A 108,824-nucleotide genomic window follows, 5' to 3' on the forward strand; every position below is an offset into this window, starting at 1 on the left:
TCGCCGACCCCACCACCGTGCGGATCGTCCCCTGGGCCACCGACCCGACGGCGCAGGTGATCCACGACTGCTACGACCGCCACGGCAAGCTGGTGCCTTTCGCCCCGCGGGCGGTGCTGCGCCGCGTCTGCGAGCTGTTCGACCGCCGGGGGTGGACGCCCGTGGTCGCGCCGGAGCTGGAGTTCTACCTGGTGGCCCGCAACACCGACCCCGACCTGCCATTGAAGGCCCCCATCGGCCGCAGCGGCCGCGCCGAGACTTCGCGCCAGGCGTACTCCATCGACGCCGTCAACGAGTTCGACCCGCTTTTCGAGGACGTCTACGACTACTGCGAGAAGATGGAGCTGAACGTGGACACGCTGATCCACGAGGTGGGCGCCGGCCAGATGGAGATCAACTTCTTCCATTCGGCGCCGATGGCCCTGGCCGACGAAGTCTTCCTGTTCAAGCGCACGGTCCGCGAGGCGGCGCTGCGGCACGACATGTACGCCACCTTCATGGCCAAGCCGATCGCGGGCGAGCCGGGCAGCGCCATGCACGTGCACCAGAGCCTGGTGAGCCAGGACGGGGAACGCAACCTGTTCAGCAACGAGGACGGCACGCCCAGCCGCGAGTTCTACTGGTACATCGGCGGCCTGCAGAGGTACATCCCGGCCGCCACGGCGCTCTTCGCGCCCTACGTCAACAGCTACCGGCGCCTGGCACGCTTCACCGCCGCGCCGATCAACATCCAGTGGGGTGTCGACAACCGGACGGTCGGCATCCGTTCACCCGTTTCCACGCCGCGGGCCCGCCGGGTCGAGAACCGGGTCATCGGCGCGGACGCCAACCCCTACGTGGCGCTGGCGGCCACGCTGGCCTGCGGCCTGCTGGGCATCGAGCAGCGCATCGAGCCGACGGCGGAATGCAAGGGCAACGCCTACCAGAGTGCCTTCGAGCTCCCCCGCAGCCTCGGCGAAGCGGTGTCGCTGCTGCGCGCCGAAAGGGACCTGGCGGAGATTCTCGGCAAGGAGTTCCTGACCGTGTACACGGAGATCAAGGACCTGGAGCACGAGGAATTCATGCGGGTGATCTCCCCCTGGGAGCGCGAGCACCTGCTGCTCCACGTCTGACCGCGGACGCGCCATGACCGCCAACACGCCGGCCTTCAACATGGACCTGCCGCCTTTCGCGCGGCGCAGCACGCAGGAGTGGCAGGCCGCGGACGCGTCGCATTTCCTGCACCCCTTCACGGACCACCAGGCGCTCGCCACCAAGGGGGTGCGCGTGATCACGCGCGGCGACGGCGTGTACGTGTGGGACAGCGAGGGCCAGCGGATCTTCGACGCCATGTCGGGGCTGTGGTGCGTGAACGTCGGCTATGGCCAGGGGGCCCTCATCGAGGCGGCCGCGCAGCAGATGCGCACGCTGCCCTACTACAACGCCTTCTTCCAGACCACGACGCCCCCGGCCACCGCCCTGGCCGAGCGGCTGGCCGCGGTGACACCGTCGCAATTCCGGCACGTGTTCTTCAGCAGCTCCGGTTCGGAAGCCAACGACACCGTCATCCGGCTGGTACGCCGCTACTGGGACCTGATGGGGCAGCCGCAGCGCAAGGTGATCGTCTCGCGGCTCAACGCCTACCACGGCTCCACGATGGCGGCGGCGTCGCTCGGCGGCATGGCGGCGATGCACACCCAGGGAGGTTTGCCCATCCCGGGCATCGCCCACATCGACCAGCCGCATTACTGGGCCCATCGCCACGGCGCGGCGAAAGGCCTGAGCCGCGAGGAGTTCGGCGTCGTCGCCGCCCGCTGGCTGGAAGACAAGATCGCCGAGATCGGCCCCGACCAGGTCGCCGCCTTCATCGGCGAGCCGGTGCAGGGCGCTGGCGGCGTGGTCGTGCCGCCCTCCACCTACTGGCCGGAGATCCAGCGCATCTGCGACCGCCACGGCATCCTGCTGGTGAGCGACGAGGTCGTCTGCGGCTTCGGGCGCACGGGCCAGTGGTGGGGCTGCGAAACCTTCGGGACCCGGCCGGACCTGATGACCTTCGCGAAAGGCGTGACCAGCGGGTATGTGCCGCTGGGGGGCGTGATGGTCGGGGAGCGGGTCGCGCGCCTGCTGATCGAGCGCGGCGGCGAGTTCGAACACGGCTACACCTACTCGGGCCACCCGGTGGCCTGCGCGGTGGCCCTGGCGAACCTGGACCTGATCGAGCAGCAGGGGCTGGTGCAGCGGGTGCGCGAGGAGACCGGCCCCTACCTGGCGGAGCAGCTCGCGAAACTGCAGGACCACCCGATGGTGGGGGAGGTGCAGAGCTGCGGGCTGATGGCCGCCATCCAGCTGTGCCGCGACGTCCCCCTGCGGGAGGCGTTCGCCCCGGAGATCGCCATTGGCATGGCCTGCCGCAGGCACTGTTTCGACAACGGCCTGGTGATGCGGGCGGTGGGCGACCGGATGATCGTCGCGCCTCCGCTCATCATGACGCGCGCGCAGGTGGACGAGATGTTCGGGCTGGTGCGGCGAGCCCTGGATCGCACCCACGCGGAGGCCCGCACGGCGGGGTGGTTGGCGCCGGCAGGCTCCTGACCCGATGACGGCCGCGGCAACCCGCGCCGCGTGGGCTGCAACAATCGGGGCATGAGCGATTTCGAGAGCGGCAACGAACAAGAGGCCATCCGCGAGGCCCGCCTGTGGCGCGACAACGGTTGGACGGCCCAGGTCATCAAGAACGAAGACGATGACGGCTGGGCGGTGGCGATGACGCCCCAGGGCCAGACGGAGCCGGCGCTCGTCGGGCCCTGGACGATGGGGCGCGACAAGAAGAATCCCAAGCCGCTCGACACGGCGGCTTTCAACACGCTGGTGAAGACCGCCGCCGAGTTCGTTCGCCGGCACGAGCAGCAGTTGCACGCGGCGCTGCACCAGCAGCTCGACATCCCGCACGCCGGCGGGCGCGTGACGGTCACGCTGGACATCGAGCCGGACGACGAGAGTCCTTCTGCCCTGCTGCGCGCAACGACCGCCGCGGGCGAAGTGCTGGGCCAGGCGAGCGTGTCACCCGGCTTCAAGCTGACGCGCGCCCGTGCGCAGGCCTGGGCCGAGGCAGGCTTCAGCGCCGACGCGGTGCGCTGAGCGGCCAGCCCGGCGCCGGTCCGGACCTGGCGCCTAGCGGCCGAACCCGGCGCAGATCTCCCGCGTGACTTCCAGGAAGCGATCGACGTCGGTGAACGTATGGCAGTGCAGCGGCGACACCCGCACCGCGCCGTCCATGCCGAAGGACTCCAGCATGCGCCGCGAGTAGATGCTGGAAGCGACCCGCTCGTAGACGATCACGCCGCGCTTTTCGTACTCGCGCACGGCCTGCGTGTGCTCCAGGCCCTGCAGCGCGATGGCCAGGATCAGGTCGCGCCGGGGCAGGTCGTCGTGGTCCAGCAGCACGGTCACGCCCGGAATGCCGCGCAGGCCGGGCCCACGGTCCGAGCCTTGCAGCAGGCGCGCCAGCAGCGCGCGTTCGTGCAGGCCGATCTGCTCCATGCCGCGGGCGAACAGGGTGCGGCGGTCGCCCTGCGCGCCGAACTGGCTGCCGATCCAGCAGACGTAGTCCACGATCTCGGTCACGACGGCGAACTGCCACGGCGCCACGCTGCCCAGGTCCCAGTACGGGGCGGGCTTGCCGGCGAGCTTGTGGTGCGGCAACACGGCCAGCCGCCCGGAGATCCACGAGAAGCCCGAGCCGCGGCAGCCGAAGAACTTGTACGGGGCGATGTTGATGCCGTCCACCGGCGTCTTGTGCAGGTCGATGAGCCCGTGGGGAGCGTGCTGCACCGCGTCCACCACCACGTACAGGTCGGGCTTGATCTCGCGGGCCCGCCGGACGATCTGCTCGAGTTCGAGCTTCGCGCCGGAGATGTTGGACGCGTAGATCAGCACCAGCAGGCAGGTGCGCCCGTCCACGAGGCGAAGGATCTCTTCGACATCGATCCCGCCGGTCACCTGGTTGCTGCGCGCGACGCGCAGCTCCTTGCCCAGCCGCTGCGCGTAGAGCGAAGCGGCGTCGTACGAGGACGGGTGCTCCAGCACGGTCGTGACGATGTTGTCGCCGGGCACGTTCTCGGCCACCGCCCGCACCATGTCGAACATGGCGGCGGAGGCCGTGAGGGAGGCGTGCACGGTGCCGCCCGTCGCATTGAACAGCAGGCGCACGTCGTCGGTGCCCCGCGTCTGCACCTGCTTGAGCCAGGCCGCGACCTCGTGGATGCGCTCGGCGGAATCCGGCACGGCGTCCACCTTGGCCATCGCCTCGAGGGCGGCCTTCAGGCGCAGCGAGCCGCCGGCGTTCTCGAAGAAAAGCCGCGGACGCCCCGTGAAGTCCTGGTCGACATGGTGGAAGCGGTCCTTGATCTGGCGCGAGAGTTCCGCGGGGAAGGCCTGGCCCGGATCGATGGTCATGCGGGTCACTCGGCCTTCACGTTGGCCTGCTTGATGACGCGGCCCCACTTGGCCTTGTCGGCCGCGAGGAACTCGCGGAACTGCTCCGGCGTGCTGCCCACGGGCTCCAGGCCGTCCTGCACCAGCTTGCGCGAGATCTCCGGCATCGCCAGCACCTTGGCGATGTCGGCCTGCAGGCGGGCGACCGCCGCGGGCGGCGTGTTCTTCGGTGCGCAGATGCCGGTCCAGGTCACGGGGTCGAAGTTCGGCACGCCGGCTTCGTGGATGGTGGGCAGGTCCGGGAAGGCGCCAAGGCGCTTGAGGCTGCCCACGCCCAGGGCACGGAGCTGGCCGCTGCGCGCGTACTGCATCGAGCTGACCGGCTGGTCGAAGATGACCTGGACCTGGCCGCTCAGGAGATCGGTGATGGCCTGGCTGGTGCCCTTGTACGGCACGTGCACCAGGTTCACGCCGGCCAGCGACTTGAACATCTCGCCCGCCAGGTGCCCGCCGGTGGCATTGCCGGAGGAAGCGAAGTTGATCTTGCCCGGGTTCTGCTTCGCGTAGGCCACGAACTCCCTGACGTTCTTGGCCGGCAGGCTGGAGTGCACCATCAGCACGTAAGGCGCGTTGGCGATCTGCGTGACCGGGACCAGGTCGGTCTCGGGGTTGAAGGGCATGGGGCCCAGGTGCGGCTGGATCGAGGACGTGCCGGTCGTGCACATGGACAGCGTGTGGCCGTCCGCCGGGGCGGCCAGCACCGAGGAGATCGCGATCGCGCCGCCGGCGCCCGTCCTGTTCTCCACCACCACCTGCTGGCCCAGCAGTTCGCCGAGCTTGGGCGCGATCAGGCGCGCGATGATGTCGTTGGACCCGCCGGGCGAGAAGCCGACCACGATGCGGACCGGCTTGGACGGGAACGTCTGGGCGAGGACGGGGCTGCAGGCGAAGGCGAGAGCAGCAGCCCCCGCGGCGAACGTCTTGAGAAGGGGGGTCATGGTCGGGAAGGTGGTGTGGACCGGACCGAGTCTAGGAAGCCGCCGCCCCGGCAACAAGCGAAGAAAGCTCGCGGCGGGCCATTCCGTTTTTTCCTGCCGCCCTGGCCGACCCTATACTCGATTGGACTGAGCAGGCCGGCCCATGAACTTCACTTTCAGGCAGCTGGAAACGTTCCTGTACAGCGCCAGGCTGCGCAGCTTCAACGCCGCGGCCGTGCAGCTGCACACGACGCAATCGGCGGTGTCCAAGCGCGTCGCCGAGCTCGAGCAGCAGGTGGGAAGTCCCCTGCTCCTGCGGTCCGCGCGCGGGCTGCAGCTCACGCAGACGGGCCGGCGCCTGCTGCCGCTGGCCGAACAGGCCCTGGCCCTGTGGACCCGGATCGACCAGGAGTTCGCGGCGGGCGAGACCCTGCGCGGGAACTTCCGGGTCGGCGTGACGGAGTTCATCGCGTTGACCTGGCTCACGCGCCTGATCCAGCGCGTGCAGGAAAACCACCCCGACGTGACGCTCGAGCCGGTGGTCGATGTCGGCGTGAGGCTGTTCGACCGGCTGGCCGCCCAGCAGATCGACGTCTGCATCATGCCCGGGACCTTCTGGGGATCGGACTACAGCACCGTGAAGGTCGGCCAGGTCGAGGAGCTCTGGGTCGTGAGCCCGCGCCTGCAGGTGCCCCGCGCGCTGGAGCCGCACGAATTCGCGGACTACCCCGTGATCGAGGAATCCACCGGCGCTTCCAAGAAGATGTTCTACGAGGAATGGCGCGCGCGGCAGGGGTACCGCTTCGGCAAGGTGCTCCACATCAACAGCACCACGCTGCTGCGCGACCTGACCGTGCGGGGCTTCGGCATCAGCCAGCTGTCGCGCGAATACGTGGGAGAGGACCTGAAGGCGGGCCGGCTGCGGGTGGTGAAGACCGAGAAACTGCCGCCCATGGTCTACAGCGCCGTGTACCGCACGGACACCGCCACGCCGGCACTGCGGCGCATCGTGGAACTCGCGGTGGAGTCCTGCGACTTCGCGCGTTCGGGCAGCGAGCACACCGTGGTCGTCGGGAAAGGGAGAGCCGGCGCCCGCAGGCGCTGAAACACGCCGCGCCCGTCGCCCGCGTTGGTCCGCCCCCACGCGCAGGGTCCGCCCTCATTGCCTGCAGATGAGTTGACCGGTAGCTTCCACTGGCTTTTTTTCTGACTTGAGGAGCGGATGAAAAACTCTGGAAGCCGGCGGTTGGCCGCCATTCTTGCCCTGTCCCTGGGCGTCGCGATCCCCGCCACCAGCTGGGCGGACATTCTCCTGGGCCACTCCGGCGACCTGTCCGGAACCTCGGCGGCGCTGACCCGGGACTACCTGCGCGGAATGACCGCGTATTTCGACGACCTGAACAAGAAGGGCGGCATCCGCGGCGAGAAGATCAAGCTGGTCAGCCTCGACGACGGCTTCAATCCCGACAAGACCATGGAGAACACCAAGGCGCTGATCGACCAGAACGCCCTGGCGCTCGTCGGCTACCGGGGCACCGCCAACGTCCTCAAGATCATGCCGGTGGTGCAGGCCGCGGGCATCGCGCAGGTCGGCAACACCAGTGGCGCGAAGTCGCTTCGCGACCCCTTCGTCCAGAACGTCTTCCATGTCCGCGCGAGCACCACCGACGAGATCGAAGCGGCCGTCGGCCACGCCTGGACGGTGGGCGTGACGCGGATCGGCGCGGTCTACCAGGACGACGCCTTCGGCAAGGAGGGGCTCGAAGCCCTGAATGCCGCGCTCAAGAAGCGCGGCGGAGCAGCCGCGGCCGTCGCACCGGTGCCGCGCGGCACCGTGGAGGTTGCGGCTGCCGCCGACGCGATGGTCGCGGCCAAACCCCAGGCAGTCCTTTTCATCGGCCAGTCCAAGCCGGCGGCCGCGCTGATCAAGGCGGTGCGGGGGAAAGGCGTGAACCCGCAGTTCTTCGTGCTGAGCGTCGCTTCCGGCCTGCACGCCGACCTGGGCGAGGCAGCCGCGGGCGTGGTCGCCAGCCAGGTCGTGCCCTACCCCTTCACCGAGCTGGGCAACCCCGTGGTGCGCGAGTACCAGACCATCATCACCAAGACGCCCGAGACGAAGTTCAGCTACAACAGCATGGAGGGGTTCCTGAACGCGAAGCTGATCGCCCGCGCCATCTCCAAGACCCCGGCGCCGGTGACCCGGGCCAAGCTTCTCTCGACCCTCGAGGCGCTCAACGCCGAAGACCTGGGCGGGTTTGCGGTCAGCTATGGAAAGCAGAGCAACCTCGGATCGCGCTTCGTGGCGCTGACCATGATCCGCAAGGACGGTACGTTCGCTCGCTGAGAGGCCGAGGCAGGCCCCGGCGACGGGCGTCGGATGCGGGCCTGGAATCCCATCGTCTCCACTGCACCAGACATGCTGCAACTGCGTCCTTCCTGCGAGTGCTGCGACCGGGACCTGCCGGCCGATTCGCCGCAAGCCATGATCTGCTCGTTCGAGTGCACCTTCTGCTCGGACTGCGCGGACCGCAAGCTGGCGGGCAAGTGCCCGAATTGCGGCGGAGAGCTGGTGCGCCGGCCGATCCGGCCGGCCTCGAAGCTTGACCGCTTTCCCGCTTCCACCACGAGGGTGTTCAAGCCGGAAGGTTGCGCGCGTCCGGTCGATTGAGTCTGCTGGCTGGCGCCGCGGGCTGGGCCTGCATGCGCGCACAATCCAGCCATGTCGATCATCGTCACCCCGCTGCGCCGCCGCCTCGTGATGGCCGTGCTGCTGGCCCTGGCCTGCGCGGGCGGCGTGATCCGGTACCAGGCGCCTGACCCGTCCACCCTGCGGGACGTCGGCACGCTGCTGCTGGTGTTGTGGCTGCCGGCCGTCGGCAATCTCGTGGCGTACCTGATCCGCAAGATCCCCGCGCGCAAGCCGCCGCCTTCGGCTTTCCCGCCCGGCGCGCCGTTCGCCGCGCAGCTGAGCGCGCGCATCGACACCGTGGAGCCGCCCGCCGGCTGGCTGGCGGCTCTCGATCCGTCCGAGCAGCGCTGCACGGTCCTCGTCGGCCGCCGCGGCTTCACCGTGCGATCGGCGTCGCCGCTCTCGCAGTGGCTCGCCGAGGCGCCGCAGACGCTGGCGCTGGAGTGCCTGGTGCCTTCAGCGGCGTTGCGCCAACTCGTCCCCGGCACGGCGTTCCACCTGCTGGTCGGGACGACCCCGGTCGCGCAGGGCTGCGTGGTGGAGCAGGTCGGGGGGCGTTAAGGGACCGCCGGGATCCTCAGGCCTGCGCCGCGACCAGCCGGGGAAGCCCCCCGGCGACGACCAGCCCCTCCAGCACCCGCTCGGAGGCTGCGATCAGCGCGGCGTACTTGTCCTGGCCGAGGTAGGTGCATTCATGCACCACCAGATTGCGGTACTTGTGTGCGAGCTCGAACAGCTGCCACGTTTCGTCGCCGTACCGCTGGGCGGCCGGATCGGACCCATGGAGCCGCAGCGCCTCTTCCACCAGTTCCAGCGGAGCCTTCTGGCGGACCTGCTGGTAGCGGAAGTGCGAACTCGAAGCCGGCCGGCCGGGCGCGTGGACCACGAGGGACCGGGCCAGCGCCTCGACCGCGGACACCACCGCCACCAGCCGGGTCGGGCCGATCTCCGCCTGCGTGCGCGCAAGTCCCTGGCGGATGACGCCGAGCCGGGCGGCCGGTCGGGACGACGCGTACGTCTTGCGCAGTTGCTCCAGTTCCTCTCGCAGCCCATCAATCATTCATGCAGTGTAGGAGCGAACCCCGCCGCCCATGATGTCTGCACGCCCTCCCGGCGCACCCCCTGTCGCGAAGCAGAGACACGCCTTGCTGCGTCAGGGCCGGGTTGACTGCTTGGCAGTCCTGTGGGTGAGGAAGCTGGCATCCAGCTGGTCCAGTGCCGTCACGCCCAGCAGCCCCATGTTGCGGGAGACTTCCTGCTTGAGCAGCTCGATGCCCTTGAGCACCCCGGCTTCGCCCGCGACCGACGCCGCGAAGCTGAAGGGCCGGCCGACGAAGACGAACTTCGCGCCGAGCGCGATCGCCTTCAGCACGTCGCTGCCCCGGCGCACGCCGCTGTCCAGCATCACGGGCACATCGGGACAGGCGGCCACGATCGCCGGCAGGACGCGCAGGGGCGCGGCCGCGCCATCGAGCTGGCGGCCGCCGTGGTTGGAGACGATCACCCCGTCCGCGCCCGCGTCCACCGCCATGCGCGCATCGCGCGGGTCGAGCACGCCCTTGATCACCAGCCGGCCGGGCCAGAGCTTGCGGACCAGGGCGAAGTGGCGCCAGTTCAGGTGGCCGCGGTCGGAGAAGTCGCGCTCCACGTCGGGCGACAGGATGGGCGCGCCGCGGGTGGCGTAGCTGTTCTCGAAATGGGGCATCCCGTGCTGCGCCAGCGTGCGCAGGAAGGTGCCGAAAAGCCAGCGCGGATGCGAGATCCCCTGCCACGCCAGCCGCAGCGAAGGCCGCAGCGGGATGGAGAAGCCGGCCCGCACGTTGTTCTCGCGGTTGGCGCCGACCGCCGTGTCCACCGTCACCACCAGCGTCCTGTACCCGGCGGCCTGCACGCGCTGCAGCAGCGCGGCGATGGCCGCGTCGTCGCCGGGCAGGTAGGCCTGGAACCAGGCGTCGGGATTGGCCTGCGCCACGTCCTCCAGCGGGATGAGGGAGGAGCCGCTCATGACGAACGGGATGTTCTCCCGCGCGGCCGCCCGGGCCAGCACCAGGTCGCCGCGGTAGGCCGAAAGCGCGGCCAGGCCCATGGGCGCGATGCCGAACGGCGCATCGTGGTGCCGCCCGAACAGCGGGGTCGCCATGCTGCGGCGGCTGATGTCCACCAGCACGCGCGTGGCGAAACCGTAGTCCTGGAACACCGCGCGGTTGTCGCTGAACGACTGGTTGGTCTCGGCCGCGCCGGCGATGTAGTTGTAGACGGGCCAGGGCAGGTGCCGCCGGGCCGCCCGCTCGAAGTCGTCGAGGCACAGGATTCCGGCGTGGCGGGCGGCCAGCACCGGTCGCGCCGCCGCCGCGTCGCGGCGCTGCCGCGGATCCGGCTGACGCACGACATCCACCGGCCCGGCGTTCTGCTGGACTTGCTGCACTCGCACTGCTTCCTGTCCTTCAGTCCGGCTCGGGCGATGCCGGAATCGACATGCCGCTGCGCCGCTGCACCTCGAGGGCCGCCGCGCTCCAGTCCCAGTCGGCGCGGCCGCCTTCGCACAGCGCATCGAGCAGCTGTTCGGCGAGCGCGGCCGTCGGCAGGACGGCATCGGCCGCCCGCGCCGCGTCGAGCGCCAGGCGCAGGTCCTTGCGCATCAACGCCGCGCGGAACCCGGGCCTGAACTCGCTCGCGATGATGCGCGGCCCGTGCTTCTCCAGAGAGAAGCTCCGGGCGGAGCCGCCCATCAGCACCTCGCGCATCACGGCCAGGTCCACGCCTTCGGCCCTGGCCAGCGCGAAGGCGTCGGCCACGCCCAGCAGCGCGCCCGCCACGGCGACCTGGTTGCAGGCCTTCACGGCCTGCCCGGCCCCCAGCGCACCGACATGCGTGATCGTCTTGCAGAACGAATCCATCACCTCACGGCAGGCGGCAACGGCCTCGACGGGACCGCCGACCATGCAGCCGAGCGTGCCGGCTTCGGCGCCCTGCTGGCCGCCGCTCACGGGCGCATCGAGCAGCCACACGCCGCTCTCCTGCAGCCGCCGTCCGAACTCGCGCGCCGACGTCGGGGCGATGGTGCTGGTGTCCACGACGATGCTGCCGGGCGCGAGCGTCCCGGCCAGACCGTCCGGCCCGAACAGCACGGCCTCGACCGCGGCCGCATCCGGCAGGCTCAGGAACACCAGCGCGCAGCCGCGTCCGAGCGCCGCGGGCGAGTCGGCAGCCACTGCACCCGCTTCCACGAAAGCGCGTCTCGCGCCGGCCTTGCGCGCGAACACCTGGAGGCGCCAGCCCTTGCGCAGCAGGCAGGCGGCCATGCCGCCGCCCATCACGCCGAGGCCGACGAAACCGATGGTGGTGTCAGGCCCCACGGGCCGCGGGTTCGCCATCACTTGCCGATCGCCTTGCCGATGGTGTCGTAGGCCTCGACGTATTCCTTCTGGAAGGCGGCCCCGTCGGCATAGTCCTGCGTGAGGCCGGACTTGGCGACGTACTCCTTCCATTCCGCCGTCTGCATGGCCTTGCGGAAGGCGTCGTGCAGGTAGCGCACCACCGGCGCGGGCATGCCGGCCGGGCCCATCAGGCCCTTCATGTTGTCCAGCGCCACGGGAACGCCCAGCTCCGTCATCGTGGGCACGCTGGGCAGCGCGGGCAGCCGCGTGCGCGAGAACAGGGCCAGGGGCCGGACGCGGCCCGCGTCGATCATGGGCTTCATCTCCTCGTACGCGCCGAAGGCCGAATCCACCTGCCCGCCCAGCAGCGCATTCATCGAATCGGCCGCGCCCTTGTACGGCACGTGCAGCAGCTTGATGCCGGCCGCCTTCTCCCACACCAGGCCGGTCGCATGGAAGATGCCGCCCTCGCCGGTGGAGCCGTACGAGACCTTCTCGGCGCCCTGCCGGGCTTCGGCCAGCAGCGCCTTCATGTCGGCGAACTTCGAGTCGGCCTTGACGGCCAGGACGCTGGGGGCGCGCGAGACCTTGATCACCGGCGTGAACGACTTGCGCGGGTCGTAGGGCAGCGGCTTGAAATGGCCCACGGCGGTGGTTTCGCTGCCGCCCCCCACGAACAGCGTGTAGCCGTCCGCCTTGGCTTCCGCCACCGCCTGTGCCGCGATCGCCCCGGCGGCGCCGACCTTGTTCTGCACGACCACGGGAACGGGCAGGATGCCCTTGGCGGCGAACGAGAGCTGGCGCGCGATCTGGTCGGCCGAGCCGCCGGGGGCGAAGCCCACCAGGATGGTGATCGGTTGCGACGGCACCCACTCCTGCGCCCAGGCGGGCAGGGCAAGCGACGACAGGCCGAGGATGCCGAGCTGGCGGCGGTTGAGCAGGGGCGTGGGTACGGTCATGGTGGGGTCTCCTGCATCGATTCTGGCGGCAGGCGCCATGGAAGAAAAGTGATAAAACTCGACGACGCTTCTCCACTTTCCTGAAACATGACGCTCAAGCAGCTGGAGGCTTTCTACTGGGCCGCCAGCGCCTCCAGCTTCGCGGTGGCGTCGGACCGGCTGCACGTGTCGCCGTCCACGCTGTCCAAGCGCATCGCCGAGCTGGAAGGACAGCTGGGCACGCCGCTGTTCGACCGCGGCGGCCACCGCGCGGTGCTGACCGAAGCGGGACAGCAGCTCCTGCCGCTGGCGCGCCGGATGCTCGGGCTGGCGGACGACATGCGCAACGTGGGGGCCGGGAGCAGCGGTGTTCGCGGGCACTGCCGCTTCGGCGTCGGCGAACTGGCCGGCCTGACCTGGCTCCCCGACCTGGTGGCGCACGCGCGCGCGACCTACCCCGAGCTGGTGCTCGAGCCCCACGTGGACCTGGGGTCGGCGCTCGAGCAGCGCCTGGAAAGCCGCGAACTCGACTTCGCCGTGGTGGCGGGTTATTCCTCGCGCAGCGCGATCGCCAGCGAGGCGATCGCCCAGGTGCGTTTCGCCTGGGCCGCGGCGCCGGCCCTCGTCGGTCGACAGCGGTCGATCAGCGCCTCGCTGCTGCAGGGCACCGCGCTCATCACGATGCCCGCGGCCGCGGGTCCCACGCGCATGCTGGAACACTGGCTGGCCGTGAACAACCTGGAAGCGGGCCGGCGCCTGACCTGCAACAACCTGGCGGCCATCGCCGGCCTGGTCGCCGCGGGCGTGGGCATCGGGCTCTTTCCCACCGGCTGGCTCAAGCAGATGGCCCAGCGCGAGGCGGTCGTGGAGCTCAGGAGCAAGCCCGCGCTGCCGGCGCTGGAGTACACCTTCCAGTGGCGTCGCGACGACACGCGTCCCCTGCTCGGGAAGATGCGCGAGGCGGTGGACCGGACGGTGGACTTCACCAAGCCGAGCCCGCTTTGGTGACGCAGCGCTACGCCGACGCAGGCCCTCTGTACCATCACCCGATGGACCGCCCGCTGCCCCCCTCGGATCCCTGTCCCTGCGGCCGCACCGACGACAACGGCCGATCCGTGTCGCTCGCCGACTGCTGCGGCCGCTGGATCGGCGGCGAGCCGGCGCCCGATGCGCAGGCGCTCATGCGCTCGCGCTACACGGCCCACGTGCTGCGCGACGGGGCCTACCTGCTGGCCACCTGGCACCCGAGCACCCGGCCGGACGACGCCAGCCCCGATCCCGCCACCCGGTGGCTGGGGCTGGAAGTGCACGACCACAAGATCGTCGACGGCTCGCACGCGGAGGTCGAATTCGTCGCGCGCTACCGCATCCAGGGTCGCGGTGGGCGCCTGCGCGAGCGAAGCCGCTTCGTGCGCGAGGACGACGGGCGCTGGTACTACGTGGACGGCGAGATCCGCTGAGCCGGGTCAGGCCTGCACGTCGATGTGGTAAAGGCCCCAGGGGCAGAGGGCGAAGCGCTGGTCCACCGGCTTGGCCGCCATGTCCGGGAACTTGTCCGCTTCGTAGACCGCCCAGAGCGGCCCGAGTCCGCCCAGCGGCATGGGGCGGCCGTCGAGGTGGGTCGCCACGATGAAGCGCTGCCTTTGCGCGTCCGCCAGGGCGATGGCGGGGGCATAACCGTCGATCGCACGCATCACCAGCTTGCTGCCGGTGGCACCGCAGGCCCGCAGGACGGTGGCGAGCAGGGGTCCCGACAGCGCGTGCTGCTTCTGGTCGTATTCCAGCGTCGGCTTGATCGTGACCGCGGGAAGGCCGGCGAGCTGCCCGAAGTCGAACGTGCGTGCCTTGTCGAAAGCCAGCTTCTGCTTGGCCATCATCTGGTCGAGCACGGGATCCAGCGGTCCCCGATTGGCCTTCTGGATGCGACCGGTGACGGTGAGCAGCGCCGGGCCCGCCGCAGCCTTCGCCGGTTGGGCGAGGCCCGCGAGTGGAAGGCTTGCGCTGCCGCCAGCGAGCGCACCGAGGAATAGTCGTTTCTTCATGGGTGTTCGTGTCGTGGAAAAGATCGGCTCGCCCCTAGAGCTGCGTGTCGGAGGCCACCCGGCGGTAGTGGATCTCGTTGCCGTGGATGTGGTCGACGCCGCGGAATTCCCGCGGCGAGTCGAACGAGATCTGGAAGGTGGCGAAGGGAAGGTTCAGCCGTGACGGAGGCTGCCCGTTCACCGACGTGTACTTGCGCTTGAGGTTGGTGCCGTCGTAGAGCCAAGTGCCTTCGTGCGCGTAGTCCGCCGTGCGCCCGGTGGCATCCACCACGCGCACCGCCTCGCGAAAGCGGTGGTCCGCACCGAGCACCAGGATGCGCCGGGTGGTGACGCCTTCGGCCTTCGACTCGCGCAGCCAGGTGCCCGGCAGCAGGCTTTCGGGATCGCCGACGAAACCGGTCGCGCTCGTCACCTCGATGCCGGTCCCGGGGGCCTGGCAGGTCGAGACCAGTGCGCCCGCGGCCAGCAGCGCCGCGGGCAGCCAGACCTTCACGCCCTGGCGGGCTGGCACGGGGCGCCCTCAGTCGATCTGGATCTTCAGGTCGCGGATCAGCCCGCCCCAGATCCGTGCTTCGTTCTCGGCGCGCTTCTGGATGTCCGCCGGCGTGCCGGGGATGGGGAACAGGAACTGGTCGATGAGCTTCTGCTTCATCGCGGGGTCGGCCAGGAAGCGGTTGACCGACGCGGCGAGCTTCTGCGTCGCGTTGCCGTCCATCTTCGCGGGACCCACCAGCGCGTACCAGCCCGGCAGCGCCGGCACGTTGGGCGTCAGTTCCTTGAGCAGCGGCAGTTCGGGCAGTTGCGGCGAGCGCGCTTCGCCGGACTGCGCGAGGCCGACCACCTTGCCGGCCTTGATCTGCGCCAGCGCGGTGGCGGTGGTCGACGTCATCACGTCGGCCTCGCCCGCCACCACGGCCATCAACGCCGGACCCGAGCTCTTGTACGGGATGTGGCGCAGCTTGAAGCCCGAGCGCAGTCCGATCATCTCCGTATACAGGTGCGTGGAGTTGCCCAGGCCCGCGCTCGCGAACGTCAGGCCTTCGGGCTGCGCCTTGGCGCGCTTGACCAGCTCGTCCCACGACTTGATGCCGCTGTTGGTGCTGGCGACCACGACGAAGCCTGCATCGGCCACCGGCGCGACGAAGGTGAAGTCCTTGAGCGGGTCGTACGGCACGTTCTTGTAGAGGAACTGGTTGAAGCTCACCAGCGACACGCTGGTGAGCAGCACCGTGTGGCCATCCGGCGCCTCGCGCTGCACGAGTTGCGACGCGATGATGCCGTTCGCGCCGGGCTTGTTGTCCACCACGACCGACTGCTTGAGGTCCTTCGCCATGAAGTCGGCCAGCATGCGGCCCACCACGTCGGCGCCCGAGCCGGGCGCCTGCGGGATCACCAGCTTGATGGGCCGCGAGGGGAAGTCCTGGGCGGTGGCGACACCGCAGGTGGAAGCCAGGACGAGCGAGGCAAGGGAGCCGAGAAGGAGGCGACGCGTCGGGCGCATGATGGCGATTCCTGAAGGTGTGAAACGGTGCGGATGCACAATGTCCGCGGCCAGTTTAAGCGGCCTCAACACAAGCGAACCAATGTCTGACAGAGACGATTCCGGCCAAGCCTGGCTCATCCCTCCCTCCGAATACCTCAAGCGTCGCCCCGCCACCCATGCGGTGGGCCGGCCGACCTCCTGCTACGTCACCATGCCCGACGGTGTGCGGCTGGCGGTCGATGTCTACCTGCCCGAAGGCGAGCGCCCGGCGCGCATCCCGGCCGTCGCGGTGCTCACGCCGTACTACCGTCGCTTCAAGGTCGAGGGCCAGGGCGCCGAGCCCTCGCCCAACATCGCGATCTACCGCGACTTCTTCGTGCCGCGCGGCTATGCGCTGGTGACCGTGGACGTGCGCGGCTGTGGCGCCAGCTTCGGCACGCGCGACTGCTTCCGTTCGCCGCGCGAGCGCGACGACCACCGCCGCATCGCCGACTGGATCGTGGCCCAGCCCTGGTCCAGCGGCGTGATCGGCTCCACCGGTATCTCGTACCTGGGTGCGGCGGCCTGCTTCCTGGCGAGCACCGGCCATCCCGCGGTGAAGGCCGTCGCGCCGCTGTTCGCGGTGCACGACACCTACAGCGACCACGTGTTCCCCGGCGGCATCAAGTGCACCACCGTCACGGAGAACTACGACGAACTGGTGCAGGCCCTGGACCTGGACCTGCGCGAGAAGCTCGCGCCCTATCCCTACTTCAACGACAAGCGCTACGCCGGCCCCGCGCCGGTCGACGAGGACGTGGAGGGGAAGCTGGTCGCCGCCGCGATCGACGAGCACCACGACAGCTTCAAGATGCGCGACCTCGCGCCGGAGTTCGCCTTCCGCGAGGAAGCGGCCTCGCACGATCCGCAGCTGCACAGCGGCGCCTTCAGCCCGTACTGGTACCTGGAGAAGATCCCGGGCCAGGTCCACATCTACTCGGTCTCGGGCTGGTACGACGGCAGCGCGTTCGCCAACGGCTCCATCGCGCGCTTCCTGAGCAACCCCGGCGCGGACAACCGCCTGCTGCTGGGCCCGTGGGACCACGGCGCGCGGACGAACGGATCGCCCTTCCGCGACAGCGCGCCGCAGCCGCAGTTCCCCGTGCTGGGCGAAGTGCTGCGCTTCTTCGACGAGCACCTGGCCGGCATGGACACCGGCCTGCGCAAGGAAGCCCCCGTGCACTTCCACACCGTGCGCGAGGAGAAGTGGCAGGCGGCCAACACCTGGCCGCCGCACGCTTCCAGCACGCGGCTCTACCTGGCCGAGGACGCACGCCTCTCGGCGAATCCGCCGCCCAAGTCGTCGGTCGCGCAGTACAAGGCCAGGTTCACGACCGGCACCGGCACCTCCAGCCGCTTCGAACGACTGGGCGCGCTGGCGGTGCTGGACTACTACCCGGACTGGGACGGCCGCGAAGACCGGATGCTCACATTCGCCAGCGAGCCTTTCGAGCGGCAGACCGAGCTGTCCGGCCACGCCACCGTGCAGCTGCACGTGTCGACCTCCGAGCAGGACGCCGGCCTCTTCGTGTACCTGTCGGAGGTCGATGCGGACGGCCGTTCCTGGTACGTCACCGAAGGCCTGCTGCGGCTGCTGCACCGTGCGCAGGCCGAGCCGCCGCCCAGCTACCGCGCCACCTGGCCCTTCCGCAACTTCCGGCGCGAACAGGCCAGGCCCATGAAGCCCGGCGTGCCCGAGACGGTGCGCTTCGCGCTGCTGCCGGTCTCGTGGACGCTGAAGGCCGGCAGCCGCCTGCGCGTGGCGATCGCGGGCGGGGATGCGGACCATTTCGCGCAGGTGCCCGCCGGCCGGCCGCCGGTGCTGGGGTTCACGCTGGGGGGCGGGGACGCCTCGTTCATCGACCTGCCGTTGCGGCGCTGACGGGCCCGCACTGGCGGACGGCGGCGCAGCCCGGCCGCACTCCGTTACGAACCGCTGACCTTGGCGAACCGCGCCGCGGATCTACATTCCAGCCCCGGATCGCAAGGCAGCGCGCCGGCCGGTCCGCCGTCGAGCAGGAGGCTGTCCATGGGCACGAGTTCTTCCCCCCTGGAGGTGGTCCAGGCCGCGTACGCCGCGTTCGGCGCCGGCAACATCCCGGCGATCCTGGCGCTCGGGGCCGAAGACATCGACTGGACCTTCCGTGGCGCCAAGGGCCTGGCCTACACCGGCACTTTCCGCGGCAAGGGCGCGGTCGAGAAGTGGTTCGCCAGCGTCGTCCAGGCCGACGACATCCAGGCGTTCGAGCCGCGCGAGTTCCTCGTCGGGGCCGACCACGTCACCGTCCTCGGCTGGGAAAGGACACGGGCCCTGCCCGACGGCAAGGTCTTCGAAACCGAGTGGGTCCACGTCTTCACCGTCCGCGACGGTCGCGTCACGCGCTTCTGGGGCATGTACGACACGCAGGCCGCGGCGGCCGCCCGCTCCGGCGGCCCGCTGTGATCTAATCCGTTCCCAAGAAGGGGAGTAGCTCCCCGGCCTGCCGCGCCTGCGGCGGCCGATCGGCGTGTCGTCAATACGGAGCCCGCGAGGCTCCCGGCGCGCCGGGCCCGACTTTCACCAAGCCGAGCAAGACCTTCGAACAGCGGCCCTGCACCGGGCCCGTTCGAAGGCACAGCCGCATCGCTCGCTGGCCATCGTTCCCCCGGTGCCGGGTCCGTCCCTCAAAGACCTGACCTGGAGCTCAAATGGAACTGTTCTCGACCGCCTGGTTCTCGGCGCTGCTGGCGATCATCCTGATCGACCTCGTGCTGGCCGGCGACAACGCCATCGTCATCGCGCTGGCGGCCCGCAACCTCCCCTCCCACCTGCGCCGCCGCGCCATCGTCTGGGGCACCTTCGGGGCCATCGCGGTTCGCTCGGTGATGACCATCGGGGTGGTCTGGCTGCTCAAGATCCCCGGCCTCATGCTCGTCGGCGGCCTGGGCCTGCTGTGGATCGCCTACAAGCTGCTGGAGCAGGGCGAGGACGAGGGCGAACACGGCCCCGGCGCCTCCACCTTCTGGGGCGCGATGAAGACCATCATCGTGGCCGACGCGCTGATGGGCGTGGACAACGTGCTGGGCGTGGCCGGCGCGGCGCACGGCTCGTTCGACCTGGTGGTCATCGGCCTGCTGGTCAGCATCCCCATCGTGGTGTTCGGCAGCTCGCTGGTGCTGAAGCTGGTCGACCGCTTCCCGATGATCATCCAGGCGGGCGCCGCGGTCCTGGCCTTCACGGCGGCCAAGATGATCGTCGGCGAACCGCTGCTCGACGCGGTGTTCGACGAGCCGGCGGCCTACAACACGGCGCTGCGCTGGGGCCTCTACACCGTGGCCGTCGCCGGCGTGCTGGGCGCGGGCTGGCTCAGCGCCCGGCGGCGCCAGCAGCAACTCGCGGCCCGCCAGGGCTGAGCTGGCTCCCGGCCCTACTTGCGCGGCTTCTTGCCGGCGGCCTTCTTCGCCGGCTTGCCCATCCAGAAGTCGAGGACCTGGCGCGTGGCCTCGGCCTGGGTGGCGGCGACCTGCCGCTTCGCCGTGCGGGTCGCATGCCCGCGCGCGCTGCCCGCGGCGCTGTTGGCGGCGCTGAGCCACATGCTCATGAAAGGGTTCTTCTTGGCCCAGGGATTGCCCATGCTGATCCGATCCGGGCGTAGCGCCCGACACCAGCATGGGGCCGGGCGAACTGCGGCTGCCTAGGGCCATCACCCGTTCCCCGGTGGCCGACCTCCTACGTGCCACGCAGCACAAGCGTTGGCAGTGTCGGGATCGCGAAAAGCGGTGCTTCCGGGTCCCTGCTCGACGGCATACTGACCGGCCCGATGTCCTCCACCCACTCGCTCTGGTCGCCGCTTCGCCTGCCCGCCTTCCGCGGCCTGTGGACCGGCAGCGCCGTCTATTTCACCGGCAACGCCATGCAGTCGATGGCAGCGTCCTGGCTGATGGTGGAGCTCACGGGGTCGTCGTTCCTGGCCGCGCTGGTGCAGACGGCCGTGTTCTTCCCGATGTTCCTGCTGGCGCTGCCGGCGGGCGTGCTGGCCGACACCACCGACCGCCGTGCGCTGATCCTGCGGGCCCTCACCGTGCAGGTGGGCTTCATCGCCCTCCTCGCGCTGCTGGCGATGGCCGGCGTCGCCGGCCCGGCCAGCCTGCTGTTCTTCACCTTCGCCGCCGGATGCTGCACGGCCCTGCTGTCGCCGGCATGGAACACAAGCGTGGCCGACACCGTGCCGCGCGAGGACATGCCGCAGGCCATCACCGCGATGTCGATCGCGTGGAACAGCGCCCGCGCCCTCGGCCCGTCCATCGCGGGGTTCATCTTCGCCGCGGCCGGCGCCGGGTGGGTGTTCGTCCTCGCCGGCATCAGCGCGCTGGTGATGATGCATGTGGTGCGCCGGTGGCCCCCGGCGCCGCACGCGAAGTCGCCCCTGCCCGCCGAGCGCCTCTGGAGCGGCACCCTCGCGGGCCTGCGCTACGCCCGGCACTCGCCGCTGATCCTGGCGCAGCTGCTGCGCACCGTGGCCTACAGCGGCGCAGGGTCGGCCCTGTGGGGGCTGCTGCCCGCGATCGCGGCGCAGCAGCTCCAGCTGGGCGCCACCGGCTTCGGTTTCCTGATGGGGTGCCTGGGCACGGGCGCCGTCGCGGCCGGCCTGGTGCTGGGCCGGCTGCGGGCGCGGCTGGGGCTGGAGCGGCTGGTGGCGGTGGGCAGCGTGGTCTTCGCCGCCACCATGCTCATCGCGGCCTTCGTGCGCATCCCCGTCGTCGTCTTCGTCGCGCTCGCCCTGGGCGGCGCGGGCTGGATGGCCGTGATGGCCACGTTCAACACGGCCACGCAGTCGAGCGCGCCGCCCTGGGTTCGCTCGCGGGCCGTCGCCCTGCACACGGTGAGCGCGCTGGGCTCCTTCGCCATCGGATCGGCTTTCTGGGGCGCGGTCTCCGGCATCGCGGGGCTCTCGGCGGCGCTGGTGGCGGCCAGCCTGGCCATGGTGGCCGGGATCTTCCTGGCGCGCCGGTTTCCCCTGCGCATGGGCGATGCCCAGGAGGTCACGCCGGTCGCGCTGTGGGACGACGTGTTCATCAAGGAACAGCCGCTGCCCGACGACGGGCCGGTGTCGGTCGAAGTGGCCTACCGCATCCGCCCCGGCGAAGCCGAGGAGTTCCTGCAGGCCGTGAGCCAGCTGCGCTCTTCGCGCCGGCGGGATGGCGCGACGCTCTGGCGCGTCTACCGCGACCTTGCCGATCCTTCACGCTACGTCGAGCGCTTCATCGTCGCCTCCTGGGCCGACTACCTGCACCAGCGTGCGCGCGCGACGCTGGCGGACCGGGAACTGGAGGGCCGCGTGCGCGAGTTCCTGCAGGAGGGGGAGTCGGTGACGACCCAGCACTACATCGCCGAGCGGTGAGGCCGCCCCGAAGCGGGTAGTGCCCGGGCCCTAGGCCGGCGGTGGCGGCGCCATCCCCGCAAACTGCGCCAGCGCCGGGCCGGTGAGGCGGTACCGGACCCATTCGTCCATCGGCACAGCCCCGATGGACCGGTAGAAGCGGATGGCCGGCTCGTTCCAGTCGAGCACGCTCCACTCGAAGCGGCCGCAGTCGTTGGCCACCGCGATCCGCGCCAGGTGCTGGAGCATCGCCTTGCCCGCCCCCATGCTGCGCCGGGCGGGCGACACGTACAGGTCTTCCAGGTAGAGGCCCTGCCGGCCCTGCCAGGTGGAGTAGTTGAAGAAGTAGACGGCGAACCCGGCCTCCACGCCGTCGACGCTGCAGACCAGCGCCCGGGCCCGGGCCTCCTCGCCGAACAGCGACTGGCGGATGTGGGCCTCGGTGGCCGTCACCTCCCGCTCCGCCTTTTCGTAGGCCGCCAGTTCCTTGATGAAGCCCAGGATCAACGGCACGTCGCCGACGCGGGCGGCGCGGATCTCGAGGGCGGGCGCTGCATTCTTCGGTTGGGCTTCCACGCCACCACTATTGCACATCGACCAGCGCGCGCATCGGCTCCCAATGCTCGCCCCTCCAGAACACGCGCCCGCAGGCCTCGCAGGCGCTGAAGCGGTGGTACAGCTCACGCACATGCGGTGGCAGCCGGTGCTCCACCTGGGCCTTGTCGACGGGGTGCAGCGCCGCGTTGCAGCCCGGGCACAGCGTGAAAGGCCGCGCGCTGCGTGCCAGGTCCAGGCGCTCGAAGACCTCGCGCAGCTGCTCCTGCGGCCGCAGCGCGCGCACGTAGCAGCCATGCGTGATGCCGCGCCGCTTGAGCAGGTCGCGGTCGCGCGTCAGCACGATGCGGCCCTGCGCCGCGGCGATGCGCTCGATCTGGTCGTCGGCGAAGCCGTTGTCGTGGAGCGTGTCGAAACCCATCCTGCGCAACAGGCGGGCCAGCGAGCCGAGGTGGACGTCGGCCACGAAGCGCGTGTCGCGCAGCGGCGCCTCGCGCACCCGCAGCAGCGGCGTGATGTCGAACGCCTCGAACTTGGGGTACACGGCGACGCGGTCGCCCTCGCGCAGGAGCGCGCCGAAGCCGACGGACGCGCCATTGACGAGGATCAGCTCGACCTCGGTGTGCGGCACGCCCAGCGCCTCGATCATGTGCTTGGCGGTGGCGGCGCGGGCGCAGGGCACGGTGAACTCGCGCCGCCGCCGCCCGGGCGCGAGGAAGTCGTTCAGCTCCTCGTAGAAACGGAAGGTCGCCGTCACCATGCGCGGACCCGCCTCAATGAAGGCTCAGCCGAGTCCCCCTGGCTCTTCTCACCACCCTCGAAACAGGTCTTGGGGTTCCCGCCAGAGCCCTGCCGGAAAGCATCTCAGCGTTTGCCCGCCTTCTCCGCCAGCACGGTCAGGCCCATGCCGACGAGGACAAGCACGGCCGATACGCCGAAGCCGACCGGCCCCTCCGGCACCAGCCAGGTCGGGTGCTGCGGATACGCTTGAGCGAGCGTGTACACGGGAGGCAATTTGGCTTGGGCCCTTTCCGAATTGGTGTTGACCAGCCCCGCCCGGGCGAACACGGCACCGACGACCAGGATGCTGCCCGCCAGGAGGAGCGCCTTTCCGACCACCAGGGCGCGTCTGGGGTACTGGGCGACGAGGGCGCGGATCCATTGCATGCGCAGACTCTAGCCCACCCAGGACCTCTCGAGCGCCGCGGCGCATCGTCGGCAAGGCATGCCTCACGGTGGCGGCAGCGTGATCTCCACCCTTGCACCGCCGAGCTCGCCCCGGGTCAGCTTCAGCTGGCCGTGGTGGCTGAGGACGAGGTCGTCGACAACCGTCAGCCCCACGCCATGGCCGGGCACGCGCTCGTCCAGGCGAACGTGCATCTGCAGGACCGATCGCGTGTCGCTGAAACCCGGCCCGTCGTCCTCGACGACGAGCATCAGGCACCGATCCGACAGCGCGGCGGTGACCCTCACGCGCTGCCGGGCCCACTTGGCGGCGTTGTCCATCACGTTGCCGGCCATCTCGAACAGGTCACCCTCGTCGATGCGCCAGGCGAGGTCGGAGGGGCAATCGACGGACAGGGCGAGCCCCCGCTCCGCGTAGACCTTGCCCAGCGCGGCGGCGATGCGCTCCAGCACCGCAGCGACCGACACCGGCGATGCGAACCGGGTGGCGCCGCCGGCGGCGGCCCGGCCCAGCTGGTGCTGCACGATGTCGTCCATGCGCCTGACCTGCTGCGCCACGGCGGCAGGCAGGTCCGCGGGTTCGGCCAGCGCATTGCGCAGCACGGCCAGCGGGGTCTTCAGGCTGTGGGCAAGGAAGCTCAGGGCTTCCTTGTAGCGGCCCTGCCGCACGCGTTCCTGCTGGATCAGCGTGTTCAGGTTGTCGGTGAGCGCGACGATCTCGTCCGGGTAGCGGCCCTCGATCCGGGCTTGCTCCCCGCGCTCGATCCGACCCACCTCCACGGCGACCCGGCGCAATGGCGCGAGGCCCCAGCCGAGGAGCAGCAGTTGCGCCAGCAGCAGCAGCCCCGCGGCCCCGCCGAGCCAGATCCACATCGTGCGCGCGAAGACGGCGACTTCGCGCTCGAAGGCCGCGCTGTCCTCCAGCACGGACAGCACGAGGGGCGCGTCGCGGCTGCCGGCCGCCCAGTTCACGCCGTACCGGACCGCATGGAAGGATCTGCTGCCCGCCGTGACCGACTCGCTGCGCCACTGCCCGGCCGGCACTTCCTCGCGCTGGAAGGGCGGCTCGACGCCCACGCTCGAGGCCGAGCGCCACTCTTCCCGGCGGGCCACGTTGTAGATGCTGGCGTACAGGCCCGACTGCGCCAGCGCCAGGCGCGGCTCCGCCAGCGTCGGCGGCATGACGAGCTCACCCTGCTCGTCCAGTTCGGCGCGCGCCAGCAGCAGGTAGACGGTGCCCTGCAGCCGGCTGTAGTGGGCGGCCCGTACGCTGTCGGCGTGCGCGCGCTGGACGGCGAGGCCGGCGCCGGCGACGAAGGCGACCAGGACCAGCGCGGCGCCCAGGAGCAGCCGGGCCCGGATCGAATAGCCGGACTTCATCCCAGCGTGAAGCGCAAGCCGCGGCCCCGGACCGTCTCAATCGGCGCCAGCGTGCCGTCCGGATCGAGCTTGCGCCGCAGGCGGCCGATGAGGACGTCGAGCACATTGCTTTCCCGGTCCTCGCCGTGGGGGTAGAGGTAGTCCGCCAGCTCCTGCTTGGGCACCACGCGCGCGCGTTCGCGCACCAGGAACTCCAGCAACCGGTACTCGAAGGCGGTCAGCTCCAGGGCCTTGCCCTTCACGCGCACCGCCTGCGCCCCGAGGTCGATGCTGACCGGCCCCAGTTCCAGGGCCCCGGCCACCGCCTTGAGCGAACGGCGCAGCAGCGCCTTGACGCGGGCGGCTAGCTCCGGGTACTCGAACGGCTTGACCAGGTAGTCGTCGGCGCCGGCTTCCAGGCCCGCCACCTTGTCCTGCCATGTGCCGCGCGCGGTGAGGATCAGGATCGGCAAACCGCTGCCGTCGGCCCGCAGGCGCTGCACGATGGCCAGGCCACTGAGCTTGGGCAGGCCGAGGTCCACGATGGCCAGGTCGAACGGGTACTCGCGCAGCAGGAAGAGGCCCTCCTCGCCGTCGGCGGCCTGGTCCACGCGATAGCCTTCGGCTTCGAGCTGCCGGGCCAGGCCAAGGCGCAACGGGGCTTCGTCCTCGACCAGCAAGACGCGCATGTCCGCACCTGCCCTCAGGGGCGCCTGCCTGATCCGGCGTCCACCAGCACGACGCGGACATCGCCACGCGGCGTCACCACCTTGACCCGCCAGACGGTGCGGCCGCCGGCATCGGCGAGATCCACGGCCAGGACGCGGCCGCCCGTCTGCTGCTGGGCCTGGGCCGCGGCCTGGTCGCGCGAGACCTGGGCCCACGCGGGCAGCGCGGCCCCGGCCAGGAGGGCGATGAGGAGCAGCCGGTGGAGAGCGTGCACGTGGGTAGGGGAAAAGTGGTTTCGTGATGGTACTGCCGCTCATCGGGCGGCAATCCCCGGGCCTGAAGGTACGGGCCGGTCCATGAACGAAACCTGAACGGAGGCACCAACGAAAAAATCTGCGTTCTGTTCAGGAAGCGTTCATGCACGCCCGAGCAACATCCGTCCCATGTCAACCCCAGGAGCGTCCATGAACCGTTTCATCTTCGCCAGGCGCGTTGCGGCCACCGCCCTCGGGCTGGCTGCGCTGGTGGCCACTGCAGCCTCCCATGCGCGAACCGACGTCCACCTGTCCATCGGCATTCCCGCGCAGGGCGTCTACGTCCAGCCCGCGCCGGTCTACGTGCAGCCCGAACCGGTGTACGTGCAGCCGCGTCCCGTGTACGTCCAGCCCCAACCCGTGTACATCCAGCCGCAGCCGGTTTACGGCCACCCCCGCCGCGGCCCCTGGGGTGATCGCGACGGTGACGGCATCCCCAACGCCCACGACCGCTGGGACAACCGCCACCACTGGAGCCATGCCCATCGCCACGGCCCTCGCGGCGACGCCGACCGCGATGGGGTGCCGAACCGGCACGACCGCTTCCCGGGCCACCCCTACCGCCACTGACGCCAGCTAGCCGCCAGCCTGCTTGACCTTGCGGCCCTGCCCGATGAGCAGCGAGGCGATCTTGTCGCGATGGTCGCCCTGCACTTCCACGGCGCCGTCCCTGACGGTGCCGCCGGAGCCGCACGCCGCCTTGAGTTGCCTGGCCAGTGTTTCCAGGGTGGCCGGGTCGCTGCCCAGGCCGCGGACCACGGTCACCGCTTTTCCTGCGCGCCCCTTGGTCTCGCGCGAGATCCGGACGATGCCATCGCCGGGCGCGGCGGGCGCCGGAATCGAGCAGGAGCATTGCGCGATGGCCTTGCGGCACACGGGACACATGCGGCCGGACTCGGTGGAGTAGACAAGGCCGCCGGTCGGCGAGCGGGACTTCATGCCGCGGATTGTCCTCGGGTCCGGTCGACGTGGTCTTCAGCGCGGGCCCGTGGCAAATGAAAAGCGCGCAGAGCCGGGAGTGCCCGCGACGGCGTAGTCGATCGCCACCGCATAGCTCGTGCCGGGCTGCAGCACCTCCGGGATGACGGAGAACCAGCCGTCGGTGAAGGTCGCGTTGGGGTCGGCGGTCGCCCCCGAACCGTAGGTGACCAGGAGCGCCACGGGCCCGGACGGGCCGGTGATGGTGGCCGACGTGATGCGCAGCGACTCCGGCCCCGCGACGGTGATCGGCTGGCCCCATTGCGCGTCGGGGTTGGACGGGAAGGGAGAAGGCGATTCGTTGGCGTTGCGGGCCAGGGCATCGGTCGTGCCCGCGCAAGGGAAGGTGGCCACGCCCTGGGGCGACTGCAATTGGGCCGAAGCAGGCACGCCCAGGACGGCGGTCAGCGTGTCGAAGGAGGCCACGGCGTTCCACGCGAGGCCCACTTCGAGGAAGCCGGTCAGGAGCGACCTGGCGTGGTACGGGGCGGCCATCAGGCTGCGGACCGCATCGGCTGCCGTCGAGCCGCCGGATGCGCCGGAGAGGTCCTCGCCGACGGCGCGCGGGGCGTAGCCGGCGGCCAGGGCCCGGTCGAGCACGGTCGCACCGGTGAAGCCGGGCTTGCCGGGATCCTCGCCGTGGCCCAGTTCACCGTTGAGGCTCATGTAGTTCGCATGGGCCGCCGCGGCCTGGTCGAGGGGCGCGGACTGCGCCAGAAGCCCGAAGCCGCAGCGCAGCCGGGCGGCATTGAGCTGGTCGTAGGCCAGCCGTTGCGGGCTGCCGGCGCCGTAGGTGGCGCTGTTGACCGAGATCGCCGGCGGCGCGGTCGGCGGAGCGTTGTCGCCGCCGCCGCCACCGCCACCACATCCGCTGGCGACCAGCGCGGCGACCCACGCGACCAGCGCGCCTGCCGCGCGTACATGTCTCGACATCATCCTGGGTGGACCCTGCAGCGCGCCCACGGTTCACCTCGTCCGTGCGCATGATGATCGGTCCACATCCAGCCGAGGCCCGCTCATCCGAGCGCCTGAAGCACCAGCCGCGCCGCACGGTCGTCGATGCCGTGGGCCAGGCCCGGCACGAGCTGCGCCGACGCGTCGGCGCCGAGTGAACGCAGCCGGTCCGCCGCTTCGACGCTGAACCTTGCGGGGATCACGGAATCGCTCTCGCCGTGGACGAAGCGGAACGTGACGCCCGCCGGGGCTTGCCGCGGCGGCTGCGCGAACCGCCCGGAGATCGCGACGACGCGGTGCGCGAGGTCCGCGGCCTGGGTGGCTTCCAGCGACATGATCGCGCCCTGCGAAAAGCCCACCAGGGCGGTTCCGGCAGGCGCCACCCCGGCCTCGGCTTGCCACTTGCGCACAGCGCTCTCGAAGGACGGCAGCGCGGCGGCGACGCGTTCCGGCCGGTTGGCCTCGGTGACGCCGGCCACCGGGAACCATTCGCGGCCGGCGCCGAACGACGCGGGATGGGCGCCCTCGACGCTGACCACCCTCGCGTGCGGCTGCTGCCGTGCGATGAGCTGCGCGAGGGGAACCAGGTTGGCCGGCGACGAGCCGACCCCGTGGAACAGCAGCACCAGCGCGCGCGGCGCCTGCGGCCGTGCCACGACGACGGAGCCGTCGCTCATGCGGGGCTCCCGGCCGTGTCGATCCCGACCTGCGCGCCGAAGACGTACGACTCCATCGCCAGCACGCCGTGGCGGATGCCGCCGTCCAGCACCGTCGCCGGCAGGACGTCCTGCGCGGCGCCGAGCGCCACCAGCAAGGGCAGGAAGTGCTCCGACGTCGGATGGGCCCGGCGCGCGTGCGGCGCCCGCTCGAGCGTGGCGACCAGGCGATCGCGGTCCCCCTCGACCACGGCCTGCCGCACCCACAGCGAGAACTCGCGCGCATACGCCGCTTCCTCGACGGCACCGGTGCGGAACTCGTACAGGTTGTGCGTGAGGCTGCCGGAGCCGATGACCAGCACGTCTTCTCGCGCCAGCGCGGCCAGTCCGCGGCCCAGATCGAAGGCCTGCGCGGCGTCCAGGTCGACGGGCATCGACACCTGCACCACGGGCACGTCGGCGTCGGGGAACAGGTGCATCAGCGGCACCCATGCCCCGTGATCCAGTCCGTGCCGCTCGTTGAGCGAGGCCTGGATGCCGGCGTCGCCTAGCGCCTGCTGCACCCGGCGCGCCACGCCGGGCGCCCCGGGGGCGGGGTAGCGGATCTGGTACAGGGCGCTCGGAAAGCCGCCGAAGTCGTGGACCGTCCCGGGCTGCGACGCGGCGCCGATCTCGACGCCGCGCGTCTGCCAGTGCGGCGAGACGATGACCACGGCAAGGGGCTTGCGCAGGGCGCGACCGAGCGCGCCGAGCTGGGCACCCGCGACGCCCGGCTCCAGGGCGAACGTGGGCGCGCCGTGCGAGACGAACAACGCGGGTTGGGTCTTCATGCTCAGGCTCCGTTGCGGACTTCGCCGACGACCTGCGTGGCCGGCACGGCGTCGGGCTGGCCGGCCAGGTAGGCCGAGCCGCTGTCCTCGCCGGTGAAGGCGGCGACCCGGTCGCGGGCCTGCACGTACTCGGCCTTCACCTGCGCGCGGCTGCGCTGGCTTGCGAAGTCGGCGATCGGGTTGTACTCCCGGGCCCAGGGGTCGCGGCCGGACGCTTCGAAGGCGGCCTGCTCGGCCTGGACTTCGGCACGGGTGGCCGTCGAGACGAACGGCGTCGGGTCGATGGTGATGTCGTCGGCGAAGGCGCCGGTGGCGGAGGCGGCGAAGGCGAGAGCGATGAGGGACTTGCGGTTCATGGGAACTCCTTGGGGTGGGTTTCAGGGCGACGTTGCTGCGTCGATGGAGGGACTTTAAGTGTTCCACCTGGGAAGATAAACATGCTAAAACGAGAGAAATCATTCCCATAATCGAAACAATGGACCGGTTCCAGGAGATGCGTGTGTTTGCCGCCGTGGTCGATGCCGGCAGCTTCGTGGCGGCGGCCGATGCGCTGGAGATGTCCAAGCCGGCCGTCTCGCGCCACGTGGCCGAGCTGGAGCAGCGCCTGGGCGTTCGCCTCCTGCACCGCACCACCCGCCGCCTTTCGCTCACGGTGGAAGGCGAGGTCTTCCTCGCGCGGTGCCGCGACCTGCTGGCGGGCGTGGACGAAGCCGAGGCGGAAGTCAGCGCGCGCGGCGGCAGCGTGGTCGGCCTGCTGAAGGTGAGCGCGCCGGTGTCTTTCGGCGTGCTCAACCTGGCGCCGCTGTGGGCGGACTTCATGGCGCAGCATCCGCAGCTGACGCTGGACCTCACCCTCACCGACCGCTTCATCGACCTGGTCGACGAGGGCTATGACATGGCGGTGCGGGTCGCCCGGCTGCCGAGCTCGTCGCTGGTGAGCCGGCGGCTCGCGTCCACGCGCATGGTGCTGTGCGCGTCCCCCCGGTACCTGGAAAAGCGCGGCGCGCCGGCGCGGCCCTCGGACCTGTCGGCGCACGACGTGCTCGCCTACAACCTGCTCGCGACGGGCGACACCTGGGAGTTCGAAGGCCCGCAGGGCACGGTGGCCGTCAAGGTCAAGCCCCGGATGCAGACCAACAGCGGCGACACCTGCCGGGCCGTGGCCCTGGGCGGCGGCGGCATCGTGCTGCAGCCCACCTTCCTGGTGAGCGCCGACCTGCAGCGTGGGGACCTCGTCGAGGTCATGCCCGGGTACCGGTCGGCGGAGCTCGGCATCTACGCCGTCTACCCCACCCGCAAGCACATGCCGCCCAAGGTGCGGCTGCTCATCGATTTCCTGGCCGCGCGGCTGCGGGAGGCCTGACGACACCACCGGCCTCGCGGCCCGGTCGTCGATAGAATTTCGCGCTTGCGCACCGGGGAAGCGAGCAGACTCCCCGACCCCAAGACGCCACGCGTCCAAGTGCTGCTCCTGATCACGGACCCCGGTCCGATTGGGAGACTGCCTTGCCGAACCTTCCCGACGACTTGCACACCCGGGCGCCGTGGCGAGGCGACACACGCCGCCTGCTTTTGGCCCGCGGCCTGCGCGCCTTCGGAGACGGCTTCGTCAGCCTGCTCCTGCCGGCCTACCTGCTGGAACTCGGGTGGACCCCGTTCCAGGTCGGGCTGGTCGCCACCGCCACCCTGCTCGGCTCGGGCCTGCTGACGCTGGCCGCCGGGCTGCTGGGCCAGCGCCTGGGCCACCGGCGCCTGCTGCTGGCGGCCACCGCCCTGATGGTGGCGACCGGGCTCGGTGTCGCATCGCTCAGCAGCTTCTGGCCGCTGATGCTGGTGGCATTCGTCGGCACGCTCAATCCGTCGGGGGGCGACACCAGCGTCTTCCTGCCGGCCGAGCACGCGTTGCTGGCCCAGGGTGCGCAGGGCAAGGCGCGCACGGCCGCGTTCGCGCGCTACAGCCTGGTCGGCAGCCTGTCGGCCGCCGTGGGCGCCCTGGCGGCGGCGCTGCCCGCGCTACTCGCTCGCCATGGCGAACTGGCGCCGCGCACGACCTTGCAAGGCATGTTCCTGCTCTACGCGCTGCTCGGCCTCGTGGTCGCCTTCCTGTACCGCGGCCTGCGCACCCCGGCGGGCGACGGACCGCAGGCCGGGCAGCCGGCGGGGCTGGGTCCCTCGCGCCGCCGGGTCTACCTGCTGTCCGCGCTGTTCAGCCTGGATGCTTTCGGCGGTGGCTTCGTCGTCCAGTCGCTGCTGGCGCTCTGGCTGTACCAGCGCTTCGGGCTCTCGCTGGAAGCCGCCGCCTCCATCTTCTTCTGGACCGGCGTGCTGACGGCCTGCTCCTACCTGGTCGCAGCGCGCATCGCGGACCGCATCGGCCTGGTGCGCACGATGGTCTACACGCACCTGCCGTCCAGCCTCTGCCTGATCGCCCTGCCGTTCTGCACCGGGCTCGGGTGGGCGATCGGCCTGCTGCTGGTGCGCAGTGCCCTCTCGCAGATGGATGTCCCCACCCGCAGCTCCTACGTGATGGCGATCGTCACGCCGGCCGAACGCAGCGCCGCGGCCAGCGTGACCGCCGTGCCGCGCAGCCTCGCCGCGACCGCCAGCCCTGCCCTGGCCGGCTACCTTCTGGGCGTGTCGAGCTTCGGTTGGCCCCTGGTCGTCGGCGGCGCACTGAAGATCGTCTACGACCTCCTGCTCCTGGCGATGTTCCGCCGCGTGCATCCGCCTGAGGAGCTGCGGGAGTGAAAGGTCGAGGTGATGCCACCCGTCGGCCGCGGCCCTGCGCCGCTCAGCGGCCGGGGGCCACCATGCCGCTGGCCAGCGCGAAGGGTGACCCGCTCCCGTCCAAGGTTTGCAGCGTGCCTTCGACAAAGGCGAAGTGCCGCGCGGACCGGGCCACGTGGGCACGAAAGGCCAGCGGCCGATCCGTGGCCGCAAGCGAGAGGAATTTCACCGAAAGCTCGAGGGTCACGACCACTTCCGGGTCGTAGTGGCCGAGGCCGGCCAGGACGAATGCGGCGTCGAAGCCCGCTGCGATGACGCCGCCGTTCACCGCCTGCGTGCCCCCGCCGCCCAGTGCGCCCTGCGGCATGCGCGCGAACGTGATCAGCGCCTCGCCAGGGTCCTCGAACCGGCCGGCGAAGCCGAACCAGGCGATCTCGGCGCGCTGGTTGAACTGCCGCAGGTGTCCGGCGCGAGCAGCAGCGTTCAGGCGAAAAGGCAGGACGGTGGGCGACATGGCTCTCCCCGGTTGGGAAAGCGATCATCGCCGGATGCCGCCGCAGGCGGCTCCATTGCCCAGCACGACCACGACCGCGCCCACCCCACGCTGGAGAAATCCACCCGCGAGTTCTAGGATGGCGCCATGGAAGCGGACTACACCACCCGCACGATGAGCCGCGACGAGGTCGCGCTGGCGATCGACTGGGCGGCCCAGGAAGGCTGGAATCCCGGCCTGCATGACGCCGAGACCTTCCCCGCCGCCGATCCGCAAGGCTTCTTCGTCGGCACGCTCGAGGGCCAGCCGGTGGCCTCGGTCTCGGTCGTCAAGTACGAACCCGGCTTCGCGTTCCTGGGCCTGTACATCGTGCGGCCGGCCTGGCGCGGCCGGGGCCTGGGGTGGCGGCTGTGGCAGCACGGGATGGCTTCCGTCCGCGGGCGGCAGGTCGGGCTGGATGGCGTGGTCGCGCAGCAGCCCCACTACCGCAAGTCGGGCTTCGAACTGGCCTGGCGCAACGTGCGCTACGAAGGGCGCGGGGGGATGCCTGCCCCCGACGATGCGCGGCTGGTCGACCTGGCCAGCATCCCCTTCGACGTCGTGAACTCGTACGACCACGCGTACTTCCCCACCGAGCGCACGGCCTTCCTGCGCGCCTGGCTCGCCCAGCCCGACGCCGCCGCGCGCGGCTGGATCGAGGACGGACGGCTGCAAGGCTGGGGGCTGGTGCGCCGCTGCCGCAGCGGCTGGAAGATCGGCCCCCTGTGCGCCGAACGGGAGCGCATCGCCGAGTGCCTGTTCCTCGCGCTGTGCTCCCAGGCGAGCGCCGGAGAACCCGTGTACCTCGACCTGCCGGAAGCGAATTCGGCCGCCCTCGCGCTGGCGCAGCGCCACCACATGCACATGGTGTTCGAGACCGCGCGCATGTACACGGGGCGGCCGCCGGCCGTGAACATGCACGGCCTCTATGGCATCACGACCTTCGAGCTGGGTTGAAGAACTCGATGCGGGGGCGGCGCACCTGACAGCTAGACCGGCTCGCCGTGGATGGGAGGAACCGACAGGAGCAGCCGGGTGAGGTCCGCCTGGCGCCGGACGCCGGCCTTCTCGAAGATTCCCCGGACCTGGGTGCGGATCGTGTGCAGCGAAACGTCGCGCTCGAAGGCGATCTCCTTCGGACTGAGGCCGTCGGCGAGCATGCAGGCGACATCCGCTTCCGCCTGCGTGAAGCGCAGCAGGCTGGCGAGCGTGCGCGACCGCACGGGATCGGCATCCGGCGTGTTCGCGTAGACCAGCGCCGCACCGCAAGGCTCCTGCAGCGGCACGACACGCAACAGCCACAGGGTTGCGCGAACGGTGGCCGAGAAAGCGCTGCCCCGCTGCGAGGCGGCGGCGCGCAAGGCGCCCTCCAGCCGAGCGGCGATCGCCGGGTCGGGTGAGTGCAGCCTGTCCTGGCGAATCGCCAGCGGCGAGCCCTCGCGCAGCGATCGGTCGCCTGCGCTGTTGGCCATCAGGAGCGTGCCCGCGCGGTCGATGGCGAAGACCGGGAACTGCAAGGCGTCGAGCGCGGCGCCGGCCAGCCCGCGCGACAGCTGCTCGCGGCGCAGGTCCGCGCAGAGCGCGCCCACCCGGCCGATGTGGCTGTGCACCCTGCGAAAGACGATCGCTTTCGACGGGTCGAACGGCAGGTGGAGCTGCGGGCGCCGCAGGCCCCGCAACGCGACCATCCTGCGGTCTTCGTGGACGTTGCCACCGGGGCATTCGATGGCGGGTTCGATGACCGCCTCGCTCGCTTCGCTCATGGTGCACCTCGCCTGCCAGCCGCCGTTACCTGAGCAGAAATCTTGAAGCGAACGGCGCGGCGCCAATGGGCTGCCCATCTATGACTTCTGAGGAGGGTCTTGGCCTACGGCGCCTTCATCCGTGCGTGCGCGCACCTCGCGGCGCTGCGGCGGTCCAGGGCCATCCATGCGCAGCCCGCCCCAGCCGCAGGCGCCCTGCGGTTGCGCGACAGCCGAACCGGATGTGCGCGTGGTCACGTTTGATCGTGCCTTTGGCTGCTTGTCACCCGGATGAGTGGCAGGCGCGCTGCCGCTTGCAGCCGTCACCAATTCTGGTGATTGCGAACGCACGAGTCGCTCGATGAAATGGGCCGCGCCATCCCCTGTCCACCCACAACTCGAAGTGGAGACTCGCATGCAAGTCCGACCCTCGTCGAGCACGGCCCTGCCGGCCAGCCGCCGCACCGCGTTGAAGACGGCCGGCGCCGCGGCCGCCGCCATCCTGGCGCCGCAGGTGGCCCGCAGCCAGCTGGTGATCGCCCCGGGACGCGTGCCCAGCCCGACCACGAGCCTGTGGGCCGAGCCGTTGCCGGTGCCCAAGCCCGCGTGGCCGATGGCGGCGCTCGACCCGGTGCCATCGCGCACGCCGTTCGCGGGCGAGGCCCGGCGGGCCGACCACCAGGGATGGTCGGACGTCGCGCCCGATCTGTACGAACTCAAGGCCGAGCCGATCTGGCACGAGTTCCATCCCGACCTGCCACGGCAGGAGGTGTGGGGCTTCAACGGCCAGACGCCGGGGCCGCTGATCCATGCGCGCTACGGCAAGCCGGTGATCGTCCGCTACCGCAACAACCTGCCCCGCCACGCGCGAGGCCCTGGCTCCCCGGAGATCTCCATCCACCTGCACAACTTCCACTCGCCGTCGGAGAGCGACGGCCATCCGGACGACTACTTCCCCTCGCATTCCCTGCCCGGCGCCTGGAAGGACAGCTGCTACCCGATGCGGTATGCCGGCGACGACCCGTGCGAGGCGCTGGGCACGATGTGGTACCACGACCACCGCCACCACTACACCGCGTCGAACGTCTACAAGGGACTGGCCGGCTTCTTCCTGGCCTTCGACGAACTCGACTCCGGGAACGAGAACGATGGCAATCCCAAGGCGCTGCGCCTGCCCAGCGGCGAGTTCGACGTGCCGCTGATGGTGCAGGACAAGCAGTTCGACAGCAGCGGCTACGTGAGCTTCGACGCGCTCGACCCGGACGGCTTCGTGGGCGACAAGTTCCTGGTCAACGGCAAGATCCAGCCGTTCTTCCACGTGCGGCCGCGCAAGTACCGCCTGCGGCTGCTGGACGGGTCGACCGCGCGGGTGCTCGACCTGCAGATCCGCCACCAGAACCAGGCGCAGAAGTTCACCTACATCGCCAACGACGGCAACCTGCTGGAAGCGCCGCTGGAGATGAGCAGCGTCCATCTCGCGCCGGCCGAACGGGCCGACCTCGTGGTGGACTTCTCCAAGTACCCCGTCGGGGCCGAGCTGTTCCTGGTCAACCGCCTGCAGATGCTGGACGGCCGCAAGCCCGAGAAGGATTTCCTTCGCACGCCCATCCCGCTGCTGAAGTTCATCGTCGACCAGCCGTCCGTGCCGGACTACAGCCGGGTGCCCACCTGGCTGCGCAAGCTGCCGGAAGTCGATATCGACTACGCCAGGAGCGTGGCCGTCCGGCGCGAGGCGCGGCTGGGCCGCAGCAACGGCGGCTGGACGATCAACGACCGCATCTACAGCAGCAAGCCCGCCTTCAAGCCCAGGCAGGGCCAGTGGGAGCTCTGGACCGTCCGCAACGACAGCGGCGGCTGGGTCCACCCGGTGCACATCCACCTGGAGGAAGGCCGCCTGCTCAGCCGCAACGGCAGGCCCCCGCCGCCCCACGAGCGCGGACGCAAGAACGTGTTCTATGCCAACCCGAACGAGCGCCTGGAGATCCTGATCCGGTTCCGCGACTTCAAGGGCAAGTACGTCACCCACTGCCACAACACCCTGCACGAAGACCACGGAATGATGGAGAACTTCGAGGTCGTCGCTTCCTGACCCCGATGCGAAGGAGAGCCCCCATGGACCCGCAATCGTCTCCCCTGGGCCGGCGCGCCTGCGCCTTCGCCGGCGTGGCCGCGGTCGCCGGCCTTGCCGGCTTGCTGGGCAAGCCGGACAAACCGTCCCGCGCGGCGTCGCCCTCGCGTGCGGCGGGCAGTGGACGCTTTCCCGACCTGCCGCTGCTCACGCACGAGGGGCGCCAGGTCCGCTTCTACAGCGACCTGGTGCGCGGCCGCACGGTGCTGATCAACATGATGTACGCCCAGTGCAACGACCGCTGCCCGCCGATGACGCACAACCTCAAGCTCGTGCAGCAGGAACTGGCGCCGCGCCTGGGGCGCGACGTGTTCATGTACTCGCTCAGCCTGTTGCCCGAGCATGACCGGCCGGCCGACCTGGCCGCGTACCGGCGGCTGCACGGGGTGGGCCCGGGCTGGACCTTCCTCACGGGAGACAAGGCCGACGTGGAGGCGATCCGCTATGCCCTCGGCTTCTACAGCCGCGATCCGCAGCTGGACGCGGACATCGGCCAGCACACGGGCATGGTGCGGGTGGGCAACGAGGCGCTGGACCGCTGGTGCATGGTGCATGCCCTGCAGGAAACCGAGTCGATCCTGGAGGCGATGGCCGGCCTGGTGCCGCTGGCACGGGTGGACGGGCGCGTGCGGGTGGCGTGAGCGCCGCGCGCGGCGCAGCGGTGCAGCCGCGCAGCCTGCGGCTGCTCAGGAGCCCTTCCCGCCGGGCGGCGGCAGTTCGATGCCGGGGAAGACCTTGATCACCGCGCTGTCGTCCTCGCGGCCGTGGCCCGCGCTGGAGGCCTGCATGAACATCTGGTGCGCGGTGGACGAGAGCGGAAGCGGAAACTTCGTCGCGCGCGCCACGTCGAGCACCAGCCCGAGGTCCTTCACGAAGATGTCGACCGCCGACAAGGGCCTGTAGTCGCCCGCCAGCACGTGCGGCATGCGGTTCTCGAACATCCAGCTGTTGCCCGCGCTGTGCGTGATCACCTCGTAAAGCGCTTTCGCGTCCACACCCTCACGCAGCCCCAGCGCCATGGCTTCGGCCGCTGCCGCGATGTGCACGCCGGCGAGCAGCTGGTTGATGATCTTCACCTTGCTGCCGGCCCCGGCGCGGTCCCCGAGCCGGTACACCTTGTCGGCCATGGCATCGAGCACGCCGCCCGCGGCCGCGTAGGCTTCGGGACGGCCCGCCGTCATCATCGTGATCTGCCCGGCCGCCGCCTTGGCCGCGCCCCCGGAGATCGGTGCATCGAGGTAGAGGAGCCCAAGCGCTTCGAGGCGCTGCTCGAGCGCGGCCGACCAGTTCGGATCGACCGTCGAGCACATCAGGAAGACGCTGCCCTTCTTCATCGCCGATGCGCAACCGTTCGCCCCGAACAGCACGTCCTCGGTCTGCGCGGCATTGACGACCACCGAAACGATGGCGTCGCAGCTCGCCGCGACCTTGGCGGGGGAATCACAACCGGTCGCGCCATCGCCCACCAGGGCCTCGACGGCCTCCCGCCGGAGGTCGTGGACCGCGACCGCATGCCCCGCCCGCAGCAGCGACCGCGCCATGCCCTGTCCCATGGCGCCAAGGCCGATCAATCCAACGTTCATCATCCAGGCTCCGTCGAGTCGACTTCGAACTGTACGCTTCGATGCTCGTCCTGGCGTCGGCGGGATGGCATGGCGTGATCACGTGAGCGCGTCGCTGGCAGCGCTGCGCCAGAAAACTTCCGCAGCGCTTCCTGCGGAGCTTCGAGACCTGTACAGCCGGATCCCCAGCGAAATACTCCAATCCTCTGCGGCTGCCGGGACCAGGCGGCCGGCGGCCAGGTCCTCTTCCACCAGCGTCTGCGGCAACCATGCGACGCCTCGTCCGTCCAGAGCCATGGTTCGCAGCACCGACGCAAGGTGCGCGGTGAATGCCACGCGAACAGGAAGTGCCTCGAGCCGTCGACCGACGACGGCGCGCACGATGCGGCCCAAGCCTGATTCGGCGGCGTACTGCAGCACCGGCACCTCCTGCGCAGGCCAGCTGCCGATGCGATGCCGCGGCTGTCCTTGCGCGTCGGGAGATGAGACCGCGATCAACCTGTCCTGGCCGACCTGCGCCGACAGGTAGGTCTCCTCGTCCAGGGGACCGCTCGCACCGGGGTGTGAGTGACTCAGGACGAACTGCACCTTGCTTTGCACCATCAGGGCTTCGCAGCGCTGCAGCACATCGGAGACGAGTTCCACCGGGCCCAATGTGGTCCTCGATTCGAGACCGCGAAGCCAGCGGGGAAGGAAGGTGAACGAGAGCGCGTGCGTGGACGCGATGCGAAGGGTGGCCGAGTTGGCTTCGGCCACGCCGCGCGCTTCCCCGGGCAAGCGGGTCACGCGGACGACCAGGTCGTCGGCAACGGCGCGGAACCATTCTCCGGCCGAAGTGAGTTTCGCGGGCTGCGTGCTCCGGTCGAACAGATCGGCCCCGAGCCATTCCTCCAGGGCCCGGACCCGGCGGCTGAAGGCGGGCTGTGTCATGTGCCTCTCCTCGGCTGCACGCGAGAAGTTGCCCGTCGCCGCCAGCGCCCGGAAGTCCTCCAGCCAGTCGAAGTTCAGCATCGGTGCTCCCAAGGCATTGAAGGAGAGAAAAAGAGCATTGGCCATGAAAACGGGCTTGGCCGACCATCGCGGCTCCCCTCAGCACCCCAGGAGCCTCCCCGTGAAGATCGTCGAAATCCGCGAAAAGACCATCCCCATCAGCTCGCCCATCCGCAACGCGTACATCGACTTTAGCAAGATGACGCTGAGCCTCGTCGCCGTGATCACCGACGTGATCCGGGATGGCAAGCCGGTCGTCGGCTACGGATTCAACTCGAATGGCCGCTATGGGCAGGGCAAGCTCATGCGCGAACGCTTCATCCCCCGCGTCATGGAAGCCAGCCCCGAATCGCTGATCGATGCCAGCGGCAAGAACCTCGATCCGCACAAGATCTGGAACACCATGTTCACCAATGAGAAGCCGGGCGGACACGGCGAGCGCTCGGTGGCCATCGGCACCATCGACATGGCGGTGTGGGACGTGGTCGCCAAGATCGAAGGCAAGCCGCTGTTCCAGTTGCTCGCCGACCGTTACGGCGACGGCAAGCCGAATCGCAGGATCTTCGTTTACGCGGCGGGCGGCTACTACTACCCGGGCCAGGACCACGGCAAGCTCAAGGACGAGATGCGCAGCTACATCGACCGGGGGTACACCGTGGTCAAGAAGAAGATCGGGGGCGCGTCGCTGGACGAAGACCTGCGTCGCATCGATTCGATCCTGAGCGTGCTGCAGGACGGCCAGAAGCTCTGCGTCGACGCCAACGGCCGCTTCGACCTGGACACCGCGATCGCCTACGCCAAGGCGCTCTCCCAGTACGACCTGTTCTGGTACGAGGAGCCGGGCGACCCGCTCGACTTCGAGCTGCAGGCCACCCTGCGCAACTACTACAAGAACCCGATGGCTACCGGCGAAGACCTGTTCTCCATGCAGGATGCGCGCAACCTGATCCGTTATGGCGGAATGCGGCCCGACCGCGACTGGCTCCAGTTCGACTGCGCCCTGAGCTACGGCCTGGTCGAGTACCTCCGGACGCTGGACATGCTCAAGGAACACGGCTGGTCCGCCAGCCGGTGCATCCCGCACGGGGGCCACCAGATGTCGCTGAACATCGCCGCGGGCCTGGGCCTTGGCGGCAACGAGTCCTATCCCGACCTGTTCCAGCCCTTCGGCGGCTTCCCCGACGGCGTCAAGGTGCGGGAGGGGTACGTGACGCTGCCGGACCTCCCGGGGATCGGGTTCGAAGGCAAGGCCGATCTGTACCGCGAGATGCAGGCGCTCTCCGCCTGAGCGCGCCACCATCCGAAGGAATCGCAATGAAGATGCTCACCCGCATGGCGGGCCTGGTCGCCCTCGTCCACCTCTCCACGCTCGCCTGGGCCGACTTCCCGGACAAGCCGGTCACACTGGTGGTTCCCTTCGCCGCGGGAGGTCCCAGCGACAAGATCGCCCGCGACCTGGCCGAGGCGCTGCGCAAGCCGCTGGGCCAGACCGTGATCGTCGACAATGCCGGCGGGGCCGGCGGCACCATCGGCGCGGCCAAGGTCGCCAGGGCCAACGCGGACGGCTACACCCTGCTGGTCCACCACATCGGCATGGCAACCGCGCCCGCGCTCTATCGCAAGCTGAGCTACAAGGTTCCGGACGATTTCGAGTTCCTGGGGCTGATCAATGAGGCGCCCTCCGTCCTCATCGGCAAGCCCGGCCTGGAACCCGGTAACTTCGCGGACCTGCGCAAGTGGATCGCAGGCAACGCAGGCAAGGTGAACCTTGCCAATGCCGGCCTTGGCTCGGCGTCCCATCTCTGCGGGCTGATGTTCCAGAGCGCGCTCAAGACCAACCTGACGACGATCCCCTACAAGGGCACCGCACCCGCAATGAACGACCTGATCGGTGGCCAGGTGGACCTGATGTGCGAGCAGGCGACGAACGCCGTGCCGCAGATCGAAGGCAAGAAGGTCAAGGTCTTTGGCGTCACCAGCATGCAGCGCCTGCAGATCCCGGCCTTGAAGGATGTGCCGACGCTGTCGGAGGCGGGGCTGAAGGAGTTCAACGTGCAGGTGTGGCATGGGCTCTACGCCCCGCGGGGCACTCCGCCTGCCGTTCTCGCCAAGCTGAACGCCGCGCTGCGCGTAGCCCTCAAGGACCCGGAACTCATCAAGCGCGAGGAAGCGCTGGGCCTCTCCGTCATCAAGGATGACCGGCTCGACCCGGCGGGACACAGGAAGTTCGTGGAAGCCGAAAAGGCACGCTGGTCGAAGGTGATCAAGGACGCAGGCGAGTACGCTGACTGATCCTGCCGTCTGATCGAGGCCCCCTAGGAGGCCTAACCACTGAGAGGTGACATCCATATGAAGGACAGCCCGACCCCCGACTTCCGCCAGGCCGCGCTCGACTACCACGCCCAGGCGCCGGCCGGGAAACTGGCCATCAGCGCCACCAAGCCGCTGTCGAACCAGCGCGACCTCTCGCTGGCCTACTCCCCGGGCGTCGCGGCGCCGTGCGAGGAGATCGTGCGGGACCCCGAGGCGGCGTACAAGTACACCGCCCGCGGCAACCTGGTGGCGGTGATCTCCAATGGCACCGCGGTGCTGGGGCTGGGCGACATCGGCGCGCTGGCCTCCAAGCCCGTGATGGAAGGCAAGGCCGTCCTGTTCAAGAAGTTCGCCGGGGTCGACGTCTTCGACATCGAGGTCGACGAGAAGGACCCGAAGAAGCTGGTCGAGGTGATCGCCGCGCTCGAGCCCACCTTCGGCGCCATCAACCTGGAAGACATCAAGGCGCCGGACTGCTTCTACGTCGAGCGCGAGCTGCGCAAGCGCATGAAGATCCCGGTGTTCCATGACGACCAGCACGGCACGGCGATCACGGTGGCGGCCGCCATGGTCAACGCGCTGAAGGTGGCCGGCAAGGAGATCGGCCAGGTCAAGCTGGTGACGTCCGGGGCCGGCGCCGCGGCGCTGGCCTGCCTCAACCTGCTCTTGAAGGTCGGGGTGAAACGCGAGAACGTCTTCGTGACGGACCTGGCCGGCGTGGTGTACGAGGGGCGGCAGGAGCTCATGGACGAGGACAAGCGGCAGTACATGCAGAACACGCAGGCCCGCACGCTCGCCGAAGTGATCAAGGACGCGGACGTCTTCCTGGGGCTGTCGGCCGGCAACGTGCTGAAGCCCGCCATGGTGGCCAGCATGGCCGCGCGCCCCGTGATCTTCGCGCTGGCCAACCCCACGCCGGAGATCCTCCCAGAGGCCGCCCGGGCGGTGCGGGATGACATCGTCATGGCCACCGGCCGGGCCGACTACCCCAACCAGGTCAACAACGTCCTGTGCTTTCCGTACATCTTCCGGGGCGCGCTGGACGCCGGGGCCACCACCATCAACGACGAGATGGAGATCGCCGCGGTGCATGCAATCGCCGAGCTGGCGCAGGCGGAACAGAGCGAGCGGGTGGCGGCCGCCTACGCCGGAGAGAAGCTGTCCTTCGGTCCCGACTACCTGATCCCCAAGCCGTTCGACCCGCGCCTGATGACGCGCATCGCGCCGGCCGTCGCGAAGGCTGCCGCCGAAAGTGGCGTGGCCCTGCGGCCCATCGAGGACATGGCGGCCTACCGCGCGAAGCTGGAAGGCTTCGTGTACGCATCGGGCACCACCATGAAGCCCATCTTCGACGCCGCACGGCGCGCGCCGTCCAAGCGCGTGGCCTACTGCGAAGGCGAAGAGGAGCGCGTGCTGCGCGCGGCCCAGATCGTCGTGGACGAGGGGATCGCGCGGCCCACGCTGATCGGGCGTCCCGCGGTCATTGCCCAGCGCATCGAGAAGTTCGGCCTGCGGCTGAAGGAAGAACTCGACTACGACATCGTCAACGTCGAATTCGACAACCGCTACCGCGACTTCTGGCAGACGTACCACCGGATGACGGACCGCAAGGGCACGACGGTGCAGACGGCGAAGATCGAGATGCGGCGCCGGCTCACCCTCATCGGCGCCATGCTGCTGCACAAGGGCGACGTGGACGGCATGATCTGCGGCACCTGGGGCACCACCGCGATCCACCTGCACTACATCGACCAGGTGATCGGCAAGCGGCCCGGCGGCTGTCCGTCGACGCCGCAGGACGTGCCCGTCTACGCCTGCATGAACGGGCTGCTGCTGCCCGACCGGCAGATCTTCCTGGTCGACACGCACGTCAACTACGACCCGACGCCGGAGGAGCTGGCGGAGATCACGACCATGGCGGCGGAAGAGATGGTGCGCTTCGGCATCAAGCCGAAGGCGGCCCTCCTGTCGCATTCGAACTTCGGCACCAGCGACCAGCCGACCGCGGTCAAGATGCGGCGCACGCTCGACCTGCTGCGCCGTGAAGCCCCCTGGCTGGAGGTGGACGGCGAGATGCACGGCGACCTGGCCCTCGACGGCGCGCGGCGCGAGGGGGTGATGCCCAACGGTGCCCTGAGCGGCGACGCCAACCTGCTGGTGTTCCCCAACATCGATGCCGCCAACATCTCCTACAGCCTGCTCAAGAAGGCAGCGGGCGGCAACATCTCCATCGGCCCGGTGCTGCTGGGCGCGGCCAAGCCCGTGCACATCCTCACGCCCGGCGCCACGGTGCGCCGCATCGTCAACATGACGGCGCTCACGGTCGCCGACGCCAACGCCGGCCGGTGACGCGCGAGTCCCTTCCTCACTGACCGCGCAGCAGCCGCGGCGGGGCGTCGAGCTTGGGCAGGCGCCGGCGCGAGGCGAGCACCACCTCGATGTCGTCGCGGGCGCCGTCGATGAGCACCAGCGCCGCCTTCTCGGCGCGGGCCGGCTTGCGGGCGATGACGGCGTCGAGCACCGCCCGGTGCAGCGGCAGCGAATCGCGCGCGCCCCCCGTGCGGGCGGTGGAGATCTCGAAGCTCGTGCGCAGCAGCGGCCCCAGCGCCTTGCTCATCTGCACGATCATGCGGTTGTGGGCGGCCCGCAGCAGGCCCTGGTGGAAGGCCAGGTCGTGGCGCACGTAGTCGCCGCCCTCGACGACGGCGTGCCGCATGCCCTCGTAGGCGGCCTCCAGGTGCTGCAGGTCGGCCACCGTGGCCCTTTCGGCGGCCATGCGCACCGCGGCCGGCTCCACCAGCCGCCGCAGCTCCTGCAGGTCGCGCAGGAACTCGCGCGTGAGCCCGACCTGGCTTTGCCAGCCGACGAGGTCGGCGTCGAACCAGTTCCATGATTCGGGCGGCAGCACGCGCGTGCCGACCTTGGGGCCGGTGGAGACCATCCCCTTGGCCACCAGCGACTTGATCGCCTCGCGCACCACGGTCCGGCTGACGCCGAGCGCCTCGCCGAGCTGCGGCTCGGGCGGCATCGGCGCCCCCGGCAGGTAGCGCCCGGCCACGATGGCCGTCCCCAGGCTCGCGACCGCGTGTCCGTGGACGTTCTTGATCATGGGCACCCCGCGGAACGCAACCAATCGCACTACCATATGACGATCGATCCCGAGGGTGCTCGGTGTTTCCCCGGATGCGGGCAGGACCTCCGGGGATTCTGATGACGCGCCGGTGATGCGGGTCCAGACGGGGCCGCGCCGGCCAACGCGGCAAGGACACGATGGCTTCCGTTCAGATCCGGCGGGTCGAGAAATTCTTCGGTGCGGCGCACATCATCCGAGGCGTCGACATCGACATCCAGGATGGCCAGTTCACCGTGCTGGTCGGGCCTTCGGGCTGCGGCAAGTCCACGCTGCTGCGAATGATCGCGGGGCTGGAGGAGATCAGCCGCGGCGAGGTGCTGATCGGCGGCCGCGTGGTCAACACCATGCTGCCCAAGGAGCGGGACATCGCCATGGTGTTCCAGAACTACGCGCTGTACCCGCACATGACGGTGCGCGACAACATGGCGTTCAGCCTCATGCTGGCCAAGCAGCCCAAGGCGCTGGCCGACGAGCGCGTGCGCAAGGCGGCCTCCATCCTGGGCCTGGAGGCCCTGCTCGACCGCTACCCGCGCCAGCTGTCGGGCGGGCAGCGCCAGCGCGTGGCTATGGGCCGCTGCATCGTGCGCGACCCGCAGGTGTTCCTGTTCGACGAGCCGCTGTCCAATCTGGACGCCAAGCTGCGCGTGCAGATGCGCACCGAGATCAAGGAGCTGCACCAGCGCCTGAAGACCACCTCGGTGTACGTCACCCACGACCAGATCGAGGCGATGACGATGGCCGACACCATCGTCGTCATGCGCGACGGCGTGGTCGAGCAGACCGGCTCGCCGCTGGAGCTGTACGACCAGCCCGCCAACCAGTTCGTGGCCGGCTTCATCGGCTCGCCCGCGATGAACTTCCTGCCCGGCGTGGTGCGCCGCTCCGGCGGTGGCACGCGCATCGAGCTGGAGGGGGGCCTGTCGCTGCCCGCGCCCGTCAACGCCGTGTCGGCCGAGGACGGCCGCAGCGTCATCTACGGCACGCGTCCGGAACACATGGAGCTGGCGGCCGAAGGCGACGGCGTGCCCACCGAGGTGGTCGTCGTCGAGCCGACCGGCGCCGACACCCAGGTCTTCACCAAGCTCGCAGGCGTGGACATCACCAGCGTCTTCCGCGACCGCCACGCGTTCCATCCCGGCGAGGTCATCCGCCTGCGCCCCGACGTGACGCGGGCCCACCTGTTCGATGCGGCCACCGGCGCCCGCCTGGCCGCCTGAGCCCCCGAGTGCCCCTGCGCAACCCCACCAACGAAGGAGACACCCATGTCTGACAACCGTCGCAAGTTCCTGAAGAAGGCCTCCGCGGGCGCCGCCGCGGTGTCGGTGCCCATGCTGTGGCCGGGCGTGGCCCAGGCGCAGTGGGCCAACCAGCCGGAGAAGGGCGCCAAGCTGCGCGTGCTGCGCTGGAAGCGCTTCGTGCAGGGCGACGAGGACGCCTACATGGTCAACGTCAAGAAGTTCAGCGAGAAGTACGGCATCGACGTGCGCGTGGACAACGAAGGCTGGGAGGACGTGCGTCCGAAGGCGGCCGTGGCGGCCAACACCGGCGGCGGCCCCGACATCATCCTGTCGACCAACGACGACGCCAACCTGTACCCGGACAAGCTGCTCGACGTGACCGACCTGTCCGAGTACCTGGGCAAGAAGTACGGCGGCTGGTACCCGGGCGCGCAGGCGTACTGCCGGCCCGACGGCAAGAAGTGGATCGCCGTGCCGCTGGGCTGCGCGGGCTCGATGATCGTCTACCGCCAGAGCATGGTGAAGGCGGCCGGCTTCGACGCCTTCCCCAAGAGCACCGACGACTTCCTGAAGATGATGAAGGCCCTGAAGGACAAGGGCACCCCCGGCGGCATGGCGCTGGGCAACGCCACCGGCGACGGCCTGTGGTGCAACTGGCTGGTGTGGGCCTTCGGCGGCATGCTGGTCGACAAGAACAACAAGGTGGTGATCGACAGCCCCGAGACCGCCAAGGCGCTGGAGTACGGCAAGGAGCTGTACGCCACCTTCATCCCCGGCACGCTGTCGTGGCTGGACCCGAACAACAACAAGGCCTTCCTCGACGGCCAGGTCTCGGTGACCAACAACGGCATCTCGATCTACTACGCCGCGAAGAACTCGCAGGATCCCAAGGTCAAGGAGATGACGGGGGATATCCAGCATGCGTCCTTCCCGGTCGGGCCGGTGGGCCAGCCGACCGAGTCGCACCTGTTCTTCAACCAGATGATCTTCAAGTACACCAAGTTCCCGAAGGCGGCCAAGGAGTTCCTGCGCTTCATGATGGAGCAGGAGCAGTTCGAGCCCTGGCTCACCGGCGCCGGCGGCTACGTGGCGCCCCCGCTGGACGCGTACGCCAAGATCCCGGTGTGGACGGCCGACCCGAAGAACACGCCCTACCGCGACGCCGTCAAGAACATGCGTCCCGCGGGCTACGCCGGCAAGCTGGGCTACGCGTCCGCCGGCGCGGGGGCGGACTTCATCATCGTCAACATGGTGGCCGAGGCCATCAGCGGCTCCAAGACGCCCAAGGAAGCGATGCAACGGGCCCAGCAGCGTGCCGAGCGCTATTACAAGGTCTGAGGCCGCGCCCGCCGGGCCGGCGAGGCCCGGCGCGCTGCAGCGCTTCCAGAACAGCCGCAACCTCCTCGGGCTGGCATTCATGCTGCCCGCGGGAGTGCTGCTGCTGCTGTTCCTGACCTACCCGCTCGGGCTGGGCGTTTGGCTCGGCTTCACCGACACCAAGATCGGCCGCGGCGGCGAATGGATCGGGCTGCAGAACTACGAGTTCCTCTGGGGGGACAGCGTCACCCGGCTGGCCCTGTTCAACACCCTCTTCTACACGGCGGTCGCCAGCGTCTTCAAGTTCGTGCTCGGCCTGTGGCTGGCGATGCTGCTGAACGAGCGGCTGCCCTTCAAGACCTTCTTCCGCAGCGTGATCCTGCTGCCCTACATCGTGCCCACGGCGCTGTCGGCCATCGCCTTCTGGTGGATCTACGACTCGCAGTTCTCCATCATCAGCTGGGCGCTGGTGAAGATGGGCCTGATCGACCACTACATCGACTTCCTGGGCGACCCGTACAACGCCCGCCTGGCCACCATCATCGCCAACATCTGGCGCGGCGTGCCCTTCGTGGCCATCACGCTGCTGGCGGGCCTGCAGACGATCTCGCCGTCGCTCTACGAAGCCGGCGCCATCGACGGTGCCACCGGCTGGCAGCGCTTCCGCTACATCACGCTGCCGCTGCTGACGCCCATCATCGCGGTGGTGATGACGTTCTCGGTGCTCTTCACCTTCACCGACTTCCAGCTGATCTACGTGCTCACGCGCGGCGGCCCCTTGAATGCCACTCACCTCATGGCCACGCTGTCCTTCCAGCGCGCCATCTCCGGCGGCGCGCTGGGCGAAGGCGCGGCGATCGCGGTGGCGATGGTGCCCTTCCTGCTGGCGGCCATCCTCTTCAGTTACTTCGGGCTGCAGCGACGCGCCTGGCAGCAAGGCGGCGACCAATGAAAGCCAGCGACACCGACACCCAGGGCATGGCCTACCTCGCGTCGCTGCCGCGGCGCGTGGTGACCGTCTACATCCCGCTGGCGATCTTCGTCTTCGTGCTGCTCTTTCCGTTCTACTGGATGGGGGTGACGTCGTTCAAGCCGGACAACGAGCTGCTCTCGCGCACGGGCAACCCGTTCTGGGTGATCTCGCCCACCCTCGCCCACTTCAACAAGCTGCTCTTCCACACCTCGTATCCCGCATGGATGTGGAACACGGTGTTCGTCTCGGTGGTCGCCACCTTCGTGTCGCTGCTGGCGTCGGTGCTGGCCGCCTACGCCATCGAGCGGCTGCGGTTCCGCGGCTCGCGCCAGGTCGGCCTGTCGATCTTCCTGGCCTACCTGGTGCCGCCCTCGATCCTGTTCATCCCGCTGGCCAGCATCGTGTTCCAGCTGGGCCTGTTCGACACCAAGTGGGCGCTGATCCTCACCTACCCCACCTTCCTGATCCCCTTCTCCACCTGGCTGCTGATGGGGTACTTCCGCTCCATCCCGTTCGAGCTGGAGGAGTGCGCGCTGATCGATGGCGCCAGCCGCCTGCAGATCCTGTGGAAGATCGTGCTGCCGCTGTCGGTGCCCGGCCTCATCTCGGCCGGCATCTTCGCTTTCACGCTGTCGTGGAACGAGTTCATCTACGCGCTCACCTTCGTCTCCTCGTCCGAGAACAAGACCGTCCCGGTGGGCGTGGTTACGGAACTGGTCGAAGGCGACGTCTACCACTGGGGCGCGCTGATGGCCGGCGCGCTGCTGGGCTCGCTGCCGGTGGCCGTCATCTACTCGTTCTTCGTCGAGTACTACGTGTCCGGCCTCACCGGCGCGGTGAAGGAATAGGCGGCGCAGCAGGCGGCCCGGCCGTCACTGCTCATCGCGGTGCCGGCGCCACCACGCCAGCAGCGCATTGAAGTCGCCGCCGAAGCTTCGCTTCATCAGGACGTCGCCGGCCATCGAGCACAGGATCGCCTCGTCCAGGGGCAGCAACCGCTGGCTCGAGACCTGTGCACAGCGCAGGTACAGGGTCTTGAGCCTGGCCTCCGGAAGGTTCTCCAGGAAGACCACCGCCTGGTTCGGCGGCGTCTCCTGCGCGAGCTCCGCCGGCATCGCTGCCGAGGAAAGGAAGCCGATGCCGATGCCTATGCACCAGCAGGCGGGAAGGTTTGGATTCATGGGCATCCTCCTTCGAGTGGATGCGGAATAATCTAGGCGGCCGGCGCGATCACGCGGCGAATCATCCCGGTGGCTTCGTCGATCTTTCGTCGAAGCATTGCCGCAAGACGCCTCCCGGCCGGGGGTTGGCCCATGGGTACCGTCATGGTTGGCGATGGATCTGGCCCGGTCTCGCGCTTCGGCCCGTTCACCCTGGACGTTCGCCGCGCCGAACTGCACCGTGAAGGCGAAGCGGTCGCGTTGCGGCCCAAGACGTTCGCCCTGCTCTCCTACCTTGCCGAGCATCCGGGCCGGGTCATCGCGAAGAACGAACTGCTGACGGCCGTGTGGCCGGGCGTCGTCGTGAACGACGAGTCGCTGTCGCAGTGCGTGCGGGAGCTGCGCGGCGCGCTCGGCGACGACCAACAGGCCCTCATCAAGACCGTGCCGAGGCGGGGCTACCTTTTCGACGCAGCGACGGAAACGGTCCCGCGCCCGGCGGCGACCGGCCATGCCCGCCCTGCGGTGCGGCGCAGAACCTGGTCGCTGGCGGCCAGCGCCCTGCTGCTGGCCGCGTCGGTCGTGGTCGTGCCACGCAACGACCTTCCGCCCGACGTGGACGCCCTGCTCAAGGCGCGCCGCTCGGTCGCGGTCCTGACCTTCCTCGACCACGGCACCGCCGGGCAAAGCCGCCTGGGCGACGCGATCTCCACCGGCATCGTGACCGCGCTCGCCAAGGTGCCGGACACGCAGGTGCTGGCGGGCGGTCCGGCGGCCGGTGCGCGGGCCGTGGCCGACCCGCGGCGAATCGGCCGCGACCTCGGCGTCCGCCACCTGCTCACCGGCAGTGCCCAGCAGGTCGGCGAGAAGATCCGCATCCACGCACGGCTCGAGTCGGGCGAGGACGGCGCGGTCGTCTGGTCCGAGGTGTTCGAGTACGAAGCCACGCCGGATGACGCGTGGCAGCGCGAGCTGGCCTTGCGCATCGCGCGGGGCGTCGACTGGCGGATGGGCACCAGCGCGGCCGTGCGGCAGGCCGCACGCCAGGGCGGAACGCCAGCCCGGGTGGACGGGCTCATGCGAGGCCAGCACCTGCTGCGCCATGCCGCCAGCTACGACGACCTCGTGCGCGCCCGGGCGCACTTCGAAGCGATCACGATCGTCGAGCCCGGCTCGGCGGCGGCATGGACCGGCATGGCGCAGTCCTACGTGAGCGAACTCGAGGCCGCCTGGAACCTCGGGCTGGGCTCGGCCGCGCAGGCCCGCCAGGCGATCGCACGCGCGCGGGCGGCGGACCCGCACTACCTGCCTGCGCAGCATGTGCACGGCAGCCTGCTGGCCGTGCTCGGCGATCTCGAAGGCGCGTCGCGCGTGTACCAGGCCGTCGTGGCCGCCAACCCGAGCGACGCCTGGGCCCATGCACGGCTGGGCGCGACGAAGCTGCGCCTGGGCCAGTTCGAAGAGGTCCAGGCCCACACGGACATGGCGCTGCGGCTCGGCGCGTCCGAAGCTTCGCTGGTCGCGTTCAGCCACCTGCAGGCCGGCCTGGCCGAGTACCACCTGGGACGGGACGCCTCGGCTTACGAGCACGCGGGCCTGTCCGTCGCGGCCGGGCCGTCCCTGGCGCAGCTGGAGGCCCTGCTGCTGCTCGCCTCGCTGGATGCGCTGCACGGGCGCGGGCAGGAGGCCCGCGAGCGTTCCGTCGAGGTGCTGCGGCTGCGCCCGCGCTTTACCGTCGGCGCCTGGCGCGTGTGGACCGCGCCCGTGCATCCGCGGCTCCAGGTCCTTCGCGATCGCTACCTCGAGGGACTCGCGAAGGCCGGGCTACCCGAGTGAGCCCCCCAGCCAGCGCTGCGCGGCCTGGCGCAGGGCCTGCTGCGGGCCGCTGGTGAGAAGGGTCACTTGCCCCCGCCCTGCGCGGTTGAGGAGGCCGTTCACCTCGAGCAGCCGCCTCGCCTGGCGCGCCACCGGCTCGCCGGTCTCCACGATCCCGACGCCCGGACCGACGACCTCCGCCAGCACGGGGATGGCGAAGGGGTAGTGGGTGCAGCCGAGCACGAGCGTGTCGATCTGCCCCGGTGCGCTTCCGAACTCGCCCGCCGCGCGCGCATAGAGCCGGCAGAGACGCCGCACCTCTTCCTGGTTGTCGTTCTCGATCGCCGCGGCCAGGCCGTCGCAGGGCTGCAGCACGAAGTCCGCCTGGCCCCGCACCGAGTCGTGCAGGGCGCGGAACTTGGCGCTGGCCAGGGTGCCCCGGGTCGCGAACACCGCCACTCGTGCGGTGCGCGTCATGCCGGCGGCCGGCTTGAGTGCCGGCTCCACGCCGATCGACGGAAGGTGGGCATGCTCGGCGCGCAGCAGGTGCACCGCGGCGGCGGTGGCCGTGTTGCACGCCACCACCAGCGCCTTGATGCGGTGCTCGTCGATCAGCCGCAGGGCGATCGCGCGCGACCGCTCGGCCACGAAAGCATCGTCGCGCTCGCCGTAGGGCGCATGCCCGGCGTCGGAGAAATAGACGAACTCTTCCTGCGGCAGCTCCCGGCGCAGCGCGCGAAGGATGCTGAGGCCGCCCACGCCGCTGTCGAACACCCCGATCGGCTTGCCTGACTCCATGGCCGCGCATTATGGCGACTGGGGGTGGCCCGGGCTGTCGAAGAAGCTTGTCGAGGCCAGCCGCCCAGGTTCGGCTTTCCCTGAGCGAACGGCAGTAATGCTCTGATTTTTCCTGAGATGCCAGTGCTGTACCCTGTGCAGCCTGACTACCACCTCCACAGGAGACCCTAGATGAAGAAATCGCTGGCCGCCGCCGCCATCGTCCTGGCGCTGGGACTGATCACCGGCCTGGACGCCGAAGCCAAGCGCCTCGGCGGCGGCAAGTCCGCCGGGATGCAGAGGCAGAACACCACCGCGCCCGCGAACACGCCCGCGCAGCCTGCGAACGCCGCTGGCCCGGCGGGCCAGGCCACCGCGCCGGCGGCAGCCACGGCGGCCACGGCCGCTCCGGCGGCTGCCGCAGCCGCCGCGCCCAAGCGCAGCTGGATGGGCCCGGTGGCGGGACTCGCCGCCGGCCTGGGCCTGGCGGCGCTGGCGTCGCACTTCGGGTTCGGCGAGGCCCTGGCCAACATGATGATGATCGGCCTGGTCGTGATGGCCGTCCTCGTCGTGGTGGGGCTGATCCTGCGCAAGCGGGCGGCTTCGCAGGCACCATCGCTCGCGGGCGCCGGCGGCACGGGGTTCATGGGCGACGCGTCGCGCCGGCCGGAGTCGGCGTCGAACGTCTTTCGCACCGCGGACGGCGCAGCCTCGCCGCAGCGCGGCTCTTTGATCGGTTCGCGCCTCGGGGGCCTCGCGACCGCGTCGGCGCAGCCGACCGCCCTGCCGGCGGACTTCGACGCAACGGCCTTCGCGCGCAACGCCAAGGACCAGTTCATGGCGCTGCAATCCGCCAACGACGCCGCCGACCTGGACCGGCTGCGCGACTACCTCACGCCGGAGATGTTCGATGTCGTGCGCAGCGACCTCGCCGCGCGGGGCCCGTCGCAGCAGGTCACGCAGGTGTTTGGCCTGGACGCCCAGGTGCTGGCCGTCGTGCAGGAGCCGGACCGCTACGTGGTGAGCGTCCGCTTCACCGGCAGCACCCGCGACCAGCAGGGCTCGGTGCCGGAGGAACTGGACGAGGTCTGGCACCTGACCAAGCCGGTGGCCGGCATGGGCGGCTGGGTGGTGGCCGGCATCCAGCAGGCTGAAGGCAACTGAGGCTTGCACCGATGACCCGCGGGGACTTCGCCCAGCGGGCCGTCCCCTTCTCTCCGTAGGCCGGGCGCGGCGCCAAGGCACACTCGGTTCATGGCGACCGCGCTGAACTACCGCCACCTCTACTACTTCTGGGTCGTCGCCAAGGAAGGCGGCATGGCGCGCGCCGCCGAACGCCTGGGCATGGCGGTCCAGACCGTCAGCGCCCAGGTGCGCGCGCTCGAACAGTCGCTCGGCCACTCCCTGTTCAAGCCCGCCGGCCGCGGCATCACCCTCACCGAAGCGGGTTCGGCGGCCATGGCGCACGCCGAGCAGATCTTCCAGCTGGGCGAGCAGCTTCCGGCCGCGGTGCGTGAAGCGGCCACCGGGCAGGGCCTGCGCCTGAAGGTCGGCATCTCCGACGGCCTGCCCAAGCTGGTGGTGCGGCACCTGCTGCAGCCCGCCCTCGCGGGAGCGCCGATCCGCCTCCTCTGCCACGAAGACGAATTCGACAGGCTGCTGGCCGACCTGGCGCTGCATCGCCTGGACGTCGTGCTGTCGGACCGTCCGGCCCCGTCCAATCCCAACCTGCGGCTCTACAGCCATCCGCTGGGCGAGGCGACGCTCGCCTGGTTCGCCCCTGCCGTGCTCGTGCGGGCCACCCGGCGGCCCTTCCCGGGATGCCTGGAGGAGATGCCGCTGCTCCTGCCGACCGGCCATGCCGCCGTGCGGCACCGGCTGGACCAATGGTTCGAGCGCCAGGGGCTGCGGCCCCGCATCGCCGGCGAGTTCGAGGACAGCGCCTTGCTCGCGGCCTTCGGCCGCAGCGGCATGGGCGCCTTCCCCGTGTCGCAGTGGTCGCAGGAGGAGCTTCGCCAGGACCGGGGGCTCAAGGCCATCGGCGAGACGCCTGAACTGGTGGAGCACTTCTACCTGATCTCCGCCGAACGGCGCATCCAGCACCCGCTGGTGCAGCAACTGCTGCAGGCCAAGCACAGCGGCCTCGCCGGCTGATCGGCCGGGCGTGGCGGCCTACCCGCCGGTGCAGACCCTCAGCACCTCGGCGGCCCGGCTTTCATCGTGGCCCCGCCAAGCCACGATGTGGTCGGGACGGATCAGCACCAGTGGCGCTTCATAGAGCGCCCGCAGTGCGGGATCGGCGTGACGAACCACCTGCAGGTCCAGCCCCGCCGCCTTTGCGGCCGACTGGAACCCACTGCCCTGCGGCGCGTCGGGTCCGAGGGCCAGCAGCGTCCAGCCCACGTGGAAGCTGTCGTAGAGCGAACGCCCATCCTCCAGCCATGCGTGGGGCGGCCGGCCGCCGGGGCAGGCGGTCGGGACGTACTCGTTGGGCGTGTCCGGCGGCGGCGAGGTCCCGTCGGGCACCACGATGGGCGAGGCGTCGTAGCGGGCGCCGAAGGTGACGCCGGGGATGTTGAACTCCAGCCGCACGTGCGCCTCCAGGTGTTGCGATGCGGCCTGCCGGGCCTGCACCCCCGCGGGCGTGTCGGCTTCCAGCTGCGGCGTGGCCGGGAACAGGCCCACCGAATCGGCGAAGTGCTTCGCGTAGGCCGTGTTGCGCTGGGCGAGCGGCTTGCGTTCCAGTTCGTAGCTGGCCAGCAGGCTTTCGGACGCGCGGCCCTGCACGACGTGAGCGAGTTTCCACCCCAGGTTCACCGCGTCCTCGACCGCGGTGTTGTAGCCCAGCCCGCCGGTGGGCGTGAACAGGTGGACCGCATCGCCGCCCAGGAACACGCGCCCGCGCTGGAAGCCCTGGGCCACCAGGGCATGGCCCGCCGTCCAGGTGAGCATCGACAGGACCTCGATCGGCAGCTCGCAGCCCATCGCCTCCGAGAAGATGCGCCGGGCGTCCTGCTCGGTCCACGCGTCGGCGTCTTCGCCTTCGTGGATGGCGGCGTGGAAGGCGAACTCGCTGCGGCCGTCGACCGAGGCCATGAAGGCGCGGCGCTGCGCGTTGACCGAGACATACATCCAGGCCCGCGCGTGCGGGAACACCTCGTAGAACCGCGGCGCGCGCAAGTAGACGGCGAACATCTTGCCGCCCATGAACTGGCGCCGGAACCCCGTGGCGCCCCCGTAGTCGATGCCCAGTTGCTGGCGCACCGTGCTGCGCGCGCCATCCGCGCCGACCAGGTAGCGGGCCCTCACCTGCCGCACGCTGGCGCCATCGGCCGACGCGACGCGGGCGACGACCTCCCCGCCCGTGTCTTCGAAGTCGAGCAGCCGCCAGCCGTGGCGGATGTCGTTGGTGGGCCACTTCCGCGCATGGCGCAGCAGGACGGCTTCGACGAACTTCTGCGACACGCGGTGCGGCAGTTCGGCCGCGCTCCAGGAGCCGCGCATGCCCTTGACGGCCGCTTCGGCCTCCCGGGCCGTCGGCAGCTTCAGACGCGCGAGCTCATGCCGGCAAAAGCGCGTGAAGTAGGCGATGTCGGTCGGGTGGTCCGGCGGAAGCCCCAGTTCCCGCACTTCCCGGGCGAAGCCAAGCCGCCGGAAATGCTCCATCGTGCGGGCTTGGGTCGCATTGGCCTGCGGGTTGAACGCGGTGCCGGACTTCGGCTCGACCAGCAGCGCTGGCACGCCGAAGCGCCCGAGCTCATTGGCGAGCATGAGCCCGAACGGCCCGCCGCCCGCGACCAGGACTTCCGTGCGAAGGAGGTCGGCGTCGCTGGGGGTCGAAGCCATCGGGATCCCGGCCTGCTCAACGGACGCGCTTCATCAGCGAGACCGGCACCTGCGCCGCTGGAGCGCCCTTGAGCACGGTGTCGATGTCGCGGCGCTCGTCCACCACTTCCACCCGGGTGATGGCATTGAAGTCGTTGCGGTGGTACCTCAGCGTGCCGACGTAGACCGCACGGGCCCCGGCGGGGACGTCGAAGTACAGGCCACCCGGGAACCAGAGCCTTTCCTGCCGCAGCACGTCCAGGTGCGCCATGCCGCCGTTCAGGTAGGTGCGCTGCCGTGGCGCCTTGACCATGAAGGGCACCCCCCACTGGGCCTCCAGGCTGGCCTGGAACTGCGAGGCGTCCAGCTGCGACGTGGTCACGGGCCGGTGCTCGGCGCCGGTCGACATCCAGACGCGCTCGAGCAGGCGCTTGTCGCCCACCACGTTCCAGTGGGACTTCTGCTCGAAGCGGGCGTCGAGCGGCGGGACCAGCTCGATCTTGCCGATGACCACCACCTCCCCGGCCCCGGCCTCCAGGTCCCCGGCGGGCGGCAAGGCGCGCGGCACCGCGCAGGCCTGCAGCGCCAGGGCGAAGGCCAGCAGCAGCCAGCGGGTCATCGCAGCGTCCCCAGTTCGCGGCGGATGCGCTCGGCGATCACCGGCGTGTCCTGCGCGTCCTTCAGGATCTCTTCCAGGAGCTCGCGGCGGGACGGCGCGCCCCTGGCCGGCACGGCCTCGAACTTGCCAGCCTCGAACATGCCGGTCTTCACGTCCTTCAGGTCGTAGGAACCCAGGTGGTAGACGCCGGGGGTGCGGATCGTCACCGCGCCCACGTCGTCGCCCTGCTTGCCGAACGAATAGCGGTAGCTCGTGTTGCTGCACAGGATGCCCAGGCAGCGCTGGCCGCTGGCCGAGAGGGTCTTGTGGGCGCCGTTGGGCAGGGCCATCGTCCAGTACAGGTAGCCGCCCTTGAACTCCTTCAGGGCCGCGGGGTAGTAGGGCTCGGTCGTGTGCGGCCGGAACTGGTAGATCGACACGTCATGCAGTCGGTTCGCGTCGACGTCCTTGATGTTCAACCAGCCGTACCCGACCGAGCGATCGGTGAAGTCCGTGACCTGCGTGGTCGTGGCACAACCCGCCAGCAGGCCAGCGGAAACCAGCAGCAGCATTCGTCTGCGCATCCTGTCCTCCTCCTCGTTTTGGGGCAACCAGAATAGCTCAACCGTGGGGGGATTGCGGGTGGTGGATTCCTTGCCGCCACGGGTGGCTGACGCACCGTGCAGTAGCCTAGCGGCCAGGCCCGAATGCTGGCTCAACCGAATGAAGTTCATCCTCGCCCACCCTCCGTGCGGGCCCGTCCGCGGCCAGTTGGACGGCACCGTGTCCCGTTTCCTGGGCATCCCGTACGCGGCAGCGCCGGTCGGCGAATTGCGGTGGCGCCCACCGGTCCCGTTGCAGGCGTGGTCGGACGTCCGGGATGCGCTCGCGTTCGGTGCCGACTGTCCGCAGCCTCCGGACCCGGCGTCGCAGGCGCCCAGACAGGATGAGGACTGCCTCCACATCAACGTCTGGGCGCCGGCCGACGCGCAGCCGGGCACCCTGCCCGTCATGGTGTGGGTCCACGGGGGCGGGTTCATCGGCGGCAGCGGCGCGCACGCCGCCAGCGACGGCGCGCGGCTGGCGGCGCAGGGCGTCGTCGTGGTCAGCTTCAACTACCGCGTCGGGCTGTTCGGGTTCCTCTCGCATCCCGCGCTCAGCGCGCAGGCGCCCGGCGGCACGAGCGGCAACTACGGCCTGCTGGACCAGGTGGCGGCCTTGCGCTGGGTCCAGGCCCACATCGGGGCTTTCGGTGGCGACCCCGCGCGCGTCACCGCCTTCGGTGTCTCGGCGGGCTCCGCCTCGATCTCGCTCCTGCTCGCGTCGCCCCTGGGCCGGGGCCTGTTCCATCGCGCCATCCTCCAGAGTCCCGGTGCGGGCCGGCCGCTGGCCCGCCTCGCGCAGGCGGAAGCCGCGGGCCTGGCCGTCGGCACGGATCTCGCCGAGCTGCGCACGCTGCCGGCCGACGCGCTCCTCGCGCGCACGCACCTCGTGGCGCCGGCGGTGCGCGCGCTCACCACGGCACGGATGCTGCGCCCGGTCGTCGACGGCTGGCTCGTGCCGCAGGACGAGCGCGACGGGTTGAAGGCCGGGAAGCTGAGCGCCATGCCACTGATCGTCGGCACCAACGCGGACGAGGGCAGCTGGCTCACCTGGAACTGGCCCGCCGACACGGTCGCCGCGTACGAGCAGCAGGTCGGATCCAACTTCGCCGGCGTGCAAGACCAGGTGCGGTCCTTGTACCCGGTCCACGGCGACGCGGACGCACGGCCGCGCATCGCCGAGATGCTGGCCGACACGCAGTTCAACTACGGCGCCTGGCTGCTCGCGCAGGCCATGGCGCGACGGGGCGCGCCGACGTGGCGCTATGTCTTCACCCGCCGCGCCGCTGGAGCGCCCGACGGGCCGCACCACAGCGTCGAGGTGCCTTACGTGTTCGGCAACCTCGGTCAGGTGCCGGGTGCGGATGCGCAAGACCGGGTGGTGTCGGACACGATGCGCAAGGCGTGGGTCGCTTTCGCGCGTGGCGCGGACCCCGGCGCCGACGGCCTGGCGTGGGCGCGCTACGACCCCGCGCTGGACAACCACCTGGAGTTCGCCGACAGCCCCCGGGCCGGCGCCGGCTGGCGACAGCGGTACGTGGCCTTCCTGGACGGCTACTTCGGGGAACCGCTGCGCTTCGCCTCGGGCGGTTGAGAGACCAGCCCCTTGCTCTCGTGCCACTGCGCGAGCGACAGGTCGGGATAGTTGTCGAAGCGCGGGTCGTGGGGACCGCCTTCGACCTTCACCCACGGCGCCTTCGAGCCGACCAGGCAGTGCACGTTCTCGGGCGGCGTCGGCAGCGGCGTGTCGATGGCGCCTGCGTGCGGATGCACGAGCTCGGGCCAGGTCGGGTCCCAGACCCACAACGCGCTGCCGCAGTGGGAGCAGAAGTAGCGCCGCGCGCTGCTGGTGCGGGTTCCCTTGCCGCCGTCGTTCGCGATCCGGGCCCGGTAGATGCCCAGGTGGTGCTTGCCCGTCACCTTCATGCTGCGCGTGACGGCCCCCAGGTTGATCGCGTAGCCGCCCGCGCCCGCGGTCTTGCGGCAGATCGAGCAGTAGCACCGCATGAAGGGAACAGGCTCCGCCGACTCGACGCTGAACTTCACCTTGCCGCAGTGGCACGAGCCTTCCAGGTGCATGGCACTCTCCTTGTCCTTCAGGGATCCATCGAAGTGGTTCCCATGATGCCAAGGCCGGAACTCAACCGCGCGTCAGGCGCCCTGGCCCAACTCGAACCCGGACGACGCCTCGAGTGCGCGAACCAGCGCCGAATGGTCCCAGCCGCTGCCGCCCAGGGCGACGCAGGCGTCGAAGAGCTCCTGCGCCGTCGTCGTGTTCGGCAACGCCAGGCCGAGCTGGCGCGCGCTCGACAAGGCCAGGTTCAGGTCCTTGCGGTGCAGCGCTATGCGAAAGCCCGGCGCGAAAGTGCGGTTGATCATGCGTTCGCCATGCACCTCCAGCACCCGCGAAGCCGCGAACCCACCCATCAGGGCTTCGCGCACGCGCGCCGGATCCGCGCCGGCCCGGGCGGCGAAGAGCAGCGCTTCGGCGACGGCCTGGATGTTCAGCGCCACGATGATCTGGTTGCACACCTTGGCCGTCTGCCCGTCGCCGTTGCCGCCGACCCGGCTGATGTTCTTGCCCATGAGCTGGAACAGCGGCAGGACGCGCCGGAACACGCCCTCCTGGCCGCCCACCATGATGGACAGCGTGGCGTTGCGCGCCCCGACCTCGCCGCCGGACACCGGCGCATCCAGGTAGCCGCACCCCAGCTCGTTGATGCGGCGCGCGAAGTCCCGGGTGGCCACCGGCGAGATCGAACTCATGTCCACCACCACCTTGCCCGGCGACAGGCCGGCGGCCACGCCGCGTTCGGAGAAGAGCACCTCCTCCACGTCCGGCGTGTCGGGCACCATGAGGAAGACGATGTCCGCGCGCTCGGCGACGCCGCGCTGCGTGGTGCAGAGCGTCGCCGGGCCTTGCGCGATCGCTGGCGGGATGCGGCCCCGCGTGTGCACGAACAGCTGGTGCCCGGCCTGGACGAGGTGCCCGCACAGGGGCGCCCCCATGGTGCCCAGGCCGATGAAGCCCAGCTTCGCCCGGCCCGCGTTCATGCGGCGACTCCGGCGACCTGCTGCCCGCAGAGCGCCGTTCCCCAGTGCAGGCCGGCTTCGGTGGTGCGGGCCGGCTTGTACTCGCAGCCCACCCAGCCGGCGTAGCCGATCCGGTCCAGGTGCCCGAAGAGGAAGCCGTAGTTGATCTCCCCGGTGCCGGGCTCGTGGCGGCCCGGGTTGTCGGCCACCTGCACGTGGCCGATGCGCGGCAGCTCCCTCTCCAGCGTGGCCGCCAGCTCGCCCTCCATCCGCTGCGCGTGGTAGAGGTCGTACTGCAGCAGGAGGTTGTCGGCCCCGACTTCCTCGATCAGGTCCAGCGCCTGGCGCGTGCGGCAGAGGTGGACGCCGGGGATGTCGAAGGTGTTGATCGGCTCGATCAGCAGCTGCAGGCCGGCCGGCCGCAGGCGCGCGGCCGCGTAACGCAGGTTGGCCACCAGCGTTTCGTGCAGAACCGCGCCGGGCACGCCGGCCGGCGCCTTGCCCGCGAGGCAGTTGAGCCGGCGCACGCCCAGCGCCTGCGCGTAGCCAATCGCCAGGTCCACGCCGGCGCGGAACTCCTCGACGCGGTCCGGGTGGCAGGCGATGCCGCGCTCGCCCGCGGCCCAGTCGCCCGCGGGCAGGTTGTGCAGCACCAGCGAGAGCCGGTGGTCCTCGAGGCGGCGCTGGATCTCGCCGGCGGGAAAGTCGTAGGGAAAGAGGAACTCCACGCCTTCGAAGCCGGCCTGCGCGGCCCGCGCGAACCGGTCGAGGAAAGACACCTCGGTGAAGAGCATCGTCAGGTTGGCGGCAAAGCGGGGCATGGGCGGGTCCTCCTCAGTCGAGCAGCGCGAGCGAGGTCGGCGCATCGGCGGGGCAGGCGGCCAGCGCCTCGAACTCGACGATGTTGTCGATCTCCGTTCCCATCGCGATGTTCGTCACCCGCTCCAGCAGGACCTCGACGACCACCGGCACCTGGAACTCGGCCATCCACGCCTCGGCCTGGCGCAGGGCGCCGGCCAGTTCTCCCGGGGCCTGCACCCGGATCGCCTTGCAGCCCAGGCCCTCGACCACCTTCACGTGGTCGATGCCGTAACTGGCGGCCGCATCCCCGGGTGGCGAGTTGATGTTGTCGAAGGCCAGCTGCACGCAGTAGTCCATGGAGAAGCCGCGCTGCGCCTGGCGGATCAGGCCGAGGTAGCTGTTGTTCACCACGACGTGCAGGTAGGGCAGCTTGAACTGCGCGCCCACGGCCAGCTCCTCCAGCATGAACTGGAAGTCGTAGTCCCCGGACAGCGCCACCAGCCGCACCTGCGGGTCCGCCGCGCGCACGCCCAGCGCGGCCGGCACCGTCCAGCCCAGCGGACCGGCCTGCCCGCAGTTGATCCAGCGGCGCGGACCGTAGACGTGCAGGAACTGCGCGCCGGCGATCTGCGACAGGCCGATCGTGGACACGTAGGTCACGTCGCGGCCGAAGGCCTCGTTCATCGCCTGGTACACGCGCTGTGGCTTGATCGGCACCTGGTCGAAGTGGGTCTTGCGCTGGTGGCCCAGGTCGGCCTTGCGGCGCGCGCAGTCGCCGGCCCATCCGGTCCATTTCGGAAAGGTGCCGGCCGCGATCCGCTCGGCCGCCACCTCCAGCAGCAACCGCAGGGCCGCCCCCGCGTCCGAGACGATGCCCAGGTCCGGCGCGAACACGCGGCCGATCTGCGTGGGCTCGATGTCGATGTGGATGAAGCGCCGGCCCTTGCAGTAGACCTCGGGCGAGCCGGTGTGCCGGTTCGCCCAGCGGTTGCCGATGCCCAGCACGAAGTCCGAAGCCAGCAGCGTCGCGTTGCCGTAGCGGTGGCTGGTCTGCAGGCCGCACATGCCGGCCATCAGCGGGTGGTCGTCGGGGATGGCGCCCCAGGCCATGAGCGTGGGGATGACCGGGATGCCCGTCAGCTCCGCGAACCGCACCAGGTCCTCGGCGGCATCCGCGTTGATGATGCCGCCGCCGGCCACGATCAGCGGACGCTCCGCCGTCGCGAGCAGGTCCAGCACCTTCCCGGCCTGCTTGCGGGTCGCGGCCGGCTTGTAGACCGGCAGCGGCTCGTAGGTGTCGATGTCGAACTCGATCTCCGCCATCTGCACGTCGACCGGCAGGTCGATCAGCACCGGGCCCGGGCGGCCCGAGCGCATCAGGTGGAAGGCCTGCTGGAACACCTGGGGAACCTGCGCGGGCTCGAGCACGGTGGTGGCCATCTTGGTCACCGGCCGGGCGATCGAGGCGATGTCGACGGCCTGGAAGTCCTCCTTGTGCAGCCGCGCGCGCGGCGCCTGGCCGGTGATGCAGAGGATGGGGATGGAGTCGGCGCTCGCGGAGTACAGGCCGGTGACCATGTCGGTGCCCGCGGGCCCGGACGTCCCGATGCACACGCCGATGTTGCCGGCCTTCGCGCGGGTGTAGCCCTCGGCCATGTGGGAGGCGCCTTCCACGTGCCGGGCCAGCACGTGCGAGATGGTCTGCCGTTCCCTCAGCTGCGCATACAGTGGGTTGATCGCCGCGCCCGGTATCCCGAAGGCCTGGGTCACCCCTTCCTTCTCCATCACGAGCACGGCCGCCATCGCGGCTTTCATCTTGGGCATCGAGTCACTCCTTGCAGGTGCGATCGATTCTTCCGGCGCCGCGCCCCGCCGGGAACGCCAGCCCCGGCGATATCACCTATTCCGCGCCGGAATGCCGGGCGCTCAGGTGCGGGGCAGCTGCTCCCACCAGCGGCCGGCGAAGTGGCCGTCCAGGAAGCCGATGAACGCCTGCACCTTGGCCGGCACCAGCTTGGGCGACGGGTAGACCGCGTGGATCTCCTGCTCGGGAAGCTCGTAGCCTTCCAGCACCTGCCGCAGGTCGCCGCGGCGCAGCGAGCGTTCGGCCACGTACCAGGGCAGCGCGGCGATGCCCAGGTGGCCGCGGGCGGCCGCGAGCACGGCCGACAGGTTGTTCGAGCGCAGGCTCCCGCTGACCGGCACGGCCTGCGTTTCGCGCCCCGCCGACCGGAGCAGCCAGACGTCGTTGCCCTGCACGCTGCTGTAGATCAGCGCCGCGTGGTCCTGCAGGTGTTCGGGCTCGGTGGGCACGCCCTTCAGGTGCAGGTACTCGGGGGACGCGACCAGCACCCAGGGGTTGACGCCCAGGAAGCGGGCGCCCAGCGTCGAATCGGCCAGCTTGCCCAGCCGCAGGGCCACGTCGATGCCCTGCCCGACCAGGTCGGTGTAGCGGTCCTCGAAGCTCAGGTCCACCCGCACCTGCGGATGGCGCGAGAGGAATTCGAGCGCCAGCGGCACCACCACCCTGCGGCCGAAGGCCACCGAGCTGCCGATGCGCAGCAGCCCCTGCGCGTGCTCCTGGCCCGAGCGCACCGCGCTGTCGGCTTCCTGGGCGTCGCGCACCAGCGCCTTGCACTTGTCGTAGTAGACGGCGCCCGCCTCGGTGGGGCTCACACCGCGCGTGTTGCGGTTGAGCAGCCGCACCTTCAGCCGCGCCTCGAGCGCGGCGATGTGCTTGGTGATGGTCGGCTGGGTGGTCCTGAACTCGCTGGCGGCCCTGGAGAAGCTTCCCAGCTCCACCAGACGCACGAACATCTCCATGACCTGCAGGCGGTCCATGCCCGGTCGGCTAGGCCTTGAAGATCGCCTCGAGGTCCGCTTCGCCGTTGACGTCGTCCAGGCTCATGCTGCTCTCGATGTGGTCCAGGTGGTCGAGCATCAGCTTCTCCGCCCGCGCGCGGTCGCGCCTGGCCACCGCGTCCACGATCATCTGGTGCTCGTCGTCGCGGCAGCTCTGGGCGGTGGGCGCGTCGTACAGGAAGATGATCAGGCAGGTGAGCATGCACAGCTCGCGCATGGTGCGGGCCAGCGCCGAGTTGCCGGCCAGCTCGGCGGCCAGCGTGTGGAACTCGCCGGACAGGCGGATCACCGCGCGCTTGTCGCCGCGCCGCCGCGCATCGGCCTCCAGCTCCAGGTGCTGGCGCAGGCGGTTGATCTTTTCGGGCGTCAGCGTGTCCACCAGCCGCTTGAGCACCGCCGGCTCGATCAGCCGCCGCGCCTCGAAGACGTCGCGCGCCTGCTCGATGGTGGGCTTGGCGACGTAGGCGCCTCGCTGCGGGAACAGGTCGACGATCTGCTCGTGCGCCAGGCGCGCGAGCACCTCGCGCACGCGGGCGCGGCTGACGCCGAAGATGTCGGCCAGCCGCTCCTCGCCCAGCTTGGTGCCGGGGTGCAGGCGGTGCTCCAGGATGGCGATGTAGATCCGCTCGTAGATCTCGTCCACGGACTTCTCGCGCTCGGCGCGGTTGCCGGGCGCCTTGCGATCGTTGCTGGGCATGGAAGGGGCGGCGCCGTGGGGATGCTTCGGGTGGCCGGCGATTCTATCGGCGGCCTTCGCGCGACTGGGGCTCAGGTCCATTGGAACAGTTCTCCCCATCCGGTGATGTCGGCCGGCGAGCGGCCCGCGGCCCGCACCATGCCCCAGACCGTGGTGCTCACGGTGTCCAGCAGCGGGATGCCGTGCGTGCGCTCGAACTCCTGCGCCAGCTGCGCGGCCCGCAGGTTGGTGCAGAAGGTGGTGATGGCCTGCGGGCGGGCCGGCACCACCTGCGCCATCAACTCGAGCAGGGCCTGCGGCTCCACGCCGGCGAAGTCGTGGTTCACGCGGATGCCCAGGTGCCGCTGCGCCACGGTCTCGATGCCCAGGGCGCGGTAGTTGCCGACGATGCGGTCCTGCACGTCCTGGGTGTAGGGCGTGACGAAGCCGATCCGCGTGATCTTGCGGATCGCCAGCAGCTCGTTGAGCGCCAGCACCGCCGTCGTCGCCGGGATCCCGGTCCGCTCGCGGATGCGCTCCACCAGCCGGCGGTCGCGGTCGAAGCCGAGCCAGCCGGAGGAGGTGCCGCTCCAGCCGATCACGTCCACCTTGGCGTCGGCCAGCAACTGCGCGGCCGCCAGGATGTTGCTGTCGTCGAACTGCCCGAGCGCCGCGGCGTCCAGCGCGATCTCGGTCACCTTGAACCGCGAGAAGTGGACGCTTGCGCCCGCCAGCCCGCCGACGATGGCGGTGGTGAGCGGCTCCAGGGCCGTGTTGGAAGAGGGGGTCAGCACCCCCAGGCGCAACGCACGCGTCATGGGTACTCCGAAGTCTCAGGCGCCGAGTATGCGCGACCGGCCGGCTCGGATTCCACCAATTCCGGTCAACATTGTCGACATCGGTGTAAACACCCATGCTGTCGACCGGAGCGTCGCCGATAGTGCGCCATCGGATTCGCCTTCCATCTGCCCTCCGCGGCGGCCCGGAACTTGCCTTACCTGTCGAACTTGAGCGTTATGCACCCTCGCCTTGCACCTAATTCGAACGACATGATTTTGTCGACAATGTTGTTTGCACCTTCCCGGCGCTTTGCTAGCACCAATCCGGTGCGACGGGGAGCCGGGCATGGCTGAGCACGGCGGCCTGGACCTGGTCATCCGCAACGCCCGCGTGGCGACGGCGAGCGACACCTTCGCGTGTGACATCGGCATCCGCGGCGGGCGCATCGCCCTGCTCGGGGAAGGCCTGCCGGCCGGCGCCCGCGAGGTCGACGCGGCCGGCCGCACGGTGACGCCGGGCGGCGTGGACGCCCACTGCCACCTGGACCAGCCGATGGAAGGCCCGGCGAAGATGGCCGACGACTTCGCCACCGGCAGCCGCTCGGCCGCCTGCGGCGGCACCACGACCATCATCCCGTTCGCCGCGCAGATGAAGGGCCAGTCGCTGCGCGCCGCCGTGGCCGACTACCACGCGCGCGCCGAAGGCAAGTCCTGCATCGACTACGCCTTCCACCTCATCGTGAGCGACCCCACGCCCGAGGTGCTGAGCCAGGAACTGCCCGGGCTGATCGGCGAGGGCTACACCTCGTTCAAGGTCTACATGACCTACGACGACCTCAAGCTGGACGATGCGCAGATCCTGGACGTGCTGGACGTGGCCCGCACCCACGGCGCGCTGGCCATGGTCCATGCCGAGAACGCCGACTGCATCGAGTGGCTGACCAAGCGGCTGGAGGCCGCCGGCCGCACCGCGCCGCGCTGGCACGCCCACGCCCGGCCCATGCTGGTGGAGCGCGAGGCCACGCACCGCGCGATCGCCCTGTCCGAGTTGGTGGACGTGCCCATCCTCATCGTCCACGTGTCCGGGCGCGAGGCGATCGAGCAGATCCGCTGGGCGCGCGGCCATGGCCTGTCGATCTTCGCGGAGACCTGCCCGCAGTACCTCTTCCTCACCGCCGAGGACTTGGGGCTGGACGACAGCTACCTGGGCGCGCGCTGCATCTGCAGCCCGCCGCCGCGCGACAAGGCCAACCAGCAGCGCATCTGGGAAGGCCTCACCGACGGGCTGTTCACGGTGTTCTCCTCGGACCACGCGCCCTTCCGCTACGAGGACCCGCAGGGCAAGAAGCCCGGTGGCGAGGAGGTCGCGTTCCGCCACATCCCCAACGGCATCCCCGGCCTGGAGACGCGGCTTCCGCTGCTGTACTCCGAGGGCGTCCTGGGCGGCCGCATCACGCTGCAGAAGTTCGTGGAGCTCACCGCCACCAATCCCGCCAAGGCGTACGGCCTGCATCCGCGCAAGGGGACCATCGCGGTGGGCAGCGACGCCGACCTGGTGGTGTGGGACGAGCGCGAAGTCACGATCGACAACCGCCGGCTGCACCACGCCGTCGACTACACGCCCTACGAGGGCATGAAGCTGAAGGCCTGGCCCGGCCTCACGCTGTCGCGCGGCGAAGTCGTGTGGGACGGCCAGGGCTTCACCGGCCGGGCCGGCCGCGGCCGGTTCCTGCCCTGCGGCGCGCCCTCGCTGCTGCCCCGGCGCGCCTGAGGGACACCGCCATGCGCCTGCTGCTGGTCAATCCCAACATCTCCGACAGCGTGTCGGACCTGATCCGTGCCGAGGCGCAACGCAGCGCCTCGCCCGGCACGCAGGTCGAGGTGCTCACCGCACCCTTCGGCGTGGCCTACATCGAGACCCGCTTCGAGGCGCTGGTCGGCGCGTACGCCGCGGCGCAGGTGGCGGCCGAACACTGCTCGCAGTACGACGCCATCGTGGTCGCCGCCTTCGGCGACCCGGGCCTGGCCGGGCTGCGCGAGGTGATGCCGGTGCCGGTGACGGGCATGACGGAAGCGGCGCTCGCCAGCGCCCACCTGCTGGGCCACCGCATCTCCATCATCGCGATCTCGCAGCGCATCCAGGCCTGGTACCGCGAGGTGGTCGAGGGCTACGGCTTCGGTCCGCGGCTGGCCAGCATCCGCGCGCTGGACCGCCCGATCTCCGCCATCGGCGGCGTGCAGGAAGAACATGCGCAGGCCCTGAAGGCACTGGCCGAACGCGCGGTCGCCGAAGACGGCGCCGAAGTGATCATCCTGGCCGGCGCGCCGCTGGCCGGACTGGCCCGTTCGCTCCACGGCCAGCTGCCCGTCCCCGTCGTCGACGGCGTCTCCAGCGCCGTCCGCCACGCCGAAACCCTGGCCGCGCTGAGGCCGGGCCGCGCGCTGCGCGGCAGCTTTGCCCCGCCGCCCGCCAAACCCCACCGCGGCCTGCCGGACGCCATCGCGCGCCTGCTGGACACGCCCCGCTGACCCCCCCACCGACCGCACCGCAGGAGCCCCATGAAAAATCCCACCATCGCCGGCCGCCCGGCCCCGCAGCCATGAAGACCCTGCTGCCGCCCGGCCGGACCAGCCGCGCCGTCGCCGCCGTCACCGACACCGCCGCGCTCGCCTGCGGCTGGTGGCTGATCGGCCTGAGCGCCGTCACCTGCGTCGAGATGCTGGGGCGCAAGGTCCTCGGCTTCAGCCTGCAGGGCGTGGACGAGATCGGTTCCTACACCTACGCCATCGTGGGCAGCATCGGCTTCGCCCACACCCTGGTGACGCGCAGCCACACGCGGGTCGATTTCCTGATCTCTCGCTTCTCGCCGCGCGTGCGCGCCGTGCTCAACCTGGTGGCGATGCTGGCCCTGACGGCGCTGGCCTTCCTGTGCCTGTGGCGCGGCACGAACGTGCTGGCCGAGAGCCTGGACCTGAAGGCCACCGCGTCCACGCCGCTGTCCACGCCCATGTGGATCCCGCAGGCGCTCTGGCTGGCCGGCTACGTGCTGTTCGCCGTGGTGGCCGCCTGGGCCGCGATCGACGCGGTGCGGCTCTTCCTGCGCGGCGACGTCGCGGGCCTCAACGACCGCTTCGGCCCGCAGACGCTGGACGAGGAGATCGAAGCCGAGACCGACCTGCACGTGCATGCGCAAGCCGATGCCACCGACGCCACGCCTGCCGCGGCGACCCTGGAAGCCCGAGGAGCCAAAGCATGATCAGCCCCGTCGAAATCGGCCTCGGCCTGGCGCTCATGCTGGGCCTCATGTTCCTGGGCCTGCACGTGGCCACCACCATGCTGGTGGTCGGGCTGCTGGGCGCCTTCATCCACTTCGGCATGCCGGCGTTCAACGCGCTGGGCGAGCAGCTGTGGGCCGCCGGCGAGGACTACCTGCTGCTGTCGATCCCGCTCTACATCCTCTTGGGCGAGATCCTGATGCGCGGCGGCGCCACCGACAAGATGTACCAGTCGCTCGCCGACTGGCTCAAGCGCCTGCCGGGCGGCCTGCTGCACACCAACATCGGCGCGTCCGCCCTGTTCTCGGCGGTGTCGGGCTCCTCGGTGGCGACCGCCGCGACCATCTCCACGGTGGCCCTGCCGTCCTTCCGCGACCGCGGCTACGACCAGCGCATGGTGCTCGGCTCCATCGCCGCCGGCGCCAGCCTGGGCAACCTGATCCCGCCGGGGGTGGCCTTCATCATCTACGGGTCGATGACCAACACCTCGGCGTCGCGCCTGTACATGGCGGGCATCGTGCCGGGCGTGATCATGACGGTGCTGTTCCTGCTCACCATCCTGGCGGTGTGCGTGTGGCGCCCCGACATGGCGGGCCGCAGCGAGAGCCGCGTGGGCTGGGGCGAGCGCCTGCGCAACTCGGTGCACCTGGCCGGCCCGCTGGTGGTGTTCGGCGTCGTGATGGGCGGCATCTACACCGGCTGGGCGACCGTCACCGAGAGCGCCGCCCTGGGCGTGATCGTGTGCCTGCCGATCGCCGCCGCCTACCGCAAGCTCAACGTGAAGATGCTGCACGAGTGCTTCCGCTCCACGCTGCGGCTGACGGCGATGACCGCGCTGATCCTGGTCGCGGCGCTGTACCTGAACTTCGTGCTGTCCATGCTGGGCGTGCCGCAGTCGCTGGCCGGCCTGATCAAGTCGCTGGACGTCTCGCCGCTGGTGCTGCTGTGGGTGCTGGCCGCGATGTACGTTCTGCTGGGCGTGGCGCTGGAGACCATGCCCATGATGGTGGGCACGCTGCCGGTGGTGTTCCCCATCGTGCAGGCCGCCGGCATCGACCCGGTGTTCTTCGGCGTCTTCATGGTGCTGATGTGCGAGCTGTCGCTGCTCAGCCCGCCGATCGGCATGACCCTGTACGTGATCCAGGGCGTGCGCGGCGAGGGAACCATCAACGAGGTGTTCCAGGGCACGCTGCCCTTCCTCGCGGCGATGGTCGCCATGACCGCCATCCTGATCCACTTCCCCGCGATCGCCACCTGGCTGCCCAACCTGATCTTCGGACGATGACGCCCATGAAACTCGCCCACCTCCTTCCCCTCGCCGCGCTCGTGCTCGGCAGCGCCGCGGCCCAGGCGCAAGCACCGGCGCAGCCGATCAAGCTGCGTGTCGCCGGCAACTTCGTCGCGGCCGGCCTGCTGCAGCAGCAGAAGGAGCAGCCCTTCTTCGAGAACTTCGCCAAGGCCTCGGGCCTGCCGGTGGAGATCGACTACAAGCCGATGGACGTGGTCGGCATCAAGGACACCGACGCCTTGCGCGTGATCAAGTCCGGCCTGTTCGACGTGGTGGCGCTGCGCCTGGCGCAGGCCTCGCGCGACGATCCCACGCTGCTGGGCGCCGACATCGTGGGCCTGTCGACCGACTACGACACGGCGCGCAAGGTGTGGGACGCCTGGCGCGGCCCGCTGGACCAGCGCCTGCAGGAGCGCCACGGCGCCCGGCTGCTGGCCAGCTACCCCTTCGGCCCGCAGATCCTGTTCTGCAAGGGCGCGTTCACCAGCCTGGCCGACATGAAGGGCAAGAAGATCCGCGTGAGCGACCAGTCGCTGGCCAAGTTCGTCGAGAAGCTGGGCGCGATCCCCGTCACGCTGGCCTTCGGCGAGACGCAGCAGTCGCTGGAGCGCGGCGTGACCGACTGCGCCATCACCGGGCCCAGCTCCGCCAACAGCGCCGGCTGGCCGGAGGTGACCACCCACGTGATGCCGCTGGGCTTCCAGGTGCACCAGGTGGCCTTCGCCGTCAGCCTGGCCAAGTGGAACGCGCTCAGCGCGGACCAGCGCACCAAGGTGGCCGACGCGTTCAAGAAGTTCGAGACGGACGCCTGGGCCTATTCCCGCGAACTGTGGGAAGACGCCGCCCGCTGCAACACCGGCAAGGAATGCCGCATCGGCAAGAAGTTCGCGATGAAGGAAGTGCAGCCCGCCGCGGCCGACCGCCAGCTGGTCGCCGACGCGGTGCGCACCGTGTCCTTCCCGCTGTGGGCCGAGTCCTGCGACAAGGTCCACGACAAGTGTTCTGCCGCCTGGAAGCAGGCTGTCGGCCCCCTGGTCGGCGTCAAGTGATCCCTCCCAAACCGAAAGGAAGCCCTGCCATGAAAACCCTGAAGATCGCGCTGGCCGCCGCCGCGCTGGCCGTCGTCGCCGGCACTGCCAGTGCCGACAACCTCAAGCTGCGAGCCGCCGGCAACCTGGTGGCCACCGGCCTGATCCAGCAGACCAAGGAACAGCCCTTCTTCGAGAACTTCGCGAAGAACACCGGCCTGCCCATCGACGTGGACTACAAGCCGATGGACGTGCTGGGCGTGAAGGACGCCGATGGCCTGCGGGTGCTCAAGTCCGGCCTGTTCGACATCGTCACGCTGCGCCTGGCGCAGGTGTCGCGCGACGAGCCCTTCTTCCTCGGCCCCGACATCGTGGGCCTGTCGACCGACTACGAGACCGGCAAAAAGGTGGTGGACGCCTACCGCGAGGCTTTCGACAAGCGCCTGCAGGAGCGCTACAACGGCAAGCTGCTGGGCATCTACGCCTTCGGCCCGCAGGTGGTGTTCTGCAAGGTGCCGATCACCGGCCTGGCCGACCTGAAGGGCAAGAAGGTCCGCGTGTACGACGCCTCGCTGGCCAAGTTCATCGAGAAGATCGGCGGCATCCCGGTCACCATCGCCTTCGGCGAGACCCAGCAGGCGCTGGAGCGCGGCGTCACCGACTGCGCCATCACCGGCCCCAGCTCGGCCAACTCCGCCGGCTGGCCCGAGGTGACGACGCACTTCATGCCGATCGGCTTCCAGATCGCGCTGAACGCGTACGCGATGAACCTGGACAAGTGGAAGGCCCTGCCGGCCGACCAGAAGGCCAAGCTGACCGCCGCCTTCCAGAAGTTCGAGGGCGAGGTGTGGACGTACTCCAAGGAACTCTTCGACGACGCGGTGCGCTGCAACGTCGGCAAGGACCCCTGCAAGACGGTCAAGAAGTACAAGATGACCGAAGTGGCCGTGAAGCCCGCCGACCTGAAGATGATCCACGACGCCCTCAACACGGTCTCGCTGCCGACCTGGAGCGAGGTCTGCGACAAGTCCTACGACAAGTGCTCCGCGACCTGGAAGCAGGTGGTGGGCCCCGTGGTCGGCATCAAGTAAGCGCCCATGACCTGGCAGCTTTCCGCCAGTGAACTGCAGCGCCGCTACCGCGACGGCAGCCTGACCCCGCGCGAGGTGGCCCAGGCCTGCCTCGCGCGGCTGGAGGCGGTGAACCCGCGCCTGAACGCGGTGGTGGCGCGGCGCGACCCCGACTTCCTGCGGGAAGCGGCCGCCTCCGCCGAGCGCCATGCGCAGGGACGGCCGCTGTCGCCCCTGGACGGCATCCCGCTGTCGGTGAAGGACAGCCTCTACACGGCCGACCTGCCGACCACCTGGGGCTGCCCGGCGCTGCGCGGGCACGCGACCGGGCAGGACGAGCTGGCGGTGGCGCGCGCCCGCGCCGCCGGCGCGCTGGTCATCGGCAAGACCAACGTGCCGGAGTTCGCGCTGGAGGGCTACACCGACAACCCGGTGTTCGGCGTCACCCGCAACCCCTGGAACCTGGAGCTCACGCCCGGCGGCTCCAGCGGCGGCGCGGTGGCCTCGGTGGCCGCCGGCATCACGCCGCTGGCCATCGGCCAGGACGGCGGCGGCTCGATCCGCCGCCCCGCTTCGCACACCGGGCTGGTGGGCCTGAAGCCTTCGCTGTCGGCGGTGCCGCGCGAGCACGTGCTGCCCAGCCTGCTGCTGGACTTCGAGGTGATCGGGCCGCTGGCCCGCACGGTGGCCGACGCGCGGCTGCTGTTCGATGTGATGCGCGGCCCTGCGCCGGTGGACCGCTCCTCGCTGGCGGCGGAACAGGCGCGGTCGCAGGTTCGCGCGTCCGCGCCGCTGCGCGTGCTCTACGTGGAGCGCTTCGGCAGCGCGCCGCTGGATCCGCAGATCGCGGCGAGCGTCGGCCGTGCGGTGGCGCGCCTGGCCGCCCTGGGCCACCGGGTCGAGACCGGCGCGCTGCCGCTGGACCTGGACTTCTATGCCGAGGCCTGGCCGCAGATCGGCCAGGTCGGGCTGGCGCAGATGTTCGACCGCCATCCAGGATGGGCGGCCCAGGCCTCGCCCAAGTACCTGGACATGGCGCACAAGGGCCGGGAGATCCCCGCCGCCCGCCTGTGGCAGGTGCTGGAGCAGGTCAAGAAGCTGCGGCGCGACAGCGTGGCCCTGTTCGAGGGCATCGACGTCATCGTGCTGCCTTCGGCTGCCGCCCTGCCGTGGAAAGCGCAGGACGCCTTCCCGACGCACATCGACGGCCAGGAGGTCGGCCCGCGCGGCCACGCCGTCTACACCGGCTGGGTCAACGCCGCCGGGCTGCCGGGGCTGGCCCTGCCCTGCGAGCCCTCGCGCGAGGGCCTGCCCATCGGCATGCAGCTGGTGGGACGCTACGGCAGCGACGACACGCTGCTGGATCTCGGCGCGGCCTACGAGGCCGCCCACCCCTGGGCCGACCGCTGGCCCGCGTTGTAAGCACCCTTTCCCTAGCTTCGAGGAGACCGAACATGCAAAGACGGCTGGTCCTGCAGTCGGCGGCCGCGGCCGCGGCTGCCATCGCCCTTCCCTCCGTCCGGGCGCAAGCCTGGCCCAGCGGCCCGATCAAGCTGGTCGTCGGCTTTCCGCCCGGCGGCGGGGCCGACGCGCTGGCCCGCGTGCTCGGCCAGAAGCTGGCGGACGTGTGGAAGCAGCCGGTGGTCATCGAGAACAAGGCCGGAGCGTCCGGCACGGTGGCTGCCGACTACGTGGCGCAGCAGGCCGGCGACGGCTCCACGCTGCTGCTCACCACCATCAACAGCCACGCCCTGGCGCCGGCCGTGCTGCCCAAGCTGCGCTACCACCCGGAGCGCGACTTCGTGCCGGTGGCCCTGCTGGGGCTCACGCCCAACCTGCTGATCGGCGGGGCGATGCAGCCGGCCAGGACCGTCAAGGACCTGGTGGCGCTGTGCAAGGCGCAGCCGGGGCGGGTCACGTTCGGCTCCGCCGGCGCCGGCACCGCGCAGCACTTCGCGCTGGAGCTGTTCAAGCTGCGCGCCGGGCTGGATGCGCTGCACGTGCCCTACAAGGGCAGCGGCCCCCTGCTCACCGACCTGGTCGGCGGGCAGATCCAGTACAGCTTCGAGACCATGACCGCGGCGACGCCGCATGTGAAGTCGGGCCGCGCGATCGCGATCGCGCAGACGCGCGCCAAGCGCGTCAAGGCCTACCCCGACGTGCCCACCATGCAGGAGCAGGGCTTCGCGGGATTCGAGACGTTCAACTGGTACGGCATCTCGGGCCCGGCCAAGCTGCCCGCGCCGATCGCGCAGAAGATGAACAAGGACATCCAGGCCGTGCTGGCGATGCCCGAGGTGCGCGAGAAGTACGACACCTTCGGCGTGGAGGACGGCGGCGGATCGCCCGAGCGCTTTGCGGAACTGCAGCGCTCGGAGATCGCCAAGTGGGCCAAGGTCGCGAAGGAAGCCAATGTCCGCGTCGACGGCTGACGACACGACCGGCCGCTCCGGCACGGGCCGGGTGGCGCAAGCGCTCCTGATCGCCCGGCGCGGCGGCCCGCCGGCGGACGCCGCCGCGATGGCGGCGCTGCTGCAGGGGCCGGGCGATGCCTACCAGGTGCAGCAGCAGGTCGCCGACGGGCTCGGTGCCAGGCCGGCGGGCGAGATGTTCTGGAAGTCCGGGGGCCCGTCGCGCGACGCGGTGCTCACCCATGCCCCGCTGCCGCCCCAGGGGGTGTGGACCAGCCCGGCGAACGCCCGCGAGCATCCATTCCGGCTGCGCGTGATCGAAGCCGAGATCGCGCTGCGCCTGGGCGCCGAGGTGTCCGCGGCCCGCGCGGCCAGTCTCACCCCTGCCGACGCCACGTCGCTGGTGGAATCGATGGCCGTCTCCATCGAGATCGTGGACTCGCGCTGGGCGCAGGGGCTACAGGCGCCGCCGCTGCTGAAGCTGGCCGACCTCCAGTCGCACGGCGCCCTGGTGCTCGGCGCCTGGCGCCCCTACGAGGCGCGCGCGTGGGCCGAGCAGTCGTGCACCGTCGCCATCGGCAGCGGCGAGCCGCGGGTCTTCCGGGGCACGCACTCGCTGGGCGATCCCGCCTGGCTGCTGCCCACCTGGCTGCGCCATGCGACCCGCTCGGGCCGGCCGGTCCGGCGCGGCACGGTGGTCACCACGGGCACCTGGTGCGGCATGCTGCCCGCCGCGCCGGGCGACGCGGTCCAGGTCCGCTTCGACGGCATCGGCGAAGCGTTCGTGCAGCTGTAGTTCAGCCGCGGTCCTGGCGGGCCGCGGTGCGGCCCAGGTGCTCCAGCGCGGCCAGCGTGCCGCTCTCGCGCAGGCGCACGCCGGCGAGCTTCAGGCCCATCTCGCAGCCACCCAACGCGGCGACCAGCGAGAGGTCGTTGCATTCGCCCAGGTGGCCGATGCGGAACATCCGTCCCTTCACCTTGCCCAGCCCGGCGCCCAGCGACATGTTGAAGTGCCGGTAGACCGCCTCGCGCACCTTGTCGGCGTCGACGCCCTGGGGCAGCAGCACGCCGGTGAGCACCGGGGAGTACACCGCCGGGTCGGCGCACTGGACCTCCAGGCCCCAGGCCTGCACCGCGGCGCGGCAGGCGGCGGCCAGCCGCTGGTGGCGGGCGAAGACCTGCTCCAGGCCCTCGGCCTCGATCATGGCTATGGCTTCCGACAGCGCGTACAGCAGGTTGGTGTTGGGCGTGTACGGCCAGTAGCCGGTGCGGTTCATCTCGATGATCTCGTCCCAGGCCCAGAACGACCTGGGCAGCGTGGCCGTCTTGCTGGCGGCGACCGCTTTCGGCGACAGCGCATTGAAGCTGATGCCCGGGGGGAGCATCAGGCCCTTCTGCGAGCCGCTCACCGTCACGTCGACGCCCCACTCGTCGTGCCGGTAGTCCGCCGAGGCCAGCCCGGAGATCGTGTCCACCATCAGCAGCGCGGGGTGCCCGGCCGCATCGATCGCCCGGCGCACCGCCGCGATGTCCGAGGTGACGCCGGTGGAGGTTTCGTTGTGCACCACGCAGACGGCCTTGATCGCGTGCTGCGGATCGCGACGCAGCCGCTCCTCGATCTGGCCGGCCTGCACGCCGTGGCGCCAGCCGGGCGCCTCGGGCAGGTGCGGGTCCGTGCCCTCGTACCGCAGGAACTCCGGTTGCAGTCCGAGCCGCAGCGCCATCCGGTTCCACAGCGTGGCGAAGTGGCCGGTCTCGAACATCAGCACCGCGTCGCCCGGGCTGAGGGTGTTGGCCAGCGCCGCCTCCCAGGCGCCGGTGCCGGACGCCGGGTAGATCACCACCGGATGCTGCGTCCGGAAGATGCGCCGGATGCCGGCCAGCACCTGCCGCCCCAGGGCGCCGAACTCCGGGCCGCGGTGGTCGATGGTGGGGTAGCTCATGGCGCGCAGCAGGCGGTCCGGCACCGGCGACGGCCCGGGGATCTGCAGGAAGTGGCGCCCGGCCGGATGGAAGTTCAGGTTCAGCATCGTTCTGTGGCCTCGGGTTATGTGCGCCCGTGCTGCGGCGATGCAGTGGCAAGGAACGCCAGGGCGCCGGGGGACTCTAGGCCGCGCTGCGCGCCGCCGGAAGGCTAGGCTGCGCGATAAGACTTATTCCGGGGCGGAATGGACGCCAGGCGAGTCTGCCCCGCTGCACGGGATCCCGCGCCCTCCCGGCCTCAATCCGCGGGCAGGTCGCGGGCCGACGCCAGCGCCCGGAGCGCGAGCGACTTGCGCCGGCCGCGAAGGGGCAGCATGTGCCGGGGCGCGCTGCCGGCCTCCACGCCGGCGGCGTCCAGGACGTCCTGCGACACGACCAGCCTTGCATCGAAGCTCTTGCACAGCTCCTGCAGCCGCGCCGCCGTGTTGACCGCGTCGCCCACGGCCGTGAAGGTGCGGGTCTCCTGCCAGCCGACTTCGCCGACCACGGCACGGCCCGCATGGAGGCCGATGCCGAACCCCAGGGGCTGGCCGAGCTCGGCGCGGAACCGCTCGTTCTCCGCGTCGATCCCGGCCTCGATCGCGTGAGCGGCCCTCAGCGCCTGGCGGCAGGCGGTGGCCAGGTCCGTGTCGAGCCCGAAGATCGCCATCACGCTGTCGCCGATGAACTGGTTGGGGACACCGCCCGCCTCGCGCACGGCCTGGCCCACCACGTCGAAGAAGCGGTCCAGGACATAGGCGAGGTCGTGCGGCAGGTGCCGCTCCGAGAGCGTGGTCCAGCGGCGCAGGTCCACGAACAGCACACCGACCTCCCGCTCCACGCCGGTCTGCCGGGGCGCGCGCCAGGAGGCCGAGGCGGACAGCAGCGGCGTGACCGCGACCGGCCCCAGCGGGCGCAGCTGGCAGGCCAGCCGCACGCCCGCCGGCGCGCCGATGCGCCTGAGCGTGCGGCGCTCCTGGGCGGAAGGCGGGGGGCAGTTCGCCGGATCGCCGGCGACGCGGACCCGGCAGGTCGAACAACGCGCCCGGCCCCCGCACAGGGACAGGTGCGGGATGCCGTGTTCGCGGCTGGCCTCCAGCACCGACCAGCCGCGCGGCACGGCCACGGTGCGCGACGGGTAGGTGAGCGTGACCAGGAGGCCCCGACGTTGCTCTCGCCAGGAGCGCCACAGCCTGCTCGAAAGCACGAAGGCCAGGGCCGCCCCGAAGGACACGGTGATCCAGTCCACCGCGGCGGCCAGCTGCGCCGCCTGCGCCGTGCCGACCGGCGCGCCCGGCGCGCGCGCCGCGGGCGAGGACGCGAGCTCACGCGCCATCGCCAGGAAGCCCAGGCCCGCCAGCACGGGCAGGAGCAGCGCCGCCGCGAAGGCGAGGTGGAAGCGCTCGCGCCAGCCCTTGCGGTGGCGCAGGACGAGGTGGATGCCGATGCAGCCGTGCAGCCAGGCGATGCACATCAGGGCCATCTGCCGCCCGCCGGCGTCGTTGGCCCAGAGGGTGGTGACGACGCGCGTGTAGTCGTCCTGCAGCCCGAACCGTTCGTGGGCCAGCCGGGTGAACGCGAAATGGGACGCCAGCAGGAACGGGACGCTCAACCCCAGCACGATGCGCCCCCACTCCAGGGGCGGCATGCGCAGCGTGCGGCGGGCGTGCAGCGCGGTCAATGCCAGTACGATGTGGACGAGCAGCGCGCCGTAGAACACCACCGTGAGCGGCAGGCTGCGCCAGGCGGCGACGAACCACTCCCGCGAGCTTTCCGCGGCGGCCAGCGAGACCAGCCCCGCCGCGTGGTTGAGCAGGTGGGTGGCGACGTAGGCGAAGAGGACGATGCCCGACGCGAGGCGAAGCCCGCGGCTGGAACCAGGACGCGAATTGAGCAATGTCAGGAACGATCCGGCCATCCAGCCTGGGACTCAGGAAGATCGACTTGCTGCAGGGCCTGCCCGCCGCGCGGCTCGACGCGATCAGCCGCCAGTGCGGCTGGCGGCATTATGAAGCGGGGCAGCGGCTGGTCTCGCGCGAGGCCGCCGACCGCGACCTGCACATGATCGTCGCGGGCAGCGTGCGGATCACCAGCTATTCCGAAGGCGGGCGCGAGACCAGCTTCCGCGACCTGGCCGCGGGCACCTCGTACGGCGAAGTCTCCGCGCTCGACGGCCTGCCGCGGTCGGTCGACGTGGTGGCGCTCGCGTCCACGGTGATCGCCTCGCTGCCCCCGGCCGAGTTCCGCGCCCTGCTGCGCGAGGAGTGGATCGTCAACGAGCGCGTGCTGCTGCGATTGACCGACCTGGTGCGGCGCCTGACCGGCCGCGTGCTGGACCTGAGCACCCGCACCGTGCAGCGCCGCATCCTCGACGAGCTCCTGCGGCTGGCGCGGGCCGGCCAGGTGGAAGGCAACACCGCGCGCATCGATCCGGCACCGCGGCATGCGGAGATGGCCAGCCTGGTCAGCACCTACCGCGAGCAGGTCACGCGCGAGCTGTCGGCGCTGGTGAAGGCCGGCGTGCTGGCCAAGGACGGCACGGCCCTGGTGGTGCGCGACCTCGACCGGCTGCGGTCGCTCGCTTCCTGACGCAGACGCGGCTCGGGCCGGCTGCGTTTTCCGGTGCGAAAACGCACTTACCCCCGGCAGGTGCATCCCTAGAGTCCGGGTTGTCGGCCCAAGGCTTTCACGAGCCACCGGCACCCAACAGCACTCAAAAGGAAACCACCATGAACCGCAAAGCCGCCCTCGCCCTCCTTCTCGCCGCCTCCGCCGCCGCCGGCAATGCCTTCGCGGACGACATCACCGTCGAGACCGTGCCGTTCGCGTCGACCGCCTCGCGCGCCGAGGTCGTCGCGCAGATGAACGCCTTCCGCGCTTCGGGCACGAATCCGTGGGCGCTCGAGTTCGACGCCCTCGCCGGCTTCAAGGGCACCCGCAGCCGCGCGCAGGTCACGGCCGAATACCTCGCCGAGCGCGACAAGGTCGCGGCCTTCACCGCCGAGGACAGCGGCTCCGGCTACCTGGCCCAGGACCGTGACGGCGACGCGCCCGCGCTGCGCCTGGCCGGCCAGCCCGCCGCGGCGCATTGATCGAACAAGACATTGCGGCAGGCCCTCGCCTGCCGCCCTCCAAGGACAACCGATGCCCACTTCCATTCCCCTGAATGCCGCGGCGCTCGCCGCCCGCCTCTGCCTGGCCCTGCTGTTCATCCCGTCGGGATTCGCCAAGATCGCCGGCTTCGCCCGCTTGACGGGCTACATCGCGTCGAAGGGCGTGCCGCTGCCGGAGCTGTGCGCGGCCATCGCCATCGGGGCCGAGCTCGGCCTGGGCGTGCTGCTGCTGGCCGGATTCAGGACCCGCTGGGCGGCCCTGGGCCTGGCCCTCTTCGTCGCCGTGGTCACGCCGATCTTCCATGGCTTCTGGGCCGTCCCGGCGGAACAGGTCGCCCTCCAGCAGCAGATGTTCTTCAAGAACGTCGGCATCCTGGCCGGCCTGTTGCTCCTGGCCTCGGTGGGAGCGGGACGCTGGAGCCTGGACGACGCGCCGGTCATGGCCCGGCACGCCAGGGCCTGACGCGCCCCGGAGATGCCGGACGGCAACGCGACGTGCGCGCGATCACTCGCGCAGGTCCACGATCACTCGCGCACGTTCGCGAACTTCACCAGCTCGGCGTACTTGGCCGTGTCCTCGCGCATGATGCGGGCGAGGTCTTCCTTGCCCGTGCCGGGGACGGAACCGCCCTCCTCCAGCCGGCGGCGGATCGCCGGGTCCGTCAGGCCGGACTGCAGTGCCTCGCGCAGGGCCTGGACGATGGGGGCCGGCAGGTCCTTGGGGCCTGCGAGCGCGAACCAGCCGGTGAGCTCGTAGCCCTTGAGCTGCGGATGCTCGCCCAGCGCCGGCACCTGCGGCAGCGTGGGAAAGCGCTTCGCGGAAGTGATGCCCAGAGGAACGATGCGCCCGCTCTGGATGAAGGGCGCCGCGGCGGTGGGCGACATGATCGCGAAGTCCAGCGTGCCGCCGACCAGGTCGCTGGTGAGCGGGGCCGTGCCGCGGTAGGGGATGTGGGTCAGGAAGATGCCGGCGCGCTGCTTGACCAGCTCGCCCGCGAAATGCAGGGTCGAACCCACGCCGGAGTTGCCGTAGCTGTACTTGCCCGGACTGCGCTTGACCAGCGCGATGAACTCGTCGAGGTTCTTGACGCCCGCCCTGGGCGCGGCCACCAGCAGCACGGGCGCGGTGGCGATCAGGCCCACCGGCGTCAGGTCCTTCTGCGGGCTGTAGCGCTGCGCGGGGTTCACCAGCGCCGTGGCGGCCATCTCGTTGCTGGAGCCGGCCAGCAGCGTGTAGCCGTCGGCCGGGCTGCTCACCGCGCGCTGCGCCGCGACCACGCCGGCCGCACCGGCCAGGTTCTCCACCACGACGGTCGCGCCCAGCTTCGCCGAGAGGATGTCCGCCGCGACGCGCGCGGCCATGTCCACCGAACCGCCCGGCGCGTAGCCCACCAGCAGCTTGATCGGCTTGGCCGGGTATCTGGCCTGCGCGAAGGCGGGGACGGCGAAGGCGGCGGCCGTCGCGCCCAGGGCGCCCAGCACGGCACGGCGCGAAACAGGAGAAGGATGGCGGTTCATGGCGACTCGAGTGCAGGAGGTGGGAAGGGGTCAGCCTTGCGGCGACAGGAAGCGCCGCACCAGCTGCACCCAGTAGCTGGCCGCGATCGGCAGGATCGCGTCGTTGAAGTCGTAGCCGGGGTTGTGGACCATGCAGCCGCCGGTGCGGTGGTGCTCGCCCTCGCCGTTGCCCACGATCAGGTAGCTGCCCGGGCAGCGCTCGAGCATGAAGGAGAAGTCCTCGCTGCCGGTGAGCGGCGCCAGCGGCGGCAGCAGGCCGTCCTCGCCCAGCCAGTCGAGCGCGACCTGCCGCGCGAACCGCGTGGGCTCCTCGTCGTTGACCAGCGCGGGGTAGCGCCAGTGGTAGTCCACCTCCGCGCCGACGCCCAGCGTCGCGGCCTGGGCCTGCACCAGCTGCGTGATGCGCTCGCGCAGCATGGCGCGGATCTCCGGCCGGTAGGCGCGCACCGTCAGGCGCATCAGCACGCTGCCCGGGATCACGTTGGGCGCATCGCCGCCGTGGATGGCGCCGACCGAGACGACCGCCATCTCGCGCGGGTCCACGTTGCGCGACACGATGGTCTGCAGCGCCACGATGATGTGCGCGGCCGCCACCACCGGGTCGGCCGCCAGGTGCGGCGCGGAGCCGTGACCGCCGCGCCCGGTCACTGTCACGGTGACGGAGTCGGACGAGGCCATGAACGGGCCTTCCTTGAAGCCGAACTTGCCCGCCGGGAACCCGGGCATGTTGTGCAGCGCGAAGACCTCGTCGCAGGGGAAGCGGTCGAACAGGCCCTCCTCCACCATGCGGCGGCCGCCGCCCAGGCCTTCCTCGGCCGGCTGGAAGATGAGGTTGAGCGTGCCGTCGAAGCTGCGCTCCCTGGCGATGACGCGCGCGGCCGCCAGCAGGATGCTGGTGTGGCCGTCATGGCCGCAGGCGTGCATCTTCCCCGGCACCTTGCTGGCGTAGGGCAGGCCCGTGGTCTCGTGGATCGGCAGCGCGTCCATGTCGGCGCGGATGCCCAGGCGCCGCGTGCCCTGGCCCAGCCGCAGCGTGGCCACGACGCCGGTGCCGGCCAGCCCGCGGTGCACCTCGTAGCCCCACTCGGCCAGGCGCGCCGCCACCAGCTCGCTGGTGACGTGCTCCTCGTAGGCCAGCTCGGGATGGGAATGGATCTGGTGCCGCAGCGAGACCATCTCGGGGGCGACCTCGCGCACGGCGGGCAGCACTTTTTCGACGGCGGCGGCGTTTTCGAACGTGTACGACATGGCGGGTTTCCTTGGGGGCAAGTCTAGGAACACTGCGCCTGCCGGGGTAGACAGGCCCTGCCGTCCATCGGCGGGCAGCGCCTGTCGCTGCCGATAATCGGTCGGCCATGAAGCTCCACCAGCTGCGCTACCTCGCCGCCGTCGCGTCGGAAGGCGGCATCCGCGCGGCCGGGCGCTCGCTGGGCGTCACCCAGGCCACGGTCACGCAGGGCCTGCGCGAACTGGAGGCCCATGCGCGCGTCGCGCTCTTCACGCGCCACGGCGGCGGGATCGCCTTCACGCCCGCCGGGCTGGAGCTGCTCGAGCATGCGCAGCGCGTGCTGGCCCAGCTGCGCCAGGCCGAGGACACGCTCACGCGCCACCGCGACGCCGGGGCCGGCCAGCGCCTGGCCCTGGGCATCACGCCCTGGGTGGCGCAGACGCTGCTGCCGCGCGTGCTGCCGCCGTTCCGGGAAGAACTGCCGCACGTGCAGCTGGAGATGTTCGACGGCCTGTCCGCGCTCAGCTATCCCAAGCTTCGCGAGGGCAGCCTGGACCTGATGATCGGCCGCATCGGCCCCGAGGAAGCCATGCAGGGCCTGCAGGCGCAGCCGCTGTTCCGCTACGACATGACGGTGGTGGCGCGCCGCGGCCACCCCCGGGCCGGCGCACAGTCGATGGCCGAGCTGCTGCAGGACGACTGGGTGCTCAACTTCACGCCCGGCGAAAGCACCAGCCTCCTGGACAACCTCTTCGGCCAGCACGGCCTGCAGGCACCCGTGCACCGCATCCAGCTCGCGCACTCGGCCTCGCTGATGCTGGGCCTGGTGCGCAAGACCGACATGCTCACCTTCTGCCCCTGGCCGCTGGTGGAGACCGACGCGCTGCGCCACACGCTGGTCACGCTGCAGCTGCGCGAGCGCTTCCGCAGCAACGTCGTGGGCATCGTGCGCCGGGTGCAGGAGGCGCCCTCGCATGCAGCGGCGCGGTTCATCGCCCACTTCCTCGGCCAGCTGCCGACCTGGCTGGACTCGGACGATCCGGAGCTGCGCCGGGTGCTGCATTCGGTGGACCTCATCGAAGGGGCCGATCCACCAGCGTCCGGGCCATCTGGCCCACCGTCCTGAGGGCCGCCTCCACCCGCGGGTTGTCCGGGTGCCCGTAGTTGATGCGCAGGTGGTGCGAGAAGCGGCGGTCGGCCGAAAACAGGTGCCCCGGGGCGATGCTGATGTCGTGCGAGAGGCAGAGCCGGTGCAGTTCGAGAGCGTCGACGGCTGCCGGCAGTTCGACCCACACGAAGTACCCGCCTTCCGGTTGCGTGGCCCTGGTGCCGGGCGGAAAGCATTTGGTGATCGCGCGCAACACCACCCGCCTCTGCTCCGCCAGGGCCTGCCGCAGCTGGCGCAGGTGCCGGTCGTAGCCGCCGTGCCTCAGGTACTCGGAGAGCCCTTCCTGCGAGGGCACGGATGCGGCCAGGGAGCTCATCAGCTTTCGCTTGGCCACGGCGGTGGCGAATCTTCCCGCGGCCGCCCACCCGACCCGGTACCCCGGGGCCAGCGTCTTGGAGAACGAGCTGCAGTGCATCACCAGGCCCTGGCGGTCCCAGGCCTTGGCCGGCCGCGGCTTGTGCGTGCCGAAGTACAGCTCGCCGTAGACGTCGTCCTCGATGAGAGGGACCTCGTGCCGCGCCAGCAGGGCCACGAGTTCCTGCTTGCTCGCGTCGGGCATGAGGCTGCCCAGCGGGTTCTGGAAGTTCGGCATCAGCCAGCAGGCCTTCACCGGATGCCGCTCCAGCACGGCGGCCAAGGAGGGCACGTCCACCCCGGTGCGGGGATGGGTGGCGACTTCCACGGCGCGCAGGTTCAGGCGCTCCAGCGCCTGCAGGGCGGCGTAGAAGGTCGGTGACTCCACCGCCACCAGGTCGCCCGGACCCGTCACCGTCTCCAGGCAGAGGTTCAGGGCCTCCATCGCGCCGTTGGTGATGATGATCTCCTGGGCATCGACGCCGCAGCCCATGGCCAGGTAGCGCAGGCCGATCTGCCGGCGCAGGGTGGCGCTGCCGGGCGACAGGTCCTCCACCGTGCGCCAGGGGTCCAGGCCGCGCGCCGCCTTGCCCAGCGCCAGCGCGAGCTTGGGCAGGGGAAACAGCGTGGGGCTGGGAAAGGCCGACCCCAGCGGCACCAGCGCGCGATCGCGCGCGTGGCCGAGCACCTGGAAGACGAGTTCCGAGACTTCGACCTGGCGCTCTTCGGAGGCGGGTTGCGAAGGCGCCGGTTCGCCCTGCTTCGGGCTGACGTGGCTGACGAAATAGCCCGAGCGCGGCCGGGCCTCGACCAGCCCGCGCGCCTCCAGCAGGTAGTAGGCCTCGAACACCGTGGCCGGGCTGACCCCGCGGCTCCGGCTGGTGTCGCGCACCGAAGGAAGCCGGTCGCCCGGCTGCAGCCCGCCGCTGGCGATGGATTCGGCGATGTCGTGTGCCAGGGCTTCGTAGCGCTTCATGGTTCTTCCCCGGGGGTCGATCTGATCCGGTGACCCTCAGGGGCTCGCGCAACTGTACTGATTCGGCGCGTTTCGCTGCGGATGCCCCTGTAGCAGGCCATCTGATACGGCTTTTTTTGACGATTTTGAGTCTTCAACCGGAGCAGGTCCGCTGGCAAAGTGCAGGCGAGGTGCTGTATGAGACTGCTTGCTTATTTCCGGATGGTGCTTTGGGCGATGCTGGGTATCCGGGGCCGCTCGGCGGCCGCGGATGACTTCTCGGGCGTCAAGCCCCTGGCGCTGGTCGCCACCTTCCTGTTCCTGCTGTTGGTCCTGGGGCTGGGCCTCTGGGGGCTGGCGACGTTCGCCGTCAGCACCCTGCAGTGAGCGAGGGATCGCGGATGTCGCTTCGAAGAAGCTTGCGCGGCTTCGCGCTGGCCGCCCTGGCCAGCCTGCCGCCGGCCTGGGCGGAGGACGCGCCCCGCCCGCCCGGTGCGGGCCCCCGCGTCGAGAACACCATGGCGCAGCGCATGCAGGCCTGCGTGGTCTGCCACGGCAAGGAAGGCCGCGCGACCAACCAGGGCTACTTCCCCCGCATCGCCGGCAAGCCGGCGGACTATCTCTACCACCAGCTCCAGAACTTCAAGTCGGGCCTGCGCCGCTACGAGGCCATGAACCACCTGGTGCAGCACATGTCGGACGACTACCTGCGCGCCATCGCGAAGCACTTCTCCGAGCTGGACCTGCCCTACCCGCCGGCGCAGCCGCCGACGCTGACGCCCGAGCAGACGCGCGTGGCCGAGACCCTGGTGTTCAAGGGCGCCCCTGAACGCCAGGTTCCGGCCTGCGTCTCCTGCCACGGCGCGCAGATGGCCGGGCGGCTGCCCGCAATGCCGGGCTTGCTCACCCTGCCCGCCGACTACCTGGTGGCGCAGTTCGGTGCGTGGCGCACCGGCCAGCGAAAGGCAAAAGCGCCCGACTGCATGGCCGAGGTGGCGAGTCGCCTGGCACCGGAGGAGATCAGCATCGTCTCCCGCTGGCTCTCGGCCCAGACACTGCCAGCGGGCGTGAAGCCCGCGCCTGCCTCCGGAGCAGACCTGCCCGTCCGTTGCGGGAGCGGTGAATGACGAACACGCTGACCGCACGCCCGCGCCGGACCCGGTGGCTCGCCGTCGTCGCTGCGCTGCTCCTGCTGCTGGCCGCCCTGGTGGCCTGGCTCAACGTCGCGGCCGAGGAGCCGCTGGAGCCGGCCGGCGCCCCGGTGAACGCCACGGGTGCCCTCATCGAACGGGGCGCCTACCTGGCGCGGGCCGGCAACTGCATGGGCTGCCACACGACCGCGGGCGGCGCCGAATTCGCCGGCGGCCGCGGCATCGAGACGCCCTTCGGCAGGGTGTTCGCATCGAACATCACGCCGGACGCCACGACGGGCATCGGCTCGTGGTCGGCCGCCGAGTTCTGGCGGGCGATGCACCACGGCCGCTCCAGGGACGGCCGCCTGCTGTACCCCGCCTTCCCCTACCCGAGCTTCACCTCCGTGACGCGCGAGGACTCGGACGCCCTTCACGCGTACCTGCGAAGCGTCGCCCCGGTCCAGCAGGAGAACAAGCCGCACGCGCTCGCATTCCCATTCAACACCCAGGCCGCGCTCGTCGTGTGGCGTGCGCTTTTCTTCCGGCCCGAGGAGTTCGTCGCGCAGCAGAACCAGACCGCCCAATGGAACCGGGGCAGGTACCTGGTCCAGGGCCTGGGCCATTGCGCGGCCTGCCACTCGACCCGCAACGTGATGGGCGGCACGGGCCTGAACGCCGAATTCGCCGGCGGCCTGATGCCCGATGGGGCCTGGTACGCGCCCTCGCTCGCCAGCCCGGGCGAAGCCGGTGTGCAGGGCTGGTCCCGCGAGCAGGTCGTCAAGCTGCTGAAGGACGGCGCTTCGGCCCACGCCACCGCCTCCGGCCCCATGGCCGAGGTTGTCTCCAGCAGCACGCAGCACCTGGCGGACGAAGACCTCGACGCCATGGCGGAGTACCTCGGCTCCCTTCCCGTGCGTGAGGGCGGACCGAAAGGCGGCGCGCGGGCATCGGCCGAGGTGCTGGCACGCGGCGGAAAGCTGTACGAGCAGCACTGCGCCTCGTGCCACGGTGCGAATGGCGAAGGAGCCCCTTCGATCTATCCGGCGCTGGCAGGCAACCGCGCGGTGGTCCTGGACGCTCACCACAACCTGGTGCAGGTCATCCGCAACGGCGGGTTCGCGCCCAGCACCGCCGGCAACCCGCAGCCCTTCGGGATGCCGCCGTTTGTCCAGGTCCTGGGCGACGACGACATCGCCGCCGTGACCACCTTCGTGCGGCAGTCCTGGGGCAACTCGGCTTCAGCGGTCTCGCCCTTCGACGTCTACCGCATCAAGTGATCCGCCGGGACCGCCACGCCGGCGGCAGTGGGCCTCACCGCCCCGCCGCATCCGCCAGCGGTAGTTGCCTCATGCCAGCCGGCGCGTTGGGGAAATCGCGCAGCGCCGCTTCCAGCAGCAACACCGCGCGGGCGCCCGCGCCGCTGGCCTGCGACTGGAAGACCACCTGCCCGCTGGACAGGTCGCGCATCAGGACGTCCACGCGCTGCGAACCCTGCGCGGCATAACCGCCGAGCGGAAAGCCCAGCCCGATGCCGATGCCGCCACCCCGGCCGCCGCCGCCGATGCCCACGCCCACCGAGGAGCCCCAGCCCGGCCCGGCCACCATCTCCTGGGTGGCGGCGAGCTGCACGGACAGGCGCGGGGCGGCGTCGTCGCGCCGCAGCCCGGTGCGGGCCAGCAGCGCATCGGCCGCCGCCTCCAGCTGGTCCTGGCCGGGCTGGCCGGCCTGCAACGGCAGCCGCTCGAAGCGGTAGGTGGTTCCGGGCGGCAGCTGGGGCTGGCCGGTGAAGACCTGCACCGTCGCCTGCGGCGGCGTGCTGACGCAGGCCACGAGGAGCGCGGCCCCGGACAGGGCCAGCACGAGGCGATGTCGCAACGGGCTCATGGCCGCATGGTCCCGCCGGGCCGGCGGGCGCGGTGTAGGACCGCAGCCGCTGCGTTCGAGAGGGCCCGGCTGACCCGGAACCCCGGCCCCTGCCCTTCAGTGGCCTGTCAGCTGCCGGATGAACGGAGCGAGTTCCGCCTTCTGCTCCAGCCCGAAGCCCGGCGCATCGCTGGGTCGCACCTTGGCGTTGCGGATCTCGCACTCCTTGGAGTAGCCGCCGAAAGGCTGGAACACGCCGGGGTAGGCCTCGCACGCGCCCAGCCCCAGCCCGACCACCGCGTGCAGGTTGATCAGGTGGCCGCCGTGCGGCACCGCCTGCCGGCGGTCGAACCCGTGCGACTCCAGCACCTGGATCATCCGGGCGTATTCCGTGATGCCGTAGCTCAGGCCGCCGTCCATCTGGAAGATGTCGCGCCGGGGGCGCATGCCGCCGAAGCGCACCAGGTTCAGCGTGTCGATCGCGGAGAACAGGTTCTCGCCGGTGGCCACGGCGCCGCCGTAGGCCTCGATCACCTCGCGATTGAGCTGGTAGTCCAGCGGATCGCCGATCTCCTCGAACCAGCGCAGGTCCAGCGGCTGGAGTTCCTTCGCATAGGCCAGCGCCGTCGGCAGGTCGAAGCGGCCGTTGGCGTCCACCATCAGGTGGGCGCCGCCGCCGGCGACCTGCAGGGCCTGCTCGACGCGCTTCATGTCCTCGGCCAGCGGAGCGCCGCCGATCTTCATCTTGAAGCTCTCGAACCCCATCTCGCGGTAGCGCAGGAACTCGTCGCGCAGGGTCTGGCCGGTGCCGGGGGCGTAGTAGTAGCCCCCGCCCGTGTAGACCTCCACCGGCGTGGCCACCGGCTCGCGCCCGAAGGCGCGGGCGATGGTGGCGTACGCAGGCTCGTCCGCCAGCTTGGCGTTGAGGTCCCAGATGGCGTGTTCGATCGCCGCGGCGGCGCCGGCGCGGTCGCCGTGCCCGCCGGGCTTCTCGTTGCGCATGATCGTGGCCAGCACCTGGGCCGCGTCGAAGCGCTCGCCGCCCTCGGCCAGCAGCGAAGCGGGCGGCGCCGACAGCAGCCGCGGGATCATGCGGTCGCGGATGATGCCGCTCTGGGCGAAGCGGCCGATCGAGTTGAAGCCCAGTCCGACGACGGGCCTGCCGCCACGGACCACGTCCGTGACGACGGCCACCAGCGAGACGGTGTGCTCCGAGAAATTGACGACGGCGTTGGCGACGCCGCCTTCGAGCTGGACCGCCAGCTCGCGGACTTCGGTGATGCGCATGGGAGTTGCCGCCTCGTTCACTCGGCCACGATGTTGGCGGTCTTGATGACGGAGCCCCACTTGGTGAGCTCGGCGTCGATGAACTTGCCGAACTCGGGCGCCGAGCTGCCGATGATGATCATGCCCAGGTTGGTCAGGCGGGTCTTCACCGCCTCGTCGGCCAGCACGGTCTTCAGGTCCGCGTTCAGGCGATCGCGCACGGCCGGGTCCACGCCCTTGGGCGCGACGATGCCCAGCCAGCCGAGCGCGTCGAATCCGGCCACGCCGCTTTCGGCCACGGTCGGCACCTCGGGCAGCTGCGGCACGCGGCGCGCGGTGGACACGGCCAGCACGCGCACCTTGCCGGCCTTGGCATGCGGCAGCACGGCCGGCAGCGAGTCGAACATGGCGTCGAGCTGGCCGCCGATGAGGTCGGTATAGGCCGGCGCGCTGCCGCGGTACGGCACGTGCGTGACCTGCACGCCGGTGCGCTGCTTGAGCAGCTCGAACGTCAGGTGCTGGAAGGATCCGACGCCGCCGGAGCCGTAGCTCAGTTTGGCCGGCGAGGCCTTGGCCGCGGCCAGCAGGTCGGCCACGGTCTTGTGGGGCGAGTTGGCCGGCACCACCAGCGCCTGGGCCACGCCGGCCACGTTCATGATGGGCGTGAGTTCGCGCGGGTTGTAGCCGGTGTTGGCGTACAGGTTGGGGGCCGAAGCCAGCGGACCGCTGGAGCCCAGCAGCAGCGTGTAGCCGTCCGCCGGTGCCGCCGCCGCCGCGCGGCTGCCGAGCGTGCCACCGGCGCCGCCCTTGTTGTCGACCACCAGAGTCTGGCCCCAAAGCTTGGACAGCGGCTCGCCCAACACGCGCGCCAGCACGTCCCCGCTCTGCCCCGCGGTGAAGGGCACGATGATGGTGACGGGCTTGGTGGGATACCCCGCCGGGCGCGCCTGCGCCCAGGCGGTGGGGGCGATGGCGGCCACGGCGGCGGCGGCCAGGGCGGAGATCAGGCTTCTGCGGTGCATCGAGGGGTCCTTCGGGGGTGGGTGCGGACGGCGTCCGGGGATGCGCCCATGGTAGATTTGTCCTGACCATCGATATGTCCGTACATATACGATGAACATATCGGGAACATATCTCGGGAGACCCGCGCGTGGCGCTTGCCCTGTACCAGCAGATTTCAGAGGACCTGCTCAGGAAGATCAGCTCGGGCGTGCTGCCCGTGGGCACCCTGCTGCCGACCGAGCTGGCCCTGATGGCGACCTACCGCACCAGCCGCAACACCGTGCGCATGGCCCTGCAGCAGCTGCAGGCGCGCGGCCTGATCTCGCGCCGGCGCAACCGCGGCACGCTGGTGGAGGCGCTGCCTGGCGGCGCCGCCACCTTCACGCAGTCGCTCTCCTCCCTGGACGGGCTGGTGACCCTGGCCAGCACGGCCCAGCGCGAGATCCTGGCCGCCGACGACGTGGTGCTGGACGCCGCGATGGCCAAGGGCCTGCGCTGCCCGCCCGGCTCTCGCTGGTACCACCTGGCGATGGTGCGCCGCGAAGCGGGCAAGCCACGCCCGCTGGGGTGGACCGATGCCTACGTGGAGCCCCACTACCGGCAGGTGCGCGACATGGCCGAGCAGCAGCCCGGCATGCTGCTGGTCGACCTGATCGAGGCGATGTTCGGCCGCCGCATCGAGACGGTGGAGCAGACCGTGTCCTCGTGCGCGATCAGCCAGGAGATGTCGCAGCCGCTGGGGGTGGCCAAGGGAACGCCGGCGCTGCGGGTGCTGCGGCACTACCGGGATGCAGCACGCCACCTGGTCGTCGTGACCCGGTCGCTGTACCCGGAGAACCGCTACTCGATGACGACGACGCTGGTCAGGAGTGGCGCGGCGCAATCGCGGGCCTAGCGGCGCACGTCGACCGCGGCCCGAATCAAGGCAGGCGGGCGAGGATGGTCTTCATCAGCGATTCGAGCGCCGGCCGCATCGACTCGCCGGGCTTGCCCTCGGGCGCGTCGAGCGACAGCGCGAGCGTGCGGTCGCCCGCCTTCACCACCAGGAAAGCCACGTTGTTCTGGTGCTTGTTGTCCGGCTTGGGGTAGAGGAAGTACGCGCGCTCGCCGAACCCGGAAGCCGGCGTCTGCGGCTCCTTGTCCTTCTTGAAGCCCTTGAGGGTGGACTCCCAGGCCTCCCACGACTTCGGGCCCGAATACACCTTGAGTTCACCGCTGCCGACGTTGCAGATCCAGCCGCCCTGGCCGGCGGGCTCCGGGTCGACGTAGGGATCGCGGCCGGTCGCCTTCTGCACGTCGGCGCGCGTGATCAGCGAGCAGGCCTGCACGCTGCCCGCCGGCGTCTTTCGCGCCAGCTCCTTCGCGGCCTGTTCCCGCGCGGTCTGCGAAGCCGGCGCCGCGGACGGCGCCAGGGCCAGGGACATCACCACCGGCCATGCGGCACGGGCAAACGATTCGAGCCGGGAGGTCATCGCATCTCCTTCCGATCGCAGGGCCACGGACAGCGGGCGTTCCCGCCCGCGCACGGTACATCGACAGGCCTGCGCCGGGCAACACGGCCGTGGCGAACGACCGACCGACGAGCAGGTTCAGGCCAGGCCCAGCCCCAGGTTCACCTTCAGCAGGATCAGGAGGCCGAACAGCGCGAACAGCGCGGCGGCGACGAACCTCATCTTCGCCAATGGCACATGGCGGGCCAGGCGTTCGCCCAGGAGCACGGCCGGCACGTTGGCGACCATCATCCCGAGCGTGGTGCCGACCACCACCGCCGCGAGGCTGGCGTACTTGGCGCCCAGCGCCACCGTGGCCAGTTGCGTCTTGTCGCCCATCTCGGCGAGGAAGAAGGCGACCAGCGCGGTCGCGAAGGCCCCCGCGAGGCCGGTCTGCCGGGTGTCCCGCTCGTCCAGCTTGTCCGGGATGAGGGCCCAGCCGGCGAATGCCAGGAAGCCCAGGCCCAGGACCCAGCGCATCACGTCGGGGGCGACGTGGGCCGCGACCCAGTCGCCGACCCAGGCCGCCACGAAATGGTTGGCGATGGTGGCCGCGAAGATGCCGGAAATGATCGCCCAGGGCCGGCCGCGAAAGCGGGCCGCGAGGACGAAGGAGAGCAGCTGGGTCTTGTCGCCCATCTCGGCGACGGTGACCATCGCGAGCGATGCAAGGAAGGCTTCCACGAGGAGAGTCCGAGGCCAGGAAAGACGGATGACTGCGCGCCTCCCTGGCCATACCGGAGGACACGCAGTCAAAGGTCTTGCCAGGCTGTGACAGCTGCCTGCGCCATGGCCGGACAGGCCAAGTGTGTTGACGCAAGCCCTCGCGGTGCGAGGCGGCTACTCCCCAATGACGGGCGAGGCGGGATCATAAGCGATGCGCTGAGCCCGCCATGATCCCCGGGGAAATGGGCGGCCCCCTTCGAAGGAGCCGCCCGCTGCGCCCTCAGGGCGCCTGGAACCCGGGCGGGAAGGCCGGCTGCAGCCGCACGTCGAAGGGCACCGGGAACGGATGGCGCAACACGACCGCCCCGCCCCGCACGCGGTTCTGCGCCTGGCAGTTCTGCGTGCAGGCCGTGGCTGGCGGCGCGACCTCCGTGGCGTCCTCGCCGGTCACCATGCCCATGCGCCCGCCGCTGGCCACGTCCCAGACCGACACCCGGCCGCAGTGCCGCACGGTCACGAACTCACCGGTGCGCGTGCGGATCTGGTTGTCGCAGCCCACGGGGAGGATGCGGGTGGCGACCTGCGGGCTGTCGCGTCCCACGAAGGCGCGCGACAGGTCGTTGGCCCAGTTGATGCGCGGCGTGACCTCGATGTCCTGGTTGCGGGTCGGGTCGCTCGGGCGGAAGGGCACGATGTCGCCTTCGCGGGCGCGGAAGTTCGGGTTGTCGAAGTAGAAGGTGCCCACGGCCAGCACGTGCGTGATGCGCGTCACCGTGCCGTCGCCGCGCTCGGGCTCCATCTGGAACAGGCCGCCCTGGGTGCAGTCCTTGGCCTGGATCTTCATGCTCACGCCGGTGCCCGTGCGCATCAGGACGATCTCCTCTTCGTCGAGTTCCACCGAGACCGGGCTGGCGAGCACGAGTCCGCGGTGGTCCGGGATCTTGCTCTCGAAGACCGGTGCGTCGCCGCCTGCCGTCTGCGTGCCGGGGGCGTTGGAGGCGAGGAACCGGTAGTCGCGGATGCCGAAGGTGGACATGTCGACCCGGAACTGCACGTAGCGGCCCTTGACGATGAAGCTGGAGCCCAGGGTCGCGGCCGCGATGCGGACTTCGCGGTCGCCCCGCGTGACCAGCGTTCCGTCGGCGCGGAGGATCGAGAAGCCTCCGCCTTCGCAGAACTTGGACGAGGAGGCCTCGGCCTGGGGCGAGGCCAGTGCGAACAGGCAAGCTGCGAGGGCGGCGGCCGCGGCGTGGGGGCCGCAACGCCTGGTGGCGATTCTCATGGGTGGGACTCCTTTGGATGGACTCGGTGGATGGGCACGACCTCACCTCCACCGCGCCGTGCGACGGAGGTGGCGGAACTGGTGCATCGCACGCCCCATGCCCGTTCCCCCGCCCGCAACCCCATCCGTCCGCTTTGTCGGGTCATGCGCAACGGGCAACGGACGCGTTTCCGTGCGCTTCATCCCGGTGCCCGGGGAAGTGGGGCAAATGCCCCACCCAATGGGGAAATTCCGCCGGCTGCGCTGGTTACGATCCGCAGCAGGAGTGCCTTCCATGCCCAAGACCGACGCGGCCGACAGCCGCACCGTGGCCCTGTACTGGGATTTCGAGAACATCCATGCCGGGCTGTGCGAGGAGCGGGAGCCGGGCGCCTACGCGCGCGGCGACTTCCGCTTCAAGCCGCAGGAGCCGCTGGTGGACGTGCAGGCGATCATCGACCTGGCCTCGACCTTCGGTCCGCTCGCGATCAACCGGGCCTATTGCAACTGGCAGTTCTTCGGGCGCTACCGCGACGTGCTGCTGCAGAACGCGGTGGAGCTGATCCAGCTCTTCCCGCCCGGCGGCACGGCCAAGAACGGCGCCGACATCAGGCTGTGCCTGGACGCCACCGAGGACATCTGGCGCTTCGGCCACATCGGCACGGTGATCATCGTGGGCGGCGACAGCGACTTCGTTCCGGTGTCGCAGAAGATCAAGGCCGCCGGCCGCACGCTCATCGGCGTGGGCACCCGCAAGGCGACCAACCGCCACTGGGCCACGAGCTGCCACGGGTTCCGCTACTACGAGGACCTCGGCACCCGTCCCGTTGAACAGCCGGCAGCCTGAGCCGGTGCGGCCCGGGCCCGCACCCCCGCCGTTGCTCAGTCGGCGTAAGCGCCGGCGGCACGGATGACCGGACCCAGCCGGTCGGTCTCGGTCTTGAGCCAGGTCTTCAGGCCGTCGGGCGACTGCTTGGCCTCGGGCACGATCTCCGCGCCCAGGTCCTTCATGCGCTGCTGGAACGCGGGGTCCTTCAGGGCGGCGCGGACCGCGGCGTTCACCTTCTGCACCACCGCGGGCGGCGTGCCCTTGGGCGCGTAGATGCCGTGCCAGACCACCATCTGGAAGCCCTTCAGGCCCTGCTCGGCCAGGGTGGGGACCTCGGGCATGGCGGCGATCCGCTGCGTCGTCGTCACGCCGTAGAGCTTCACCGACCCTGCCTTGATGTGCGACGTGGTGCTGGTCGTCTGGTCGCACAGCAGGTCCACCTGCCCGCCGAGCAGCGCGTTCAGCGCCGGGCCCGTGCCCTGGTACGGCACGGTCTGCAACTCCAGGCCGACGGCCTGTCGGAACAGCAGGCTGCACAGGTGCGAGACCGCGCCCAGGCCGGCGTGCGCCACGTTGACCTTGGCCGTGTTCGCCTTCAGGTAGGCGATCAGTTCCTGCAGGTTGGCGGCCGGCAGGTCCTTGCGGCCGATCAGCGTCATCGGCACGTCGATGACCTGGCTGACGAACTCGAAGTCGTTCAGCGGCGTGTACTGCAGCTTGCGGTAGAGCGCCGGCGCGGTGGCCATGCCGTTGTGGTGGATCAGCAGCGTGTAGCCGTCCGGCGCGGCCCGCGCCACGTGCGCGGCCGCCACCGTGCCGCCGGCCCCCAGCTTGTTCTCCACGACCACGGGCTGGCCCAGGCTGGCCGTCATCGCCTGCCCGAGCGCACGCGTCACCACGTCGGTGGGCCCGCCCGCGGCGAACGGGACCACCATGGTGATCGGCTTCCTCGGGAAGGCGTCCTGCGCGGACACGCCCAGGGCGAGCAGCGCGGCGCCGGAGAAGGCAAAGAGGCGTTTCATGGGGAGTCTCCTTCTTGGGGTCAGATCACTTGCTTGTCGCGCAGCTCGCGGATGTCGTCGCTGCGAAAGCCAAGTTCGGCGAGGATGGCGTCGGTGTGCTGCCCCAGGCCCGGCACCGCGTCCATGCGGACCTCCTGCGGCGTGCGCGCGCCCGGCGGCAGCAGGGCGGGCACGGCACCGGCGGGCGTGTCCACCTCGGTCCAGCGCGAGCGCGCCTGCAGCTGCCCGTGGTTCCACACGTCGTGCATGTCGTTGATGCGGGCGTTGGCGATCTGCGCCTCTTCCACGCGCTGCGCCACCTCCTCGGCCGTGAGCGCGGCGAAGGCGTCGACGATCAGGCTGCGCAGCACCTGCCGGTTGGCCACGCGCCTGGTGTTGGAGGAGAAGCGCTCATCCTTGGCCAGTTCCGGCTGCAGCAGCACGCGATCGCAGAACACCACCCATTCGCGCTCGTTCTGCAGCCCCAGCATGACGGACTTGCCGTCGCCCGCCGGGAACGGGCCGTAGGGGTAGATGGTCGCGTGCGCCGCGCCCGCGCGCACCGGCGGCTTGGCGCCGTCGAAGGCGTAATAGAGCGGGAAGCTCATCCACTCCACCATGCTCTCGAGCATGGAGATGTCGATGCGCTTGCCGCGCCCGGTGCGGCCCCGCTCCAGCAGCGCCGCCAGGATGTTGGAGTAGGCGTACATGCCGGCGGCGATGTCCGCGATCGAGCAGCCCGCCTTGGCCGGCTCCTCCGGCGAGCCGGTGACGGAGAGGAAGCCCGACTCGCTCTGGATCAGCAGGTCGTAGGCCTTCTTGTCGCGGAAAGGCCCGGGCGCCTGCGGGTCGTCGCCGTAGCCCGAGATGTCGCAGACGATCAGGCGCGGGTGGCGCGCCGAGAGCGCCTCGTACGAGAGCCCCAGGCGCGACGCCGCGCCCGGGGCCAGGTTCTGCACCAGCACGTCGGCACGCGCGACCAGCTCGTCCAGGATGCGCTCGGCCTGCGGCTTCTTCACGTCCAGCGTGATGCTCTCCTTGGAGCGGTTGGTCCAGACGAAGTGCGAGGCGAGGCCGCGCACGCGCTCGTCGTAGGCCCGGGCGAAGTCGCCGCTGCCGGGCCGCTCCACCTTGATCACCCGCGCGCCCAGGTCGGCCAGCTGGCGGGTGCAGAACGGCGCGGCGATGGCGTGCTCGAGCGTGACGACGGTGATGCCGGAAAGGGGCAGGTTGCTCACGATGTGCTCCTGGATGCGGAGGTCAGCCCAGCCGGGCGGTCGCCTGCATGGCCAGCTGCCCCTGCGGACCGCGTGCCCACAGGCGCGCCTCGTTCCCGTCCAGCCGGCCGCAGACGGTGAAGGGCGCGATGTCGAACAGCGGGCTGACGGCCTTGAATTCGAAGGCGGCCACCTGGCGGGAGGGATGGGCCTGCTGCAGCTCCTCCAGCAGGAGCGTGGCGATCAGGGGGCCATGCACGATCAGGCCCGGGTAGCCCTCCTCCTGCGTGACGTACGAGCGGTCGTAGTGGATGCGGTGGCCGTTGAACGTCAGGGCCGAGTAGCGGAACAGCAGCACCGGATCGGGCACGACCTCCCGCGAGAACTGCTCGTCCGCCGGCGCGGCCTTGGCCGCAGCGGCCGGCGCGTCGGCAGGAGGCAGGTCCCGGTAGACGATGTCGTGCTCCTCGACGATGGCGGCGCCCTCTTCGTCCGAGATCTCGTGGCGCACCTTGACGAAGACCAGCGAGCCGGTGCGGCCCTCCTTGGCCTCGATGCCGTCGATGCGGGACACGCGGCGGACCTTCGCGCCCGGCAGCAGGGGCTTGAGGAACTGCAGGCGCCCGCCGGCCCACATGCGCCGCGGCAGGCTCACCGGCGGCAGGAAGCCGCCGCGACGGGGATGGCCGTCGGGCCCGATGTTGGACTGCCGCTCGCCGGGCAGGAAGTACAGCCAGTGCCACAGCGGCCGCAGCGGCGCGTCCTCCACCGACTCGGGACTGCGGTCCAGGGTGGCCGCCATCAGCCGCAGGGGCGCGGGCGTGATCGCGTCGGTGGCCTCGACCGTGTGGCCGAGCCACCTGTTCCATTCAGAAGTTTCCACGTCGCTGTCCTCCGATACGAAGCCTCAGACACCCTTGTTGCCCGGATTCCGGTAGGCCTCGCGCACCGGGTCGGTCATCGGAAAGGACAGCGTGACATTCTTCGGCGGAACGGGGACGGGTGAACCACTTGTTGTAGATCTCCCCGACCTCGCCCGACTTCATCAGGTCGGCGAGCGTGTTGTCCACCACCGCCTTGAACTCGGGATCGTTCTTGCGGTACATGAAGCCGTAAGGCTCCTCGCGCAGGCGCTCGCGCAGGATCGTGTACTCGCCCGGGTTGGTCGAGTTCGCGATCCGCGCCGCCAGTTGCACGTCGTCGAGGATCAGCGCCGCGGCCCGGCCCGTCGACAGCAGCAGGAACGAGTCCGCCACGTCCTTGCCGTGCACCTCGGCGATGTCGCTCTTCTCCGAGCGGCGGTACGCGCGCAGCAGCTGGATGGACGTGCTGCCCGCCACCGTCGCCACGGTCTTGCCCTCCAGGTCGGCGAAGGTCTGCACGCCCGAGCCTTTCTTCACCGCGGCACCGATCCCCGCCACGAAATGGGTGGGCGCGAACTCGACCTGCTGCTGCCGCGCGACCGTGTTCGTCGTCGTGCTGCACTCCAGGTCCACGGTGCCGTTCTGCACCAGGGGGATGCGGTTGGTGGGCGTGACGAAGTGGTACTGCACCTTGAGCGCGGGCATGCCGAGCTTGGCCTTCACGGCGTCGACCACCTTCAGGCAAAGGTCCGCCGAGAAGCCCACGGGGTCTGCACCGCCCGCCAGGTACGAGAACGGGAACGACGCCTCGCGGCCGCCGAGGTTGATGACGCCGCTCTGCCTGATCTTGGCGAGCGTGTCGCTGGCCTGGGCCATGGAGGCCGCGGCGGCCAGGGTGCATGCCAGGGCGGCGGCGGTCTTCACGAACTTGTTCACGTAATTCCTCTCGGGGGATTGGTTCAGCGCAGCACGAAGGGGTTGCCTGAGACGGCGCCACTGTTGATCCAGACGCTCTTGACCTGCAGGAACTCGCGGATGGCATCGATGCCGTTCTCCCGGCCCAGGCCGGAATCCTTGTAGCCGCCGAAAGGGGCCATGAAGCTCACCGCGCGGTAGGTGTTGACCCAGACCGTGCCGGCCTGCAGCTTCTCGGACATGCGCAACGCGCGCCCGATGTCGCGGGTCCACACGGCGGCGGCGAGGCCGAACCGCACGTCGTTGGCGATCTGCACGGCTTCGGCTTCGTCCTTGAAACGGATGATGGACAGCACGGGGCCGAACACCTCCTCCTGCGCGATGCGCATGCTGTTCTTCACGTCGCCGAAGATGGTCGGCTCCACGAACCAGCCCTTGCCGCACTCGGGCCGGTCGGCGGCGCGGCCACCCAGCAGCACCTTGGCGCCCTCCTGCGTGGCGACCTGCAGGTACTCCAGCACCTTTCGGTACTGCGGCTGCGTGGTGACGGGGCCGACCTGGGTGTCGGCGTCCATCGGGTCACCCATCCTGGCCGTGCGCGCGACGTCCAGCAGCTTGCCGACCACCTGGTCGTGCACGCTGTCCTGCACCAGCAGGCGCGACCCGGCGATGCAGGTCTGGCCGGTGGCGGCAAAGATGCCGGAGATCGCACCGAAGACGGCCTGCTCCAGGTCGGCGTCTTCGAACACGATGTTGGGCGACTTGCCGCCCAGCTCCATCGCGGTGTGCTTCAGCTGGCGGGCGGCCTGTTCGTTGATGCGCCGGCCGGTGGTGTCCGATCCGGTGAAGCTGATCTTGCGCACCAGCGGGTGGTCCACCAGCGGCGAGCCGACCTCGTCGCCCAGGCCGGTCACCACGTTGAACACCCCGGGCGGAAAGCCCGCCTCGTCGAACAGGCGGGCGAATTCCAGCGTGGACGCCGACGTGAATTCCGAAGGCTTGATGACGACGGTGCAGCCCGCGGCCAGCGCGGGCGCGATCTTCCAGGTGGCCAGAAGCAGCGGCGAGTTCCAGGGCGTGATGGCGGCCACCACGCCCAGCGGCTCGTGGCGCGTGAAGCTGAAGTAGCCCTTCTTGTCCAGCGGCAGCACGGCGCCTTGCACCTTGTCGGCCAGGCCGCCGTAGTAGTAGTACCACTGCGGGATGTAGTTGAGCTGGCCCAGCATCTCGGCGAGCAGCTTGCCGTTGTCGCGCACCTCGGTTTCCGCCAGCTTGCGGGCATCGCGCGCGACCAGGTCGCCCAGGCGATGCAGCAGCTGCCCGCGCTGCGTGGCCGTCATCTCCGACCACGGGCCCTGCGTCAGGGCCTGGTGCGCGGCCTGCACCGCGCGGTCGACATCGCGCGCGTCGCCGCGCGGGATCTCGGCCCAGGTCTCGCCGGTGAAAGGGTTCTGGGTCTCGAGCCATCGGCCGCCCGCGGGCTCGACCTCCCGCCCGCCGATGTGGAGCTGGTAGCGCTGCATGGGCGGCTTCTCTAGAACGATCGCGGCAGCCCGAGCAGGTGCTCGGCGACGTAGCTGAGGATCAGGTTGGTGGAGATCGGCGCCACCTGGTACAGGCGGGTCTCGCGGAACTTGCGCTCCACGTCGTATTCGTTGGCGAAGCCGAAGCCGCCGTGGAACTGGATGCAGGCGTTGGCCGCCTCCCAGCTGGCCTTGGCCGCCAGGTACTTGGCCATGTTGGCCTGGGCGCCGCAGGGCTGGCGGGCGTCGAACAGCTCGCAGGCCCTGAAGCGCATCAGGTTGGCCGCTTCGACCTCGATGTAGCTCTCGGCGATGGGGAACTGCACGCCCTGGTTCTGGCCGATCGGACGGCCGAACACCACGCGGTCCTTCACGTACTTGGTCACGCGGTCGATGAACCAGTAGCCGTCGCCGATGCACTCGGCGGCGATCAGCGTGCGCTCGGCGTTCAGGCCGTCCAGGATGTACTTGAAGCCCTGGCCTTCCTGGCCGATCAGGTTCTCCTGCGGGATCTCCAGGTTCTCGAAGAAGAGCTCGTTGGTCTCGTGGTTGACCATGTTGGGGATCGGCCGCACGGTCATCCCGGTCTTCTCCGCCTGGCGCAGGTCCACCATGAAGATGGACATGCCCTCGGTCTTCTTCTTCACGTCCGACAGCGGCGTGGTGCGGGCGAGCAGGATCATCCACTCGCTGTGCTGCACGCGCGAGATCCAGACCTTCTGGCCGTTGATGACGTAGCGGTCGCCCTTCTTGACGGCCGTGGTCTTGATCTTGGTGGTGTCGGTGCCGGTGGTGGGCTCGGTGACGCCCATGGACTGCAGGCGCCACTCGCCGCTGGCGATCTTGGGCAGGTACAAATCCTTCTGCGCCTTGGAGCCGTGGCGCAGCAGCGTTCCCATGTTGTACATCTGGCCGTGGCAGGCGCCGGAGTTGCCGCCGCTGCGGTTGATCTCCTCCATGATCACCGAGGCCTCGGCCAGGCCCAGGCCCGAGCCGCCGTACTCGGCGGGGATCAGCGCGGCCAGCCAGCCGGCCTTGGTGAGCGCATCGACGAAGGCCTCGGGGTAGGCCTTCTCCTCGTCGACCTTGCGATGGTATTCGTCCGGGAACTCGGCGCACAGCGCGCGCACGGCATCCCGGATCTCCTGGTACTGGTCTGGGGCGTGGATCATGGACAGCTCCCGTCAAAGCGGCGCGAGGCCGAGGTGGGCACGGAAGCGATTCTTCACGAAGCTGCCGTCCCGTGGCGGCAGCGCGCGCGGTGGCTCGGCCGCGGAGATCAGCACATGCGCCAGCGCCGGGCCCTGCCGCGCATCGATGCGCGCGGCCACCTCGGCCGCCTGCTCCAGCTTCTCGATGCGCAGCGCATCCTCGATGCCGACGGCCCTGGCCACCGCGACCAGGTCGGTCCCCAGGCTGGTGTGGCTGCGCTGCATGCCGGTCTCGCCGAAGTGCCCGTTGTCCAGCACCACGATGGTCAGGTTCGGCGGCCGCTTGGCGCCGATGGTGGCCAGGCTGCCGATGCCCATCAGCTGCTCGCCGTCGCCGGTGATCACGACCACCGACCGGGTCGGCTGCGCCAGCGCCAGGCCCAGGCCCAGCGAAGCGGCGCCGCCCATCGCGCCCCAGAGGTAGAAATTGCTGTCGCGGTCACCCGCCGCGAACACGTCGTAGGACGGGGAACCCAGCCCCGTGACCACCAGCGCGCCGGGCGTGGCCTTCAGCAGCCTGGCCACGAATTCGCGGCGCTCCAGCCCGTGGGCCTTGTTCGTCGTAGCCATCAGTTGCGCTCCCACTTCTTGCGGCCGATCAGGCTCTGGGACAACAGGACGGCCACCTGCTCTCCGCCGAGGAATGCCGCGTCCACGGCGGCGCTGACGATCTCTTCGGCTTCTTCCGGCTGCCTCACGCGCAGCACGGTGATGCCCATGAGTTCGAGCGCCTGCTGGGTGGTCTTGCCCATCGGTCCCTGCCAGGGGTTGAACTCGGCGTACTCGCCGCGCATCGTGACGACGGTGAGGAAGGGGAAGTTGCAGCTGCGCAGCAGGGAGAACATGTTCACGCAGTTGCCCACGCCGCTGCTCTGCATCAGCAGCACGGCCCGCTGGCCGCCGAGCCAGGCGCCGCTGACCAGCGCCACGCCCTCTTCCTCGGTCGTGAGGACCACGTCCTGGATGTCCGGGTCCTCCTGCGAGGCGCGGATCGCGTAGGAATGGCCGGCATCCGGCACGTAGGCGACCTGGCGGACGCCGCCCGCCTTCAGGGCCTGGAAGACCGCCTCCTGCCACACGGGCACGGGCGCACTGGTTTCGCTCATGGTGAAGTCCTTGGGTACTGCGTGGGTGCCATCTTAGGATTTGATGGCACGCTCTTTCCAATAGAATTCCGTGATCCAACCATCAGATTCGCGCATCGCGCCCGCACCATGGACCTGAAGCAGCTGCGCGCCCTCGTCACCGTGGCGGAAACCGGCAACGTCACCCGCGCCGCGGCCCTGCTGAACATCGTCCAGCCGGCCGTCTCCCGGCAGTTGCGCCTGCTGGAGGAGGACATCGGCGCCGAACTGTTCGATCGCGGCCGCCATGGCATGGAGCTCACCGAGGCCGGTCGCAGCATGGTCGAGTACGCCCGGCGCATCCTGGACGAGGTGGCCCGGGCCAAGGCCGAGATCCGGCCGAGCCAGGGGCCCATCGGCGGCATCGTCACCGTGGGCCTGCTGGCCAGCACCGCGGACCTGCTGTCCAGCGCGCTGGTCGCCGCCGTCGCGGAGAAGTACCCCGGCATCCGGCTGCGCATCTCGGTGGGCTATGCCGGGCACCTGCTGGACTGGCTGGAGAAAGGCGAGGTGGATGTCGCGCTGCTCTACGACCAGAAGCAGACGCCGGCGCTGCAGGTCAAGACCCTGCTGGAAGAGGCGCTCTGGGTCGTGGCGCCGACCTCGGCCAGGCTGCGCCGCAGCAAGCCGGTGGAACTGGCCCATGTGGTCAAGCAGCCCTTCGTGCTCCCCAGCGCGCCCCACGGCCTGCGCGCGCTGATGGAACAGGCGGCCACGCTGATGGGGCTGGAGTTCAGCGTGCTGGTGGAGACCAACGCGCTGAGCGTGCAGAAGAACCTGGTCATCGATGGCCACGGGTGGACCATCCTGCCGGCCGTGGCCGTGGCCGACGACATCGCGCGCGGCACGCTCAGCGGAGCACCGCTGGCCGAGCCGGCGCTGCTGCGCAAGATCGTGCTGGCCGCATCCACCACCCGCCAGGCCACGCCGCCCGTGCGCTGCGTCGTCGCCGTCCTGCTCGAGTGCATGAAGGCCGCCGTGCGCCAGAACAAGTGGGCCGGCGCCAGGTGGCTGGCCGAGTAGCCGCCCGGGCAGCCGCTACTGCGTGTTGAGGCCCCCGATGGACTTGATCACCGGGCCCCACTTGTCCAGCTCGGCCTTCACCTGGGCCGCCAGCGCTTCCGGCGGCGTTCCGGCGGGGTTGGCGCTGAGGTCCTTCAGCTTCTCCCGCACGTCCGGCTCGTTCACCGCGCGCTGGAATTCCTGGCTGAGCTGGTCGACCACACTGCGTGGCAGCCCCGCGGGGCCGAACACGGCGTTCCAGGTGTAGGTCTCGTAGCCCGCCAGGCCGGACTCGGCCATCGTGGGCAGGTCCGGGAACGACGGCGAGCGGGTGGCGGTCGTGACGGCCAGTGCCCGCACCGTTCCCGCGCGCACGTGGCCGGCCGCGCCCGTGAGCACGTCGAACATCATCGGGATGTGCCCGGCGATGAGGTCGTTGATCGCGGGCGCGCCGCCCTTGTACGGCACGTGCACGACGTTCACGCCGGCCATCGCCTTGAACAGTTCGCCCGACAGGTGGGGCGGCGTGCCGATGCCCGACGAGCCGTAGCTGAGCTTGCCCGGCTGCGCCTTGAGCATCGCCACCAGCTCCTGAACGTTCTTGACCTTCAGGCTGGGCGTCACCAGCAGCACGTTGGGCACCGTGGCCAGCAGCGAGACGGGCGTGAAGTCCCGCACCGGGTCGTAGGGCGCGGGCGGCGTGGCCAGCGGATTGATGGCGTGGGTGGCCACCGTGCCCATGAGCAGGAGGGAGCCGTCCTTGGCGCCCCGCGCGACGCGGGACGCACCGAGCGCACCACCGCCGCCCGCCACGTTCTCGACGGTGATCGGGCGGCCGATGCGTTCGGAGACCTTCTTGCTCACCAGCCGGCTCACCACGTCGGTCGCGCCGCCCGCGGCGAAAGGCACGATCAGGGTGATGGGGCCCTTGGGCAGCTCGGCCTGGGCGAAGGCTCCGAAGGAAGGGAACAGTCCGGCGGCGGCGGCCGCTCTCGCGGCGAAGGCACGGCGGGACATCTTGGGCTGGCTCATCCGATCGTCTCCTAATGGCTTTGAGGAATACTAGTTTGTGATCCTTCTCGACCACAAATAACAATTTGCGATGGCTCCCATGACGGGGGCGCATGGCCGCGACCACCGGCCCCGCCGGGACCGCACCTGGAAGGGCTTCACAATCCGACCGTGGATGAAACGTCGAGCCCCCGCCGGACCGAACCCTACTGGCTCTATCTCCTGGAATGCGAGGGCGGCGTCTACTACGCCGGCATCGCGATCGACGTCGCGCACCGGTTCTTCCAGCACGCCTGCGGCATGGGCGCCAAGTTCACGCGCGCACGGCCGCCGATCCGGGTGCTGGCAGCCCTCGAATACCCGACCAAGGGCGACGCGCTGCGGGCCGAACTGCGGCTCAAGGCGCTGCCGCGCTCGCGCAAGCTGGCCTTCTTCGAGGCGGCCGACCATGGCTGAAGAACCCAAGCGCCTGTCCAAGGTGGTCGCGGCCCTGGTGCCCTGCTCGCGGCGCGAGGCGGAGCAGTACATCGCCGAGGGCTGGGTGCGGGTGGACGGCCAGGTGGTGGTGGAGCCGCAGTTCCGGGTGACGGAACAGAAGGTCGAGATCGACCGCCAGGCCCACCTGCAGCCGGCCACGCCGGCCACTTTCCTGATGCACAAGCCGGCGGGGATGGGCACCGCCGAGGCGCACGCCCTGCTGGGCGCCGCGACGCACTGGGCCGGCGACGCCTGCGGCATCCGGCGGGTCAAAAGCCACGGCGTCGGGCTCGTACCGCTGCTGGCGCTGCCGGCCGCGGCCGAGGGGCTGGCCGTCTTCAGCCAGGACGGGCGGATCGTGCGCAAGCTGCGCGAGGACGCCCATCTGGTCGAACAGGAACTGCTGGCGGAAGTGACCGGCACCCTGGTCCCCAACGGCCTGGCGCGGCTGTGTGAAGGCCTGGTGCTCGAGGGCCGGCCGCTGCCGCCGGCGCGCGTGAGCTGGCAGAGCGAGGCCCGCCTGCGCTTCGCGGTCAAGGGCATCACGCCGGAGATCGTGCCCTGGATGTGCGCGCAGGTCGGCCTGAAGCTCACCGCGCTCAAGCGCATGCGCATCGGCCGGGTGCCCATGGCGGGCCTGCCACCCGGCCAGTGGCGCTACCTGCCTCCGGGCGAGCGCTTCTAGACCCGGGGCCGGTCGACTACGCGCCGCGCAGGTGGAGCAGGTCGACCAGGTCCCGGAAGGCCACCGGCTTGACCAGGTGCAGGTCGATGCCGCAAAGGGCGGAACGGGCCTTGTCCGCGCGCATCCCGAAGCCGGTGATGGCCACGATGAGCGCGTCCCGTGTGAGCGGGTCGGCCCGCATCCTCTCGGCGGCGGCGTAGCCGTCGATCACGGGCAGGCCGAGATCGAGCAGGACGACCTGGGGCTGGAACTCCCGCGCCACGGCGACAGCCGCCGCCCCGTCCCGAGCCACGCGGACCTCGCAGCCCTGCAGCGTGACGATCTCCACCATCGTGGACAGGCAGTCTTCGTGGTCCTCGACCACCAGGACGCGCCGGGCGGACGAGCGCGGGGACGATTCCCCAGGCGCGGACCCGGAAGGGGAGCGGGCGCCGGGGTGTGACAGCAAATGGAATCGTTCTAATTACAGTAACGATTGAATCCTAATGGCCTGCCGGCTGCTGTCAAGCAGGTTGCGCGAGCCGAGGCGCTGCGGATCAGCTCTTCGTTGCTTTCACCATCAGTTTGGAGAGCTGGGCGAAGTGCGCGATGGCCTCCTGGGTCAGCTCGATCTGCTTGCGCCGGCTGTCGTCGGTGTCGGCCAGGTGGATCCAGCCCTTGGTGCGCATCGACTTGAGGCGGGAGTGGATGGTGGCCGGCGCCCCGAACTCGGCCTTGGCGATCATGTCGCGCACCGACAGGCGCTCCTCCTCCTGCCCGGCCCGGGCGATCCAGACCAGGATGCGCTCTTCCAGCGGATCCAGGGGGGGCAGGGACGGCAGGCCCCGGATGGCTTCTGACAGCTGCAGGAACCTCAGGTAGACGCCAGCACCCCGCGACGACTTGGTCAATCGGCCTCTCCGGTGATTACTTTTCCTCGGGGCCCATGCTAGAAAACGGCACTTCGGCCAGCAGGCAACCCCACCCGTCGATCCTAGCGCGATCACCATGTCATTGCAGAATGTCCGGGCCCAGGCCTTGCAGGTGCTCGCCACCATGGCGCTGTTCCTGGCGATGCTCTGGATCAACGACTGGCTGTTCCGCCGGCTGGAGTTCGCGCCGGGCATCAACTGGATCTACCTGCCCGCGGGCATGAGGCTGCTGTGCACGCTGCTCTTCGCCGAAGCGGGCGCGATCGGGCTCCTGCTGGTGTCCTGGTGGGTGAGCTTCGTGTTCTTCTTTCCCGACGATCCCGAGCGCGCCTTCATGGGCGGCCTGATCGCCGCCGTCGCGCCGTACGCGGTCTACCGGGGCGCCTCGCGCTTCTACGGATTCGAGGCCTCGCTGCGGAACCTGACGCCGCCCCGGCTCCTGGTGCTGGCGCTCGCCTACTCGATCGCCAGCCCCCTGCTGCACCACCTCTGGTTCGCCTGGCGCGGGCAGGACAACCTGGTGCAGGGCTTCCTGGCGATGTTCATCGGCGACCTGGCCGGCACCCTGATCGTGCTGTACGGCATCAAGGGCGTGCTGGCGCTGGTCCCCCGGGCGGCGCGTTAGGAATTGCCGCCGTTGACATCGTTGCAGGGCTCGCGCTACGCTTTCATCGTTATGGATTTCAGAACAAAAAACCGGACGACGATCCCGGTCCGTCGCTATGGCCGGGTCCCGTCCGTGCGAGGCCAGCTCTGGGAGGAGCGGCACCCGGTGGCTGCGGCGGTCCTGCTCGTGGCGGGGACGATCACGGCCGCGGCGGCGACGATCTACGGGCTCTGGTAGCCCGCGGACCGTCACCGCGCTGCGGCACGCGCCGTCGCCCTACTCCGCCCTCGCGCCGGTCGCCTTCACGACCGAGCCCCACTTCTGCGACTCGCTGCGGATCCAGGCGGCGAATTGCTCCGGCGTGCTGGCGACCACCTCGAACTCCATCTCTTGCAGCCGGGGACCGACGTCCGGCAGGCGCAGGATCCTCACCAGCTCGCGGTGGTAGCGGTCGATGATCGGCCGGGGCGTGCCCGCGGGCGCCAGCAGCCCCACCCAGCCCGTGGCCTCGAGGTCGCGATAGCCCAGTTCGATCAGCGTGGGCACGTCGGGCGCGCTCGGGAAGCGCTTTTCGCCGGTGGTCGCCAACAGCTTCAGGCGCCCCTGCTTGACGAACTGCTGCACGTTGCCCGGCACCATGAAGGCCACGTGGACGTTGCCCGCCAGGAGGTCCGTGACCGCGGGCGTCGCACCGCGGTAGGGGATGTGCGTCGCATTGAAGCCGGCGGACTGCTTGAGCATTTCCATCGTCAGGTGCGAAGCGCTGCCGATCGCCACGGACGCATAGGAGTACTTGCCGGGCGCGCCCTTGGCCTTGGCCACGAACTCCCTGGCGGTGGCGAAGTCGGCCGCGGGGCCGGCCACCAGGTACTGGGGCGATTTCACCGCCAGGGTGATCGGCGCCAGGTCCTTCTGCGGGTCCAGCGGCATCTTCTCGAACAGCGACGGGTTGATCGCCAGCGGCCCGTTGTAGCCCACCAGCAGCGTGTGCCCGTCCGGCGGCGACTTGGCCACGAAGTCGGCGCCGATGTTGCCGCCGGCGCCGGGCTTGTTCTCGACCACCACCGGCTGGCCCAGGGCCTCCTGGAGCTTGGGTGCGATCAGCCGGGCCAGCGCGTCGTTGGTGCTGCCGATGATGGGCACGATGATCTTGATCGGCTTGGTCGGCGTCCAGTCCTGCGCCGCCGCGCCGGAGCCGATCGCCATGCCCGCCAGGGCCAGGGTGGAGAGCAGGAGTCTTCGCTTCATGGCATCACCTCACCTGGCCGGCTTGGGCATGCGCTCGATCACGGCGGCCCATTTCCTGGACTCGCCCGCGATGAACTGGGCAAACGCCTGGGAGTCCATGTAGGCCGGCTCGGCGGCCAGGGCTTCGACCTGCGTCTGCACGGTGGGACTGGCCATCACCTTCTGCAGCGCGCCGGTCAGCCGCGTGCGCACGTCCGCGGGAGTCTTGGCGGGCAGGAACAGGCCCATCCAGGCCGGCGCCGCGTACCCCTTGACGCCCTCTTCCGCGATCGTCGGGATCTCGGGGGCGACCTTGCTGCGGCTGGTGCTGGTCACGCCCAGCGCCACCAGCTTGCCCGCCTTCACGTGCGGGTAGGCGGATGTCAGGTCCACCATGGCCGCCGGCACCGAGCCGCCCAGCAGGTCCGTCACCGCGGGACCGCTGCCCCGGTAGGGAACGGCCACCAGCGGGGTGGCGGCCATGCTGGCCAGCAGTTCGCCCGACAGGTGCTGCGCCGTGTACTGGCCCGCATTGGCGTACGACAGGCCGCCCTTGGTCTTGCGTGCGGCATGCAGGAAGGCCTGCAGGTTGCCGTAGCCGCTGCTGGCCGAGGTGACGAAGACCAGCGGGATGTCGGCCAGCTTGGCCAGCGGCATCAGGTCCTGCGCCGGCTTCAGCGGCGGCGCGTCGGGCAGGTGGGGGTTCACCACGATGGCGCCGGTGGCACCCAGCCCGATCGTGTAGCCGTCGGCGGGTGCCTTGGCGACCACCATCAGGCCGGTGGCGCCGCCGGCGCCCGGCTTGTTCTCGATGACGACGGGCTGGCCGAGCGCCTGCGACAGCTCGCGGCCGACGATGCGCGCGATGCCGTCGGCCGAGGCGCCGGGCGCGAAGGGAACGACCAGGGTGATCGGCTTGCCGGGGTAGGCCTGGGCCGCGGCGGCCCCGGTGAAGAGCACGGCGGCGAGCGGCGCGACGAAGCGCGCGAAGGTACGAAGCATGGTGGTCTGCGCCCTCACTCGGCCTTGATGTTCGCGGTCTTGGCCACGGCGGCCCAGCGCGCGATGTCGGCGGTGATCCGGCGCGACAGCGCGGCCGCGTCGGCGTCGCCCGGGTCCAGCCCCAGCGCGTGCATCTTCTCGACGGTCTCGGGCTCCTTCAGGATCTCGCCGACGGCGGCGCGAAGCTTCGCCAGCACGGGCTCGGGCGTTCCCTTGGGGGCCATCAGGGCCGTCCAGATCGGCGTGTCGTAGCCGGGGTAGCCGGATTCGGCGACGGTCGGCACGTCCGGCAGTGCGGCTGAGCGCTTGCCGGTCGTGACCGCCAGGGCCTTGAGCTTGCCGCCCTTCACCTGCGAGACGACGGCCGGGCTGTCCAGCACGCCGACCTGGATCTCGCCTCCGAGCAGCCCCGCGACGACGGGGCCCGAGCCCTTGTAGAGGATGTGGTTGAACTTCAGGCCCGAGGCGGCCGTCAGCGTTTCGGCCACCAGCACGAACGAAGTCGTCGGCGTCCCGTGGTCGAGCTTGCCGTCCTTGGTGGTCTTGGCGAACTGCACCAGCTCGGCCAGGTTCTTCGGCGGCAACGCGGCCGGAACGGTCACCACCAGCGGGAAGGATCCCAGCAGCGCGATCGGCTCGTAGTCCTTGGCCGGGTCGTAGGGCAGATTCTTCATCAGGACCGGGTTGGTCGTGAGGCCGCCGCTCGAAGACACTAGCAGCGTGTAGCCGTCAGGCTTGGACTTGGCGACCAGGTCGTTGCCGATGG

The 108,824-nt window shown here is 70.4% G+C and carries 114 protein-coding genes, 1 pseudogene and 1 riboswitch (2 of these 116 running past the window's edge); of the genes and pseudogenes, 52 read left to right on the top strand and 63 right to left on the bottom strand.

The window, feature by feature from the left end; translation table 11 throughout:
• The 3 genes in view from ASG30_RS09530 to ASG30_RS09540 are tightly spaced (at most 51 nt apart) and all read left to right on the top strand, a layout consistent with a single transcriptional unit that may run on beyond the window.
• Window positions 1–1,112, top strand: the 3' portion of a protein-coding gene (locus ASG30_RS09530) for a glutamine synthetase family protein (protein WP_082522002.1). It extends 367 nt beyond the left edge of the window; the window shows 1,112 of its 1,479 coding nt (coding positions 368–1,479); the start codon falls outside the window, past its left edge; the stop codon is at window positions 1,110–1,112.
• Between the two features lie 13 nt (window positions 1,113–1,125).
• Window positions 1,126–2,571 (top strand): aspartate aminotransferase family protein, encoded by a 1,446-nt coding sequence (locus tag ASG30_RS09535; protein ID WP_082522003.1) that lies wholly within the window; start codon window positions 1,126–1,128, stop codon window positions 2,569–2,571.
• Window positions 2,572–2,622: 51 nt separating this feature from the next.
• Window positions 2,623–3,117, top strand: coding sequence for a hypothetical protein (locus ASG30_RS09540; protein WP_055895292.1), 495 nt, complete (start codon window positions 2,623–2,625; stop codon window positions 3,115–3,117).
• A gap of 33 nt (window positions 3,118–3,150) precedes the next feature.
• On the opposite strand, the gene ASG30_RS09545 is transcribed toward ASG30_RS09540, so the two are convergent.
• Both ASG30_RS09545 and ASG30_RS09550 read right to left on the bottom strand, forming a co-directional pair.
• Window positions 3,151–4,434 (bottom strand): aminotransferase class V-fold PLP-dependent enzyme, encoded by a 1,284-nt coding sequence (locus ASG30_RS09545; protein ID WP_055895294.1) that lies wholly within the window; start codon window positions 4,432–4,434, stop codon window positions 3,151–3,153.
• 5 nt (window positions 4,435–4,439) lie between these two features.
• Entirely contained in the window at window positions 4,440–5,411 is a 972-nt protein-coding gene (locus ASG30_RS09550) for a Bug family tripartite tricarboxylate transporter substrate binding protein (protein WP_055895296.1), read from the bottom strand.
• A gap of 142 nt (window positions 5,412–5,553) precedes the next feature.
• Here ASG30_RS09550 and ASG30_RS09555 point away from each other — a divergent pair, with 142 nt between their 5' ends.
• From ASG30_RS09555 to ASG30_RS09570, 4 genes are all read left to right on the top strand, one after another.
• On the top strand, window positions 5,554–6,495 hold the full coding sequence (locus tag ASG30_RS09555) for a LysR family transcriptional regulator (RefSeq protein ID WP_055895297.1): 942 nt from the start codon (window positions 5,554–5,556) through the stop codon (window positions 6,493–6,495).
• A gap of 141 nt (window positions 6,496–6,636) precedes the next feature.
• Complete coding sequence (locus tag ASG30_RS09560) at window positions 6,637–7,734, top strand: ABC transporter substrate-binding protein (protein ID WP_055895299.1); 1,098 nt, start codon at window positions 6,637–6,639, stop codon at window positions 7,732–7,734.
• Window positions 7,735–7,806: 72 nt separating this feature from the next.
• Window positions 7,807–8,058 carry a DUF1272 domain-containing protein gene (locus ASG30_RS09565; protein ID WP_055895301.1) on the top strand — a complete coding sequence of 84 codons (252 nt, stop codon included), beginning with the start codon at window positions 7,807–7,809 and terminating at the stop codon, window positions 8,056–8,058.
• Between the two features lie 51 nt (window positions 8,059–8,109).
• On the top strand, window positions 8,110–8,640 hold the full coding sequence (locus ASG30_RS09570; RefSeq protein ID WP_055895303.1) for a hypothetical protein: 531 nt from the start codon (window positions 8,110–8,112) through the stop codon (window positions 8,638–8,640).
• 16 nt (window positions 8,641–8,656) lie between these two features.
• Here ASG30_RS09570 and ASG30_RS09575 read toward each other — a convergent pair whose 3' ends face one another.
• The 4 genes from ASG30_RS09575 to ASG30_RS09590 form a co-directional block, all read right to left on the bottom strand.
• On the bottom strand, window positions 8,657–9,139 hold the full coding sequence (locus ASG30_RS09575) for a hypothetical protein (RefSeq protein WP_055895305.1): 483 nt from the start codon (window positions 9,137–9,139) through the stop codon (window positions 8,657–8,659).
• 93 nt (window positions 9,140–9,232) lie between these two features.
• On the bottom strand, window positions 9,233–10,474 hold the full coding sequence (locus tag ASG30_RS09580) for an alpha-hydroxy acid oxidase (protein WP_082522036.1): 1,242 nt from the start codon (window positions 10,472–10,474) through the stop codon (window positions 9,233–9,235).
• Window positions 10,475–10,523: 49 nt separating this feature from the next.
• Window positions 10,524–11,453, bottom strand: a complete 930-nt coding sequence (locus ASG30_RS09585) for an NAD(P)-dependent oxidoreductase (RefSeq protein ID WP_055895307.1) — start codon at window positions 11,451–11,453, stop codon at window positions 10,524–10,526.
• Window positions 11,453–12,415: a Bug family tripartite tricarboxylate transporter substrate binding protein gene (locus ASG30_RS09590; RefSeq protein ID WP_055895309.1), complete on the bottom strand. Its 963-nt coding sequence runs from the start codon at window positions 12,413–12,415 to the stop codon at window positions 11,453–11,455. The genes ASG30_RS09585 and ASG30_RS09590 overlap by 1 nt, the downstream gene beginning before the upstream one ends.
• An 87-nt stretch (window positions 12,416–12,502) precedes the next feature.
• Here ASG30_RS09590 and ASG30_RS09595 point away from each other — a divergent pair, with 87 nt between their 5' ends.
• Window positions 12,503–13,402 (top strand): LysR family transcriptional regulator, encoded by a 900-nt coding sequence (locus ASG30_RS09595; RefSeq protein ID WP_055895311.1) that lies wholly within the window; start codon window positions 12,503–12,505, stop codon window positions 13,400–13,402.
• A 41-nt stretch (window positions 13,403–13,443) separates the two neighbouring features.
• Window positions 13,444–13,854, top strand: a complete 411-nt coding sequence (locus ASG30_RS09600; protein WP_055895313.1) for a YchJ family protein — start codon at window positions 13,444–13,446, stop codon at window positions 13,852–13,854.
• Between the two features lie 6 nt (window positions 13,855–13,860).
• Here ASG30_RS09600 and ASG30_RS09605 read toward each other — a convergent pair whose 3' ends face one another.
• From ASG30_RS09605 to ASG30_RS09615, 3 genes are read right to left on the bottom strand one after another with little or no spacing between them, the layout of a single operon-like run.
• On the bottom strand, window positions 13,861–14,436 hold the full coding sequence (locus ASG30_RS09605; protein ID WP_055895316.1) for a molybdopterin-dependent oxidoreductase: 576 nt from the start codon (window positions 14,434–14,436) through the stop codon (window positions 13,861–13,863).
• A gap of 34 nt (window positions 14,437–14,470) precedes the next feature.
• Window positions 14,471–14,947, bottom strand: a complete 477-nt coding sequence (locus ASG30_RS09610; RefSeq protein WP_156385477.1) for a hypothetical protein — start codon at window positions 14,945–14,947, stop codon at window positions 14,471–14,473.
• A 9-nt stretch (window positions 14,948–14,956) separates the two neighbouring features.
• A complete protein-coding gene (locus ASG30_RS09615; protein ID WP_055895320.1) occupies window positions 14,957–15,937 on the bottom strand; it encodes a Bug family tripartite tricarboxylate transporter substrate binding protein in 981 nt (326 codons plus the stop codon).
• A gap of 82 nt (window positions 15,938–16,019) precedes the next feature.
• Between ASG30_RS09615 and ASG30_RS09620 the strand changes: the two genes are divergently transcribed.
• The 3 genes from ASG30_RS09620 to ASG30_RS09630 all read left to right on the top strand — a co-directional run bounded on the left by ASG30_RS09620 (window position 16,020) and on the right by ASG30_RS09630 (window position 19,351).
• Window positions 16,020–17,840, top strand: coding sequence for a CocE/NonD family hydrolase (locus ASG30_RS09620; protein WP_055895322.1), 1,821 nt, complete (start codon window positions 16,020–16,022; stop codon window positions 17,838–17,840).
• 147 nt (window positions 17,841–17,987) lie between these two features.
• Complete coding sequence (locus ASG30_RS09625) at window positions 17,988–18,401, top strand: nuclear transport factor 2 family protein (protein ID WP_055895324.1); 414 nt, start codon at window positions 17,988–17,990, stop codon at window positions 18,399–18,401.
• Between the two features lie 245 nt (window positions 18,402–18,646).
• The gene (locus ASG30_RS09630) at window positions 18,647–19,351 is read left to right on the top strand and encodes a TerC family protein (protein WP_055895327.1); all 705 of its coding nucleotides are present in this window, start codon (window positions 18,647–18,649) and stop codon (window positions 19,349–19,351) included.
• Window positions 19,352–19,365: 14 nt separating this feature from the next.
• Here the strand turns inward: ASG30_RS09630 and ASG30_RS09635 are convergent, their stop codons facing one another.
• Complete coding sequence (locus ASG30_RS09635) at window positions 19,366–19,539, bottom strand: hypothetical protein (protein WP_442965683.1); 174 nt, start codon at window positions 19,537–19,539, stop codon at window positions 19,366–19,368.
• A gap of 219 nt (window positions 19,540–19,758) precedes the next feature.
• Between ASG30_RS09635 and ASG30_RS09640 the strand changes: the two genes are divergently transcribed.
• Window positions 19,759–21,339, top strand: a complete 1,581-nt coding sequence (locus ASG30_RS09640; protein WP_055895330.1) for an MFS transporter — start codon at window positions 19,759–19,761, stop codon at window positions 21,337–21,339.
• 30 nt (window positions 21,340–21,369) lie between these two features.
• Here ASG30_RS09640 and ASG30_RS09645 read toward each other — a convergent pair whose 3' ends face one another.
• From ASG30_RS09645 to ASG30_RS09670, 6 genes are all read right to left on the bottom strand, one after another.
• Window positions 21,370–21,894, bottom strand: coding sequence for a GNAT family N-acetyltransferase (locus ASG30_RS09645; protein WP_235579764.1), 525 nt, complete (start codon window positions 21,892–21,894; stop codon window positions 21,370–21,372).
• A gap of 7 nt (window positions 21,895–21,901) precedes the next feature.
• Window positions 21,902–22,633, bottom strand: a complete 732-nt coding sequence (locus tag ASG30_RS09650; RefSeq protein WP_055895334.1) for a Mut7-C RNAse domain-containing protein — start codon at window positions 22,631–22,633, stop codon at window positions 21,902–21,904.
• 104 nt (window positions 22,634–22,737) lie between these two features.
• Window positions 22,738–23,040: a hypothetical protein gene (locus ASG30_RS09655; RefSeq protein WP_055895336.1), complete on the bottom strand. Its 303-nt coding sequence runs from the start codon at window positions 23,038–23,040 to the stop codon at window positions 22,738–22,740.
• A gap of 63 nt (window positions 23,041–23,103) precedes the next feature.
• Window positions 23,104–24,438: an ATP-binding protein gene (locus tag ASG30_RS09660; protein WP_055895338.1), complete on the bottom strand. Its 1,335-nt coding sequence runs from the start codon at window positions 24,436–24,438 to the stop codon at window positions 23,104–23,106.
• On the bottom strand, window positions 24,435–25,106 hold the full coding sequence (locus tag ASG30_RS09665) for a response regulator transcription factor (RefSeq protein WP_055895340.1): 672 nt from the start codon (window positions 25,104–25,106) through the stop codon (window positions 24,435–24,437). The genes ASG30_RS09660 and ASG30_RS09665 overlap by 4 nt, the downstream gene beginning before the upstream one ends.
• Before the next feature lie 14 nt (window positions 25,107–25,120).
• Window positions 25,121–25,360 (bottom strand): PepSY domain-containing protein, encoded by a 240-nt coding sequence (locus tag ASG30_RS09670; RefSeq protein ID WP_055895342.1) that lies wholly within the window; start codon window positions 25,358–25,360, stop codon window positions 25,121–25,123.
• A 190-nt stretch (window positions 25,361–25,550) separates the two neighbouring features.
• Here ASG30_RS09670 and ASG30_RS09675 point away from each other — a divergent pair, with 190 nt between their 5' ends.
• Entirely contained in the window at window positions 25,551–25,970 is a 420-nt protein-coding gene (locus tag ASG30_RS09675) for a hypothetical protein (protein WP_055895344.1), read from the top strand.
• A 6-nt stretch (window positions 25,971–25,976) separates the two neighbouring features.
• Here the strand turns inward: ASG30_RS09675 and ASG30_RS09680 are convergent, their stop codons facing one another.
• The 5 genes from ASG30_RS09680 to ASG30_RS09700 all read right to left on the bottom strand — a co-directional run bounded on the left by ASG30_RS09680 (window position 25,977) and on the right by ASG30_RS09700 (window position 29,174).
• Window positions 25,977–26,339, bottom strand: coding sequence for a translation initiation factor Sui1 (locus ASG30_RS09680; RefSeq protein WP_055895346.1), 363 nt, complete (start codon window positions 26,337–26,339; stop codon window positions 25,977–25,979).
• Between the two features lie 36 nt (window positions 26,340–26,375).
• Entirely contained in the window at window positions 26,376–27,311 is a 936-nt protein-coding gene (locus tag ASG30_RS09685; RefSeq protein ID WP_055895348.1) for a CAP domain-containing protein, read from the bottom strand.
• Window positions 27,312–27,394: 83 nt separating this feature from the next.
• Window positions 27,395–28,009 (bottom strand): esterase, encoded by a 615-nt coding sequence (ypfH, locus tag ASG30_RS09690; RefSeq protein WP_055895350.1) that lies wholly within the window; start codon window positions 28,007–28,009, stop codon window positions 27,395–27,397.
• On the bottom strand, window positions 28,006–28,818 hold the full coding sequence (locus ASG30_RS09695) for a DODA-type extradiol aromatic ring-opening family dioxygenase (RefSeq protein WP_055895352.1): 813 nt from the start codon (window positions 28,816–28,818) through the stop codon (window positions 28,006–28,008). The genes ypfH and ASG30_RS09695 overlap by 4 nt, the downstream gene beginning before the upstream one ends.
• A gap of 2 nt (window positions 28,819–28,820) precedes the next feature.
• Window positions 28,821–29,174 (bottom strand): DUF4148 domain-containing protein, encoded by a 354-nt coding sequence (locus tag ASG30_RS09700; RefSeq protein ID WP_055895354.1) that lies wholly within the window; start codon window positions 29,172–29,174, stop codon window positions 28,821–28,823.
• Window positions 29,175–29,293: 119 nt separating this feature from the next.
• On the opposite strand from ASG30_RS09700, the gene ASG30_RS09705 reads away from it, so the two are divergent.
• On the top strand, window positions 29,294–30,181 hold the full coding sequence (locus ASG30_RS09705) for a LysR family transcriptional regulator (protein ID WP_055895355.1): 888 nt from the start codon (window positions 29,294–29,296) through the stop codon (window positions 30,179–30,181).
• Between the two features lie 209 nt (window positions 30,182–30,390).
• Window positions 30,391–31,566, top strand: a complete 1,176-nt coding sequence (locus ASG30_RS09710) for an MFS transporter (protein WP_442965684.1) — start codon at window positions 30,391–30,393, stop codon at window positions 31,564–31,566.
• Window positions 31,567–31,609: 43 nt separating this feature from the next.
• Here the strand turns inward: ASG30_RS09710 and ASG30_RS09715 are convergent, their stop codons facing one another.
• Window positions 31,610–32,059, bottom strand: coding sequence for a PaaI family thioesterase (locus ASG30_RS09715; protein WP_055895357.1), 450 nt, complete (start codon window positions 32,057–32,059; stop codon window positions 31,610–31,612).
• A gap of 126 nt (window positions 32,060–32,185) precedes the next feature.
• On the opposite strand from ASG30_RS09715, the gene ASG30_RS09720 reads away from it, so the two are divergent.
• Window positions 32,186–33,034, top strand: coding sequence for a GNAT family N-acetyltransferase (locus ASG30_RS09720; RefSeq protein ID WP_055895359.1), 849 nt, complete (start codon window positions 32,186–32,188; stop codon window positions 33,032–33,034).
• Window positions 33,035–33,066: 32 nt separating this feature from the next.
• Here the strand turns inward: ASG30_RS09720 and ASG30_RS09725 are convergent, their stop codons facing one another.
• Window positions 33,067–33,918, bottom strand: a complete 852-nt coding sequence (locus tag ASG30_RS09725; protein WP_082522007.1) for a helix-turn-helix transcriptional regulator — start codon at window positions 33,916–33,918, stop codon at window positions 33,067–33,069.
• A 316-nt stretch (window positions 33,919–34,234) separates the two neighbouring features.
• Here ASG30_RS09725 and ASG30_RS09730 point away from each other — a divergent pair, with 316 nt between their 5' ends.
• Both ASG30_RS09730 and ASG30_RS09735 read left to right on the top strand, forming a co-directional pair.
• On the top strand, window positions 34,235–35,908 hold the full coding sequence (locus ASG30_RS09730) for a multicopper oxidase family protein (RefSeq protein ID WP_055895363.1): 1,674 nt from the start codon (window positions 34,235–34,237) through the stop codon (window positions 35,906–35,908).
• Between the two features lie 23 nt (window positions 35,909–35,931).
• Window positions 35,932–36,588, top strand: coding sequence for an SCO family protein (locus ASG30_RS09735; RefSeq protein WP_055895365.1), 657 nt, complete (start codon window positions 35,932–35,934; stop codon window positions 36,586–36,588).
• A gap of 45 nt (window positions 36,589–36,633) precedes the next feature.
• Here ASG30_RS09735 and ltnD read toward each other — a convergent pair whose 3' ends face one another.
• Both ltnD and ASG30_RS09745 read right to left on the bottom strand, forming a co-directional pair.
• Window positions 36,634–37,533, bottom strand: a complete 900-nt coding sequence (ltnD, locus tag ASG30_RS09740; RefSeq protein WP_055895366.1) for an L-threonate dehydrogenase — start codon at window positions 37,531–37,533, stop codon at window positions 36,634–36,636.
• Between the two features lie 75 nt (window positions 37,534–37,608).
• Window positions 37,609–38,520 (bottom strand): LysR family transcriptional regulator, encoded by a 912-nt coding sequence (locus ASG30_RS09745; protein WP_082522009.1) that lies wholly within the window; start codon window positions 38,518–38,520, stop codon window positions 37,609–37,611.
• Window positions 38,521–38,620: 100 nt separating this feature from the next.
• Here ASG30_RS09745 and ASG30_RS09750 point away from each other — a divergent pair, with 100 nt between their 5' ends.
• Genes ASG30_RS09750 through ASG30_RS09760 form a run of 3 tightly spaced genes read left to right on the top strand, consistent with a single transcriptional unit; the run spans window position 38,621 to window position 43,161 of the window.
• Window positions 38,621–39,787 (top strand): mandelate racemase/muconate lactonizing enzyme family protein, encoded by a 1,167-nt coding sequence (locus tag ASG30_RS09750; RefSeq protein ID WP_055895368.1) that lies wholly within the window; start codon window positions 38,621–38,623, stop codon window positions 39,785–39,787.
• A gap of 26 nt (window positions 39,788–39,813) precedes the next feature.
• Window positions 39,814–40,791, top strand: coding sequence for a tripartite tricarboxylate transporter substrate-binding protein (locus ASG30_RS09755; protein WP_055895370.1), 978 nt, complete (start codon window positions 39,814–39,816; stop codon window positions 40,789–40,791).
• Between the two features lie 57 nt (window positions 40,792–40,848).
• On the top strand, window positions 40,849–43,161 hold the full coding sequence (locus tag ASG30_RS09760; protein WP_055895372.1) for an NADP-dependent malic enzyme: 2,313 nt from the start codon (window positions 40,849–40,851) through the stop codon (window positions 43,159–43,161).
• A 16-nt stretch (window positions 43,162–43,177) separates the two neighbouring features.
• On the opposite strand, the gene ASG30_RS09765 is transcribed toward ASG30_RS09760, so the two are convergent.
• Window positions 43,178–43,921, bottom strand: a complete 744-nt coding sequence (locus ASG30_RS09765; protein WP_055895374.1) for a FadR/GntR family transcriptional regulator — start codon at window positions 43,919–43,921, stop codon at window positions 43,178–43,180.
• 161 nt (window positions 43,922–44,082) lie between these two features.
• Between ASG30_RS09765 and ASG30_RS09770 the strand changes: the two genes are divergently transcribed.
• The 4 genes from ASG30_RS09770 to ASG30_RS09785 all read left to right on the top strand — a co-directional run bounded on the left by ASG30_RS09770 (window position 44,083) and on the right by ASG30_RS09785 (window position 48,321).
• The gene (locus ASG30_RS09770; protein ID WP_055895376.1) at window positions 44,083–45,162 is read left to right on the top strand and encodes an ABC transporter ATP-binding protein; all 1,080 of its coding nucleotides are present in this window, start codon (window positions 44,083–44,085) and stop codon (window positions 45,160–45,162) included.
• A gap of 45 nt (window positions 45,163–45,207) precedes the next feature.
• On the top strand, window positions 45,208–46,521 hold the full coding sequence (locus ASG30_RS09775) for an ABC transporter substrate-binding protein (protein WP_055895377.1): 1,314 nt from the start codon (window positions 45,208–45,210) through the stop codon (window positions 46,519–46,521).
• A gap of 79 nt (window positions 46,522–46,600) precedes the next feature.
• Window positions 46,601–47,452 carry a carbohydrate ABC transporter permease gene (locus ASG30_RS09780; RefSeq protein WP_055895379.1) on the top strand — a complete coding sequence of 284 codons (852 nt, stop codon included), beginning with the start codon at window positions 46,601–46,603 and terminating at the stop codon, window positions 47,450–47,452.
• A complete protein-coding gene (locus ASG30_RS09785) occupies window positions 47,449–48,321 on the top strand; it encodes a carbohydrate ABC transporter permease (RefSeq protein ID WP_055895381.1) in 873 nt (290 codons plus the stop codon). The genes ASG30_RS09780 and ASG30_RS09785 overlap by 4 nt, the downstream gene beginning before the upstream one ends.
• 24 nt (window positions 48,322–48,345) lie before the next feature.
• Here the strand turns inward: ASG30_RS09785 and ASG30_RS09790 are convergent, their stop codons facing one another.
• A complete protein-coding gene (locus ASG30_RS09790; RefSeq protein ID WP_055895383.1) occupies window positions 48,346–48,654 on the bottom strand; it encodes a hypothetical protein in 309 nt (102 codons plus the stop codon).
• 132 nt (window positions 48,655–48,786) lie between these two features.
• Between ASG30_RS09790 and ASG30_RS09795 the strand changes: the two genes are divergently transcribed.
• Entirely contained in the window at window positions 48,787–50,469 is a 1,683-nt protein-coding gene (locus ASG30_RS09795; protein ID WP_082522010.1) for a winged helix-turn-helix domain-containing protein, read from the top strand.
• On the opposite strand, the gene murI is transcribed toward ASG30_RS09795, so the two are convergent.
• Complete coding sequence (murI, locus tag ASG30_RS09800) at window positions 50,458–51,246, bottom strand: glutamate racemase (protein ID WP_055895386.1); 789 nt, start codon at window positions 51,244–51,246, stop codon at window positions 50,458–50,460. The two genes, ASG30_RS09795 and murI, sit on opposite strands and share 12 nt — an antisense overlap.
• Before the next feature lie 171 nt (window positions 51,247–51,417).
• Here murI and ASG30_RS09805 point away from each other — a divergent pair, with 171 nt between their 5' ends.
• Together ASG30_RS09805 and nhaR are read left to right on the top strand one after the other, a co-directional pair.
• Window positions 51,418–52,389 (top strand): Tim44 domain-containing protein, encoded by a 972-nt coding sequence (locus ASG30_RS09805; protein ID WP_055895388.1) that lies wholly within the window; start codon window positions 51,418–51,420, stop codon window positions 52,387–52,389.
• Between the two features lie 90 nt (window positions 52,390–52,479).
• Window positions 52,480–53,379, top strand: a complete 900-nt coding sequence (nhaR, locus tag ASG30_RS09810) for a transcriptional activator NhaR (RefSeq protein WP_055895389.1) — start codon at window positions 52,480–52,482, stop codon at window positions 53,377–53,379.
• Window positions 53,380–53,397: 18 nt separating this feature from the next.
• On the opposite strand, the gene ASG30_RS09815 is transcribed toward nhaR, so the two are convergent.
• The 3 genes from ASG30_RS09815 to ASG30_RS09825 are packed head-to-tail and all read right to left on the bottom strand — an operon-like array spanning window position 53,398 to window position 56,232.
• Complete coding sequence (locus tag ASG30_RS09815) at window positions 53,398–55,071, bottom strand: FAD-dependent oxidoreductase (RefSeq protein WP_055895391.1); 1,674 nt, start codon at window positions 55,069–55,071, stop codon at window positions 53,398–53,400.
• A gap of 16 nt (window positions 55,072–55,087) precedes the next feature.
• Window positions 55,088–55,669 carry a hypothetical protein gene (locus ASG30_RS09820; RefSeq protein WP_055895393.1) on the bottom strand — a complete coding sequence of 194 codons (582 nt, stop codon included), beginning with the start codon at window positions 55,667–55,669 and terminating at the stop codon, window positions 55,088–55,090.
• Window positions 55,666–56,232, bottom strand: a complete 567-nt coding sequence (locus tag ASG30_RS09825) for a hypothetical protein (RefSeq protein WP_055895395.1) — start codon at window positions 56,230–56,232, stop codon at window positions 55,666–55,668. Before ASG30_RS09825 ends, ASG30_RS09820 begins: the two co-directional genes overlap by 4 nt.
• 139 nt (window positions 56,233–56,371) lie before the next feature.
• On the opposite strand from ASG30_RS09825, the gene ASG30_RS09830 reads away from it, so the two are divergent.
• Window positions 56,372–57,844 (top strand): carboxylesterase/lipase family protein, encoded by a 1,473-nt coding sequence (locus ASG30_RS09830; protein ID WP_055895397.1) that lies wholly within the window; start codon window positions 56,372–56,374, stop codon window positions 57,842–57,844.
• Here the strand turns inward: ASG30_RS09830 and ASG30_RS09835 are convergent.
• The 7 genes from ASG30_RS09835 to ASG30_RS09865 form a co-directional block, all read right to left on the bottom strand.
• Window positions 57,805–58,329, bottom strand: coding sequence for a GFA family protein (locus ASG30_RS09835; RefSeq protein ID WP_055895398.1), 525 nt, complete (start codon window positions 58,327–58,329; stop codon window positions 57,805–57,807). The genes ASG30_RS09830 and ASG30_RS09835 overlap by 40 nt on opposite strands.
• A 72-nt stretch (window positions 58,330–58,401) precedes the next feature.
• On the bottom strand, window positions 58,402–59,304 hold the full coding sequence (locus tag ASG30_RS09840) for a 2-hydroxy-3-oxopropionate reductase (RefSeq protein WP_055895400.1): 903 nt from the start codon (window positions 59,302–59,304) through the stop codon (window positions 58,402–58,404).
• Window positions 59,301–60,104 (bottom strand): hydroxypyruvate isomerase, encoded by an 804-nt coding sequence (hyi, locus tag ASG30_RS09845; protein WP_055895402.1) that lies wholly within the window; start codon window positions 60,102–60,104, stop codon window positions 59,301–59,303. The genes ASG30_RS09840 and hyi overlap by 4 nt, the downstream gene beginning before the upstream one ends.
• A 13-nt stretch (window positions 60,105–60,117) precedes the next feature.
• Entirely contained in the window at window positions 60,118–61,908 is a 1,791-nt protein-coding gene (gene gcl, locus ASG30_RS09850) for a glyoxylate carboligase (protein WP_055895404.1), read from the bottom strand.
• Between the two features lie 102 nt (window positions 61,909–62,010).
• On the bottom strand, window positions 62,011–62,925 hold the full coding sequence (locus ASG30_RS09855; protein WP_055895406.1) for a LysR family transcriptional regulator: 915 nt from the start codon (window positions 62,923–62,925) through the stop codon (window positions 62,011–62,013).
• 10 nt (window positions 62,926–62,935) lie between these two features.
• On the bottom strand, window positions 62,936–63,643 hold the full coding sequence (locus ASG30_RS09860; RefSeq protein WP_055895407.1) for a GntR family transcriptional regulator: 708 nt from the start codon (window positions 63,641–63,643) through the stop codon (window positions 62,936–62,938).
• 71 nt (window positions 63,644–63,714) lie between these two features.
• Window positions 63,715–64,440 carry a maleate cis-trans isomerase family protein gene (locus ASG30_RS09865; RefSeq protein WP_055895409.1) on the bottom strand — a complete coding sequence of 242 codons (726 nt, stop codon included), beginning with the start codon at window positions 64,438–64,440 and terminating at the stop codon, window positions 63,715–63,717.
• Between the two features lie 307 nt (window positions 64,441–64,747).
• Between ASG30_RS09865 and hydA the strand changes: the two genes are divergently transcribed.
• From hydA to ASG30_RS09910, 9 genes are all read left to right on the top strand, one after another.
• Window positions 64,748–66,172: a dihydropyrimidinase gene (gene hydA, locus ASG30_RS09870; protein WP_055895411.1), complete on the top strand. Its 1,425-nt coding sequence runs from the start codon at window positions 64,748–64,750 to the stop codon at window positions 66,170–66,172.
• Window positions 66,173–66,183: 11 nt separating this feature from the next.
• Window positions 66,184–66,930, top strand: a complete 747-nt coding sequence (locus ASG30_RS09875) for an aspartate/glutamate racemase family protein (RefSeq protein WP_055895413.1) — start codon at window positions 66,184–66,186, stop codon at window positions 66,928–66,930.
• 71 nt (window positions 66,931–67,001) lie between these two features.
• Window positions 67,002–67,658 (top strand): TRAP transporter small permease subunit, encoded by a 657-nt coding sequence (locus ASG30_RS09880; protein ID WP_055895415.1) that lies wholly within the window; start codon window positions 67,002–67,004, stop codon window positions 67,656–67,658.
• Entirely contained in the window at window positions 67,655–68,962 is a 1,308-nt protein-coding gene (locus tag ASG30_RS09885; RefSeq protein ID WP_055895416.1) for a TRAP transporter large permease, read from the top strand. Before ASG30_RS09880 ends, ASG30_RS09885 begins: the two co-directional genes overlap by 4 nt.
• A gap of 5 nt (window positions 68,963–68,967) precedes the next feature.
• A complete protein-coding gene (locus ASG30_RS09890; protein WP_055895418.1) occupies window positions 68,968–70,014 on the top strand; it encodes a TRAP transporter substrate-binding protein in 1,047 nt (348 codons plus the stop codon).
• A gap of 29 nt (window positions 70,015–70,043) precedes the next feature.
• A complete protein-coding gene (locus ASG30_RS09895; protein ID WP_055895419.1) occupies window positions 70,044–71,084 on the top strand; it encodes a TRAP transporter substrate-binding protein in 1,041 nt (346 codons plus the stop codon).
• A gap of 6 nt (window positions 71,085–71,090) precedes the next feature.
• Window positions 71,091–72,485, top strand: coding sequence for an amidase (locus tag ASG30_RS09900; RefSeq protein ID WP_055895421.1), 1,395 nt, complete (start codon window positions 71,091–71,093; stop codon window positions 72,483–72,485).
• A 32-nt stretch (window positions 72,486–72,517) separates the two neighbouring features.
• Entirely contained in the window at window positions 72,518–73,495 is a 978-nt protein-coding gene (locus ASG30_RS09905) for a Bug family tripartite tricarboxylate transporter substrate binding protein (RefSeq protein WP_055895422.1), read from the top strand.
• Window positions 73,476–74,270 (top strand): fumarylacetoacetate hydrolase family protein, encoded by a 795-nt coding sequence (locus ASG30_RS09910; protein WP_055895424.1) that lies wholly within the window; start codon window positions 73,476–73,478, stop codon window positions 74,268–74,270. The genes ASG30_RS09905 and ASG30_RS09910 overlap by 20 nt, the downstream gene beginning before the upstream one ends.
• A gap of 1 nt (window position 74,271) precedes the next feature.
• Here ASG30_RS09910 and ASG30_RS09915 read toward each other — a convergent pair whose 3' ends face one another.
• Together ASG30_RS09915 and ASG30_RS09920 are read right to left on the bottom strand one after the other, a co-directional pair.
• The gene (locus ASG30_RS09915; RefSeq protein ID WP_055895425.1) at window positions 74,272–75,504 is read right to left on the bottom strand and encodes a pyridoxal-phosphate-dependent aminotransferase family protein; all 1,233 of its coding nucleotides are present in this window, start codon (window positions 75,502–75,504) and stop codon (window positions 74,272–74,274) included.
• Between the two features lie 191 nt (window positions 75,505–75,695).
• Window positions 75,696–77,354, bottom strand: a complete 1,659-nt coding sequence (locus ASG30_RS09920) for an adenylate/guanylate cyclase domain-containing protein (RefSeq protein ID WP_055895427.1) — start codon at window positions 77,352–77,354, stop codon at window positions 75,696–75,698.
• Here ASG30_RS09920 and ASG30_RS09925 point away from each other — a divergent pair.
• From ASG30_RS09925 to ASG30_RS09935, 3 genes are all read left to right on the top strand, one after another.
• Window positions 77,333–78,025: a Crp/Fnr family transcriptional regulator gene (locus ASG30_RS09925; protein ID WP_055895428.1), complete on the top strand. Its 693-nt coding sequence runs from the start codon at window positions 77,333–77,335 to the stop codon at window positions 78,023–78,025. The two genes, ASG30_RS09920 and ASG30_RS09925, sit on opposite strands and share 22 nt — an antisense overlap.
• 140 nt (window positions 78,026–78,165) lie before the next feature.
• Complete coding sequence (locus tag ASG30_RS09930; RefSeq protein ID WP_055895430.1) at window positions 78,166–78,528, top strand: hypothetical protein; 363 nt, start codon at window positions 78,166–78,168, stop codon at window positions 78,526–78,528.
• Window positions 78,529–78,580: 52 nt separating this feature from the next.
• Window positions 78,581–79,012: a DoxX family protein gene (locus tag ASG30_RS09935; protein WP_055895432.1), complete on the top strand. Its 432-nt coding sequence runs from the start codon at window positions 78,581–78,583 to the stop codon at window positions 79,010–79,012.
• Between the two features lie 62 nt (window positions 79,013–79,074).
• On the opposite strand, the gene ASG30_RS09940 is transcribed toward ASG30_RS09935, so the two are convergent.
• Both ASG30_RS09940 and ASG30_RS09945 read right to left on the bottom strand, forming a co-directional pair.
• Window positions 79,075–80,067, bottom strand: a complete 993-nt coding sequence (locus ASG30_RS09940; RefSeq protein WP_055895434.1) for a Bug family tripartite tricarboxylate transporter substrate binding protein — start codon at window positions 80,065–80,067, stop codon at window positions 79,075–79,077.
• Window positions 80,068–80,097: 30 nt separating this feature from the next.
• The gene (locus ASG30_RS09945) at window positions 80,098–81,315 is read right to left on the bottom strand and encodes a M20 aminoacylase family protein (protein ID WP_055895435.1); all 1,218 of its coding nucleotides are present in this window, start codon (window positions 81,313–81,315) and stop codon (window positions 80,098–80,100) included.
• A 107-nt stretch (window positions 81,316–81,422) separates the two neighbouring features.
• On the opposite strand from ASG30_RS09945, the gene ASG30_RS09950 reads away from it, so the two are divergent.
• A complete protein-coding gene (locus ASG30_RS09950) occupies window positions 81,423–82,421 on the top strand; it encodes a LysR family transcriptional regulator (protein WP_055895437.1) in 999 nt (332 codons plus the stop codon).
• On the opposite strand, the gene ASG30_RS09955 is transcribed toward ASG30_RS09950, so the two are convergent.
• A complete protein-coding gene (locus ASG30_RS09955; protein WP_055895439.1) occupies window positions 82,369–83,793 on the bottom strand; it encodes an aminotransferase-like domain-containing protein in 1,425 nt (474 codons plus the stop codon). The genes ASG30_RS09950 and ASG30_RS09955 overlap by 53 nt on opposite strands.
• Window positions 83,794–83,970: 177 nt before the next feature.
• On the opposite strand from ASG30_RS09955, the gene ASG30_RS22110 reads away from it, so the two are divergent.
• The 3 genes from ASG30_RS22110 to ASG30_RS09965 are packed head-to-tail and all read left to right on the top strand — an operon-like array spanning window position 83,971 to window position 86,182.
• A complete protein-coding gene (locus ASG30_RS22110; RefSeq protein ID WP_082522012.1) occupies window positions 83,971–84,159 on the top strand; it encodes a DUF2970 domain-containing protein in 189 nt (62 codons plus the stop codon).
• Window positions 84,160–84,173: 14 nt separating this feature from the next.
• Window positions 84,174–84,899 (top strand): c-type cytochrome, encoded by a 726-nt coding sequence (locus ASG30_RS09960; RefSeq protein ID WP_055895441.1) that lies wholly within the window; start codon window positions 84,174–84,176, stop codon window positions 84,897–84,899.
• On the top strand, window positions 84,896–86,182 hold the full coding sequence (locus ASG30_RS09965; RefSeq protein WP_055895446.1) for a c-type cytochrome: 1,287 nt from the start codon (window positions 84,896–84,898) through the stop codon (window positions 86,180–86,182). Before ASG30_RS09960 ends, ASG30_RS09965 begins: the two co-directional genes overlap by 4 nt.
• A gap of 34 nt (window positions 86,183–86,216) precedes the next feature.
• Here the strand turns inward: ASG30_RS09965 and ASG30_RS22500 are convergent, their stop codons facing one another.
• The 3 genes from ASG30_RS22500 to ASG30_RS09980 form a co-directional block, all read right to left on the bottom strand.
• A complete protein-coding gene (locus tag ASG30_RS22500) occupies window positions 86,217–86,789 on the bottom strand; it encodes a DUF4136 domain-containing protein (RefSeq protein WP_156385479.1) in 573 nt (190 codons plus the stop codon).
• A 96-nt stretch (window positions 86,790–86,885) separates the two neighbouring features.
• On the bottom strand, window positions 86,886–88,055 hold the full coding sequence (locus ASG30_RS09975) for an enolase C-terminal domain-like protein (protein ID WP_055895451.1): 1,170 nt from the start codon (window positions 88,053–88,055) through the stop codon (window positions 86,886–86,888).
• A 17-nt stretch (window positions 88,056–88,072) separates the two neighbouring features.
• Entirely contained in the window at window positions 88,073–89,056 is a 984-nt protein-coding gene (locus ASG30_RS09980; protein WP_055895454.1) for a Bug family tripartite tricarboxylate transporter substrate binding protein, read from the bottom strand.
• A gap of 128 nt (window positions 89,057–89,184) precedes the next feature.
• Between ASG30_RS09980 and ASG30_RS09985 the strand changes: the two genes are divergently transcribed.
• Window positions 89,185–89,931 (top strand): GntR family transcriptional regulator, encoded by a 747-nt coding sequence (locus ASG30_RS09985; protein ID WP_055895455.1) that lies wholly within the window; start codon window positions 89,185–89,187, stop codon window positions 89,929–89,931.
• Between the two features lie 25 nt (window positions 89,932–89,956).
• Here the strand turns inward: ASG30_RS09985 and ASG30_RS09990 are convergent, their stop codons facing one another.
• The 3 genes from ASG30_RS09990 to ASG30_RS10000 form a co-directional block, all read right to left on the bottom strand.
• The gene (locus ASG30_RS09990; RefSeq protein WP_055895457.1) at window positions 89,957–90,508 is read right to left on the bottom strand and encodes a hypothetical protein; all 552 of its coding nucleotides are present in this window, start codon (window positions 90,506–90,508) and stop codon (window positions 89,957–89,959) included.
• Between the two features lie 117 nt (window positions 90,509–90,625).
• Window positions 90,626–91,210: a TMEM165/GDT1 family protein gene (locus ASG30_RS09995; protein ID WP_055895459.1), complete on the bottom strand. Its 585-nt coding sequence runs from the start codon at window positions 91,208–91,210 to the stop codon at window positions 90,626–90,628.
• 6 nt (window positions 91,211–91,216) lie between these two features.
• Window positions 91,217–91,387: riboswitch (yybP-ykoY riboswitch) on the bottom strand.
• An 85-nt stretch (window positions 91,388–91,472) separates the two neighbouring features.
• Window positions 91,473–92,474: a hypothetical protein gene (locus ASG30_RS10000; protein ID WP_055895461.1), complete on the bottom strand. Its 1,002-nt coding sequence runs from the start codon at window positions 92,472–92,474 to the stop codon at window positions 91,473–91,475.
• 274 nt (window positions 92,475–92,748) lie between these two features.
• Here ASG30_RS10000 and ASG30_RS10005 point away from each other — a divergent pair, with 274 nt between their 5' ends.
• Window positions 92,749–93,300 carry an NYN domain-containing protein gene (locus tag ASG30_RS10005; protein ID WP_082522014.1) on the top strand — a complete coding sequence of 184 codons (552 nt, stop codon included), beginning with the start codon at window positions 92,749–92,751 and terminating at the stop codon, window positions 93,298–93,300.
• A gap of 35 nt (window positions 93,301–93,335) precedes the next feature.
• On the opposite strand, the gene ASG30_RS10010 is transcribed toward ASG30_RS10005, so the two are convergent.
• The 8 genes and pseudogenes from ASG30_RS10010 to ASG30_RS10045 all read right to left on the bottom strand — a co-directional run bounded on the left by ASG30_RS10010 (window position 93,336) and on the right by ASG30_RS10045 (window position 101,118).
• On the bottom strand, window positions 93,336–94,304 hold the full coding sequence (locus ASG30_RS10010; RefSeq protein ID WP_055895464.1) for a tripartite tricarboxylate transporter substrate-binding protein: 969 nt from the start codon (window positions 94,302–94,304) through the stop codon (window positions 93,336–93,338).
• Between the two features lie 20 nt (window positions 94,305–94,324).
• Window positions 94,325–95,521 carry a CaiB/BaiF CoA transferase family protein gene (locus ASG30_RS10015; RefSeq protein WP_055895467.1) on the bottom strand — a complete coding sequence of 399 codons (1,197 nt, stop codon included), beginning with the start codon at window positions 95,519–95,521 and terminating at the stop codon, window positions 94,325–94,327.
• Window positions 95,522–95,543: 22 nt separating this feature from the next.
• A complete protein-coding gene (locus ASG30_RS10020) occupies window positions 95,544–96,383 on the bottom strand; it encodes an FAS1-like dehydratase domain-containing protein (protein WP_055895469.1) in 840 nt (279 codons plus the stop codon).
• 24 nt (window positions 96,384–96,407) lie between these two features.
• Window positions 96,408–97,239 (bottom strand): annotated as a pseudogene (locus ASG30_RS10025) (amino acid ABC transporter substrate-binding protein).
• Window positions 97,240–97,322: 83 nt separating this feature from the next.
• Window positions 97,323–98,801 (bottom strand): aldehyde dehydrogenase, encoded by a 1,479-nt coding sequence (locus ASG30_RS10030; protein WP_055895470.1) that lies wholly within the window; start codon window positions 98,799–98,801, stop codon window positions 97,323–97,325.
• 11 nt (window positions 98,802–98,812) lie between these two features.
• A complete protein-coding gene (locus ASG30_RS10035) occupies window positions 98,813–99,973 on the bottom strand; it encodes an acyl-CoA dehydrogenase family protein (RefSeq protein WP_055895472.1) in 1,161 nt (386 codons plus the stop codon).
• Window positions 99,974–99,985: 12 nt separating this feature from the next.
• Window positions 99,986–100,582 (bottom strand): thiamine pyrophosphate-dependent enzyme, encoded by a 597-nt coding sequence (locus ASG30_RS10040; RefSeq protein WP_055895474.1) that lies wholly within the window; start codon window positions 100,580–100,582, stop codon window positions 99,986–99,988.
• Window positions 100,582–101,118: a thiamine pyrophosphate-binding protein gene (locus tag ASG30_RS10045; RefSeq protein ID WP_055895476.1), complete on the bottom strand. Its 537-nt coding sequence runs from the start codon at window positions 101,116–101,118 to the stop codon at window positions 100,582–100,584. The genes ASG30_RS10040 and ASG30_RS10045 overlap by 1 nt, the downstream gene beginning before the upstream one ends.
• Window positions 101,119–101,226: 108 nt before the next feature.
• Between ASG30_RS10045 and ASG30_RS10050 the strand changes: the two genes are divergently transcribed.
• Complete coding sequence (locus ASG30_RS10050) at window positions 101,227–102,159, top strand: LysR family transcriptional regulator (RefSeq protein ID WP_055895478.1); 933 nt, start codon at window positions 101,227–101,229, stop codon at window positions 102,157–102,159.
• A gap of 15 nt (window positions 102,160–102,174) precedes the next feature.
• Here ASG30_RS10050 and ASG30_RS10055 read toward each other — a convergent pair whose 3' ends face one another.
• A complete protein-coding gene (locus ASG30_RS10055) occupies window positions 102,175–103,170 on the bottom strand; it encodes a Bug family tripartite tricarboxylate transporter substrate binding protein (protein WP_055895482.1) in 996 nt (331 codons plus the stop codon).
• 150 nt (window positions 103,171–103,320) lie between these two features.
• Here ASG30_RS10055 and ASG30_RS10060 point away from each other — a divergent pair, with 150 nt between their 5' ends.
• Complete coding sequence (locus tag ASG30_RS10060; RefSeq protein ID WP_055895484.1) at window positions 103,321–103,605, top strand: GIY-YIG nuclease family protein; 285 nt, start codon at window positions 103,321–103,323, stop codon at window positions 103,603–103,605.
• A complete protein-coding gene (locus tag ASG30_RS10065; RefSeq protein WP_055895486.1) occupies window positions 103,598–104,311 on the top strand; it encodes an RNA pseudouridine synthase in 714 nt (237 codons plus the stop codon). The genes ASG30_RS10060 and ASG30_RS10065 overlap by 8 nt, the downstream gene beginning before the upstream one ends.
• A gap of 16 nt (window positions 104,312–104,327) precedes the next feature.
• Here the strand turns inward: ASG30_RS10065 and ASG30_RS10070 are convergent, their stop codons facing one another.
• Window positions 104,328–104,675 (bottom strand): response regulator, encoded by a 348-nt coding sequence (locus tag ASG30_RS10070; RefSeq protein WP_055895488.1) that lies wholly within the window; start codon window positions 104,673–104,675, stop codon window positions 104,328–104,330.
• 172 nt (window positions 104,676–104,847) lie between these two features.
• On the bottom strand, window positions 104,848–105,201 hold the full coding sequence (locus ASG30_RS10075; protein WP_055895489.1) for a hypothetical protein: 354 nt from the start codon (window positions 105,199–105,201) through the stop codon (window positions 104,848–104,850).
• A 103-nt stretch (window positions 105,202–105,304) separates the two neighbouring features.
• On the opposite strand from ASG30_RS10075, the gene ASG30_RS10080 reads away from it, so the two are divergent.
• Entirely contained in the window at window positions 105,305–105,847 is a 543-nt protein-coding gene (locus tag ASG30_RS10080) for a hypothetical protein (RefSeq protein WP_055895894.1), read from the top strand.
• Between the two features lie 258 nt (window positions 105,848–106,105).
• Here the strand turns inward: ASG30_RS10080 and ASG30_RS10090 are convergent, their stop codons facing one another.
• The 3 genes in view from ASG30_RS10090 to ASG30_RS10100 are tightly spaced (at most 14 nt apart) and all read right to left on the bottom strand, a layout consistent with a single transcriptional unit that may run on beyond the window.
• Window positions 106,106–107,077: a Bug family tripartite tricarboxylate transporter substrate binding protein gene (locus ASG30_RS10090; RefSeq protein ID WP_055895493.1), complete on the bottom strand. Its 972-nt coding sequence runs from the start codon at window positions 107,075–107,077 to the stop codon at window positions 106,106–106,108.
• A 9-nt stretch (window positions 107,078–107,086) separates the two neighbouring features.
• Window positions 107,087–108,058 carry a Bug family tripartite tricarboxylate transporter substrate binding protein gene (locus ASG30_RS10095; protein WP_055895897.1) on the bottom strand — a complete coding sequence of 324 codons (972 nt, stop codon included), beginning with the start codon at window positions 108,056–108,058 and terminating at the stop codon, window positions 107,087–107,089.
• 14 nt (window positions 108,059–108,072) lie between these two features.
• On the bottom strand, window positions 108,073–108,824 hold the 3' portion of the coding sequence (locus ASG30_RS10100) for a Bug family tripartite tricarboxylate transporter substrate binding protein (RefSeq protein ID WP_055895495.1). It continues 253 nt past the right edge of the window; 752 of the gene's 1,005 nt are visible here — the last part of the coding sequence; the start codon falls outside the window, past its right edge; it ends in the stop codon at window positions 108,073–108,075.

The organism is Ramlibacter sp. Leaf400 (assembly GCF_001424545.1).
Classification (GTDB): Bacteria; Pseudomonadota; Gammaproteobacteria; order Burkholderiales; family Burkholderiaceae_C; genus Ramlibacter.

Bases quoted from the DNA above. Each gene is read 5' to 3' on its own strand.
- ASG30_RS09535 (WP_082522003.1), top strand. From the start codon at position 1,126: ATGACCGCCAACACGCCGGCCTTCAACATGGACCTGCCGCCTTTCGCG.
- ASG30_RS09540 (WP_055895292.1), top strand. From the start codon at position 2,623: ATGAGCGATTTCGAGAGCGGCAACGAACAAGAGGCCATCCGCGAGGCC.
- ASG30_RS09545 (WP_055895294.1), bottom strand. From the start codon at position 4,434: ATGACCATCGATCCGGGCCAGGCCTTCCCCGCGGAACTCTCGCGCCAG.
- ASG30_RS09550 (WP_055895296.1), bottom strand. From the start codon at position 5,411: ATGACCCCCCTTCTCAAGACGTTCGCCGCGGGGGCTGCTGCTCTCGCC.
- ASG30_RS09555 (WP_055895297.1), top strand. From the start codon at position 5,554: ATGAACTTCACTTTCAGGCAGCTGGAAACGTTCCTGTACAGCGCCAGG.
- ASG30_RS09565 (WP_055895301.1), top strand. From the start codon at position 7,807: ATGCTGCAACTGCGTCCTTCCTGCGAGTGCTGCGACCGGGACCTGCCG.
- ASG30_RS09570 (WP_055895303.1), top strand. From the start codon at position 8,110: ATGTCGATCATCGTCACCCCGCTGCGCCGCCGCCTCGTGATGGCCGTG.
- ASG30_RS09575 (WP_055895305.1), bottom strand. From the start codon at position 9,139: ATGATTGATGGGCTGCGAGAGGAACTGGAGCAACTGCGCAAGACGTAC.
- ASG30_RS09585 (WP_055895307.1), bottom strand. From the start codon at position 11,453: ATGGCGAACCCGCGGCCCGTGGGGCCTGACACCACCATCGGTTTCGTC.
- ASG30_RS09590 (WP_055895309.1), bottom strand. From the start codon at position 12,415: ATGACCGTACCCACGCCCCTGCTCAACCGCCGCCAGCTCGGCATCCTC.
- ASG30_RS09595 (WP_055895311.1), top strand. From the start codon at position 12,503: ATGACGCTCAAGCAGCTGGAGGCTTTCTACTGGGCCGCCAGCGCCTCC.
- ASG30_RS09600 (WP_055895313.1), top strand. From the start codon at position 13,444: ATGGACCGCCCGCTGCCCCCCTCGGATCCCTGTCCCTGCGGCCGCACC.
- ASG30_RS09605 (WP_055895316.1), bottom strand. From the start codon at position 14,436: ATGAAGAAACGACTATTCCTCGGTGCGCTCGCTGGCGGCAGCGCAAGC.
- ASG30_RS09615 (WP_055895320.1), bottom strand. From the start codon at position 15,937: ATGCGCCCGACGCGTCGCCTCCTTCTCGGCTCCCTTGCCTCGCTCGTC.
- ASG30_RS09620 (WP_055895322.1), top strand. From the start codon at position 16,020: ATGTCTGACAGAGACGATTCCGGCCAAGCCTGGCTCATCCCTCCCTCC.
- ASG30_RS09625 (WP_055895324.1), top strand. From the start codon at position 17,988: ATGGGCACGAGTTCTTCCCCCCTGGAGGTGGTCCAGGCCGCGTACGCC.
- ASG30_RS09630 (WP_055895327.1), top strand. From the start codon at position 18,647: ATGGAACTGTTCTCGACCGCCTGGTTCTCGGCGCTGCTGGCGATCATC.
- ASG30_RS09635 (WP_442965683.1), bottom strand. From the start codon at position 19,539: ATGAGCATGTGGCTCAGCGCCGCCAACAGCGCCGCGGGCAGCGCGCGC.
- ASG30_RS09640 (WP_055895330.1), top strand. From the start codon at position 19,759: ATGTCCTCCACCCACTCGCTCTGGTCGCCGCTTCGCCTGCCCGCCTTC.
- ASG30_RS09650 (WP_055895334.1), bottom strand. From the start codon at position 22,633: ATGGTGACGGCGACCTTCCGTTTCTACGAGGAGCTGAACGACTTCCTC.
- ASG30_RS09655 (WP_055895336.1), bottom strand. From the start codon at position 23,040: ATGCAATGGATCCGCGCCCTCGTCGCCCAGTACCCCAGACGCGCCCTG.
- ASG30_RS09660 (WP_055895338.1), bottom strand. From the start codon at position 24,438: ATGAAGTCCGGCTATTCGATCCGGGCCCGGCTGCTCCTGGGCGCCGCG.
- ASG30_RS09665 (WP_055895340.1), bottom strand. From the start codon at position 25,106: ATGCGCGTCTTGCTGGTCGAGGACGAAGCCCCGTTGCGCCTTGGCCTG.
- ASG30_RS09675 (WP_055895344.1), top strand. From the start codon at position 25,551: ATGAACCGTTTCATCTTCGCCAGGCGCGTTGCGGCCACCGCCCTCGGG.
- ASG30_RS09680 (WP_055895346.1), bottom strand. From the start codon at position 26,339: ATGAAGTCCCGCTCGCCGACCGGCGGCCTTGTCTACTCCACCGAGTCC.
- ASG30_RS09685 (WP_055895348.1), bottom strand. From the start codon at position 27,311: ATGTCGAGACATGTACGCGCGGCAGGCGCGCTGGTCGCGTGGGTCGCC.
- ypfH (WP_055895350.1), bottom strand. From the start codon at position 28,009: ATGAGCGACGGCTCCGTCGTCGTGGCACGGCCGCAGGCGCCGCGCGCG.
- ASG30_RS09695 (WP_055895352.1), bottom strand. From the start codon at position 28,818: ATGAAGACCCAACCCGCGTTGTTCGTCTCGCACGGCGCGCCCACGTTC.
- ASG30_RS09700 (WP_055895354.1), bottom strand. From the start codon at position 29,174: ATGAACCGCAAGTCCCTCATCGCTCTCGCCTTCGCCGCCTCCGCCACC.
- ASG30_RS09705 (WP_055895355.1), top strand. From the start codon at position 29,294: ATGGACCGGTTCCAGGAGATGCGTGTGTTTGCCGCCGTGGTCGATGCC.
- ASG30_RS09715 (WP_055895357.1), bottom strand. From the start codon at position 32,059: ATGTCGCCCACCGTCCTGCCTTTTCGCCTGAACGCTGCTGCTCGCGCC.
- ASG30_RS09720 (WP_055895359.1), top strand. From the start codon at position 32,186: ATGGAAGCGGACTACACCACCCGCACGATGAGCCGCGACGAGGTCGCG.
- ASG30_RS09725 (WP_082522007.1), bottom strand. From the start codon at position 33,918: ATGGGCAGCCCATTGGCGCCGCGCCGTTCGCTTCAAGATTTCTGCTCA.
- ASG30_RS09730 (WP_055895363.1), top strand. From the start codon at position 34,235: ATGCAAGTCCGACCCTCGTCGAGCACGGCCCTGCCGGCCAGCCGCCGC.
- ASG30_RS09735 (WP_055895365.1), top strand. From the start codon at position 35,932: ATGGACCCGCAATCGTCTCCCCTGGGCCGGCGCGCCTGCGCCTTCGCC.
- ltnD (WP_055895366.1), bottom strand. From the start codon at position 37,533: ATGATGAACGTTGGATTGATCGGCCTTGGCGCCATGGGACAGGGCATG.
- ASG30_RS09745 (WP_082522009.1), bottom strand. From the start codon at position 38,520: ATGCTGAACTTCGACTGGCTGGAGGACTTCCGGGCGCTGGCGGCGACG.
- ASG30_RS09755 (WP_055895370.1), top strand. From the start codon at position 39,814: ATGAAGATGCTCACCCGCATGGCGGGCCTGGTCGCCCTCGTCCACCTC.
- ASG30_RS09760 (WP_055895372.1), top strand. From the start codon at position 40,849: ATGAAGGACAGCCCGACCCCCGACTTCCGCCAGGCCGCGCTCGACTAC.
- ASG30_RS09765 (WP_055895374.1), bottom strand. From the start codon at position 43,921: ATGATCAAGAACGTCCACGGACACGCGGTCGCGAGCCTGGGGACGGCC.
- ASG30_RS09770 (WP_055895376.1), top strand. From the start codon at position 44,083: ATGGCTTCCGTTCAGATCCGGCGGGTCGAGAAATTCTTCGGTGCGGCG.
- ASG30_RS09775 (WP_055895377.1), top strand. From the start codon at position 45,208: ATGTCTGACAACCGTCGCAAGTTCCTGAAGAAGGCCTCCGCGGGCGCC.
- ASG30_RS09780 (WP_055895379.1), top strand. From the start codon at position 46,601: ATGCTGCCCGCGGGAGTGCTGCTGCTGCTGTTCCTGACCTACCCGCTC.
- ASG30_RS09785 (WP_055895381.1), top strand. From the start codon at position 47,449: ATGAAAGCCAGCGACACCGACACCCAGGGCATGGCCTACCTCGCGTCG.
- ASG30_RS09790 (WP_055895383.1), bottom strand. From the start codon at position 48,654: ATGAATCCAAACCTTCCCGCCTGCTGGTGCATAGGCATCGGCATCGGC.
- ASG30_RS09795 (WP_082522010.1), top strand. From the start codon at position 48,787: ATGGGTACCGTCATGGTTGGCGATGGATCTGGCCCGGTCTCGCGCTTC.
- murI (WP_055895386.1), bottom strand. From the start codon at position 51,246: ATGGAGTCAGGCAAGCCGATCGGGGTGTTCGACAGCGGCGTGGGCGGC.
- ASG30_RS09805 (WP_055895388.1), top strand. From the start codon at position 51,418: ATGAAGAAATCGCTGGCCGCCGCCGCCATCGTCCTGGCGCTGGGACTG.
- nhaR (WP_055895389.1), top strand. From the start codon at position 52,480: ATGGCGACCGCGCTGAACTACCGCCACCTCTACTACTTCTGGGTCGTC.
- ASG30_RS09815 (WP_055895391.1), bottom strand. From the start codon at position 55,071: ATGGCTTCGACCCCCAGCGACGCCGACCTCCTTCGCACGGAAGTCCTG.
- ASG30_RS09820 (WP_055895393.1), bottom strand. From the start codon at position 55,669: ATGACCCGCTGGCTGCTGCTGGCCTTCGCCCTGGCGCTGCAGGCCTGC.
- ASG30_RS09825 (WP_055895395.1), bottom strand. From the start codon at position 56,232: ATGCGCAGACGAATGCTGCTGCTGGTTTCCGCTGGCCTGCTGGCGGGT.
- ASG30_RS09830 (WP_055895397.1), top strand. From the start codon at position 56,372: ATGAAGTTCATCCTCGCCCACCCTCCGTGCGGGCCCGTCCGCGGCCAG.
- ASG30_RS09835 (WP_055895398.1), bottom strand. From the start codon at position 58,329: ATGCACCTGGAAGGCTCGTGCCACTGCGGCAAGGTGAAGTTCAGCGTC.
- ASG30_RS09840 (WP_055895400.1), bottom strand. From the start codon at position 59,304: ATGAACGCGGGCCGGGCGAAGCTGGGCTTCATCGGCCTGGGCACCATG.
- hyi (WP_055895402.1), bottom strand. From the start codon at position 60,104: ATGCCCCGCTTTGCCGCCAACCTGACGATGCTCTTCACCGAGGTGTCT.
- gcl (WP_055895404.1), bottom strand. From the start codon at position 61,908: ATGCCCAAGATGAAAGCCGCGATGGCGGCCGTGCTCGTGATGGAGAAG.
- ASG30_RS09855 (WP_055895406.1), bottom strand. From the start codon at position 62,925: ATGGACCGCCTGCAGGTCATGGAGATGTTCGTGCGTCTGGTGGAGCTG.
- ASG30_RS09860 (WP_055895407.1), bottom strand. From the start codon at position 63,643: ATGCCCAGCAACGATCGCAAGGCGCCCGGCAACCGCGCCGAGCGCGAG.
- ASG30_RS09865 (WP_055895409.1), bottom strand. From the start codon at position 64,440: ATGACGCGTGCGTTGCGCCTGGGGGTGCTGACCCCCTCTTCCAACACG.
- hydA (WP_055895411.1), top strand. From the start codon at position 64,748: ATGGCTGAGCACGGCGGCCTGGACCTGGTCATCCGCAACGCCCGCGTG.
- ASG30_RS09875 (WP_055895413.1), top strand. From the start codon at position 66,184: ATGCGCCTGCTGCTGGTCAATCCCAACATCTCCGACAGCGTGTCGGAC.
- ASG30_RS09880 (WP_055895415.1), top strand. From the start codon at position 67,002: ATGAAGACCCTGCTGCCGCCCGGCCGGACCAGCCGCGCCGTCGCCGCC.
- ASG30_RS09885 (WP_055895416.1), top strand. From the start codon at position 67,655: ATGATCAGCCCCGTCGAAATCGGCCTCGGCCTGGCGCTCATGCTGGGC.
- ASG30_RS09890 (WP_055895418.1), top strand. From the start codon at position 68,968: ATGAAACTCGCCCACCTCCTTCCCCTCGCCGCGCTCGTGCTCGGCAGC.
- ASG30_RS09895 (WP_055895419.1), top strand. From the start codon at position 70,044: ATGAAAACCCTGAAGATCGCGCTGGCCGCCGCCGCGCTGGCCGTCGTC.
- ASG30_RS09900 (WP_055895421.1), top strand. From the start codon at position 71,091: ATGACCTGGCAGCTTTCCGCCAGTGAACTGCAGCGCCGCTACCGCGAC.
- ASG30_RS09905 (WP_055895422.1), top strand. From the start codon at position 72,518: ATGCAAAGACGGCTGGTCCTGCAGTCGGCGGCCGCGGCCGCGGCTGCC.
- ASG30_RS09910 (WP_055895424.1), top strand. From the start codon at position 73,476: ATGTCCGCGTCGACGGCTGACGACACGACCGGCCGCTCCGGCACGGGC.
- ASG30_RS09915 (WP_055895425.1), bottom strand. From the start codon at position 75,504: ATGCTGAACCTGAACTTCCATCCGGCCGGGCGCCACTTCCTGCAGATC.
- ASG30_RS09925 (WP_055895428.1), top strand. From the start codon at position 77,333: ATGTCAGGAACGATCCGGCCATCCAGCCTGGGACTCAGGAAGATCGAC.
- ASG30_RS09920 (WP_055895427.1), bottom strand. From the start codon at position 77,354: ATGGCCGGATCGTTCCTGACATTGCTCAATTCGCGTCCTGGTTCCAGC.
- ASG30_RS09930 (WP_055895430.1), top strand. From the start codon at position 78,166: ATGAACCGCAAAGCCGCCCTCGCCCTCCTTCTCGCCGCCTCCGCCGCC.
- ASG30_RS09935 (WP_055895432.1), top strand. From the start codon at position 78,581: ATGCCCACTTCCATTCCCCTGAATGCCGCGGCGCTCGCCGCCCGCCTC.
- ASG30_RS09940 (WP_055895434.1), bottom strand. From the start codon at position 80,067: ATGAACCGCCATCCTTCTCCTGTTTCGCGCCGTGCCGTGCTGGGCGCC.
- ASG30_RS09945 (WP_055895435.1), bottom strand. From the start codon at position 81,315: ATGTCGTACACGTTCGAAAACGCCGCCGCCGTCGAAAAAGTGCTGCCC.
- ASG30_RS09950 (WP_055895437.1), top strand. From the start codon at position 81,423: ATGAAGCTCCACCAGCTGCGCTACCTCGCCGCCGTCGCGTCGGAAGGC.
- ASG30_RS09955 (WP_055895439.1), bottom strand. From the start codon at position 83,793: ATGAAGCGCTACGAAGCCCTGGCACACGACATCGCCGAATCCATCGCC.
- ASG30_RS22110 (WP_082522012.1), top strand. From the start codon at position 83,971: ATGAGACTGCTTGCTTATTTCCGGATGGTGCTTTGGGCGATGCTGGGT.
- ASG30_RS09960 (WP_055895441.1), top strand. From the start codon at position 84,174: ATGTCGCTTCGAAGAAGCTTGCGCGGCTTCGCGCTGGCCGCCCTGGCC.
- ASG30_RS09965 (WP_055895446.1), top strand. From the start codon at position 84,896: ATGACGAACACGCTGACCGCACGCCCGCGCCGGACCCGGTGGCTCGCC.
- ASG30_RS22500 (WP_156385479.1), bottom strand. From the start codon at position 86,789: ATGAGCCCGTTGCGACATCGCCTCGTGCTGGCCCTGTCCGGGGCCGCG.
- ASG30_RS09975 (WP_055895451.1), bottom strand. From the start codon at position 88,055: ATGCGCATCACCGAAGTCCGCGAGCTGGCGGTCCAGCTCGAAGGCGGC.
- ASG30_RS09980 (WP_055895454.1), bottom strand. From the start codon at position 89,056: ATGCACCGCAGAAGCCTGATCTCCGCCCTGGCCGCCGCCGCCGTGGCC.
- ASG30_RS09990 (WP_055895457.1), bottom strand. From the start codon at position 90,508: ATGACCTCCCGGCTCGAATCGTTTGCCCGTGCCGCATGGCCGGTGGTG.
- ASG30_RS10000 (WP_055895461.1), bottom strand. From the start codon at position 92,474: ATGAGAATCGCCACCAGGCGTTGCGGCCCCCACGCCGCGGCCGCCGCC.
- ASG30_RS10005 (WP_082522014.1), top strand. From the start codon at position 92,749: ATGCCCAAGACCGACGCGGCCGACAGCCGCACCGTGGCCCTGTACTGG.
- ASG30_RS10010 (WP_055895464.1), bottom strand. From the start codon at position 94,304: ATGAAACGCCTCTTTGCCTTCTCCGGCGCCGCGCTGCTCGCCCTGGGC.
- ASG30_RS10030 (WP_055895470.1), bottom strand. From the start codon at position 98,801: ATGCAGCGCTACCAGCTCCACATCGGCGGGCGGGAGGTCGAGCCCGCG.
- ASG30_RS10035 (WP_055895472.1), bottom strand. From the start codon at position 99,973: ATGATCCACGCCCCAGACCAGTACCAGGAGATCCGGGATGCCGTGCGC.
- ASG30_RS10040 (WP_055895474.1), bottom strand. From the start codon at position 100,582: ATGGCTACGACGAACAAGGCCCACGGGCTGGAGCGCCGCGAATTCGTG.
- ASG30_RS10045 (WP_055895476.1), bottom strand. From the start codon at position 101,118: ATGAGCGAAACCAGTGCGCCCGTGCCCGTGTGGCAGGAGGCGGTCTTC.
- ASG30_RS10050 (WP_055895478.1), top strand. From the start codon at position 101,227: ATGGACCTGAAGCAGCTGCGCGCCCTCGTCACCGTGGCGGAAACCGGC.
- ASG30_RS10055 (WP_055895482.1), bottom strand. From the start codon at position 103,170: ATGAGCCAGCCCAAGATGTCCCGCCGTGCCTTCGCCGCGAGAGCGGCC.
- ASG30_RS10065 (WP_055895486.1), top strand. From the start codon at position 103,598: ATGGCTGAAGAACCCAAGCGCCTGTCCAAGGTGGTCGCGGCCCTGGTG.
- ASG30_RS10090 (WP_055895493.1), bottom strand. From the start codon at position 107,077: ATGAAGCGAAGACTCCTGCTCTCCACCCTGGCCCTGGCGGGCATGGCG.
- ASG30_RS10095 (WP_055895897.1), bottom strand. From the start codon at position 108,058: ATGCTTCGTACCTTCGCGCGCTTCGTCGCGCCGCTCGCCGCCGTGCTC.